This window comes from Pseudoduganella sp. RAF19 (assembly GCF_052114165.1).
Taxonomy (GTDB): Bacteria; Pseudomonadota; Gammaproteobacteria; order Burkholderiales; family Burkholderiaceae_D; genus Rugamonas.
In genome coordinates this window covers 1-113,230 of record NZ_JBFREF010000014.1, presented here as the reverse complement: position 1 = coordinate 113,230, position 113,230 = coordinate 1, and the positions used below count along the sequence as shown (strand labels likewise).

Sequence of the window (113,230 nt, the reverse complement as noted above, 5' to 3'; positions counted from 1 at the left end):
GTTTCGTTAACACGCACCATGACTTCCGGGAACAACTCGGCCGTCAAATGCAAATACTGCTGGGTGCCTTCAACCGACAAGTGGCCCAGGTAGGTCGCCAGTACCGGCAGCTTGGCTTGCAGGTCCGCGCCTTCACGGTACCAGCGCAACAGGGTGTGCACGGCAAACGTGTGCCGCAGGTCATGGATACGCGGTCCTCGTCCACGACCGCCATGCGAGATTGCGCTGCGATACAGCAATTTGCGAAACAGCCCATAGACACCTTGGATACTCCAACTCTCGCCTTGCGCCGACGGGAAGAAGTACGCATCGTCTTGTCGCGGGCCGATCACGGCGGCGTATTGCCCAAGGCGCTGGACGAGCGGCAGCGCCGGGGGAACCAGGCGATCCTTGCCGAACTTGGCTGCGCGTACCGTCAAGACGCCACGAACGAGGTCAACATCCGCGACGCGCAATTGCAGTACCTCGTTGACGCGAAGGCCGCAGCCATAAAGAAGCCGAAAAACCTCGGGCATGACAAGATGGCGCCATGGCGATGCTTTCGCATCCGGCTTGAGCTGATCAACCGTGGCAAGCAACCGCTCGATTTCGGCATGCGAGAAAATGCGCGGCGCAAAGGAGGATGCCTGCCCACTTTTCACACCACACATCCTGTCCGGTACATCGGCGCTGTGTCCATGCCGACACATGTACAAGGCGAACTGGCGAACCATTGAAATTCTCATTTGCTGGTTTGCAGCGCTCTCGTGACGCTGCTTGGCAAACCATTGCTGGTAGTGTGCTCGCGGCAACTCGCATCGATCCAACCCTTGGCTACATAGGAAGGCATCGAACCGGCTGAGGAATATAGCGCCGTGATGATACTTGTAACCGCACGCCCGCTTCTCTTGAATGAATTGTTCCATCAATGGCGCGAGCGGGCTCCTGCCAGCAAACTGGGCAACCTTATTGGACATGATGCACCTCCTCCGTGTTGAGCGCAGCACTACGCAGCAATTCCACATCAGCCTTGGCGTAAATGAACGTCGTCGCCGATGATGCATGGCCCAGGACAGCCGAAATAACGTGCAATGGCGTCTCTTCGTGCAGTAGCCTGGTTGCCAGCGTGTGGCGCAACGAATGCAACCCCTTGCGCTGTTTGCTTCGGAATTGAATGCCGGCCAGTTCCCGCCACCATTTGACAATGTGGTAAAGATGATTCTTCTCGGAGAAGGGGTCGAAAGGCGGCCTTAAGTGAAGAAACACCTCCCGGTGCGAACTGGATGGACGGGCCGACTTTAGATAGTCAATGAGCGCCGAGCCAATTTCTTCGCTCATCGGCAAAACCAGTGGCGCACCGGTCTTGGCTTGTGTGATCTCGATCGTCGCATCCACCCAGTGGAGATCGTCGAGTCGCAGCGTTCGGATGTCGCCCGACCGCATGCCAAGGCGCGCCGCAAGCAAAAGGATCGCATAGTCTCGCTTGCCTTTGGGCAGGCTGCGATCCACAGCATTAAGGAGCCTTGTAACAAGTTCCTGATCCCACACCGATGGAATCGTGTCATGACGTGTTTTCCTGATCGTGGGCACCGCGAAGCTGAAGTCTCGTGGCAGGACGTCGCGCATGAACAGGAATTGTAGAAACAGCTTGAGACTGCACATGACTTGGGAAACAGTCCGGGCCTTCCAGTGCGATCTGGATTTGATGAAGGCACTGATGTCTTCTGCCTGCATCTGATCGAGGGCTGGTACGTCCCGTGACCGTAGGAAGTCGAGGAACACGGCAATCGCATGCATTCGCTCTTGCAGGCTCGACATACGAAGGTGACGTTGCTCCTTCGCGTACTGTTCATAGTCACGCATCGGCTTTCGCATTGCTGGTGGAATGCGCAGGCCGCTCCTCTCGACAACGAAGCGCATGATGCTTCCCGTGTGCGCATAGTCATCGAGGATTCTGAGGCCGAACACGAGGTGCCGGCGCCATCGCTCGTCGGCCTGGAGGCGCTTCACGTCGCAATGACCGTAGACCTCTTCAAAGTGTATCGCCAGGTTACGCGAGTATCGGTTACCCAGGTTTTGCTTGCGCGCGAATTCGGCCAGATGCCGCCACACCAGGGCGTACCGGTTTACCGTTCTTCTGCAATAGCCCCGCATCAGTAATTCGTGCAGCGCCCCTGTGCAAAGCTGCTCCAGCTCCAGCTCCAGCTCCCGCTCCTGGCTAGCTGGCACTTCGACCTCGGAATTGAGCTGATCCATGATCACCTCCTCGAAAATGGCGGCCCCAATGGCCGCCAGGGAAGATAATCATGAAACTTTTATGTTGAGTTCACTACCGCCAATTTCCGTTCTCACGTAGGGACGGAAGTCGTCTTGCTGCGTTTACTGCGCATAATAGTTGGCTGACCTAAATAGGCATTGCTTATCTTGGGGCGGTTGTGCCCAAGCTGCCGGGCGACTTCCTGACAAGCGGCGCGCATGGTGTCGGGGTCGGAGCACGGGGTGCTGCCCCGGACCGGCGGCTGCAAGTTGGTGATATCGATGTATAAGTCTCCTGCGAACTCGTGACGCAGGCCATGCGGCGTCACACCGAGTGTCTTCTTGGTCAGCCCTGTCGCGCGTACCACGTTGGAAAACAGGTCCAGCGACTGCTTCAGTGACAGGCCAGGTCGGGCCCAGTTCGAGTGCGGACATCGTGCGATAGCCCTGGCACTGACAAGGGCTTCGTGCTGCGCGTCGGTGCGGATCGCAGCGAAGCGCAGGCGTCCCCCCTTGGTGCCCCGCATTATGCGCAAGAAGCTTACGTAGCGATCGATCGCCGCACAACTGGCCGGCAGTGCGTAGTCGGGCACTTCGGAAATATGGGGGCGGCTTAGTCGAAGCCTAACTATGCTGGTGGCAACAAATTTACCGATCAGGTCACCATGGCCATGCACAGTTGGGCCGCGACGTGCGGATCAATCTCCGCCACCGCATGGATTGACGCCTCGACATCAATGCCGTTACCGCTCCATCACTTGTCGTACTGCGCCCGTAGCTTCCGCGCACAAGCTCCGGCTGTGTGGTGCAGCGCTCGGCATCGCGAACCAGACCGGGTTTGCCGATCCAGGGAGCGAAGACGCGCAGGAAGCACAACTTCTGCTGGATACAGGCGGCGCTGTACGGATGGGCCCTGGGCTGCAGTAGGTTGGCCGTATCGCCGAGAGACGCGGCAAGTTCGGGGTCTGCAGTCCAATAGCGCAACAGAGCATCCACGTGTGCTCCGCAAAGGTTCTCTGGCCGGTCGTAAAGTAGAGCGTGAGGACGTTGACTTCCGAGGCGCGGCGCTCGCGATCCGTTTTCCTGACGGCGAGCACAGTGGGCGCGGCATCGCCGGCATCGTCAGCGCCGCTTACGGCGGCAGAAGCGATATGCTTTGGTGTCGCCAGCGGGCATACCCATTCGCACAGAGGTCGCTATGCACGATCAATCTCTCGCCCCAGAACTTAGCATCATGCGGCTGCCCGAGGTTACAGCTGTATGCGGCAAGTCTCGCGCCGCGATTTATAAGGCGATACGCAAAGGGAAGTCCCGAAACAGGTAAAACTTTCGGCGCGCGTCGGGATGGGGGCGCGGTGAAATTGAAGCGTGGATCAAAGCCAGGGTGTCCGCTAGATGAGTCGTCGGCCGCTCCCTGGAGCGGTGCTTAATCATCACCGCGCCGATCATCCTCCGCTTTGGGCCCCGACCTGGCGCGCCGCAGCGCTGCACTCGCGCTCACAGTAGCCTGCCCAATTATCCATCAAGTCACGCCGCTTCTCGAACAGGTCGCTGCGAAAGTAGGCCGCCTCGGTGGCGTTCTTGGTCGTATGCGCCAACGCCGCCTCACAGACCTCGGACGGAAAGGCGGTTTGTTCGGCAGCCCAGTCACGGAATGTGGAACGAAACCCGTGCATCGTATACTCCAAGCCAAGCCGGCGCAGTTGCATCGTAAACGTCATGTCGCTATGTGCTTTTCCTGACGGAGTTTGAAAAACCAAACCATGAGGCTTTGTAACGCCTCTGGCCTGAGTTTTGAGGATCGCGAGGGCCTGCGCGGAGAGCGGAACCCTGTGCTCGACGCCAGCCTTCATGCGCTCTGCGGGGATTGTCCAGCGGCGCCTGCTCAGATCAAATTCCTCCCAGACGGCCATGCGTACCATTCCGGTACGCGCAGCGGTCAGAATCGTGAACTCCATGGCCAGCTTGATGCACGAGGAGGCGCCGCATTCGCGGATTGCGACGAAGGCCTTGCCAACCTGTTCGTACGGGCACGCGAGATAATGCACGGGCTTGCGGACGTCCCTCGTTCGCGGTAGCGCGCGCTCCAGCTGGTCCCACAGGTGCGGAAATTGGTTTGTTCGGAAATCGCGCGCAGCGGACCAGTCAAGGATGACCTTGATGCGCTGGCGGATCCGGGAAGCCGTTTCATGATGGGACAGCCAGATCGGTTCCAGAACGGCCAGGATGTCAGGCTTTCCGATGTGGTTCACGTCCTTGTCGCCCAATATAGGGAAGGCGTGGTTGGCCAGCGAACTGAACCATTGTTGCGCATGCTTGGCGTTGCGCCACCCGTTGCTGTGGGTCGAGTGATATTCTGCGGCACACTCCTGAAATGTCCATACTTTGCGCGGTTTTTCGGCCTCCTGTTGGCGAAGTGCTTCCCGCGCGGATCTCGGTGGGTGATAGGATCGATACCGTCCAACAGCAGTTGGCGGCACTTCGCGGCGTCGTCACGCGCTTGTGTAAGCGTCTTATCCCGCACGCTACCGAGCCCCATTTCCCTGGCACGCCCGCGAAGCATGAAGCGGAAGATCCACCCTTTGGTGCCGCCTTGTGAAATGCGCAAGTAGAGGCCCCCGCCATCGGCGTAATAGCCGGGCTCCTTCTTGGAATTGATCCCCATGACCGTCAAGGTCTGCCTGCTTCTTCTGCCCACAATTCTGCCCACAAATCGATGCGAGCTCTTAGTATATTTTGTGATTCGGCTCGAGACGATCGGTGTACAATCAATTCGATTTTTAATAGAGAAGGCCGACGTTCGGAGTGTTTTGGAGCGGAACGGAGACGACAGGAATGGAGACACCGTCTCCGCCAGAACACTGTCCAGTACGATGAATGGACATCAAAGAAACCGCCGTTCTCCCTGGAGCGGCGGTTTTTTGTTTTATTCTCCACTCATCGCGCACGTGAAAATCAGCGTCTGTCACGGAAGATCCTCCGTCGGACGTTTCGCACGCGCCACAGCGAGCCTTAAAGGCTAGTCGTTGCCTTCCGGGCTGTACTTGTCGGCTTGCACCTTGCCGTTCACGCCGTGGGTGCGCACATCGGGCGTGATGGGCAGCATGCCTTCATTCCAGCTTTCCCACTGGCGCTTGAGTTCCGCCAGCTTTTCCGGATGGCGGCGTGCGAGATTGGCACGCTCGCGCTGATCGTCCGCCACATTGAACAGGAACTCCTGGCCGTTCAGTTTCAAGTACTTCCAGTCACCGGCACGCACGGCGCGCTGCGCATTGGCCTTGTAGCGCCAGAACAGCGTGCGCTCAATCTTTTGTCCCGTGCCGGTCAGTATCGGCAGCAGATTTTGTCCATCCGGCGCGTAGGCGGGATCGGGCGCCGTGCCGGCTGCGGACAGAAGGGTCGGCAGCCAGTCCATGCTGATCGCCACCTGCTCGCTGACCTGCCCGGGCTTGATGCGGCGCGGCCAGCGCACGATGCCCGGCACGCGAATGCCGCCTTCCAGCAGTTCCGTTTTCTGACCGCTGAAAGGCCAGGTGCGGGAGAAGCGTTCGCCACCGTTATCGCTGGTGAAGATAACGATGGTGTTCTCCGTCAGGCCCCGCTGCTCCAGCGCCTGCAGCACGCGGCCGATGGAGGCATCGAGGGCTGTGACCATTTTGGCGTAGGTGCGCAGATTGCCGCCGTCGTAGTGGAAGATATTATTGATCTCCTTCGACACTGCTTCGTCCTGCGGGCCTTCCCACGGCCAGTGCGGCGCGGTGTAATGCAGCGACAGGAAGAAAGGCTGCGCCTTGTCCTGCTTGCGCACGAATTCCGCCGCGCGTTCGCCAAGAAGGTCGGTGTAGTAGCCGACCTGGTGCACCGGCACCTCGCCTTCAAACAGGTCTTCCTTCACATCGGGTCCAACGCCCGGCTTGTGCGTGAAGTAGTCGATCGCCCCGCCGTAATTGCCGAAGAAGCTGTCGTAGCCGCTCTTGAGCGGACCGAAGGTGGGCAGATACCCGAGATGCCACTTGCCGATCAGCGCCGTACGATAGCCCACTTTTTTCAGCAGCGATGGCAGGGTGGGGTGGTCCGGCGGCAGGCCGATGGTGTCGGAAGCGCCGGCGATCGGTTCTTCCAGCCCGCCGCGCAGGCGGTACTGATAGCGCCCCGTGATCAGGCCGAAGCGCGTGGCCGAGCAAACCGCCGAATTGGAATACGCCTGCGTCAGCCGCAGGCCCTGCGCCGCAAGCTTGTCCAGGTTGGGGGTGCGGAAATCGGTCTGACCGTACACGCTCAGATCGCCCCAGCCCAGATCGTCCGCCAGGATGAACAGAATATTGGGCCGGGCATCGGCGGCGGACAGTGCCGCACGCGGCGCCAGGGCAAAGGTGGAAAGTGCGCCAAGGACGGCGCGTCGTAATGGATTCATGCTATCCCCGTTCAGAATTCGTAGCGGCCCGTGACGCCCACGGTACGCGGTGTGCCGATGACGGCGTTATATGAGCCAAAATTGGCGTTCCACAGACTGGTGTAGTACTGGCGGTCGAAGGCGTTCTTCACCCACAGCGACACGTCCCACGCTGCGCTGCGCGTGCCGCGCAGGCCGATGGATGCATTGGTCACGCTGTAAGCCGGAATCTTCGAATAGGCCGATGCATCCAGCGTGCCATAAGTCTCGCCGCGGTAGGCATAGTTGGCGTTGTAGTAAGCCTGCAAGCCGTCGGCGACCGCGTGCTGATATTGCGCGCCAAGGTTACCGATCCAGCGCGGCGCGTTGACCAGTGCATGACGGCCGGACAGGTCGCAGAACGTGGCATTGATCTCCGGCGGGCACGGCGCGTTGGTGTACTTCAGATAGCTGACGTCGTTGAACGAGCCATTCGCGCGCAGCGTCAGGCCGCGTACCGGCGTGGCGATCGCCTCCAGCTCCACGCCGCGGGTACGGACATTGCCCGCGTTGGTGAGGTAGGAGGTACGGCTGACGGGATCATAGGCGTTGCTCTGGTAGCCGTGCACGACGGTGGCAAACAGGTTGCCGTTCAATTGCAGACGGTTGTCCAGCACGGTGCTCTTCACGCCCAGTTCAAAGGCATTGGAGCGCTCGGTACCCACCAGCAGCGAGGCAGCGCCGCCGGCCCCTGGCACCGACAGATTGATGCCGCCGGACTTCTCGCCATGCGACAGGCTGGAATACAGCAGCACATCCTGCGCGGCCTTGTAGCCCACGCTGAGCAGGGCAGTGGGGCTGAACTGGTTAAGCTCGAGCGGACCGGAGTCGTAGACCCCGTAACGCCCACTGCGTGAAGCCAGTGCGGCGCCGGTGACGGCAGCGCCGCCCGTCGGCGCATTGCGCGTGACGCGGGCGGCCTTGTCTTCGTAGCTGGCGCGCAGACCGCCGGTGACGTCGAAGCGGCTGTCGGCATGCCAGGTGGACTGCGCAAACAGGGCGTAGCTGTTCACGCGCAGCGTCGACGGTGCTTCGCTCGAGACATTGGCCCAGGCACCAGCCGGCGTACCGTTGTAGATGTCGGCCAGTGGCCCGTTGACGGTAAAGGAATTATTGGACAGGTCCTGGTAGTAGTAATAGGCCCCGAACACCGATTCCACCGCTTTGCCGGATGGCGTGGCCCAGCGCAGCTCCTGCGAGAACTGCTTATGGTTGGCGGAGGCGCCGGCCGTCAGTGTGACCGGCACATTCAGGCCATCGTCGTTGCGCGGGATGAAGTTCCAGCGCCGCCAGGCCGTGACGGAGGTCAGCTTTGCGTCGTTTGCGAACGTCCAGTTTGCCTCGGCCGATACGCCGCCCTGGTGCACATTGACGCGCGAACCGGTGTCCAGATTGACGGCGCGCTCGTTGGGATCCAGTACCGGCGAAGCGCCCACCAGCCTGGCCTGCGTGAGCACCTTGCCGCTCGGCCCCGCGCTGTAGAAGATCAGCGTGCCGTTGTTGGAGTCTTCCTGGTTATAGTCGGCGATCAGGCGCAGGCTGAAATCGCGGCCGGCCTCATACAGGGCCTGCGCACGCACGCCCTGGCGGTCGCCACCCTGCACCTCGCGGCCGTTATAGCGATTAGTGATGTAACCGTCGTCATTGGTTTTGTAGACCGAGAGGCGCGCGGCGACAGTCTCGCTGACGGCGCCATTCAGGATGGCCTTAGCCTGCTTGTAGCCGAACTGGCCGCCCGACAGCTCAATGCTGCGTTCCGGGCTGAACGTCGGCTTGCGGGTCGAGATATTCAACACGCCGGCCGTGGTGTTCTTGCCGAACAGCGTGCCCTGCGGCCCGCGCAGCAGCTCCAGCTGCTGGATGTCCAGGGCGTCGAAAGCGGCCATGCCGGGACGCGCCAGGTAGACGTTGTCGAGATAGACGCCGACGCTGCCCTCCAGGCCATCGCTGGCGGGATTATTCCCCAGCCCTCGCACGGCAAAGCTCATCTGGCGGGCGTGGACGTAGTTGATGGTGGTGCTGGGCAGCAGCTGCTGCAAGTCCTGCACGCGGTAGGTGCGGCTGCCCTCCAGTAAATCGTCGCCGAGGACCGTCATCGGCGTGGGCACGTTCTGCGAGCTTTCCACGCGGCGGCGCGTGGTCACAAGGACGGTCTGTACTGCGCCCGCGAAAGCGGGATCGCCGGCATCGGGCGCTGCGCCCGGGTCGACGGCATCGGTGGCGCCGGCAGTGGCGGCAGGTGCATCGGCGCTGGCTGCTGATGTGTCGTTGGCAGCGCCTGCGGCACGCGCGTCAGCGGCCAGCACCAGCACTGCCAGGGCAATGGCGGTTTGCTTGAACAAAGTTTTCCCCTACTGTTTTTTTGGCGAAGCAGCGCCTGCCCTGTGGCCGGGCGCTGCGAGATATGCATGGATGTGGGTCGTCTCAGGGTCTGGCGACGAGGTGCTCCGTGGCCGCGTTGTGGGCAGCCACGGGTTTTTCCGAGCGAGGTGTTTCAGGTGGCACCCAGTTGTAAGGTACCGGCAGCGCACGATAGACCCAGTTGGTCAGCACCGGGCCGCCTTCCCCGCCAACGGGCGAGGAACCGAAATAAGGACTGACGTATTCCCACACGATGTCGCCTTGCTGCGTCACCTGGAAGAAGCGTCCGTTCATGCCTTCATCGATCAGCGTATTCCCGTTCGGCAGGCGGCGCGCGCTGCTGATGAAGGCACTATAAAAACTCCACAGCGTCTGTGCCGAGTTGGCGGCCGTGTATTGCCACACAATCTGCTTGCGAACAGGATCGATCTCCAACACCCGCGAATGGGGAAAAATGCCGGGCGAGACGCGCGGATAACCCGCTTCGCCCTGGTTATCGAACACCAGCAGGTTGCCTGCGCCGGGCAAGCCTTCGGCAATCAGGTGGGCGTCATGCGGGCCGATGATCTGGTCCACGGCCCGCGGCACGTGGGCGCCCGCGATGGCAGGGAAATCCGGACCCAGCGTCCATGCCACTTTGCCCGTCTTGCGATCGATGATGGCGATGATGTTGGATTCGCGCGAAGAAATGATGATGTTATTCGGGTGGAAGCGCGCATCGCCTTGCGCATGCCATTTGTTCGCCCCCAGCACTGCCATATTATTGATATGCAGGTAGTCCACAGCCTGCGCACCGTTGCGCGGTTTCGCGGCAAGCACCAGCTTCAGCGACTCCGGCGAGAACCCGAGCTCGTTCAAGTGCTCCGAAGCGACCCATTGCCAGGCGATGCTGCCGGAAGGGGTGACCTCGTAAATCACATCGTCCAGCACTTGCGGCGCGGTGAAGCCCGGCACCGGGTGCACCAGGTTCGCCAGCACCAGCGTATTGCCGTTGGCGAGCCGGCGCCAGTCGTGATGCTGTTTCGCTGCGCCGCCTGGCGCGCCGCCGGTCTGCACCGAGTCCGAAGCGTAAGCGTCGCCGGCAGCACCCCATTGCCAGATCACCTTGCCGCTCCAGTCCAGCTCTCCGATGCTCTTGTTACCGAGCCCATTGCCCGCCTGGGCGCCTTTGGCGTTCGATAGTTGCAGCAGGATGTTGCCGCGTGCGCCGCCGGCTAGCGCGGGATCGACCAGCACCGGCGGGAATCCCTCGTGCGGCCACTGGCGCACTTCGTTCCCGTTCATGTCAATCAGGTGGGTCTTCTTATCCTGCCCGCTGAACAGCACATAGCCGTTCCAGGCGCGTTCAGGGTCGTAGCGCGTGACGCCGGTAGGGAAGACACTGGGCGCTGCCATGGCGCTGCAGGCCATCGCCATCATCATGCAGGCCGCAAGGCTACGGTGCAGTGGTGAGGAAAAGGCTGCTGCAGTGGCGGCGATCATGGTGTGCTCCTGTGTGATGGTTGGAGGTTGCATCTTAGGTGCAAGCTTGTCGCGCCGGGAACGAAGCAATTCAGATAACAATATGTGGCGCGGCAGTATTTGCTAATGCGCTCATCCAACTAGAAGAATTTGAGGAAAGCCAAATGAGCGCACTACCGGCACGCCTGGGCCGCACAGCTGAAATCCGTCATGCAGAAATTGGTTATAAGCAATACTGATAACAAGCATTCATAAAAGAAAGTAGACCGGCTGGGTGGGCTGCAGCATACTGAAACCGTCTCCTCTATCTCCTCCAAGGGAAATAGATTTGCCCGCTCCCTGAGCGGGCTTTTTCTTTATTGGGATTGGACGCGGGGCATTGCCACGAACCTTGGTGGCTGCTCCTGGAATCTAAGCCGAAAACCTATGCATCGGTGGACAAATAATCGCGCCAGCTTCGGTCGCGAAGGCAGACCCGGGAAAGACGCCAGCCTGATTCAGGCGGGGAAACGCACCTGATGGACCATGTGGTCAAGGAAGCGTAAGAAGACCATCGCAGGGAAGAGGCGGAAGCCGTACTCCAGGTGCTCAAATCCTATTTGAAGTAAAGCTGCCTACTGCTGGCCATCGTGGAATTGCTGGACCAGGGTCTGCAACGCCGGGCTGACTGCCGCGGGTGCAGTCACGCCCGCCGGGGGCGCGACCCGTACCGGCTTGCTGTTCGCGTTTGCCGAATGCAGGACATTGGCGCCGGCGCCCGGTCCGGCGTTCCATGCGGGAGCGTCCAGATCCTCAAATACCCGTTTCAGCTGCTGGCCCCAGGTGCTGCGGATCATCTGGAAATACTGGTTGCGCTCGTCGATCGTGACGAAACGGGTAACGGCCAGCTTGCCGGCTTCGTACACCAGGAGGTCCAGCGGTAATCCAACCGAGACGTTCGAACGCAGTGTGGAGTCCATGGAAATCAGCGCGCACTTGGCGGCATCATCAAGGGTGGTGGATGGCGTCACTACCCGATCGATGATGGGCTTGCCGTACTTGGCTTCGCCGATCTGGAAATAGGTATTCTCATCGTGCGACTCGATGAAATTGCCTGCCGAGTAAATCTGGAACAGGCGGCAGCGCTCGCCCTTGATCTGACCGCCGAAGATGATGTTGACGTTGAATTCGATGCCGAATTCCGACAGGGCCTTGGCATCGCGGTCATGTACTTGCCGCACTGCCTGGCCGAGTATGCGCGCCGCCTCGTACATCGTAGGCGCATTCCAGATGCTATGTCCTTCCTCCGACTGCAATTCGGTCACCAGTTGGCGGATCGACTGCGAGATCGACAAATTCCCTGCCGTCATCATCACCATCATGCGGTCGCCGGGCAGTTCAAATACGCTCATCTTGCGGAAAGTGCCGACCTGGTCCACGCCGGCGTTGGTTCGCGAATCGGACAGAAAGACCAGTCCGGCATCCAGGCGCATGCCCACACAATATGTCATCGCATCAAATTCTAAAAAGGGGATGGGCCATTCTACACCCGCTCATTGCGGGATAATCTGGACGTTGACGCTCAGCGATTCGGTGCCGCCGCCGCGCCGCACCCCGCGTACGGGCGCGGCGCCGTCGTAGTCGCGGCCAATCGCCAGACGGCAGTAGGCATCGGTCATCAGGCGCGCATGGGTGACATCGATGCTGACCCATCCACTGTAGTCCCGGTCCTCCGCCCAGGCATCGACCCAGGCGTGGCTGGCGGCATGATCGCTGTTTTCCGGGTCGATGTAGCCTGAGACATAGCGCGCCGGGATGCCATGCGCATGGCAGCAGGCCAGGAACAGATGAGCATGGTCCTGGCACACACCCTGGCCGAGGGCCAGGGCATCGCTGGCGGTTGAGTCGACGGCCGTTGCACCGCTTTGGTACGAGACTGCACCAAAGATGTGCTCCGCCAGAGCCATCAAATGGTGCGTACTTGCTTTGCCGTCCGGCAGGCAGGCTGCCGCCAGTTCCAGGATGGCGGGCGTGGCTGCCGTCAGCCGTGTCGGCACCGTGAAGATCAGGGGAGACAGGGTGTCGCCGTTCACTACGCGGCCGCGATCGGGCACCGTGGTTTCGACCGCGCCATAGGCGACAATGGACAGGTCCTTGTGCGCGCTATCCAGCGTCATCATGTGCGACAGGTTGCCGAAGGCGTCGGTGTACGCATGCACGTGGCCGGGCAGGGCAATTTGCCAGGACAGCACGTGCTGCTGCGGCTCGACGCGCGGCGTCAGGTGCAGCTGCTGGATGGTATAGGCCAGCGGCGAGCTGTAGGTGTAGCGGGTTTCGTGGCGTATCGTTAATCGCATGGTAGGGTCTTCCGCTTACGCCGCCAAGGGCACCAGGAAATCACGGCTGACGCGGTTGCCCAGTTCATAGATATCAGCCAGGAAGCGGGTCAAGGTATCGTGCAGGCCAGCAGCCAGGATGTCTTCGATTTTGCCGAACTGCAGCTCCGCGCGCAGCCTGCCTGCGAAGCGTTCGGTATCGGCCGAGACGTCGTTGCGCACTTCGTGCAGGTTTTGCACCACCTCGTCCATACAGGCCAGCAGCGATCGCGGCATGTCTGCTCTCAGCATCAGGAGTTCGGCAATGCGCGCGGGCGTGATGACATCGCGGTAGACCTTACGGTAGATTTCGAAGCCCGAAACGGACCGCAGCAGTGCACCCCAATAGTAGAAATCGCGCTGGCTCATGCCTTCGGCGCCACTGTGTTCGGTCGCGCCGCCATGGTATTTGACGTCCAGGATGCGCGCCGTGTTGTCGGCCCGCTCCAGGAAGGTGCCAAGGCGGATGAATTGCACCGCTTCGTCGCGCAGCATGGTGCCCAGCGTGACGCCCCGCGATAAATGCGAGCGGTACTTCACCCACTCGAAAAACTTGCTGGGATCGCTTTCCAGAAAATCGCTGTCCAGGCGCTTCTGCATATCCAGCCAGGTCTGGTTCTGGATTTCCCAGACTTCGGTGGTCAGCGTGCCGCGCACCGCCCGCGCATTTTCGCGTGCCTGGGTCAGGCAGGCCACGATGGACGAAGGGTTGTCCGGGTCGCGCACCATGAAGTCGATGACCTCGCGCGCTTCCAGCGACTGGTACTTCTGATTGAAGCCGTACTGCAATTCCGAGATGCCCAGCAAGGCCCGCCAGCCCTGGGCGGTTTCTTCGTCGGATTGCGGCAGCATCGAAGTCTGCACGTTCACATCCAGCATGCGTGCGGTATTTTCGGCGCGCTCGGTGTAGCGGGCCATCCAGAACAAATGATCGGCGGTACGGCTCAGCATGATGTCTCCTTATCGCTCCAATACCCAGGTATCCTTGGTGCCCCCGCCTTGCGAGGAGTTGACCACCAGCGACCCTTCCTGCAGCGCTACGCGGGTCAGGCCTCCCGGCACCATGGAGATTGTTTTTCCGGACAAGACGAATGGCCGCAGATCGATATGGCGCGGCGCGATACCGCTTTGCACATAAGTGGGGCAGGCGGAAAGAGCCAGCGTTGGCTGCGCGATATAGCCGTCCGGCCGGGCCAGCAGGCGCCGGCGGAAGTCCTCGATCTGCGCCCTGGTCGAGGCTGGACCGACCAGCATGCCGTAGCCGCCTGCGCCATGGACTTCCTTGACCACCAGTTCCGGCAAGTGCGCCAGCGTGTAGGCCAGGTCTTCCTTGCGTCGGCACTGGTAGGTCGGCACATTGTTCAGAACCGGTTCCTCGGAGAGGTAGAAGCGGATCATGTCCGGCACGAAGGGGTAAATTGACTTGTCATCGGCCACGCCGGTGCCGATGGCATTGGCCAGGGTCACCCTGCCGGCGCGGTACACCGACAGCAGGCCCGGCACGCCCAGCGAGGAATCAGCGCGGAAGGCCAGCGGATCGAGGAAGTCATCATCCAGCCGGCGGTAGATGACATCCACGCGCCGTGGCCCGCGCGTGGTGCGCATGAATACCGTGTTGTCGTTGACGAACAGGTCCTTGCCCTCGACCAGTTCAACGCCCATTTGCTGCGCCAGGAAGGCATGCTCGAAGTAGGCGGAGTTGTACATCCCCGGGGTCATCACCACGACGGTGGGATCATTCACTCCCATGGGAGCGACGGAGCGCAGATTATCCAGCAGCAGGTCAGGGTAGTGATCCACCGGCGCGATCTTGTTGCGGGCAAACAGTTCGGGGAACAGCCGCATCATCATCTTGCGGTCTTCCAGCATGTAGGACACGCCGGAAGGTACGCGCAGATTATCCTCCAGCACGTAGAACTCGCCCTGGCCGGCACGCACGATATCGACACCGGCGATGTGCGCGTAGATATTGGACGCGACATTGATGCCTTGCATTTCCGGCCGATACTGTGCGTTCCGGTAGATCTGCTCGGCCGGAATGACGCCCGCTTTGACAATGTTCTGATCGTGGTAAATGTCGTGGATGAACATGTTCAGCGCCTGCACGCGCTGTGCCAGCCCGGTCTGGAGCTGCCTCCATTCGACAGCCGGGATGATGCGCGGGATAGTATCGAAAGGAATCAGGCGTTCGGTTCCTGCTTCGTCCCCGTAGACTGCGAAGGTGATGCCAACCCGGCGAAAGGTCAGATCGGCTTCCGCCTGCTTGCGTTCGATGATTTCGGCTGACTGGCGCTGCAGCCAGCCGCAAAACTCGCGGTAATGTTCGCGTATTTTTGTGCTGGCAGTGTGCGTCAACCCGTCAGCGGTCATTTCATTGAAGAAGTTCGTCATGTCGGACACTCCCAATTGAGGACACTTAGCTTCCTATCAAGAAGTGTGCCAGCGGAAATGCACTATTTAAGTACACGAGCGTCACTGGCTGGGACGCTGATTAAATGCGCCGCCGAGGTTGGCTTGCTTTGCTGCACGTCATTTCATCAGTAAGGATTTTTGCCGTTAAATCAGTCATTTACGGTTATGACCTGGTCGTTGTTAACAGGCTTGTCCACAAAAGCTGTGCGCAACTCCTTACGTCGCGGGCTGCGCCGGGCCGCTTTCAGCCGCGCTGTTGGTTTTGAAGGGAAAATAACCCATCGATGTAGATGTCCAGATGGCGATGGGCGAGCGTGCGTTCCTCGCTCGCTGCCAGGCCAATTGCGAGTGGTCGCGCAAAGCGGATCATGGCAAAGACAATGTCGTGCTCCGAGAGATCAGCGCGGCTTCGACGCGGCGTTCCAGCGCGTAGCGGGCAGTAGCGTGCAGGAGAGACTACTTATCCGGGAAGTGGCGGTATAAGGTCCCGATACCCACTCCAGCGCGTTCCGCAATGGCATCGCGTGGCGGAGCGCCCAGCACTTCACTGCCTATCGCCAATGGCCTGCCGGTGGAATAGCAGCGCCCGATCCCGCTGGGCGAATTTGGCGAACCTGGCTCGTTAGCGGGGTAGCCATCCTGCCGCGATCGGCCATGCCAGCAGCATGCGGTAGCAACGTTCCGCGAGTTGCGTGCACCGGGATGCCATCCTGTTCCAAGGAGGCGTCAGAACGCCATAGCAGGCGGAGACCACGATGACGGCGCCCACCATATCCAGAGGGAAGTGCACTCCCAGGAACACCCGGGCCCAGGCCACACCAAGACCGCAAAGCAGCACGGCCAGTCCGAGACCAAAGGCGCCGTCCAGAAGCAGGGGAATGCCGACGCTCGCGAAGACCGTCATGTGATCGCTTGGAAAGGACGAATCGGCAATATGGGTGGTCCAGGCGTTCCCGAGGTGAAGCATGAATGGCCTTGGATGCATCCAGAGCAAGCCGATGATTTGGTTGATGGCGAGGCTAACGCAAGCGACCAATAACGCCTTCAATGCCAGCGCGCGATGCCGTTGCTGCCCAGTCATCCACATGCCAATCAGCAGTAGCGGAACGAGATAGATCAGGGCGTCGGCAAGCACGGCTGCGACGTCGATCAGCCACGCAGCGGTGTACGGGCCGCCGTTGATCTTCAGGAAGAGGGCGCGATTTAGGGATTCGAGTTCGTTCATTGCTGGCTTGCCAGGCTGCGGTTGGGGCGGGGCCACGCTAAATCCCGCGTCGATGGAACGAAATTCTAGGGGCGGGGTCGTTAAAGGAACGTTAATTCAAGGCAAGCGTCATCTAGGCAATTCCCGTCACTTTCACCGCAATTCCAAGCATCGCGATGACCAGCGTGATTGTCGTCCCGATTTGCCATCGTACGACCTTCGCGAGCTCCTTGCGCAGCTCATCAAAGCCACGATCGGTATGCTCGCGTAGCTCAGCCAGCCCTTGATCCGTGTGCTCGCGTAGCTCTGCCAGTCCTTGATCGGTGTGCTCGCGTAGTTCGGCCAGTCCTTGATCGGTGTGCTCACGCAGCTCGGCCAGCCCCTGGTCGATGCGTTCGCGCAGCCGGATGATCTCTTGCTTGATGCGATCCAGTTGTTCGTGATGCGATTCCACCTCTGCCTCGACGTTCGCAATGCGTTCCTTCAGGTCCATATGCCCTCCGCACAGATTTCTCAACTGTGAAGCATGAGCGGACGGGACATATTGAGCTTGGACAGAAACCTTGGGGAAAAGTTCCGTCGCATTGCTTTGATAGAAGCGGGCATAATCTGCCCAAGATCACTGCAAGAGCACTTTACGCATCCTTCGACATGGCACCTCTCCCCACCATCATCACTGAACGGACCCTTCTGACGGTTCTGCAGCCGGAGCAAAGTATGCTGCTGCACCGCTATGTTAACGAGAACCGGGATCATCTTGCCGAATGGGAGCCACAGCGAGATGAAGCCTTCTTCGGTGAGGAGGCGGCGCTGGAGCGGGTGAAAGCCTCGCTGACCAGCTTTGAATCAGGCGCCGCGGTGCAGATGGCTGCACTGGATCGTGCAAGCGGAAAAATGGTCGCCGTGTGCAATTTCAACAACATTGTCCGCGGCGCGTTTCAGGCTTGCCACCTCGGCTATTCGGTGGATGCGGCGTGGCAGGGAAAGGGCCTGATGCACGAAGTGGCGACGGCAGGAATTGGCTATATGTTCAACGAGGTCGGTCTTCACCGCGTCATGGCCAATCATCTGCTCAACAATACGCGCAGCGAACGCCTGCTGGCCCGGCTTGGCTTCGAACGCGAAGGCATTGCACGCTCCTACTTGTGCATTGCCGGCAGATGGCAGGATTTTGTGCTGACTTCACTGATCAATTCGCGTGACTGACAGGGCTGGCCTGGCGGCACGTCATTACGGCCGCCAGCCTGATTGAGTCTCAGAAGGCAAACGCTCCATCGTCGGAGACTTGCGCGTGAGTCATGCGGAAAGTATCAAGCTCCGCAAGCACTTCAGCCCGAGTCTTGTTCGTTTGGGTAAGCAGTGGGCCAGGATAGGCTTCGCCCGAATAAATTTCGCCGCGGCGTTGTGCGTCGTGCAGTTCCTGAATCACTTCAGCGCGGGTTTTGGTGGAGACGAAGCCGGTATAGCCCATATATCCTTCGCCGCTGTTCACACCCTGATCTGGCGCGGAGACGACGACTTGCGACATGGTCTTGTCGACGGTTGCGGCCATGCTGGCGAAGGAGGTTGCGGCCAGAACTGCAGCGATAACAAATTTGGAAGCGTTCATGATGTTTCTCCTGTTTGGTTGGATGATGAGTCCAGTGTAGGAGGCAGGCACAAACGGCAGCATGACAGCGGCATTACAAAGTTCTGACAAGCTCCGATTGCGGCCCAGGCATCATGCCGACGACAAAGTCGATGAACGCTCTGACCTTGGCCGGAACGTGATTACGGCTGGGGTAATAGACGTAAAGCGGGAATGTTTCGTCTGGCCAGTCCGTTAAAACCGGCACCAGCGCGCCCGAGCGCAGGTGGGCTTCGACGCCGAGATCGATTAGCTGGGCTATCCCGTAGCCCGCAAGACAGGCGCCGATCTTGGTGCCGGCATCCGTGACTGTCAGGTTGCCGCGAACGGCAACCTTTATCTTCTCATCACCACGCCAGAACTCCCATTCGAAGGGCTTGCCGGTGGCAGGATCGATGGCCAGGATGCATTCATGGCCGTGGTCGATCAGGTCCTGGGGAGACTTCGGTCGGCCACGCTGCTCCAAGTAGGACGGCGCGGCCACAGTCAGGACGCGCGGACTGTATAGCCTGCGGCAGACCAGAGTGGAAATGGATGGCGGTCCAAACCGGATGGCGAGATCGAAACCGTCGCTTACCAGATCAGAGAGATCGTTCCTGGTTTCCAGCTTTACTTGAAGCGCTGGGTGAACCTTCATGAACTGCGCCAGTTCCGGTGCTAACACAATGCGTGAGAACGCGGCATCACACGCCACCCGAAGTGTGCCGCTGACGACCGAGGTTTGGCCCGCCGCGCCGGCAGTCGCCTCTTCAATCCCCTGCAGTAGCGGCAGCACTCGCTGTATCAGCTCGTGTCCGGCATCCGTCACTTCAACGTGGCGGCTGGTTCGATGCACGAGCTTTGAACGCAGGCGATCCTCCAGGCGCTGGATCGCGCGGCTCACCGCAGGCTGGGTCTTGCCCAGCCGCGACGCTGCGCGGCCAAAGCTCCCGGCTTCCGCCACGGCTGCAAGGACAAGCAAACCACCGATAAGTCCTCCATCGAGTTCTTCCATGATCTATGTGTTCCGGTAATGGCAGCGATAAGCGATTCGCAGTATCCGAGGGCGAAAGGGGCGTTCATTATACGAGCCGTTCAACCGCTATTGAGGAGAATTGACAATGACCCAGACCCAAGCCATCGTCGCTTTAGTTGATGACTATTTCAATTTGGCCTATGAGCCTGAGAGCCGTGACTTCGACAAGATCTTCCACCCAAGTTGCCTGGTGCAGTGGCTGCAAGAAGGGAAATTGCAGACCATGTCCGCGCCGGACTATGCGGCGCTTATCAAGGGGCGGCCGAGTCCTCAATCCACCGGCGAACCGAGGGATGAGGCCATTCTCTCCCTGGAAAACGTCTCGGACTGCCTTGCGGCAGCAACCGTGAGAGTCCGCATCGGAAAGAAACTGTTCAACGACCACTTTGTCATGCATAAGGTGGACGGCGCCTGGCTCATTGCCACCAAGGCGTCGTACCTGGTGCAGACCTTCGACCAGATCAGGAGTGCTTCAATTGGCTGACGATGCTCGCTACCTTGGTGGTGATGACATCGACGGCCGGCCCGTTAGCGCCGTGGGGCAGGATGACATCGGCGTAGCGCTTGGTTGGCTCGATAAATTGCTTGTGCATGGGGCGCACCGTTCCCAGATACTGTTCGACGATGCTTTCCAGCGAGCGGCCGCGCTCGGCGATATCCCTTTGCATGCGGCGGATGAAACGAACGTCGGACGCGGTGTCGACAAAGATCTTCAGCGACATCAATTTGCGCAAGTCCTCGTTATACAGCGCAAAGAGTCCTTCAATCACGATGACCGGCGCTGGCTTAACAGGTATGGTTCTGTTGGAGCGATTATCGATGGTGAAATCGTACTCCGGCATCTCGATCGCTTGGCCGCTGCGCAGGGCCTGGACATGCTGCACCAGAAGTGGCCAGTCGAAAGCCTGTGGATGGTCGTAATTCTGCTGGCGGCGAACTTCAGGTGTCAGATCGGATTGATCGCGGTAGTAGTCATCCTGCATCACCACCGAAACCATATCGGCGCCGAACGAAGCCAGCACCTGTTGGGAAACCGTAGACTTGCCGCTGCCGCTTCCGCCGGCGACACCAATAACAAAAGGTTGGAAAGAAATCTCATTCATACCCGAATGATACCGGAGCCAGGTCCGAACCAATAGGGGAGGGGCGCCATGTTGCCGAACTATAAATTTTAGCGTTCGGCCAATGCGAGCTCAGAGCGCGTTCGATTTTGCCGTCTTCACCGAACCACTGAGGGGGCTCAATCCCTGCTGAACCCGTATGATGTTGATCAATTTCCGCAGCGCCGGATGGGTGTGCCTGCGGCCGCTGTAATACATGTGGAAGGGCTCGCCTTTACACGCGTAATCGGCCAGAACGGGCTGCAAACTGCCATCCTCCAGCTCGCGTGCGATCCGCTGTTCCAGCACATAAGCCAGGCCTACGCCGGATTGTGCAGCGCTAATGGTGGTCGCGGTGTCGTTGATCGTTATCGCGCCGGGAACGCGGATGCGGCTTTTCCCCTTGCCGCGCCCCAGTTCCCACCGGTAGCTCGAATTGTCGCCAAGCAGAAGCTGCAGGCAGTTGTGATTGGCGAGATCGTCGGGATGCAGCGGTGCACCGTGGCTCGCCAAATACGAGGGCGCCGCGACCACAATCCAGCGCTGCGGCCCGCTCAGGGGCGCGGCCACCATATCTTCCGGAACATAGTGGCCGTAGCGGATGCCGGCGTCATAGCCTTCCGCGACGATGTCGATGGGACGGTCTTCTACCACGACTGTTAATCTGACCTCCGGACACAACTTCGCGAACTCCGGAATAGCTGGAGCAATCAGCAAGTAAGCGGCATCCGAGAAAACGTTCAGGCGCAACTCACCATAGCGCCCGGCGCCTGGCGCATCCAGCTCGGCGAGTGCCAGTCCGATTTTTTCAAAGCCATCCTCCAGCTTTTGTGCAAGGTCCCGGCCGATATCGGTAGGCGCGATCGCTCTGCTTGAACGATTCAGTAACTTGGTACCCAGCCGTTCCTCCAGCCTGCGCATGGCATGACTCACGGCAGATGGCGTCAGTCCAAGCTGGATTGCCGCTCCCTTGAAACTGCGCGTGCGCATGATGGTGAGGAAGACCCGGAGGTCGGGAAGGTCGATGCGGTCAAAAATAGACATAGTTGATTTTGATTCAGCGTTGCGATGAATGCCTTTCAACTCAAATCTTAGCATCGCGCACGCGAACCCGAATATAACTATTACCTTTGTGTAGAGGACATATGAAACTCGCGGGGATCAAAATAGGGGATTTGGCCGGTAAGCGCGTGCTGGTGACTGGCGGCTCCACCGGCATAGGCGCTGAAGTCGCGCTTGGCCTGGCGCAGCAGGGCGCACGGGTCGTCGTGCACTACAACGCCAGCAAACAGGATGCAGAGCAGCTGCGAGCAATGTCGCCCGACAGGATTCTGCTCGTACAAGGCGACCTGGAATTGCCGGATGCCGCGGCGTTTGTTGTGAACCAGGCAGCCGAGATCCTGGGCGGGCTGGATGGGCTCATCAACAATGCCGGCGCCATGCTTGGGCGCATCCCGACAACCGAGGCATCGATGGATCATTTTGACCGCGTCGTCAGCTTGAATGCCAGATCGGTCTGGCAAGCCTCCATATCGGCACATCGCCATTTGAAGGCCGCGGGTGGCGGTTTCATTATCAACACCACGTCGATTGCGGCCCGCAATGGCGGAGGGAATGGTGCGGCCTTATACGGCGCGTCCAAGAGTTTTGTGAGCAACCTCACCAGGGGCCAGGCCAAGGAATTTGTGGCGGACAAAATCCGCGTCAACGCGGTTTCGCCGGGACTGATTCAAACAGCTTTCCACGACCGCGATACGCCTGATCACCTGTTCGAGGTGCAGTGCGCGGCAATTCCAATGCAGCGGGCGGGTCTTCCGGACGAATGCGTTGGCGCTTTTCTTTTCCTCGCATCAGAGGCTTTATCTGGATACATCACCGGCCAGATAATTGAAATCAATGGTGGACAACTGATGCCATAGGAGCATGCGCAGCAATGAAGCAGAGATTATTGGGACATACCGGAACCAGCGTTTCCGAAATCGGATTTGGCGCCTGGGCCATTGGCGGCGCTTGGGGCGATGTGTCGAAGTCCGACGCCAAGGCCGCGCTGCACGCGGCGCTGGACCAGGGGACGAACTTTATCGACACCGCCGATGTGTACGGGGACGGCCGCTCGGAGCAGCTGATCGCGGAAGTGCTCAGGGAGCGCGGTGGAGATAAACCAATGGTGGCGACCAAACTCGGTCGCCGGCTGTCTCCGCACGTTGCACAGGGCTACAACCGGGAAAACCTCAGGGCTTTCGTTGAGCGCTCGCTCGTCAATCTGAAAACCGACTGCCTGGAGCTGGTGCAGCTCCACTGCCCGCCGACGGAAGTGTATTACCAGGCCGAAGTGTTTGGCTACATGGACGATCTGGCCGCCGCTGGAAAAGTCCGCCACTATGGCGTTTCTGTCGAAAAAGTGGAAGAGGGCCTGAAGGCGATCGAGTATCCCAACGTCCAATCGGTACAAATAATTTATAACATTTTCAGGCAGCGGCCGGCGTCGCTCTTCTTTGCCGAAGCCAAAAAACGTGGCGTCGGAATCATCGCCCGCGTACCGCTCGCCTCCGGGCTGCTGACCGGGAAGATGAGCGCCGGCACCGTGTTCGCCGCCGATGACCATCGTGCATTCAATCGCAACGGCGAGGCCTTTGACGTCGGCGAGACCTTCGCCGGCGTGCCTTATGACGTCGCGCTGTCGGTTGTCGAAGAAGTCCGCGATCTGGTGCCGAATGGCATTCCGATGGCGCAGTTTGCCTTGCGGTGGATTTTGATGAACGATGCCGTCAGCACGGTCATTCCGGGTGCAAGAAATGCCATGCAGGCCCAGTCCAATAGTGGCGCGAGTGAACTACCCGCTTTGAGCGAATCAACGATGGAGGCGCTGCGCAGCATCTACGAAAAGCGCGTCGCTCCGTTCGTGCGCCACCGCTGGTAAATCGACAATTCAGCTAAAGAAAAGACTGTCCCCATATGCTACAGTGCTGCCCCATGTGCTGACATGAGGAATGGCTATGTTTGAAATCTCCCGCGCAATGCTGCGGACCTCGAAACAATGGGCGACGGTCATTTGCTTTGCTGTCCCAATCATGGCCGGCGCAGCACCCGCAGCGCCGGTCGATTGGGTTAACACCTACATCGGCACTGGCGGGCAAGGCGCCGATTACGGCGGCACCATGCCGCTGGTGACGACACCTTTCGGCATGACCAACTGGACCCCGCAAACGCGCCAGAACCGTATCAGCGTCAGCTCCTACGAATACCACGACCAGTTCATTGAAGGCTTTATCGGCACCCATCAACCGGCAATCTGGATGGGGGACTACGGCTACATCACGCTGATGCCGCAAGCGGGCGGTGTCGACTTCGCTCCGGAAAACCGCCGCCTGCCGTTTCGTCATGAAGATGAAACAAGCACGCCTTATTATTACGCGGTGACGATGGGCGCGGATGCCGCGCATCGCATCAAGGCCGAGATGACCGCCAGCGACCACGCTGGCTATCTGCGCTTTACCTATCCTCAGGGACGCAGCGCCAATGTGCTGCTTGAAGTCACGCGCCCCGGCATTACAGGCTATGTGAAGATCGACCCGGAACACCGCGAGATCGTTGGCTACAATCCGGACCGCATGGACGCGCATCTGGGGCCGATGAAACTGCCCAACTTCAAGGGCTACTTCGTGGCGCGCTTCCGCCAGCCGTTCAAAACGCAGAATACCTATTCCCGTACTTTCTCGCGTCCCGGCGAGATGGAACTCACGGCGGACAACGTCGGCGCCTATATCAGCGTTGAAGGCCAGCAGATCGAAGTCCAGGTCGGAAAGTCGTTCATCAGCATTGAGCAGGCGCGCCGCAATCTCGGCGCGGAAATGCCGTCATGGGATTTCGAAGGCGTGCGCGATGCCCTGAACGATACCTGGAACCGCAAGCTTGGCCTGCTCACCGTGCAAGGCGCCAGCGACGATCAGAAGAAGATCTTCTACAGCGCGCTATATCACGCGCTGCTGTATCCAAAGCAGTTCTCCGAACACGGCCACTATTACAGCGCCTTTGACGACAAGGTACACGAGGGCGAGTCTTACACCGCCTTCTCCATCTGGGACACCTACCGCGCCGAAAACAGCCTGCTGACCCTCGTGGCGCCCGAGCGCATCGACGGCATGGTCCGTTCGCTGTTGCAGAACTACCAGGAAGGCGGCTGGATGCCGAAGTGGCCGAATCCGTCCTACACCAACATCATGATCGGCACTCATGCCGATTCGCTGGTGGCCGAGGCAATCAACAAAGGTTTCAAAGGTTTCGATTATCAACTGGCCTATCAGGCGGTCTACAAGGACGCCATGGGCCCACCCGACGGCGACGTCACGCGCCGCTGGCTGGACCGCGAACCGGAAACGCCCTATGAAAGCAGGGCGGGCCTAAGCTACGCCCTCAAGCTGGGATACATCCCTGCGGATAAAGTGTCCGAATCGGCATCCAGCACGCTGGAAGAGTCCTATGACGATTACGCGGTGGCGCAAGTTGCCAAGGCGGTCGGCAAGGAGCAGGATTACCGCTACTTCATGCAGCGCTCGCAGAACTATAAAAAACTATTCAACCCGCAGACGCAATTCCTGCAGGCGCGTAACAGCGACGGCAGCTGGGCACATTTGAACGAGGGATGGACCGAAGGCGACCAATGGGTCTATCTGTTCTCGCCTCTGCATGACGTGCCGGGCGTAGTACAGCTGCTGGGCGGCGCCAAAGCAGCCGGCGCAAAGCTGGACGAGCATTTCAACGGCGGCCACAATCGCCACGACAACGAGCCAAGCCACCATTACGGCTACCTGTACAACTACGTCGGCGAACCATGGAAGACCCAGGCCCGCGTGCGCGCGCTCGCGGCCGAGGCCTACAGCAATACGGTCGAGGGCATTCTCGGCAACGAAGATTGCGGTCAGATGTCGGCCTGGTATCTGTTCACCGCCATGGGCTTCTATCCGCTGAATCCCGCTTCGGCGGAGTATGTGATCGGCAGCCCGCTGTTCGGCAATGTCACCTTGAAACTGCCGAACGGGAATAGCTTTGCGATCAGCGCGGCCAATAACAGCGAAAAGAACGTCTACGTGCAGTCGGTCACCTTGAACGGCAAGCCGCTCAGCGTGCCGGTCATTTCGCACGCGCAGATCGTCGCCGGCGGCAAGCTGGAATTTGTTATGGGGCCGGCGCCGTCGACGTGGGCGGCTGACTGGAAGCCGCGCCCGCTGCAGTAGGCATTGGCACGATGCGATAGCCATTCGCCTGCTGCGACATATAGTTGTAGTAGGCAGAGAGCTGCGTGCGATTGCCCATCTGCTGCGTGAAGGTTTCCTTGTCATCGCCCCAGACCCGGCCAATGAAGTGATTGCGCGCCACCGCGGCCGACGCAGCGCGGAAATCGGACTTCATATTGTGCATCACGATCAGGCCTGCACTGGCGGGATCGAAGCCACGCGGAAGCCCGTCAGCTTCGGCAGCCGATTCAGTCGGCGGCGATACGAAAACGAGTCCGCGCAAGCCCTGATCCTGCAGATAGCGCTGCAGGCCATTCCCGTTCAGGACCAGCAATATGCGCCCGCGCAGGTCTTGCGCCTTCGGCCAGCCGCCGATGCGCACCTTGTCGCGCAGGCTGCCGCTGCGCTGCGCGTGAAACTGATCCAGCTGGGCCGGGCTGTACAGTGAACTGCCCAGGATCTCATGCGCGAGATGGTCGAGGTCCTGCGGCATGCGGCCCGCCGACCAATCCTGCTTCTTATCGAGAATGACGATCAAAGGGAAGTGGTTCGGATTGGCGCGGCTCCAGTCGCGGATATTACCAAGGCAAGCGCGCAAGTCATTGCTTTCGCCGACGCAGCTGTTGTCGTTTCCGCTGGCGTGATCCGGACTGCCGTTATGGCGCACGAACCAGTGCTCAGGCAGCGCGTCACCTGCCGCCGTGTCGCGCTCATCCCAGATATCGATTTCGACGGTTTTGACGTGGACAAGCGCCGCAGTGTACGGCAACCCATGACTGTACTGCGGCTCATAGCAATTGTGGCAGGCCACCTGCGCAAGATTGTCCAGCGGCTGCTGCCACGCGGCCGGCGCCACATCGGCGTTGACGCCGCCGCCGATTCCAGCGGCGGCCACAATTGCGAATAACATGTTCATCTGATGTCCAGTCCTTAAGCTGCAAAACGCTCTGCATATTCTTTGGGCGTTACGCCGAAGCGCCGCGCAAACGCCTTCCTCAATACGTCGACGCTATGGTAGCCGCAACGGCGCGCGATGTCTTCCACTGAGCGCGCTCCCAGCTCAAGAGCGCGGCAAGCAGCTTCGAGCCGCACTTCTTCGACATATTTGGCCGGCGTCATATGCAACTCGCGCTGAAAGGTGCGTATCAGGGTTCTGACGCTGGTGGACAGGCGCTCGGCCAGAATGCCGGATGTGAGTTCGCTGGCAAGATGCTCGCTGATCCAGACCCGCAATTCATCCAGGCTGGGATTACTTGTTTGTTCCGAGCGAAGGGAAGCGCTGAACTGTGCCTGTCCACCAGGACGGCGCAAGAACAGTACAAGGCTTTTGGCAATGTCCAGCGAAGTCGCATCGCCCAGGTCTTCGCGCACCAGTGCAAGGGCCAGATCGATACCGGAAGATATGCCGGCGGAGGTATAGATATTCCCGTCTTTGATCCAGATAGGCGCGGGATCAACCTCAATCGACGGGAAGCGTTCAGCCATGCGCTGCGCCATGCCCCAGTGCGTCGTCGCTCTCCGTCCATTCAGAAGTCCGGCTTCGGCCAATGCGAACGCACCCACGCAGATGGAGCAAATTCGGCGGATTTTTGAGGAGCGGGTGCGAATCCAGTCGATGGCTGGCAGATCCATTCTGTCAATGGCGCTGAAGCCGGTAGCGATGATCAGGGTGTCGATCGGCGTGCGGTCACGGCGCTCCTCGTCCAGCGTTTTGTGCGCCTTGAGTCCGATGCCTGTTTCGCTCTCGAGGTCGAGCGATGGGCCTGCGCAAATCAGTTCCAGTTGATAAGGCTCGCCGCCATGCAGTTTATTTGCGTAGGCGAATACCTCCGCCGGACCGGTTACGTCGAGTGTGTCGACGGGCGGCAAACCAAGAATGACAACGCGTTTTCTGTTCAGGACCCGCTTTTTCATCGGAGCCTCCTGCTGATGTCGATGCCAGTATTTTGGCACAAATCATCTGAAGACAGTCATTTGTGCCGAAGGGTGCTTTCCTAGAATGACGTCAGAGCATTTTCAATTGCGGAGGAAATATGAATACAGTCGTTACGATCGGCGGGATTGCTGCGCCGGATTCGGCGTTGACCCGAAAAGCGGGCGCGCTCATCGAACGGGTGCATAGCAAGCCAATGTTGCACCACTTACACCGGACCTGGTGGTTCTCGGAATTTATCGGCAGGCGCCGGGGAATGAACTATGACCGGGAGCTTTTATACCTGGCGTCGATGCTGCATGACCTGGGCCTGACCGATGAATTCTCCGCCGACCAGCGTTTCGAGGTGGATGGTGCCGATGCCGCCAGCCGCTTCCTGCGGGATAATGCCTATCCGGAATCCAAGGCGGAGCTGGTGTGGGACGCGATCGCGCTTCACTCCAGTGCAGGCCTGGCCGACCGGCGCCAGCCTGAAGTGGCGCTCCTGCATTTTGGTGCGCACGTTGACGTCTTCGGTCTGCGCCTGGATGAAATCACGCCGGCTTTGGTCGACGAGACGCTGGAGCGCTATCCGCGTATCGGGATGAAGGCCGCCTTTACCGAAGCGATTGCCGGCGTGGTCCGAAAGAAGCCGCACACCGCGTTGGGCACGGGCCTGGCCGATATTGGCCATCGCCATGTCCATGGCTTCCAGTGCCCCGATATATGCGATCTGATTAACGATGCGCCATTTGACAGCTAGCATCAGCGCACGGTCAGCAGCAACACGCCGTGTGCCGGTACTTCGGCATCAATCTCGCCGGACGTTTGGGCCAGTGCGCGCTGGCGCCAGGCATCGCGCGCCTGGTAGGACTGGCCTGCCTTGTCCATGGCGTATTGCGCCGGGTCGAGGCGCAGGCGGCGGAAGGTATCGCCCATATTGAAGATGCCGACCGCTTTGCTGCCGTCTTCCAGCGGTTTAACCCAGATCTGCCAATTGTCCTGCTCATGTACGCGCGCGGCGGCTTTGCCCAGCGCGTCCTGATTGATGGCCAGGACTTCGGAGTTGGTCAGCAGGTTGAGGGTAAAGGCATCGAGCTTGCTGAGGTCATTCCCGAGCAGCAGCGGAGCGGCGAGCATGCTCCAGAGGCTGATGTGGCTATATTGCTCGTCCGGCGTCAGGCGCGATGGGCGTGGATCGCCCCAGCCGACGTGGCCGACCACGAGCATATCGGGATCGTTCCAGCGGCCAGGCGCAACATACTGGCTGTAGGGCGCGATGCTGAAGCCGGTTTCGAGCACGCTGTGCCAGCTGTCGACGATGTCGCCGGTCATGCGCCATGCCTGGCCGTTGACCTTTGGCCCCCAGGTCCAGACTTGCTGTTCGCCGTATTGGCAAAGACTGAACACGATGCTGCGCGGCTGGGTGCGCAAGGCGTCGCCCATCAGCTGGAAGGGTTTCATATGCGCTTCCAGCGTTGGCGTCTTGGCGATCAGGTCACCATAGCTGCATAGATCGTATTTGAGGAAGTCCACACCCCAGCGCGCGTAGGTCGCGGCATCCTGCGCTTCGTGCTGGTAAGCGCCCTGGAATTTGCCGCAGGTGGTAGGGCCAGGTGAGGAGTAAATGCCGAAGCGCAGGCCAAGGCCGTGCAGGTAATTGCCCAAGGAAGCCATGTCCGGAAAGCGCTCGTTGCCGGGCAGTTCGCCATCGGCGGCGCGTGCCTCCGCCTGCCAGCCGTCGTCGATGTTCAGGGAGCTCCAGCCTTTGGCGGCCAGGCCGGAATCGACCATGATGCGCGCGCTGGCACGCACTTTCTCATCGCTGACATTGACGCCGAAGGCATTCCAGCTGTTCCAGCCCAGCGGCGGCGTGAGCGCAAGCTGGTCGCCGGCTTGCAGCGTCCAGATTCGGCTCGTCGCGCCGATGGTATTTTTTGCGCGCAGGGTGATGGCATACTCGCCTGCCGCCGGCACGGTGCCGCGGATGATGCCGGTGTCCACATCGAGCGTCAGTCCGGCGGGCAAATCGTCGGCCGCGAAATGCAGTGGGGCCGTGCCGGTTGCCGGGATGCGGAATACCAGCGGTGTGCCAGGCCGGGCGCCCAGCACGCGCGCGCCATGGATCGCCGGCGCAGGTCCGTCGGCAGGCGTCAGCAGGTAGGGCAGCGGCAGGGTGGACGTGACGCTGCGTCCCGATTGCGCATCGACGAAACGCAGCTTTGCCTCAACACCGGGGCCGGTCTGCAACGTCCAGTGCAAGGTTTGCGACTGGCTGGGCGCGACGGCCAGCGCGGTGCTGCGGCGTTGCAGTGCCTTGCCGCTGCGCTGGTCGAATAATTCCAGTTCAAGCTTGCCGCGCTGGCGCGTCGCGAATTCGTTGGCGACGGATAGGGCAAGCGCGACCTTGCCGTCGGGGCGGAAATCGAAATGGGCGCGGTCGGCGCTCAGGCGCAGACCGTCGGCGCGGTTGGGAATGGTGAGAAAGGGCGCGTCCTTATAGAATCCGCCACCGCCAACGCCGTCATACACGCGGATCGCGATGACATTGTCCTGATCCCAGTGCACCGGTACTTTCGCCAGATCGACCTGATAGTTTCGCAGTGCCTGTGCGCGTCCGTCGAAGCCGCCGGCGTCTTCCGGCATGCGGCCCGTTTTTCCGATCAATACGCCGTTCAGGTAGGTTTCGTCGGTATCGTCAATGGCGGCCAGGTACACGTGTAAGCGCTGCGGCCAGTCGCTGCCGGCTTTCAGCGAAGAGGGAATCGTTACGTGAATGCGATACCAGGAATACCCGTCATAGCCATCGAAGCCTTGCTTTTCATAGTTATGGGTGGTGTCGATGTTGGCCCAGCTGCTGTCGTCAAACCCAGGTTGCGCGCGCTGCGGGTCGTCGCCGGTAGCGAAGCGGGCTTGCGGCATATCGATGCGCGCGACCGTTACGGCAGGCGCTGCCTGAGCGCCGTACATCAACAGGATGCTACTTAAGCCCGCGAACAGGCGTCGAACGATACACATGGCGTCTCCCTGGAACATGCTTTGTTTGTTTTATTGCATGTTAAATCCAGTCGGGATACCGGAGCTATGGTAGGTAGCGAGTTAGCTATATGGATTGGGAATAGCGCCCGGGTGTCATGGCGTGATGCTGCTTGAATGAGCGCTGCAAATGAGCCTGGTCGGCGAAGCCCATCGCGAACGCGGCCTCGCTGATGGACATGCCTTTGCCAATCAAGCTGCGCGCTTCGTTCACGCGCTTATCCTGCAGATAGTCGCCTGGCGTCATGCCATAGCGTTTGCTGAACTGGCGGATGAAAGTGGACGGCGTCATGCCGCAAGCCTCGGCCAATGTCGCCACGCTCAGATGCAAGCCGCCTTCCGACCGCATCAGCGCTTCGGCAGGTGCGAGTTGTTTCGCTGTCGCAGCGCCGGCGACCGCCGGCCGCATCCAGCCGGCCAGCACTTTCGGCAGTAGCTCGGAAAGGTGCTGCGGGGAGTTGAGTAAGCCATCAAGCGCTGCCCACAGGGCGGCATCCCTCGCGCAGTGCGTGACGAATTCAGACTGGCTTCCGATGGCATCGTGCAGCCACGCGGCATCGATATACAGCATCCGATAGGACCAGCGCGCAGGCGTCACTGTATTGCAGGCGTGGACGACATGCGGCTCGATCAGCACCACGGTTCCCGCGCCGATATCAGCTGGTCCGGACGGATGCTGAAAAACCGCGCTGCCGGAATCGACAAGGCCGATCGAATACTCGTCGTGCGTATGCGGCCGATAGCAGTCGCTGGAGTCGACGCTGATGCGCAGTTCCCACCAGGGGGAATTAGCGTCGCGCAGGATATTGTGGGCAGAAGGCATGCGAATCAGCTTAGCATAAGCAGCACCGTGAGTCCGAGCACGCCACCCAGCAGGCGATTGCAAAGGCGCTGCCGGTGCGGCGGCGCCAGCCAGGCTTTCAGCAATCGTCCCGCGACCGCCCAGCAGCCGACACCGGCGATGCATGCAATCACCGAGATCGTGCAGAACCGCTCGAGCGAGGAGTGCTCGCTGAACAGCACCACGCCGGACAAGGCGACCAGCCACGCTTTGGGATTCAGACTCTGAACCAGCATGCCATCCACCACAGCGCGCCATGTGCTTGCAGTGTGATGGCGGAGCGCTTCATCAGAAGCCGTCTCTGGCGCGGTTGCAATGCGCCAGGCAAGGTAAGCGAGATATGCGGCGCCGATCCAGCGCACCAGCTGCGTAAGCGCAGGGTAGGCCAGCAGTGGTGCGGCGCCAACGCCTGTCAGCCAGACCAGCGCGCCATAACTGCCGCTGGCACCCAGTACGTAGCCTAGTGGGCGCGCGAAGCCGCCATGCAGTCCATATCGAAGTGCTAATACGTTGACTGGCCCGGGTGTTATCGCACCGACCAGACCGAATATTGCCATGGCGATCACGACGCCGTTCATGTCTGCCTCCTGTCCTGGATTGATAGGAAGGCAGTGTGGAGGAAGCCGTGCTCAAAATATTGAACAAAATTGCAGGAGCCCTTATAAACACTGCATGCCTTTTAACTAACACAAATATTTTGGAGTTATCGCTCCAGTTAAAACGCCTGTCATATTTGGTGGTTAAGATCGCTGAGTCTCTGTAGAAGAGCACCAAACCAGCACCATCAAGGATGCTCTACCGGCGCCGGCGGTCGGGAAATATACCGGCACCAAATTCCTGCTTACTCATACCTCATGACTTCTTTGAAACTTAAGACGGGCCCCAAGGTTCTCTCCTCGTTCGCCCTCGTGCTGTTCGTGCTGGCCTGTATTACCGGCCTCGCGCTGTGGCGCCTGCACTCCGCGCATCTGACGACGGAGTATCTGGTGAATGACAAACTGGCCAAGCAGCAGCTGGCGTCCGACTGGCTGGGCGCTGAAAAACTGAATGGCGTGCGCACGCTGACCATTGCCAAGAGCGACAGCCTGGAAGTGGGCGAATTTTTCCAGGCGCAGCTTGGCGAGGGTGATAAAGTTGCTAACGCCATCGAGCAAAAGCTGACCGCGAAAACGCGCGACACCGACGAACTGGCGCTGCTGAAAGCTGCCGAGGAAAAGAAACAGGCGTACATGGCGGTGCGCAAGCAGGTTTTCAGCTTCAAGGACATGGGCCGTACCCAGGAAGTCGAGCAGCTTGCCGATTCCACGCTGAAGTCCACTTTCGCGCAGTTCACCACGGCGCTGGAGCAGCTGCTGGCGCACCAGACCAAGGAAGCGCAGGCACTGGCCGATGAATCGGCATCGGAATATCAAAGCAGCCGCGCAGTGCTGATCGCATTCGGCTTACTGGCGCTGGGACTTGGCGGCGCCTTCGCCTGGATCATCACCCGCAGCGTGGTGGTGCCCCTGAATCACGCGGTGGATCTGGCAACCCGTGTCGCCGAGGGCGATCTGCGTCCCACCCGCGAGCAGCACCGCTACGATGAATTCGGTCTGCTGTTCGACGCCTTGCACAATATGACGGTGCGTCTGGGCGGCATCGTTGAACAGGTGCGTGATGGCGCTCATACGATTGACGACGCATCCAAGGAACTGGCGTCCGGCAATCTGGATCTGTCGAGCCGCACCGAACACCAGGCCGGCGCACTGCAGGAAACCGCATCGTCGATGGAAGAACTGACTTCCGCCGTGCGCCAGAATACGACCAGCGCCCGCACTGCCAACGAGCTGGCGGTGTCGGCATCGTCGGTGGCGGGCAAGGGCGGCAAGGTGGTGGATGAAGTGGTGCAGACCATGGACGAAATCAGCGAGTCCGCCAAGAAGATCGTGGACATCATCTCGGTCATCGATGGCATCGCCTTCCAGACCAATATTCTGGCGCTGAATGCTGCGGTCGAAGCGGCGCGCGCCGGTGAGCAGGGGCGCGGCTTCGCGGTGGTGGCGACCGAAGTGCGCAATCTGGCGCAGCGCTCCGCCACGGCGGCACGTGAAATCAAGACCCTGATCAACGACTCCGCCGAGCGTATTGAAGTCGGCACCACGCTGGCGCATGCGGCCGGCGACACCATGAGCGAGATCGTGGCCAGCATCGGACGCGTGACCAATATCATGGGCGAAATCAGCTCTGCCAGCTCGGAGCAGGAATCCGGCATCCACGAAATCAATAATGCCATCGGCGACATGGATACCGTCACCCAGCAGAACGCTGCACTGGTGGAAGAAGCGGCTGCCATGGCCGAATCGGTGCACGAAGAAGCGAACAAGCTGACCCAGCTGGTGAGCTATTTCAAGCTCGGCGCCGCCGGCCCGGTTTCGATCGAACCGCGGGCCGAATTGCCTGAGCCTGAGCTGCGCCTGGCGCTGCCGGCGCACTGAGCTATATCAAAAAAGATATCGCTTGCCCTGAATATTGTATTGGTAGTGTGCTGCCGCGCCTCCTAAGCTGTTCTCCAGCAAGGAGGCATCGCAGAGATGAAACAGCAGAACCAGCCGACCAAAGAGCAAGTTCGGCACTATATGGCCACTCGGCAGACCCAACAATGTCCGCCACCATCTATTCCTGAAATCCGTCGCCAGCTGGGCTGGGGCTTGCTGCCGCCGCCCGAAAGTGGCGGCTGGCGCGGGGAGGACAGCCGTTGACCAGCCGTGCCGGGCGGACTCCCGGCAAATGTGAGGCATCGTACCCACGCCGGCCTGGGCTATCCCTATTGTCAGGGCATGGACATGCTCAGTTCCGGTTAATATGGTCGACCTTTCCTTTGCTAACTATACGAATGAAAATCCGGAATTGGGTTTACGGCCTTGCGGCCATGCTGATCGCCGGCCAGGTGCTGGCTGGGGTTGTTGTCAAGCCGGACGACGAGCGCCTTCAATACACTGGCCGCATCGATTTCGCCAATCCGGGCGGTCCCGTGCTGTCCTGGCCGGGCAGCAGCATCGAAGGCAATTTCACCGGCGGCAGCCTGTCGTTGAAGCTGGATGACCAGCAGGGCAAGAATTACTTCAACGTTTTCATTGATGGCGATCTCGCCCATCCTACCGTCGTCCATGCGGCGCAAGGCAGCGGCACTTATGCGGTTGCGGCGGGCCTGACGCCGGGGGCGCATCGCTTCCTGGTGACCAAGCGTACCGAAGGCGAGGAGGGCGCGACCACCTTTCAGGGGCTGGAACTGGCTGACGGCGGCAAACTGCTGCCACCGCCTCCGCGTCATCAGCGCCACATCGAATTCTTCGGCGATTCGATTACGAGTGGCATGGGCAACGAGGCGCCCGACAATGGCCCGGACAATCTGGCGAGCGAGAAGAACAACTTCATGTCCTATGCGTCGATCACGGCGCGCAATCTGGATGCAGAAGTGCACGTGACCTCGCAAAGCGGCATCGGCATCATGATCAGCTGGTTCCCCTTCACGATGCCGGATTTCTACGACCAGCTGAACGCTGTCGGCAACAACGACAGCAAATGGGACTTCAGCAGCTGGACGCCGGACGTGGTAGTGATCAACCTGATGCAGAACGATAAATGGCTGATCGAAAACGAAAAGCGCCTGCAGCCGATGCCGGATGACGCCCAGCGCGTGCAAGCGTACAAGCGCTTTGTACAGCGCATCCGTGCGCTGTACCCGAAGGCGTATATCGTCTGCGCGCTGGGCAGCATGGACGCCACGGCTACGGACTCCAGGTGGCCGGGCTACGTACGCAGCGCGGTGGAGCAGATCCAGCGCGAGCAGAACGATCTTCGCATCGATACCGTGTTCTTTGATTTCACGGGCTTCCGTGGCCACCCGCGCGTCGCCCAGCATCAGGCCAACGCAGCGCGGCTGACAGCATTCATCAAGCAGAAGATGGGTTGGTAATGGCAAGCCAGGCGCGCGCAGCGTGCGACAGGTAGCGCCCATTCCACACATGCGCCACTTCCCACTGCACTTCCGGTTCGACGATGCGCACTGCCTGCAGGCGCTCGTCGGACAGGCGATGCACGAAGGGTTCAGGCAGCAGCGCGACGCCAATCCCCGCTGACGCCATTTCAACCAGCCAGTCCCATTGCGCGCTTTGCGCTGCGATCTGCGGCTGAATGCCTGCCTGTGCAAAGGCTGCCTGCAAAGCACGGGTGAGGGCGAAGTCGTCGTTCAGCATCACCAGAGGCAAATCCTGTAAATGATGCAGGCGTACGGTGCGCGCATTGGCGCGGAACACGCCCTTCACGGCCATCGCCCACACTGGATAGCGCGCGACGGGGACACTCCCCAGGTCCAGTGAAGAATCGGCGGGCAGCACCGTCAGGCCGAGATCGAGCTCATTGGCGGCCACCTGGCGCTCGATGGCCGGGCCGGGGGCTTCGACCAGGCGCACCGTGATATCCGGATGGCGCTCGCGAAATGCCTTCAGCACGGGCGTGAACAGCACATTGATCATGGGGGGCATGCCCAAAGTCAGCGTGCCATGGCGCTGTGACTGCATATCCTTCACTTCCAGCAGCAACTGACGGTGCGACGCCAGCATTTCCTCGCCACGCTCGAACACGACGCGGCCGATGTCGGTCAGCACCAGGTTGCGGCCATCGCGCAGCAGCAGCGGCGCTCCCAGTTCTTCTTCCAGCTGACGCACCATCTTGCTGATGGTGGATTGCGTCACATGCAGGCGTTCGGCCGCCTGGGTGAAGCTGCTCAGGCGCGCGGTTTCAACGAAGTAGCGCAGGGATCTCAGGTCCATGAATTTTTCGACTGATCATGTGGAATATAAGTCATAAATAGAATATATCCGAATTCTATACTGGACTCAGGACATAAAAATGACGAGGCAATACGATGTACGGAGACCGCATCCGCCACAGCGCTCTGATGGCGAAAGTAATGACTGCGCAACAGGCCGCGCTACTGATCAAGAACGGCATGACCGTCGGCATGAGCGGTTTCACCCGTGCCGGCGACGCTAAGGCCCTGCCGCAGGCGCTGGCTGAACGTGCCCGGACCGAGCCCCTGCACCTGACCCTCATCACCGGGGCATCCCTCGGCAACGACAGCGATGCGCTGATGGCCAACGCCGGCCTGCTGGCGCGCCGCATGCCATTCCAGTCGGATGCCGCCCTGCGCCGCAAGATCAACGCCGGCGAGGTAATGTTCATTGACCAGCATCTTTCCGAAACAGCCGAACAGCTGCGCAGCGGCGATCTGCCTCCTGTTGATGTGGCGGTGATCGAAGCCGTTGCCATCACCGAAACCGGGGGCATCGTGCCCACCATGTCGGTCGGGAACAGCGCCAGTTTTGCCAGCCAGGCCAAACAGATCATCATCGAGCTGAATCTGAGCGCGCCACTCGCGCTGGAAGGACTACACGACGTCTACTTGCCGAAGGCACGTCCGCGCCGCGAACCAATCCCCTTGATAAATCCCGGTGACCGCATTGGCAGTGCCGCGATTCAGGTCGATCCGTCGCGCATCGCCGCCATCGTCATTACCGATCACCCGGACAGCCCATCCAACGCGCAGCCAGCCGATGCGGAAACGGACGCCATTGCCAGCCACGTGATCGCCTTCCTGGAAGCGGAGGTGAAAGCGGGCCGCTTGACCGAAGAACTGCTGCCGCTGCAAGCCGGTATCGGCACCGTCGCCAATGCTGTGCTGCACGGCCTGACGAAATCATCCTTCCGCAACCTGACCATGTATTCGGAAGTGCTGCAAGATAGCGCCATCGAGCTGCTCGATTCCGGCCAGCTGGCCCTGGCCTCGGCATCATCGATCACGCTGTCGGCGCAGATGCATGAGCGCTTCCTCAGCAAAATTGCGCAGTACCGCGACAAGATCGTATTGCGTCCGCAGGAAATCAGCAATCATCCTGAAGTCTTACGCCGCCTGGGCATCATTGCGCTGAACACGGCGCTGGAATTCGATTTGTACGGCAACGTGAACTCCACCCACGTCGGCGGCACGCGCATGATGAATGGCATTGGCGGGTCGGGCGACTTCGCCCGCAACGGCGCCTTGTCGATTTTTGTCAGCAAATCGGTGGCCAAGGATGGCGACATCTCCAGCGTGGTGCCCATGGTCGCTCACGTGGACCATACGGAGCACGATGTCGATGTGCTGGTCACCGAATGGGGGCTGGCCGACCTGCGCGGTCTGGCGCCCCGCGAACGCGCACCGCTGGTCATCGAGCGCTGTGCGCATCCGGACTATCGCCCGCAGCTGCGCGCCTACTTTGAAGAAGCCTTGCTGCGCGGCGGACAAACGCCGCACGTGCTGGAGAAGGCGCTGTCCTGGCATGCGCATTATGAGAAACTTCAAACGATGCGCGCCCCAATTGACAATTAAGCCACGGTGATTTACGGTGGGGGCCGCCCAATAACTCATCGTACAACCTCATGAAAACCTTGCTTGCCGCGGTCCTGGCTTTGACCTCCACCTGCATTCAGGCTGCACAGTTCAACGTATTGGTGTTCTCGAAAACCGGTGGTTGGCACCACGATTCTATTCCCGCTGGCGTGGATGCGATCAAGGACTTGGGCAAGCTGCACGATTTCACGGTGTTCTGGACCGAAGATCCGAACCGTGTCTTCAACGACAAAGAGCTGGGCAAATACCAGGCCGTGGTATTCCTGCTGACCACCGGCGATATCTTGAACGTGGACCAGAAGGCGGCGTTCGAGCGTTACATCAAGGCGGGCGGCGGCTACGTTGGCGTGCACAGCGCGTCGGACACGGAATATGGCTGGCCGTGGTACACCAGGCTGGTGGGACATATGTTCTATGTCCATCCCACGATCCAGACCGCGGTGCTGAAAGTCGAAGACCGTCAGTTTCCTGGCATGGAGCGCTGGGCGCCGCGCAATCTGTGGACCGAGGAATGGTATGAGTTCATGCCCGCGGCGTCGAACAAGCTGAAGTATCTGCTGACGGTGGACGAATCGACCTACAAGCCTGAGACGAAGTGGCCGGGCAAGGAAGGGAAGGGCATGGGCAAGTTCCATCCGATCAGCTGGTATCAGAACTACGACGGCGGCCGCTCCTTCTACACCGCTCTGGGACACCTCCCTGCAACCTACAGCGATCCGCTGTTCCGCCACCACCTCTTCGGCGGCATCTACTGGGCCGCCACCGGCCGCGGCCTGGAATAGCCCTGCAACCCTGGCAAAAAATCCGGCCACCAGCGTGGAATTGGCCAGCACAAGGCCGACGACCCAGCGCATTGACGCATGGAGTTCCTTTCGCAATTCCTTCAGCGCGAATTGCTCAACTGTGAGGCAGTTCGGGGCTTGCGGTTTTGAGGTTGGACAGGCTGGTGGAGGAAAAGTTCAGGGTGAGCTGCGCCATGCAGCCGAGGCAGAGCAGGGAGAACAGGGCGGCGCTGGCGATGGTGAGCGCGTAATTGTGGCCGGTGAAATCGAGCATGGGGCCTTGCACCGTGCTGACGAGAATGACCGCGAAGGCCACCATGATGTCCTTGCTCGAATTGAACCGAACGAAGTCGCGGCTGGCGAACAGTTCGATCGGCATCGACGACGCGGCGGTGAAGTAAGCGCCGGACATCAGCACGTGCGCGAGATAAAATCCGCGGAAGCTCGCCGCGTCATGCACCAGCAGATAGCCGCACACCGCGATCGCAAAGTAAGCGGCCATCAGTATCCCCGACACGCGCATGGCGCCGAAGCGGTCCACCAGCCAGCCTACGCCGAATGCCGTAGCGATCGACACGGCATAAGCGCTCGCCGTCATCGATCCCAGATCGGCCAGTGAAATGCCCAGGCTCTGCGCATAGCTCTGCGAGAAAGTGTTGAACGGTCCGAACGTCACGCCGGCGAACATGAACATCGCGCACTTCCACAAATAGCTGCCCTCCAGCCGGGGCCATGAGGCGTTCGGCTTGGGTGAGGGTGCATCGGGCAAAGGCTGCTCGCGCGTCAGTACGCACATGAGCGGAATCGCAGTCCCGAACACCAGTGCAATCGCCAGCAGGATCTCGAACAGATAAGCATCCGTCAGCGCAAACACGGAAGTGTTAAAGCCGATTGCCACACCCAGGCCGACGATGCGGAACACTGCATAGAAGCGGCCCACAAAGCCGCGCGGAATCACGTCGTTCACCAAGCCGCTGTACAGCGCCGTGGTGGTGATGGCCGCGCAATCGAAGACAGTCCAGAACAGGCAGAAGTAAGCGATGCCCAGTACCGGCAATCCCGGCGACCAGGAGCCCAGCACTGCATGCGTGATATGCGCGAAAGCCGGTGCAAAGGCTACGCACACCATGGCCAGCGCGCCGAGCAGGCCGGTGGCCAGCAGAAATGGCCGCCGCCTTCCCCAGCGGCTGCGGAAATGATCCGAGTAATAGCCAATGCGCGGCACGACAAAGACGCTGATTACCGCAGGCAGGGCGGACATCAGCAGTGAGATCGTGGTGTCGGTGGCGCCGTAGCGCCGCAGCACCACGAGGCCGGTCGGAATCGCCCAGCGGTCGCGCATGGCGATGCCCAGTTCGCCAACCAGCAGCCCGCACACGACCGCAGCCAGCCCCCACAGGGTATAGCGCAGAAGGGAGCCGGCGCGCTGCATGGGCCTCAGGCCGGAGCCGGTCCGGTGGAATTGCGGACTACCAGCTCGACCGGGAAGGCGATTCTTGCCGCGGCGGGCTCGCGGCCTTCGATCAACGCAACCACCTCGCTGACTGCGCGCACGGCCATGTCCTTGAACGGCTGGCGCATGGTGGTCAGGGTAGGGAAGACGTAGCTGGAGGTTGGAATGTCGTCGAAGCCGATCACCGAAATATCGGCCGGCACCTTCAGGCCCTTGCTGTTGATGGCGTCCATGGCGCCGAACGCCATTTCATCGTTGGCGGCAAAGATAGCGGTGGGGCGGGGCTCCAGTGCCAGCAATTTTTCCGTTGCGGAGAAGCCGCCCGATTGCGCAAAGGCGCCGTTGACCATCAATGCCGGATCATGCGGCAGACCCGCCTCCTGCAATCCGTCGAGATAACCCCGTTCACGCTCCGCGCTCTGGCCGGTGCCGGGATTGCCGCCGATGAAACCGATGCGGCGGTGGCCCAGCGACACCAGATGCTCCACCGCGATACGCGCACCGATGCGGTTTTCCGGCACCACGGACGGCATCTCGAATTGCCTGGCGTCGAAGCAGACCAGCACGGAGCTGAGCTTCTGTTGTTCCAGCACTTTCAGGAAGGTGTCCTGCGCGGTCGGCATCACCACCACCAGGCCGTCGCACAGCTTGGTAAGCATTTCGCTGGTGGCCATGCGGCCAGGATTGTCGAAGCGTTCGGCATTGAACATCAACATATCATAGCCCTGGCTGCGCGCCTCGTCGCCCACCGCGCGGATGATCTCGTGCAGCACTACCGGACCATAGCTGTTCACGAACACGCCAATCAGCTTGCTCTTATCGCCGCGCATGCGCCGCGCCAGCATATCCGGCGTGTAGTTCAGCTGCGCCGCGGCCGCCATGATGCGGGCGCGCGCTTCTTCGGATACATAGCCAACCCCGCGAATGGCACGCGAAGCGGTGATCGGGGCCACCCCGGCGATCTTTGCCACTTCACTGAGTTTGCTGGTTTTTCGCATAACTGATCATTTTTTCGATTATTTGCAGAAGAGCATGTGGTCACGATACCACATATTTTTCATCAATTCTAATGGATTTGTCAGCAAAATCAGACACTTACTGCCGGTTTCCGCTCATGGTAGTGATCATTTTGTGTGCAAGGCAAGTGTATGGTAACGTGGTCATATGCCTGTTGTCAGACGACTTGGGCATGCTAACAAACACAGAAAAACAGTCACGGAGACCAAATGAGAAAGACGATTCTTGCCACCGTTTTGCCCCTGGCTTTGGCAGCGGCTTACGGTAACAACGCAGCGGCGCAGACGGCCGCTCCTGCCGATGCAGCCGATGCCGCAACGCCGGCCGCTGCGCCGGACGCGCCAACCGCCCCGGTCGAAACCGTGGTGGTGACGGGCTTCCGTTCCAGCCTGCAGAAGGCTCTGAACCTGAAACAGCAGGCCATCGGCGTACGCGACTCGATCGTGGCGGAAGACATCGGCAAATTCCCTGAATCGAACGTGGCCGAATCGCTGCAGCGCGTGCCGGGTGTGATCCTGAACCGCGACGAAAGCTCGGCCGAAGGGCAGCGTATTTCGATCCGCGGTCTGCCGACTGAATATTCGGTCACCACGCTGAACGGCGCGCCGGTCAACACCACGTCCACCGCCACCATCGGCAGTGCGGCGCGCGGCTTCAACTACGACGTGTTCGCGTCCGAACTGTTTGGCCGCGTCGACTTCTACAAATCGCCACTGGCCGAATTGACCGAGGGCGGTCTGGGTGGCGTGGTGGACCTGCAATCGCCGCGTCCATTCGATAATCCGAAGCGCACCGTGCGCTATGCGCTGAACGGTTCCTACAACACCACTTCGGAGAAAACCGATCCTTCCGGCTTCGCGCTGTATTCGAACACCTGGGGCAACTGGGGCTTCCTGATCGGCGGTTCGCATTCGAAGGCCGTGAATAACCGGTCCGGCTTTGAAGCGACCGGCGGCTACAACAGCTCCTTCAATGGCAGCAAGAGCCCGGTGCAGGGTAACTTCGCCGTGGCGCTGGACTACAACGATCCGCGCGCCAATCTGTCCGGCTACACCAAGGACCAGATCGACAATGCCTTCCTGCCGCGTATCTACCGCTTCTACGGTTCGTCCAACGAGCGTACGCGTGATGGCCTGGTGTCCTCGGTGCAGTTCAAGACCGCGGAATTCGACTTCAGCCTGGATGGCATGTATTCGCGCCTGAAGAACAAGCGCGATGAGCTGTACTACGGCATCCTGGTCCGCAACAGCAAGACCACCGATCGCAATGCACCAGCAGGGCAGGCGGGACACAGCGGCTTCGTTCCATTGAACGTGCATATCGATCCGGATTCCAATCTGCTGACCGGCACCTTCGGCAATACCTCTTACAGCAGCGGCGTCACTTACACGGAAGATGAAACCAAGTTCGGCTACATCGCGGCCAACGGCAAGTGGACCCCAAGCAAAGGCTTCGCCGTGACCGGCCAGTTGAGCGCCAATAACAGCGATGCAATCAGCTATCAGGACACCTTGTCCGGCCAGATCTTCGGCGTCGATTCCACCATCGATTACGGTTCGGACCACGTCTATCCTTCGCTGTCTTCGCCGGTCGATTACACCAACCCGGCCAATTTCACGGGCTTCGGCATCGGCACCGGCTGGACCCGCGAGACCGACAAAGGCCGCCAGGGCCGCCTGGTGGCGGACTGGGATTACGGCCTGCCAGGCGACTGGAAGGGTCACCTGAAGGCGGGTCTGGTCTATGTCGACACCAAGAAGGGCGTCGACAAGCGCAACGCCACCACCGACATGACCGCCAAGCTGAATCAGCTGGGCGATGCGAGCCTGCGCAAGGGCATGACTTCCACGCTCCCGATCAGCAATCTGGACATGGGCGCCGGCTGGCCGCACCAATTCGGTACCTTCACGAAGGACTATACCTACGGCACCTTCGACCCGCTGGCCTTCAACACCTCGGCCACCTTCACGCCGGCGCAGAGCTTCACAGCCGACGAAAAGGTCAAGACCGCCTTCATCCAGTCCGACTTCAAAGGTGAGCTGTTTGCGGGCCACGAGCTGCGCGTCAACGCCGGTGTGCGTTACTCGAAGACCGAAACCGACATCGACAACTTCAAGAAGACCGGCAGCAACAACACCTATCAGCCAAACGAAGAACACGGCTCCTACAGCAATGTGCTGCCAGCTGTCAGCGCCGCCTTCGATATCACGGATGATCTGATGTGGCGTGCTTCCTACGGCAAGACCATCAGCCGTGCATCGCTGTCCATCATCGCTGCGCAGACCGTGATTCCCAATCCGTTCGACAACAGCGCTACGGCCGGTAATCCGAACCTGCGTCCGCAACAGTCGAAGAATCTGGATACGAGCCTGGAATGGTACTTCCAGCCGGGCGGCCTGCTGTCCGCCGGTTACTTCAACAAGAAGCTGACCGACGCCACGGTGTCGACCACGACTCAGACCACCTTCGGCGCACTGGGCTTGCCGGATACCGCACTGGGCGCCATCTTCTACACCCAGAACGGCAAGGTCGATCCAAACCTGCCGATGACGCTGCGTACCTACAGCAATGCGGGCGAGCAGACGCTGAAAGGCTATGAGCTGGCTTACCAGCAGTCCTTCACCTTCCTGCCGGAGCCGTTCAAGGGCCTGGGCGGGCTGGCCAGCTATACCCACATCGATCCGTTCAACAGCATGCCGTGGATTACCAATGCCGGTAAGCAGATCGAAGTCAATTCGGTGCCGAAGTTCGCATACAGCCTGACCACCTACTACGAGAACAACAAGATTGCGATGCGTCTCTCGTACAACTACAAGGGCCGTTCGCTGCATCCGGATAATCCGAAGAACAATGGCGATGACCTGATCCGCTGGCGCGCTGCCCGCGGCTACCTGGACGCCAACTTCACCTACAAGATCAACGAGAACCTGGAGTTCCGTGTGGATGCGATGAATCTCTCCAACACGCTGTCCTATGACTACTTCGAAGACGCCACCGGCAAGTACGGCGACGGCAAGAGCACGCGCATGGACTACGCCAAGTACGACGGGCGCACTATCAAGTTCGGCATTCGCGGCAAGCTGTAATGGATCGGCGCATGAAGAGACGACTCTGTCTGAAACTCGCCGTGGCTGGCATCGCAGCGCTGGCCACGGGCTGCGCGACAACGACAGGCGCTCCCGGCGCCGCCTCGCAAGAGGAAGTGCTGGGGGCTCTGAACCGGGCCAATGCCTACTGGCAGCGCAACAACGCTCCCGAGAAGTGGGCCTTCTGGGACGTGGCGGCCTACCATACAGGTAATATGGCGGCGTATGCGCTGACCGGCAACGAGGCCTGGCGCAGCTATTCGACGGCGTGGGCGGAGCATAATCGCTGGTTGGGCGCGAAGTCGGACGTGAAGGCGAACTGGAAGTACCAGTACGGCGAAACGGACGACAATGTGATGTTCGGCGACTGGCAGGTGTGCTTCCAGACCTACATCGACTTGTACAAGCGCGATCCGGCCAAAGATCCGCGCAAGATCGCCCGCGCACTGGAAGTGATGCAGTACGAGATGAGCACTCCCAACAGCGATTACTGGTGGTGGGTCGATGGCCTCTACATGGTGATGCCGGTGATGACGCGCCTGTACACCGTGACCGGCGAACGGCGCTACCTGGACAAGCTGCAGGAGTATTTCACCTACGCCGATAAGCTGATGTACGACGGTGAAGCGGGCATGTACTACCGCGATGCCAAGTACATCTACCCGAAGCATAAGGCGAACAACGGCGGCAAGGACTTCTGGGCGCGCGGCGATGGCTGGGTGTTCGCGGCCTTTGCACGGGTGCTGGCCGATCTGCCAAAGGATCATCCGTCTTATCCGGTCTTCGTGGAGCGCTACAAGCGCATGGCGGCGGTGCTGAAGCCTGTGCAGCATCCGGACGGTTACTGGACCCGCAGCATTCTCGATCCGCAGCAGGCGCCTGGTCCGGAAAGCAGCGGCACCGCGTTCTTCACTTACGGCTATCTGTGGGGCATGAATAACGGCTATCTGGACAAGGCCGAATATGCTCCCGTGGTGGCGCGCAGCTGGCACTTCCTGAGCAAGGTGGCGCTGCAGGCGGACGGCAAGTTCGGCTACGTGCAGCCGATCGGTGAACGCGCGATTCCGGGCCAGATCGTGGACCAGAACTCGACGGCGCCGTTTGGCGTGGGGGCCTTCCTGCTGGCGGCCAGCGAGATGGCGAGGTACGTGAAGTGATGGGTGCGGCGCGCCGCACGCTGGCCCGCGTTGCGTGTGTGGCGTGCGCGGCGTGCAGTCTGTCGCTCGTCGCCGGCACGGGGCAGGCCGCCGCGGCCAGTGCGGGTGCCGGCCATGCCGGTGCGGGTTATACGGGGGCGGGGCACGCGGGTGCTGCGCGCCCCGACGCCGCAGTGGGCGGAATGAGCGCGCCCGCTGCAGGCGCTCCGCCGCGCATTGTGGACATCGCGCCCGCGTGGGCGGCCAACTCCGTCAACGCCGTAGTCTTCCGCAAGAATTCCCTGGCCACTGCGGACGGCTGGCAGTACGCCGCCTTCTACGACCAGGAGCACTTTCTCGTGCTGGCGAGGCGCAAGTCCGGCGCCAGCGAATGGGAAATAAGGCGCACACCTTATCGCGGCAGTTCAAGCGATGCGCACAATGCGATCAGCATCATGGCCGACGCTGAAGGTTTCCTGCACGTCGCCTGGGACCACCACAATTCGCATCTGCGCTACGCACGTGGCGTCGCTCCAGGCTCGCTGGAGCTGGATACGCCGCAGCCAATGACAGGGCAAAACGAAACCCGCGTCACTTACCCCGAATTCCACAGGCTGCCCGATGGCGGCCTGCTGTTCCTGTACCGCGATGGCGGGTCCGGTAACGGCAACCTGGTCGTCAACCGTTATGCAGGCGGCATCTGGCATCGCGTGCATTCCAACCTGATCGACGGCGAGGGCAAGCGCAACGCCTACTGGCAGGCCTTCGTGGACGGGCGCGGCACGATTCACCTGTCCTGGGTCTGGCGCGAATCGCCGGACGTGGCCAGCAACCACGATATCGCCTACGCCCGATCACGCGATGGCGGCAAGACCTGGGAACGCTCGGACGGGAAGCCTTATGTCTTGCCGATTACCGCTGCCAGCGCCGAATACGCGGCGCGCGTGCCGCAGAAGCATGAGCTGATCAACCAGACTTCCATGTCGGCCGACGCACAGGGCCGGCCCTATATTGCAACGTACTGGCGGGAAGAGGGGAGCAAGGTCCCGCAATACCGCATCGTCTATCTGGGCGACAGCGGCTGGGTAAGCGCGCCGGTTGGCGCGCGTACGACGCCCTTCACGCTGGGCGGCGGCGGTACGAAAAAGATCCCGATTGCACGTCCGCAGATCCTGATCGGCAGCGAAGGACAGCAGTTGCTGGTGTTCCGCGACGAGGAGCGCGGCAGCCGGGCCACCGTTGCCGTGCGCTGCAGCGGTGCAGACGCATGGCAGTTGCGCGATCTGACGGCGGCATCGGTCGGCGACTGGGAACCCAGCTACGACACCGAATTGTGGCGCATGGCGGGCGAACTGGATCTGTTCCTGCTGAACGTCACCCAGGGCGACGGCGAGCGGGTAAGCGGCGCGCCGCCGCAGATGGCGCGCGTCCTGGAGTGGCGTGCGGATTGCCCAAATCCGGGTTCTGGGCGATAATCCGCCCACTATGACTGATACGACTACTTCCCCAGCGCTGCCCGACCGCCTGTCGGTCGACCCAAGCAGCAAATACTTTAACGAAGACGTGTTGAAGCGCGACATTGGCATCAAGTTCAATGACAAAGAGCGCGGCGACGTCGAGGAATACTGCATCAGCGAAGGCTGGATCAAGGTTGCCGCCGGCAAGTCGCTGGACCGCAAAGGACGTCCGATGCTGATTCAACTGAAGGGCAAAGTTGAGGCTTTCTACCGCTAATCCGGTCCGCATTGCCTGCCTGCTGGCGGCCCTTGCCGCCACGCCGGCGCAGGCGCTTGAGCCCATGCTCACCCTCACAGCAAAATCTTCCGCAGGCCGGGTGCTGGTGACCGCGCAGTTCGAGAACCGCGGTCCGGCTCCCGTGCAAGTGCCGCGCGCACTGGCCAGCGAGAAGGAACTCACCGGCCGCTTATTCGACATCCGCGATGCGGACAGCGGCGACATCATTGAATATCAGGGCATCATGGTCAAGCGCGGCCCGCTGACGGCTGCCGATTATCTGACCCTGAAACCTGGCGCCAAACGGCGCAACACCATCGATATCACCCCCAGCTACGCCTTCAAGCCGGGCAAGCAACGCTACCTGCTCAGCTATGAAGGCGGCGCCCCCGTGACCTTCAGCCACGAGGGCAAGTAGGCTTACTGCTGCGCCGGGGTGTTCTCGCCGAAATATTCGTGCGAGTCGGCGTTGTCGATCGCCTTGGCCGGATCGCTGATCGCCAGGCTGGCCGCGCCGGACTGTCCATAGACCCAATCGTCCGTGCTGGCTACGACATTGAAGTGGCTCATTTCATGCACCAGCGTGCCGCCTTTGGAGTCCGTGCCGGTCATTGGCGCGCTCCAGAAAGCCTTGCACACGTAGATCTTGTAAGGCTGGGTTGGATAGACGTAGGCGTAATAGGTTTTCTTGCAGCCGCAATCCACCGTCACCGGTTTGGTGGCGAAAGCGTCCTTGATGGCGGCAAAGTGCTGCTTCATGGTGGCATAGCGCCCCGCGTTGTACGTGCCGAACCATTTGGTATAGCGCGGACCGGTCTTGCCTGCCGCGAGATAGGCATCGCCATCGTTCGCCATCGATTGCGCGGCGCTGACCGCCGAGGTGATCGAGGTCTGCTGCGACGTCGTGCACTTGCTGAAGGAGAGGCCCGCTGCGGCCGCCGCCGATTCCTGGCCCAGCTGCATCAGGGGCACGCTGCCGCGCGGCTTGTTCCCGTCCACCCACACGGACAGCGCTTCCGATTGCAGATCGTCGGACTGTTTATCGTCGCCGCGCAGCAACTGCTGCGATTTGCCGTGCGCCTTGCTGTGGAAGCGCACGGAATAGTCGCCCGTTACGCTCATGTTGTACATGGAGGACAGTTCGACTGTCGCGGTATAGGATTTACCTGGCTGCAGCAGGTAATAGTCGTCGGACGTGGGCGCGCCGCGCTTGGCGATCATGCCTTCATACGGCACTTTCACGCCGTCGCGCGTGACGTCGAACAGCTGCTGCTCGATTTCACCGAACGGCGTTTGCCATTTGAGGACGCTGATTGGCGCCGATGTGGTATTGATCATCGTGACGCGCACTACGACATCGTCTTGCGGGCCGAGCGTGCGCTTGTCCATGCTGATGCTGGCCGACAGGCCGCCGGGTGCTGCGCTTGCGGAGAGGGAGAGAGCTGCTGCGAAAATCGCCAAGCCAGTGTTCAGAGTCCAGCGCATTGTCGTCTCCAGAAAATGGGGGATGGAAGTCCATCCTCACACTTTCGGCGGCGGGCGTAAACCGGAATTCGTTTGCCATGCGCGGCGTTCTGCGTGCGCGCAACGGTTCTGTTCAGAACGGGACAAAACCGTCCGGCTTTGTTAAAAATGAGACGTATTAATCGAGTTGCCGGAGCAGGGCGCGCGCATCGTCCGCCTGTGCAAATCGCGTGTCGCCCGCCATCAGCTGTTCCAGTTCCTTGCGTGCGCCGGCCTTGTCGCCGGTCTTATACAGCGCCACTGCCTTGTGATAGCGGATGTCGCGGGCTTTCGGCGCCTGTATGCTGGCTTTCTGCAGGATTTGCAGGCCGCGCGCGATGTCGCCTTGTTCGACCAGAATCCAGCCCAGCGTATCCATCACGTTCGGATGGTCGCCGGCAGCGCGGTAGGCCTCCTCCGCTGCTGACAGGGCGCGTTTATCGCCCGCCTGCTGGTAGGCCCAGGCCAGGTTATTCAGGCCCGCCACGTTTTTCGGATCGCGCTTCAGCACCGTTTCAAGATATTCGGCCGCTTCCTTGTACTGCTTATCCGCCAGCATGGTTTCCGCTTTATAGAGCTGTACGCGCAGATCGTCCGGATGTACGGCGATCCACTGCACCAGACGTTTCGCGCCGTCCTGCGCCTTGCCGTTCGCGCGCAGGGCGTTGACGGATTTGATCATCAGCTCATTCGATTTCGTCAGCGCATAGGCTTTTTCGTAAGCAGCCAGCGCCGGTGCAGGCTTCTTCTGCGCCATCAGAATATCGCCTTCCAGCTGGTAGCCAGCGGATGCTTCCGGATATTTGCGTTGCAGCTGGGACGCCGTCATCAGCGCCAGTTCGTAGGAACCCTTGCGCACAAAGAGTTCCGCCTGCGCCAGCTGAGCGGCCGGGAAATCCGGCTGCATGGCCAGAGCGGTTTTCAGCGAATCCTCCGCTGCGATGTCCTTACCCATCAGGACTTGCAGCGCCGCCACCTGCATTTGCGCCTGCGCGGAACGGGGCAGGGCGAGCGCCAGTTTGCGGTAGGTTTCCAGCGCGCCCGAACGTTCGCCGTTGGCCAACTGGCTCTTGCCGAGCAAGTCCAGCAGATCGGGATTGTCGGGATGCGCCAATTGGATCTTGCGCGCGAGGTTCAGCGCTTTCTGATTGTCGCCTGTCACCAGGTACTGGGTCAGCAAGCGCACCGTAGGGTCCACGCCGTCCGGATTCGCCGCAACGGCTTTTTCCAGCCAGGCAGTGGCGTCGGCAGGCTTGTTCTCGTTGGCCGCCAGCGCCGCCATCATGGTCATGGCGTCGGTGTCGTTCTTGTTCTTTTCAAGGAATGCGTTCAGCCGCACGCGCGCGGCGTTCATCTTCTTCTCTGCCAGATCCATGCGCACCAGGTTCGACGCGGCAGGGAAGTGCGATGGCTGCAGCACCAGCGCCCGTTCGAAATCCTTGCGCGCCTGTGCAGCCTCGTTTTGCGCGAGATGGACCAGGCCTTTCAGTTCCTGCACGGTGGCGTTGTCCGGCTGCGCCTTTTCCATTTCCAGCGCGGCGGCGAGTGCCTTGTCGTAGTGTTTCAGTGCCAGCTCGGTACGCACCAGCGTGATGCCTGCCTGGGACGATTTGGCATCCAGCTTGATCGCCATTTGCAGATCGCTGATGGCCTGTTCCTGTTCACCCTTACCCAGCTTGCTCAAACCCAGCGAAGTGCGCAGACCGGCGGCCTTGGGATCGAGCGTGGCCGCTTGCTGGAAGAACGAGGTGGCGCGGCCGAAGTCCTGCACCTGCATATAGGATTCGCCCGCCAGTGCCAGCAGCTGTACGTCCTGCTGCTCGCTTTTCAGGGCCGGGGACAGGACGTTCAACGCATCCGGCGAATGCCCGCTTTGCAGCAGCGTGGCAGCCAGCATCTTGCGCGCCGCGACATTGTTCGGATTCTTGTCCAGGTATTGGCGCAAATAGTTTTCCGCCTGATGCAGGGAACCGAGGCGCAGGTTGACAGCGCCTGCCAGCAGCAGACTAGGCATATGTTCCGGCGCCACGCTGAGGACCAGGTGCAGCGACTCCAGTGCATCCGCCGGTTTTTGACGCGAGAAGTCCAGCAGGGCTTGCGTGTACACCACCAGCAGGCTGCCCGGCGTGATTTCGCGGCCCGCATCGAGGAACTTCTGGGCTTGCTCGAACTTGCCTTCGCCGAGCGCGACGAAAGCCTTGTCGACATAGGCCATGCGATGGTTCGGATTGACTTGCAGGACCTTGTCGTACAGCGCCATCGCTTGCGCAGCCTTGTTCTCGGCGCGCAGCAGGTCGCCTTTGAAGAGCAGAGCGTCCGTGTTCTGCGGCTCAGCGGCGATGGCCTGGTCGGCGTAGCCATGCGCCGCCGCTTGATCCTGCGTTGCCAGCGCAATGCGGCCCATGCCGATCAGCGCTGCCACGTATTTTGGATTCGATTGCAAAATCGCCTGGTACTGCTGGCGCGCCGCATCGGTCTGCTCCAGGGCCAGCAAGGCATCTCCGCGTACGGAGGCCAGTTCCGGTTCGTTACCTTTGGCGGCTTTCTCGGTTTCGTCCAGCGACTTCTGGAATTGACCCTGAATCAGCAGGGCACGCGCCAAGACCGGCATGGCTTTTACCGGAGGGAGTCCCTGCTCGATGGCCTTGCGGATTTCCTTTTCGGCGGACGGGCCGTCGCCGGCCTCGTTGTAGACGGTTGCCAGCATGTAGCGCACGTCAGCGTCGTTGGGCGCCTTCTCCGCGGCGTTCTTCAGGACGATGGTGGCGGCGTTCAGGTCGTGCTTGGCCTGATACTCCCTGGCTTGCGACAGAAGGGTCGATTGCGAGGTCCACGCATCGCAGCCCGCCAGGGCGAGCAGCAGCGCGCAGGCTGGAAGACTGTTGCGTGAACTAAACATGAGGCACCTATGAATTCTGGAATCCTTTCATGTTGGCACGCAATTCTTTGTAATGCAAACAATTATTGTGTATTATTGGCAACAAGGTTTCGTAGACTGTCGGAAATTATTACAGCTGAGCTACTACCATCTTGGTACTTAATCGCAACTTATTGATTTTATTGGCAAACAAAATTGCAGGCATGGAAAGTGCTTGACCGCTGTCAATAAAAGTTGGGGAGTCATTCAAAATGAATAAGCTAATTGGCGCTGGGTGCCTGCTGGGGACGCTGTTTGCTGCGCAAAGTGCGTACGCCGGCGGTATCAGTGATGTGGGTGTGAACGGCTATTGGGGCGCGGACGACCATGGCAAGGGCGATGTGATCGGCGCCAGCACCTACGACATTCAGGGGGCGAACATCACCCGGGTCGGCAGCATCCTGACCATCACCATCCAGACCAGTTTTGCCGGGCACGCGGGCATGGACACCTGGGCCGCTCCCAAGGGCATCGGCTATGGCGACGTGTTCCTGTCCCAGCTCTGGAATCCGTACGGCACCGATTCGCACCACCTCAGCGACGACTCGACCAACGGCACGACCTGGAAATACGCTTTCAGCCTGGGCGACCGCTGGAGCAACACCGGCGGCAGCTTCGAGCTGTATCAGCTGAAAGGCAACAGCAACGCCAAGGACATCAAGACCTCCGATTCCTACATCACCTGCACCAGCTGCGACTACCGCGATGACCAGGCGGTCGGCGTGAATCTCAGCTCGACGACTGCCAAGGACACTGGCCTGTCGGGCAAATGGACCGTGCTGGCCGATAAGTCCCTGACCTTCACCATCGACATCTCGAAGAACATGGACCTCATGAGCTACACCAGCTTCGCGATGCACTGGGGTGAAACCTGCCAGAACGACGTCATCGAAGGCGTCACTCGCGTTGTGCCGGTTCCTGGCGGCTTGCCGTTGATGGCGATTGGCCTGGGCGCACTGATTACGCTCCGCAAGCGCGAAAAAAAAGCCGCCGCAGCACGGGGCTGAGGCGGCAAAGGAACCATCCGGTTCCTGCGCACATTACTGAGCGGTGAGGCTCACGTCGTCGACGACGAAGGAGGTAGCGACCGTCGAGCCCTCAATGCCTTCAAAGTAAATGCGGATGGTTTGTCCCTTGTAGGCGCTGACGTCGAAGCTGCGCTGCACATAGCTCGTTCCCTTGTTCAGGTTGGAGTAGGTGGCCAGCGTCGACAGCACGGCGCCGCTGCTGCTGCGCACTTGCACTTTCAGCGTGTCATAAGCCTGGGTGGTGGTGGTTTCATCCGACACGATCTTCAGCCAGAAATTCAGTGTGGCCGTGGTGGCGGTCGATGGAATCGTCAGCTGCTGGTAGACCGAATCCGTATGCGCCGAGCCATAGCCGTTCAGCCACGCCTTGTAGCTGCCGCCGTGCGCCGCCATGCCGCTGTCGTTGCTAATGACGCCGCTGGTGGCAGTCCACGAAGCCGAACCTGATTCAAATCCGCCATTCACGATCAACTGCTGCGAGGTGGCGTTGTTGACGCTGAAGTTTACGCCAGCGGAGGTGCTGCTGTTGTTGGCCGCGTCGTAAGCCTTGGCGGTCAGCGTGTGCGAGCCATTGCTCAAGCCAGTGGAGTTGAAGCTCAGGGTCCACGGTGCGGCAGTGGCGCTGCCTTTCAGTGCGCCGTCGACGTAGAACTCGACCTTGCTCACGCCCACATTGTCGCTGGCCGTGGCGTTGAACGTGATGTTGCCGCTGCTGCCGGTTTCGCTGGCGCTGACGGTTGGCGGGGTGGTATCCGAACCGCCGCCCGCCTGCTGGGTCACCCACACCGGCGCCGACCACAGGATGTCGCCATTGTCCTGGGTGATTTTGGCGTAGTAGAAGTGCTCGCCGTTGGCGGGTGTGATGGTGGTGACGGCGGCGGACGACAGCTGCGTCACGGTGCCGTTACGGCCCGGTACACCTTCCCAGATCTGCACGGTCGACGCGGTGCGCCCGCTGCTATTGGCGAAGTTGGCGGTCAGCTGCAGCGAACCGCTGTTGGTGAAGCGCTCGCCCATCAGGTGGCCATTGGCCGTCAGCACCAGCTGCGAAGTCTTGTCCATGGTTGCGAACACACGTCGCGCGCGGATCGCGTCCAGCATCGAAGTCGTGCTGAGCGGCGTGCCATTGGGGATCAGCACTGCCGTACGATTGGTGTAGGAAGCGCCCCAGTTTGCGCAGTGGTTGTCCTGGTCGGTGCTGAAGGCGACGTGGAAACCGGCTTCCAGCGCTTTCTTGCAGGCGCCTTCGTAATTGCTGCGGCTCGTTTCCGTTTCGGTGGTATTGGTGGAGAAGGCCGAGGTGTTCATCACTTCGCACATCGCCATGGCCTGATCGCCGTCGGCCGTGTAACCGAGCGGCACGCCGTTGACCAGGAACTGGCCTGAGGTTTCAGGGTGATTGAACTGGCCGATCCAGCCGCGCTGGCGCATCAGCGTGTACAGGCTGGCGTAATCGCTCTTTGCGGTTTCGGTGTCGGCCAGCAGCTGGCCGCTGGCGTTCTTCTCCCAACCCAGCAACTCGCTGGAGTTGAAGATGTTCATGTGGCCACCGTTGCTGATCACGCCCCATTCCATGCCGTAGATGGCCAGGAAGTTCGGGTTCGCGCTGTTGAAGCTTGCGGCAGCGGACAGGCCGGACTGGTACAGCGCCTTGGCCGTCGCCGGATTCGCCGAAGTATTGGTGGAATCCGAACCGTCGTACATATGATTGTGCTCGGACGCCATCAGGAAATCGAGGCCGCGCGCCTTGGCGTAGTTGAAGGCATCGGTCGGGCTGTAGGCGCCGGACTGCGGATTCTGCGCGCCCACGCAGGACGACAGCTCGCCGCCGCCGTCGCTGTGATTGGTCTGACTGTGCAGATTGCCGTAGTAGACGGTGTAGGGCAGGGATGCGGTGGCCGGTGCGGCCGCCATACGCACGCCCGCTGCCGCTTCGGCCGACGCGGCGCCGACGCTGGCATCGGTGCTTGCCGCGCTTGCCGCTGTAGCGGTGCGGCTGCTGGCGACGACTTCGGCGGCGGCTGCGCCAGCGCTCGCGCCGGCGGCGGTGGTGCGCAGCGCGCGGAACGGCGGCGTGGCGGCGCTTGGCGTGCCGCCTACCGCAATTTCCCATTCCTGATCGAGCACCTCATCAGCCGCGTCGCGCGGGCCGGTTGCATCGATGGTGAGCGCATGCAGGCGCACTGTATAGATACCGTCCGCCAGACCCGCTGCAGGGTCGCGGCCCGCCCAATCCACCTTCACGCTGACCGGCTCGCGGAACAGCGTCTCGGTGCCTTTCCATTGCGCTGCGACTTTACCGCCGGGGGCCACCAGATCCAGCGTCCAACGCACGTTCTGCGCGCGGCGCACGTGCGGATACGAGAACTCCATGGTGAAGCTGCGTGCGTCCGTGCCGGCAACGGCGGCCTGCCACGGTGCGTGCAGGCTTGCTTCAAACTCCATGTGGTCGGCGGGCGATGCGTGGGCTGCGAGCGAAGTGCTCAATGCGGCGAGGACAAGCAGACTGCATGTGCGGCGTCGGATCATTGGATTCCCCCAGTGGCGGTTTAAGGTGGCGCCACTATGCAATAGCTAGTTGAGGGCTACAAATACGCAAATCCTTTTGTATTAAGACGCCAGGCTTATAAACCGGTTGGATTTGTCCAATTTTGAAAATTCAGTGCAGCGTTTGTCTCATTTGAGACAGGGGCGCAGAAAAATGAACACTTGCGTCACGCAGATGTCATACGGCGTTGTGGTGTTTATGCCGCAGGCTTGCCGATGGCTAGTTTATTGTCGACAAGTCGGGAATCCGGGATACTGATGCGGCAACGCAGCAAGCCCTCGTGAGACACTTTCATCATCTTCAGGATTGCCATGAACCGCTTCGAACATATCACCTATTACGGCGAGCTTGCCCAGCAAGGCGCCGTTCCGCGCGGCGAACTGCCTGCGGACTTCACGATGAATTCCCCGGTCGGCATCGCGCGCGACAACTTCGGCCGGGTCTGGGTCTGCGACACGGGCAATAGCCGTGTGCTGGTCTTCACTGCCGATCTCGATTCGCTGCTGCACGAGATTTACGCGACACCCGGCGCCGACACCGACAAGCGCCTGTTGATGCCTTTCCACCTTTGCCCGCATCCGGAAGAAAACCTGATGTACTTCACTGACATGGGCAACGGCCGCGTGGTGGTCTACAGCTACGACGAGAAGCAGGTGGACTTCAGCTTCGCATTCGGTGATGCGGTGGACGGCATCAACGGCGAGCACTTCCTGCCGCTCAGCGATCCGAATGGACTGACCATCGTGCGCGAGAAGGACGGCAAGAATTATCTGTATGTGTGCGATGAGTTCTTCCACACAAAAAACGATGACCGCAGCCGCTGCGTGAAATTTACCCCGGACGGTAAATTCGTCCTGCAATTCCGCACCGTGCAGGACCCCGGCCACAAACACGACCTGCTCTGGCCACAGGGCATCGCCTCCGATGCGCAGGGGCGCCTTTACCTCGCCAACACCGGCGACTACGAAGTGCTGCGCATCGATACCGCCTGGCCGGTGAAGGACGAAGTGGTGCAGGCGCCGGACGAATCGGCGCTGTTGCATAGCTTTGGCAACCCGGCCGGCATCGGCAAGTACAACGTGATGCGTTCCGTGTGCGTCATTGGCGACAAGGTCTTTGTGCCGGGCCAGATGGACAATGCCATCACGGTCTACAGCACCATCAGCGGCAAGCACCTGGCCACCATCGAAGGCATGCTGCCGCTTTGGAACCACAAACCGCAGGCAGCGCATTCGCTGTCCGATTTCGTCTACAACGCGCTGGAGGATGCGGTCTTCGTCGGTCCTTACCAGCTGGCGGGCGCCAGGGAGCCGAATGTCTATTACATTACCGAGCCGTTCGCATCGACCGTGCTGAAGGTGCGCATTCCTGCCGTGCTGGATGGCGGCGACGAGGATGCGATCCTGCTGGATGCCGTCGGCCACCGCCGCGACTCCGCCTCGCGCGAACGCAAGACCTCGCAGTTCAATTGCATGTCCGCCGTGATTGGCGTCGACCCGCACCGCAAAGGCGCCGGCGCCATTCTGCCGATTTCGAACTGGCTGGATGGCTGGGCGTCCGCCGCCGCCAACGTCTATCAATACTGGTACGACCAGGTCAAAACCCACAGTGGCTTCGACCCGCTGGCCAGTGTTGGCAAAACCTCGTACAACCTCGATTCCGGTAACTGGTGCCTGAAGAGTTTCGACACTGCCGTCGACCCCATGACGCAAATGCAGAACATGGTGCGGGGCCTTTTCGCAGCAGGCGATCTGGCGATGGCGGTCTACTATCCATCGCAGCCGCTGCTTGGCCAGGTTTGTCCCGGTACGCCGGTTGTCTTCATCACCAACTTCACCACCTGCACGGTCAGCATGTACCAGTATGGTCCGAACGGTCACTTGCTCAATTACGGCATACCCTTTGGCCGCGAAGGCGACGATGATGGCGCGCTGAGCGCTCCGCAGGGTCTTGAGGTGAATCGCTACGGCGAGATCTTCATTGCGGACTCGCTGAACAACCGCATCTCGAAATGGCAGTTGCAGCCGAGTGGCCTGGTCAGCTTCGTGAAGAATTTCCGCTGGAAGGAGAAGGGCAAGGAGCTCGCTACCTTCGCGCCTTGCGATGTGGCCATCGATAAGCAGGACCGCGTCTTCGTCTGCGACCAGTTCAATAACTGCATCCGCGTGTTCGACCGCGACGGCAACAGCCTGTGGAGCTTCGGTAAATCAGGCTATTGCGACGTGCTGGAACAGGACTACGAAAACTTCTTCTTGCCCGCCAGCCTGTGCGTGGACGAGAACAACCGTCTGATCGTCAACGATCTGGTGAACCGCGCCTTCAAGGTCTTCGACATCAAGGAGAAGACGCTGGAATTCGTCAGCGGCGAGCTGGCGTTCAAGCGCCATCCCGACGTAGGCGGCGTGTGGATGCCGTTCTTCATCTACGCACGCGGCGGCCGGCTGTATGTGCCGGATACCACCTTCAATGTGGTGAACGTCTACTCCTACTGAACCAGCACATAGCTTCCCGGCGCCGGCCCGAGTTGCGGGCCGGGCTGGGGCGGCGGCCCGTACACGCCCGAGTGGCGGGCCAGCCATCCTTCCCAGGCGGGCCACCACGAACCTTCGAAGTGCGGGGCGGAGGCTTGCCACTCATCCGGGGCCATATAGCTGGCACGGGCTGCGCGCCGCGCCAGCTGATAGCTGCGCTGGCCATTTCCGGGTGGCGAAATCACCCCCGCGTTATGGCCGCCCGTCGTCAGCAGAAAGTGCGCCTCGCAGCGCGTCAGCTGTAGCAATTTGTAGACGGAGCGCCACGGCGCCACGTGATCCGACACGGTGCCCACCGCAAACAGCGGCAAGCGCAGATCGCCCAGCGCTACCGGCCGTCCGTCGCAGTGATAGCGGCCGCGCGCCAGTTCGTTGTTGAGGAAAAGCTGGCGCAGATACTGGGAGTGCATGCGGTAGGGCATGCGCGTTGCGTCCGCATTCCAGGACATCAGATCCGTTTCGGTGTCCGGCAAATCGAGCAGATAGTGCTTCAGGCGGCGCGACCAGATCAGGTCATTGGTGCGCAGCAGCTGGAAGGCGCCGGCCATCTGGCTGGTGTCGAGATAGCCGCGCTCCCACATCGCCGCTTCCAGGAAACTGATCTGGCTGTCGTCGATGAACAGCGACAGCTCGCCGGGTTCCGTGAAGTCGGTCTGCGCCGCCAGCAGCGTCATGCTGGCCAGCCGTTTGTCGCCATCTCGCGCCATGGCGGCTGCGGCGATCGACAGCAAAGTGCCGCCAAGGCAGTAGCCGGCCGCATTCACGTCGGCCGCGCCGGTGATGTCGCCCACCGCATCCAGTGCCGCCATGACGCCTTCGCGGCGATAGTCTTCCATTGACAGCTCGCGTTCCGCTTCGCCCGGATTCTTCCAGGAGATCATGAATACGGTGTGACCCTTGTCAACCAGGTAGCGCACCAGCGAATTGTGAGGCGACAGGTCGAGGATGTAATACTTCATGATCCAGGCAGGGACGATCAGCAGCGGGCGCGCGTGCACTTGTGTTGTGGTGGCGTCGTACTGAATCAGCTCGATGAGCCGGTTGCGGAACACCACGCGGCCCGGCGTGACGGCGACATTGCGTCCGGGCTGGAAATGGTGTTCGGCGTAGTCCGGCGTACGCTGCGTGCGCTGCCAGTCGGCGAAGGCGCTGGCCGTGCCGTGCACCAGATTGGCGCCGCCGCGCCGCAGCGTTTCATCCATCACGACCGGATTGGTTGCGATGAAATTGGACGGCGCCAGCATATCCAGCCATTGGCGGACGATGAAGGTCACCACTTCCTCATGGTGCCTGGAGGTGCCGCGCACGCCGGTCGTGGCGCTGTGCCACCACTGCTGCTGCAGGAGGAAGCCCTGCGCCAGAACGTTGTAGGGCCAGTGCTGCCAGGCGGGGTCAGTGAAACGCCGGTCCTGGGGCAGGGGCGCAATACATTCGCGCACCGGCCCTTCCGGACGCAAAACGGCCTGCGCGGCGTAAGTCTGCCAGCGCGCCAGCTTGTGCAGGGCCTTTTGCAGCAGTTCCTCCCGTTTGGAGGGCGAGAAGGTGAGATGCGCCAGCCAGTCGGCGAATGCCAGGCCGACCGCGGCGGGGGAAATGAAACCGGTGGAGCGGCCTAGCCAGGCATTGAGCAGCAAGTCCCAGCGCGCGTTGTCATAAGGCGCGGCCTGGGATTCCATCATTCCTTGCCAGGCGCTGGCAAGGCGCTCGAATGGCGTGGTTGCCCACGGCGGCGAATTGGCGTGATCCATGACGTTTTTCCAATGCTACAATGGTTTGTCCTAAGTACACTGCTGAGCAATGTCCGAATTCGAAACGTCACATTTCCTGCGCCGCCGCCAGATCTTGGGGAGCGCGCTGGCACTGCCCCTGGCGGGATTAAGTACCGCCAGTGCTGCCAGCAAAACCCTGGTCGTCGGTGGACTTCCCGTTACCTGCAATCTGACCTTGCCGATTGCCTGTAGCGCCAAAGGGCCTCAATTCGAGTATAGCAAATACAGTGGCTGGCCGGAGATCAAGGAATCGCTGATGACGGGCCGTATCCAGGCGGCCTACATGCTGGCGCCGCTGGTGATGGATCTGGCGGACAAGCGCATTCCGATGAAGATCGTATCGCTAGGCCATCGTTCGGGCGCTGTGATCATGGTGCGCACCGATTCGCCTTACAAGCGCTTCGCCGATCTGAAAGGCAAGCGCATCGCCATTCCAAGCCGTTTTGCCGTGGACTTCCTCTTCCTGCGCAAGATGCTGGCGCGCGAGAAGATGACGCCAAAAGATATCGAGATCATGGAAATGGCGCCGCCGGACATGCCGGCAGCGTTGTACGCGAAGGCCGTCGACGCTTACTGCACCGGCGAGCCTTTCGGCGCCGCAGCGCAGAAAGCAGGTTATGCCCGTCCGCTGGCCATGACCCGTGACGAATGGCGCAACTACATTTGCTGCGTGCTGACCGTGCGCGAGGAATTGATCAAGGAAGACCGCCCGATTGTGCAGGAGCTGGTCAACTACGTTCAGGCGGCGGGCAACTGGCTGGATGCCAATCCCGTCAACCGCGATAAGGCCGCCAGGATTGCATCCGGCCGCAAATTCTTCAACCAGGACCCGAACATCATCAAGTTTGTGATGGAGAATCCCAGCGACCGCGTGACGTACGGCGACTTGCGCATGATCCGTGCCGAATTCGATGAGCTGATGAAGCTGTCCCTGGAAGCCGGCACGCTGAAACGCCCGGTGGCCTACGAGCAGTACGTGGACGAGAGCTTCGTCAAGGCCATCAAGCCGGCCACGATTGCGCTATGAAGCTCCGCATTGCCATCGCCGCCGCCTTGCTCGCGGCATCCGCCAGTGCTGCCGACAAACTCAAGTCCGGTGTATTCGAGCCGCCGCGCCAGGCGCCTGAGATTATGCAGGCCGCCGCCGACGGCAGCAACTTCAAGCTGTCCGCCTTGCGCGGTAAAGTCGTGGTGCTGGAATTTGGCTATACCAGCTGCCAGGACGTGTGTCCCGTCTCGCTGGCCTTGCTGACCCAGGCCCGCGCCAAACTAGGCGACAAGCTGCAGGTGGTCTTTGTCAGCGTCGATCCTGAGCGCGACACCCCGCAGAAACTGCGGAAATACCTGACGCAGTTCGATAAGAGCTTCATCGGCCTGACCGGCACGCCGCAGCAGATGGCCGCCATCCGCCAGGCCTACGGGATCACGGCTACCAGGAAAATGGTTGAGGGCAGCAAGGCCGATTACACGATGGGCCATTCCTCCTACCTCTATTTTATTGATCCGCAGGGCAGACTGCGCGCGCTGATGCCGTTTGGCCGCCCCGCCGACGATATTGTGCACGACGTGAACCTGCTGGCGAAGGCCGAATGAACGAGGATGGTCGCATCAAGGCCGGCCCCTGTCTGGCGGGACTGGGCATCGCCGCTGCGCTGGCCGTGGCAGGCGTGACGGCATGGGCTGCCTTCGCGCCAGTTCATGTGGCGAGCCGCGACGAATTGTTTGAAATCCCCAAAGGCACCTGGGCACGGCGCATGGCTGGTGAAAAGACCGAGATTCTGCCCGAGCGCATCACGCTCACGCTGGGCGCCAACGATGTGCTCCTGCTGCGCAATAGCGACACGGTGCCGCAAATTTTCGGTCCGGTGCTGATCATGCCCGGCCAGGACTTCCGCTTGCCATTCGAGCAGGCGGCCGATTATCCCTTCGCCTGCACGGCTCACGCCAGCGGCCAGATGACGGTTGTGGTTTTGCCCACGCCGCAAGCTGGCTGGCAGCGGCTGCGCTGGCGCCTGCAAACCCTGACTACCTTTATCCAATGGAGAAACTGAACAAGATCTGGCCGCCGGCGCTGGTGCTGTTGGCCATCGTCGCGGTCTGGTGGATCACCGTGATCGCCACCGACAGCCTGATATTCCCGACACCCGCACAAGTGGTGACAGGCACGATGGAACTGGTGGAAGACGGCACGCTGTGGGAGCATATCGGCGCCTCGCTCGGCCGGGTAGCCAGCGGATTTTTGCTGGCAGTCGCGGTAGCGATACCAATGGGCTTGTGGATGGGCCGTGTAGACGGCGCTTTCCGCACGCTGAATCCCGTATTCCAGATTCTGCGTCCGATTTCGCCGATCGCCTGGATTCCTATCGCGATTCTCTGGTTCGGCGTGGGCAATGCCTCGCCGGTGTTCCTGATCTTTATTGCTGCCTTGTTCCCGATGATTGTGCAGACCGCAGCCGGCGTGCACACCATCGAAAAGCGCTATCTGCGTGCCGCGGAAAACTTCGGCGTCTCACGTGCGAAGCTGTTCCGCCAGGTGATTGTTCCGGCCGTGCTGCCGGAAATTATCGTCGGCATGCGCATCAGCCTTGGCGTGGCGTGGCTGGTGGTGGTGGCGGCGGAAATGATCGCGCTGCGCTCCGGCCTGGGCTATCTGATCATGGATTCGCGTAATGCGGGCAACCGCTACGACCTGGTGGTGGCAGCCATGATCATCATCGGCATGATTGGCCTCGCCCTGGACGGCATCATGCGTCTGCTCGAAAGACTCAAACTGGTAAGGTGGCGTTATGGACGCTAAGGTCGTCGTCAGCAATATCCGCAAGAACTTCAATGCGCTGCCGGTGGTGGATGGGGTGGACATCGCCATCGCCGACGGCGAATTCGTGGCCATCGTCGGTCCATCCGGCTGCGGCAAGTCGACGCTCATGAAAATCATCGCCGGCTTCGAGCAGGCCGACTCCGGCGAGGTGGCCATCGACGGCGAGCGTGTCACGCGGCCTAGTCCGAAAGGCATCGTGATTTCGCAGCATGGTTCCGTTTTTCCCTGGATGACGGTGCAGGAGAATCTGATGTTCGGCCTGAATGGCGACGACCATGGCGACAAGGCGGCGCTGGCCGACCATTACGCGGCGATGGTCGGCTTGAAAGGCTTCGAGAAGTCATATCCGCACGAGCTGTCCGGCGGCATGCTGAAGCGCGCCGAGATTGCACGGGCACTGGTGGTCAAGCCTGAGATTCTCTACATGGACGAGCCATTTTCCGCGCTCGATGCGCTGATGAACCTCAAGATGCGTAATGAGCTGCTGCGCGTTCTGGCTGAGGAACGCCATACCGTGCTGCTGATCACGCACGACGTGGAAGAAGCGCTGTATCTGGCGGACCGCATCATGGTGTTGTCGCCGCGGCCGACGAAAATCCAGGCCAGCTTCCGCGTCGAGCAGCCGCATCCGCGCAAGCTGTCCAGCCCCGAATTGCAGCAACTGAAAGAAGACATACTCACTCAACTGGGACTCTGATCATGCTGAAGATTCTTGGAAAACCTACTTCCATCAATGTCCGCAAGGTTTTGTGGACGCTTTCCGAAATTGGTGTCGCCTACGAGCGCGAAGACTGGGGCGACGGTTTCCGCTCCACCCAGACGCCGGAATTCACGGCGCTGAATCCGAACGCCATGGTGCCGGTGCTGGTCGAAGGCGATTTCGTGCTGTGGGAGTCGAACACGATCTGCCGCTACCTGTGCGGCGTGCATGGCCGCGACGACCTGCTGCCGCGCGATCCGCAAGCGCGTGCCATGGTTGAAAAGTGGATGGACTGGCAGGCCACGGATTTGAACAACGCCTGGCGTTATGCCTTCATGTCGGTGGTGCGCAAGAACCCGGCCTTCCAGGACCCGGCGCAGCTGGCGGCCAGCGTGGCAGCGTGGAACCGCAATATCGGCATTCTCGAAAAACACCTGGAAGGCGGCGACACCTTCGTCACCGGCGAGCAGTTCACGCTGGCGGACATAGTGCTGGGCCTTTCGGCAACGCGCTGGCTGATGGCGCCCATTGAGCGCCAGCCCGCGCCCGCGATTGATGCCTGGCTGGATCGCATGGCCGACCGTCCCGGCTTCCGCGACCACTGCCGCAACGGCATGGTTTAAACCAGCAGCGTAACCCAGGTGGCAGGCACGCCGTGCCTGCCACCAGCTTCTGCCTTGGGTTTCGGTCTAAGCGTCGCGCAGCTCCTGCCGTTGGTTCGGTCTAAGCGTCGCGCAGCACCTGGCGGTACTCGCTGGGCGTGACGCCCGTGGTGGCGCGGAACTGGCGTGTGAAGGCGCTATGGTCCGCGTAGCCGCAGGCGAGGGCGATTTCCGCCACGCTGGCGTCCCCGGCGAGCATGCGCGAAGCGGCATCGATACGCGTCTTGATAATCAGCTGGCGCGGCGTCAGGTGGAAGATGCGCAGGAAGTAGCGTTCGATCTGCGCCACCGACATATTCGCCGTGCGCGCCAATTTGGGAAGGGCGAGCGGCCCGTCGAACTGCTCATGAATGACCCGCACCGCCTCCGCCACCTTATGATAAGCCGGATTCTTGTGGTCGGCCATGGCTAGGTCACGTGAAATCCCGCACAAGCCGACGATGTGGCCCGCCTTATCGCGCAAGAGACGCTTCTGCGTCAGGCACCAGCCGGGCGCACGATTGGGATACAGATGCAGCTCCAGCTGATCTTCAATCTCGGCGCCATCATCCAGCACGGCGCGGTCCTGCGCCAGGAAGCGCGATCCGAACGGTTGTGCAAAAACTTCCACCGCGGTTCGGCCGAGCAGGGCAGCCTTGTCCTTCACGCCGCAGCGCTTGGCCAGTGTCTGGTTCACGACGGCGTAGCGGCCCTCCGTATCCTTGACGAAGAAAACCACGTCCGGCAGGGAGTCGAACAGCGGTTCGGTGAAGAATACGTCGGCGATACTGGCGCCGAGCGCAGTGCGTGCATGCTTGTCCATGGCGGTATTCTGCCACGATTGTGCAGATTTCGTCATCAATGACCCTTCGCTGATGCAAGACGGCGAGCCATCTTGCGCCTATGATGGAGTCTATGAAAACGATCTCCATTATCGATTCCCACACCGGCGGCGAACCTACCCGCCTGGTGATCGACGGCGGCCCGGATCTCGGGGCCGGCCCTCTGAATGAGCGCCTTGAGCGCTTCCGCCGCGAGCATGACGGATTCCGTTCTGCCGTGGTCTGCGAGCCGCGCGGTTCCGATGTGCTGGTCGGTGCGCTGCTGTGCGAGCCCCATGCGCCGGATTGCGCAGCGGGCGTCATCTTTTTCAACAACGTTGGCTATCTCGGCATGTGCGGGCACGGCACCATCGGGCTCGTGACTTCGCTCGCTTTCATGGGGCGCTTGTCGCCGGGACGGCATCGTATCGATACACCAGTCGGAGTGGTGGAAGCTGAGCTGCACGAAGATGGCAGCGTCACGTTGGAAAACGTACCGGCGTATCGATTGGCCACTGGCGTGGCCGTTGACGTGCCAGGCCACGGAACCGTTCACGGGGATGTGGCCTGGGGCGGCAACTGGTTCTTCCTGGTGTCGGATCATGGCCAGGAGCTGACGGTCGCACGGGCTGGCGCACTGACGGCCTACACGACCGCGCTGAAGAATGCCTTGGCTGCGGCGGGCATTACCGGCGTAGGCGACGCGGAGATCGACCATATCGAATTGTTCGCAGCTTCGCGCAGTGGCGCGGACAGCCAGAATTTCGTGCTTTGCCCCGGCAATGCCTACGACCGTTCGCCTTGCGGCACCGGCACCAGCGCCAAGCTGGCCTGCCTGGCTGCGGACGGCAAACTGGCCGAAGGCGCGCAGTGGCGGCAGGAGAGCATTGTCGGCAGCGTGTTCGAAGGTTCCTTCCGCATCGACGGCGAACGCCTGATTCCCATCATTCGCGGCAAGGCGTGGGTCAACGCGACGGCGCAGCTGATCATGGATGCGGACGATCCTTTCGTGTGGGGCATTCGGTGAGCAATAGCGCTGATGTGCTGGTCGTTGGTGCGGGCATCGTGGGTGCGGCGTGTGCCGATGCCTTGTCCGCACGCGGCCTGCAAGTGCTGGTGATCGAGCAGGACACGGTCGGCAGCGGCGCGACCGCGGCGGGCATGGGCCACTTGGTGGTCATGGACGACAATCCGGCCGAGCTGGCGCTGACGGCTTATTCGCTGTCGTTGTGGCGCGATTTTGTGGCCGAGCAGCCAGCCCGGCATGAATACAGCCGCTGCGGCACGATCTGGGTGGCGTCGGACGATGAGGAGCTGGCGGCGGCGCGCGCCAAGGCGGCGACCATGTCGGACTATGGTCTGGCTTGCGCCATGCTCGATTCGTCGCTGCTGTATGAGATGGAACCGCAGCTGCGTCCCGGTTTGGCGGGCGGACTGCTGGTGCATGACGATGGACTGGTGTATCCGCCCAAGAGTGCGCGTATTCTGATGGATCGCGCCCATTCGCGTGGTGCGCGCCTGATCGTCAGCAACGTGCGGCAGATCGGCGATGGCTGCGTGGTGCTGGGCGACGGTACGCGCCTCAGCGCGGATGCCGTGGTGCTGGCTGCGGGCTCGCGCTCCACGGCGCTGGTGCCTGAATTGCCGGTGCAGCCGAAAAAGGGCCATGTGATGATTACCGACCGCTATCCGGGCTTTGTGCGGCATCAGCTGGTGGAGCTGGGCTATATCAAAAGCGCCCATGCGGCCAGCGGCGATTCGGTGGCATTCAATCTGCAGCCGCGTCCAACGGGACAGGTGCTGATTGGATCTTCGCGCCAGTTTGATACGACGGATTTGACGGCGGAACCGCAGATGATGGCGCGCATGCTGAGTCATGCCTGCAGCTTTACGCCTGGCCTGGCGGACTTGAATATCCTGCGCTGCTGGACGGGCTTGCGCGCGGCGACGCCGGACGGCTTGCCTTTGATCGGCCCGCACAGCGCGCGCCGCGGCTTGTGGCTGGCGACGGGGCACGAAGGCCTCGGCATCACGACCTCGCTGGCGACCGCCGAATTGCTGGCCGCGCAGATTGCGGGCGAAGCAGCACCGATCGCGCACGAAGCCTATCTCCCAGGCCGGTTCACGACCAAGGAGCGCGCCCGTGCCTGATACCATCCAGCTCACGATCAACGGCCGCGCCCTCGCCGTCGCCCCTGGCACAACCGTCGCCGCCGCAATTGCCACGGCGTCCGCCGGCGTAACGCGCCGCTCGGTTACCGGCGCGCTGCGGGCGCCGTTGTGCGGAATGGGCGTGTGCCAGGAGTGCCGCGTGACGGTCGACGGCCGTGCGCATGTGCTGTCCTGCCAGACGCTGTGCCGCGACGGCATGCAGGTCGTGACGGCGGAGGCGGTTGCATGAAGACGCTGTACGACATCATCATTGTCGGCGCCGGTCCGGCCGGGCTGGCGGCCGCGCAGGCCGCGGCAGCCAGCGGCGCGAGTATTTGCATCATCGACGACAACCCATTCGCCGGCGGACAAATCTGGCGCGGCGGTCCGCAGCAGCAGAAAGACAGCCGGGCGCGCGAGCTTTGGCAGCAAGTGCAGCAGGCGCCCAATATCAGCGTCCTGCATAGCGCCCGCGTTCTGTACGCACCGGCGCCCGGTGAGCTGCTGGTACAGCTGGAAGAGAGTGTGAGCGTGCTGCGCTACCAGCGCCTGATCCTCGCCACTGGCGCGCGCGAGCTGCTGTTGCCTTTCCCCGGCTGGACGCTGCCTGGCGTGACCGGCGCCGGCGGTCTGCAGGCGTTGAGCAAAGGCGGCTATCCAGTGGACGGCAAACGCATTGTGGTGGCGGGAACGGGACCATTGCTGCTGGCAGTGGCGGATACCTTGCGCTCACGTGGCGCGCAAGTGCAGGCCATCATCGAGCAGGCGCCGCGCGCAGCCCTGGTGCGCTTTGCGCTTGGCTTGCTGGCAACGCCGTCCAAAATTTCACAGGCCCTGCAACTTGGCAGCCGCTTGCGCGGAGTGTCTTATCGCAGCGGACGCTACGTCCGCGCCGCGTTTGGCGAGGGACAGCTACAGCGCGTTGAGCTGGACAACGGCGAGCTGATTGAATGCGATTACCTGGCGGTGGGCTATGGCTTGCTGCCGAATACTGAACTTGCACGCTCGCTGGGTTGCGCGGTCGGGCAGGGCGCAGTGCAGGTGGACGAGTGGCAGCGCACCAGCATGCCCGCGATCTACTGCGCAGGCGAAGGCACCGGCGTCGGTGGCGTTGACCTCGCGCTGGCGGAAGGCCGCATCGCCGGCCTGCACGCAAGCCGGCTAGCGGGCGCGGGTGGCGCGGCGTCCGCGCTGGCGGAGCGTGCGCGCTGGCGGCGGTTCGCGGGCCGCCTGGCGGAGGCTTTCAGGCTGCGCGAGGAAATCTCAAAGCTGGCGGCGCCGGACACCATCGTCTGCCGCTGCGAAGACGTGCCGCACAGCGACTTGGCGGTGCACGCCACCTGGCGTGCCGCCAAGCTGCACACGCGCTGCGGCATGGGGCCTTGCCAGGGACGCATCTGCGGGGCCGCAACTGCGGTGCTGTATGGCTGGCAGCCAGACACCGTAAGAACACCAATTTATCCGGCGCGTGCCGGCAGCATCATCGCAACGACAACTGAAACCTGAGGAGGCATCAAAATGGCAGCAGCAAAATGGGCAGGCGTATTCCCCGCAGTAACCACCAAGTTCACGGCTGACGAGGAACTCGACCACGCCGAAATGGAGAAACACTTCGGCTTCATGATCGACAGCGGTTGCCACGGTCTCGTGACCGGCGGCTCGCTGGGCGAAGCCAGCACGCTGACCGTGGAAGAGCGCCTGGAAGTCGCCAAAACCGCGATCAAGGTATCCAGCGGCCGCGTGCCGGTGCTGGCCAACGTCAGCGACACCCGCACCAGGACCGCCTGCCGCTTCGTGCAGGAAGCGAAAGATGCAGGCGTGGACGGCTTCATGGTCATGCCATCCGTGCTGTACGCCGCCGATGCGCGTGAAGCCAAGGACAATCTGCGTACGATCGCCGCCGCAGCCAAGCTGCCGATCATGGTCTACAACAACCCGGTATCGTACAAAGTCGACCTGACCCCGGCCGACTTCAAGGAACTGTCGGACTGCGAAGAACTGGTGGCGATCAAGGAATCGACCGACAACGTGCGCCGCATCACTGACCTGCGTAACGCCGTCGGCACCCGTTACCAGCTGTTCATGGGCGTGGACGACCTGTCCTTCGAAGGCCTGGCTGTTGGCGCGGACGGCCTGCTGGCCGGCCTGGTGGTCGCCTTCCCGAAAGAGACGGTAGCGCTGTACACCCTGATGAAAGCCAAGCGCTACGACGAAGCGCTGAAGCTGTACCAGTGGTTCATGCCGCTGCTGCACCTCGACGTATCGACCAAGCTGGTGCAAAATCTGAAACTGGTGGAGGCGCTGGCGGGCGTGGGTAACGAGATCGTACGCCGTCCGCGCCAGCCACTGCGCGGCGCCGAGCGTGAGGCCGTGACCACGATCGTCCAGCAAGCACTGGCGACCCGTCCGGACCTGAGCGGCCTGCTGTAAAGGACCCAGCCAAATGAGGAAGCATGCCGATCAACTATGTCCGGCGCCTGACGGGGCGCCAGCGCGCTGCGCAAGCTAACCGCCATCTCGGTTTCGCCCTGGCCTTCGTGGCCGGGGCCGCAAACGCGGGCGGCTTCCTCGCTGTCAAACAATACACGTCGCACATGACGGGCATCGTGTCCGCTGCAGCGGACAATATCGCCCTCGGCGCTTTCGAAGCCGCCGCCAGTTGTGCCGGCGCGCTATTCAGTTTTCTTGCAGGGGCGGCCTGTTGCGCCTTGATGGTCAACTTCGCGCGGCGCCGCCAACTGCACAGTGAGTTCGCTTTGCCGCTGATGCTGGAAGCCTTGCTGCTATTGGCTTTCGGCGTGATGGGAGCGTCCTTCGCACTGGCGGCGACCGTGATGCTGCTGTGCTTCATGATGGGGCTGCAGAACGCCGTCATCACCAAACTCTCGCGCGCCGAAATCCGCACCACCCACGTCACCGGCATTGTGACGGATCTGGGTATCGAGGCGGGGAAGGCGCTTTACTGGAACCGCGACCCGCAAGCAGTGCCGCATGTAGCTGCGGACTGGAAGCGGGTCGCTGTGCTGGCTGGACTGGTTGGCGCTTTCTTTGCCGGCGGTGTCGCCGGAGCGCTGGGATTCAGCAGTGTGGGTTTCGGGGCGACGCTGCCGCTGGCGGCGATTCTCGTCGGGCTGGCCATCGTGCCCATCATCGACGATTTGCGTGCACCCCGGAACTAGGCCGTTCAGGCGGCTGCGATACGGCGGCCTTTATTGCGCAGTGCATCCAGGCTCAGGGTGCCGGCACCGAAGGCAGCCACTTGCAGCAGACCGCCAGCCATGGCGAAGTTCTTCATGAAGTGGATGAACTGGTTCTGATCAGCGATATTGCCATGGAAGATCACCGCAGTCACCACCGAGAAGATGGCCAGGATCGCGGCCACCGCACGGGTGTACAGGCCGGTTGCCAGCATCAGACCGCCCACCACTTCGACGCCGATCGCGATGCCCAGTCCAACGACAGGGAAGGGCAGGCCCATGGCGCTGATGTAGCCGATGGCGCCGGCCGGGGTTGCGATCTTGCCGATACCGCTGACGATGAAGATGGCGGCCAGCAGCAGGCGGGCAACCAGGGGCAGGGCGGTGGTGTTGTTAGTTTGGTTCATGGCAGACTCCTTGTTTTGTGAGATTTGCTTCCGGAGAAGCGATGAGTGAATATTAGTCTGGTCCGAACTATTGTGTAAGCCTATATATTTCGATGTTAAGCATCGTGAAAACAGATGGATTGGAGATTTGATGGGTAAAGTATTGCTCGTGACAGGCGCCGGACGCGGCATCGGCGCCGCCACCGCCCTGCGCGCCGCCCGCGACGGCTGGGCCGTGGCCGTGAACTACCAGCGCGACGAAGGCGCCGCCAATGCGGTCGTGGAGGCCGTCCGCGCACAAGGCGGCCAGGCCTTGCCGGTGCAGGCCGACGTCGCGGCGCCCGACCAGATCGCGCGCCTCTTTGCCGTCGTTGAGCGTGAGCTTGGCCCGCTGGGTGGACTCGTCAATAACGCCGGCATTACGGGCGGCCTGGGCAAATTCATGGACTGCGATCCGGCCGCACTGGCCAGCGTGTTCGACATCAACGTCCTTGGCCTGATGCAGTGCTCGCGCCACGCGGTGGACGCCTTCCGCCGCGCGGGCCAGGGCGGCGTCATCGTCAACGTGTCGTCGACGGCGGCCACGTCGGGCAGCCCGAATGACTATATCGGCTACGCCGCCAGCAAGGCCGCCGTCGATACCTTCACCATGGGTCTGGGCAAGGAACTGGCGCCGGAAGGCATCCGCGTGTGCGGTGTGGCGCCGGGCTTTACCAACACCACTATCCACGCCGCGGGCGGCCAGCCTGACCGCTTGCAGCGCAAATTACCCGGCATGCCGATGGGGCGTCCTGCCGAACCGGAAGAAATAGCCGAGGCGATTGCCTGGCTGCTATCGCCTGCCGCGTCGTATATGACGGGCACCACAATCCGCTGCGCAGGCGGTTCCTGACTCAGCAATGCAGGCGGTCTGCTCCGACCTGACTGCGGCGTGTACTCCTACTCAAGCGATGGCACTACGGTGGGACAATTTTTGCTCGCCCCAGAGGCATTCCTATGGAAGAGAAAGGAGCAATCATGAGGACCAGATACGCACTCGTCGTCGCGGCTTTGCTGGCCAGCAGCACTGCATTCGCCCAATCGAACGCCACGCAGGGCACGGACCAGCAAACCCAGAACGCCAGCCCCACGAAGAAGAAGCAGAAACACCACGCCAAGAAACACCACACCACGTCCGGCAGCAGCAGCGCAGGCACGACGGGCAGCAGCGCCACCTCGCGCGGCGCAGTCGATTGCAACCAGGCGGGCCGCTCCGGCATGCCAGGCTGCCCGAATGACGATATTTCCGGCACCAGCACCTCGGGCATGACCGGCAGCTCGGCCATGGACCAGCAGCAGGGCCGGGTTGGCAGCAGCGCCAATACCACCACGGACAGCAGCACCACCGGCACTTATCCGCCGAACCAGCAATATCAGCAGAACCAGCAGGGTCAGCAAGGTCAGCAGGATCAGCTGTACCAGAATCAGCAGACGCCACCGGCGACTTCCGGCAGCAGCACGACCGGCACTACCGGCAGCTCGACCTACCGCGAGCCTGTGCCAACCGTTGATCCCAACGCTTCGGACGCAGCCCGTAACCGCATGAACCCGGCCGTAGGCGACCGCCCGAATCCGAACGACCGCGTGCATGACGACGGCGCCACCACGCCGCCGCAGCAGCCAAACCGCCAGTATTAATCAGGCGTTACCAGTCCAGCGACATCAGCCGCTGGGCCATACGGGGCCAGCATAGCGTACGCACTTCGTCGCGGCTGGCCCAGCGGAAACCGTCGGCTTCCGGCGTCATTTCTCCCGTCACATGGTGCGGAAAAAAGCTGGTGCATTGGAGATGATCCAGACTGCACAGCTGGTCGCCGACCTCCACCTTGAACAGATGCAGGCGCTTGTCGGGGCGATAATCGAACGCACCGAGATCGTGGAACAGCTCCTCGTCGAAACTCAGTCCCGCCTCCTCGAACAGCTCCCTGCGCGCCGCCTGCAAGGGTTCCTCGCCGGGATCTTGCAAGCCCTTCGGAATGTCCCAATTTGCCGTGCCGGTGACATGGCAGAGCAGCAGTTCCCGCTTCGAATTGAGCACCAGAGTGCCGCAGGAAAGCTGGCGTGCCACCATTGTGCTTTTCATAATGTTGTTTCCATAAAGCTAGTGTCGGTACTCTAGGGAAATTTCTCGACAGTCACAAAAGCCTGTTATAAAGTGTGAGAATTCATCGGCACCCAGAGCCCGTGCCTTAGTCTTTTTGCGGCTCCGATCATCGGAAAACCGCCGCTTACTCTCTGTACAAAGCTAAAAAACGCCACGTGCTTGCACGCGATTGTGCACGCGCGTTCTCTGATATTGCCGATTCCGACATGATGCCAAAGCTGCACCGATCCCTGCCACTCTGTTTGATGCTTGCCACAACCTTTGTTCACGCCGAACAGGGGGATGCCAGCACCTGGACCTTTGGCGGATTCGGTACAGCCAGCATGGTGCGCTCAAGTGAACACAATGCAGACTTCTCGGCCAATCCGCTGACCCCCGGCATGGCAGGCCATAGCCACGACTGGAGCGCCGACGTGGACAGCCGCCTCGGCGCCCAGCTCGGCGTCAATATCGCTCCCCGCTGGTCGGCCGTGCTGCAGGTGGTGGCCGAGCGCAATCTGACCAGATCGTACACGCCTGTGGTCGAATGGGCCAACATCAAATATCAGGCCACGCCGGATCTCAGCGTGCGTGTCGGGCGTATCGCGCTGCCGCTGTTCCTGGTGGCCGATTATCGCAAGGCCGGCTACGCGCTGCCATGGGTCCGCACGCCGATTGAACTGTATTCCTCGCTCCCCATCAGTAATAGCGATGGTGTCGATGCCAGCTATCGCTGGAATGCCTTAGGTGTGCGCAATGAAACGCAGCTGGTGTTCGGCCGCACCTCGATGAATGTCACCGAAAACGAGCGTGCCCACGCACGCGGCTTGGCTGGTATCACCAACACCAGCCGTATTGGCGATCTCAGTGTGCGCGCCTCGGCGATGAAAGGCCAGCTGCATATGCGACTGGCGACCGAGCTGTTCGACGGCCTGCGCCAGTTTGGTCCGCAAGGCGAGGCGCTGGCTGCACGTTACGATACCGATGACAAGCGCGCCACTGTGTTTAGCCTCGGCGCCAATTATGATCCGGGCGCCTGGTTCCTGATGGGCGAAGTGGCCCGCGTGAATGCGCGCTCCTTCCTGGGCGACAAGACGGCCGGCTATGTCAGCGGCGGCTACCGCTTTGGCGCGCTGACGCCCTATGCGACCTTCAGCAAAGTGGTGAGCAACGGAGACACGCATATTGACGGCCTGTCCACCGCAGGCCTGCCGGCGCCGATGGCGGCTGCCGCGATGGCGCTGAACGGCGGCCTGAATGGCCTGCTGAGCCAGATCGCAGTGCAGGAAAGCACCAGCGCCGGCCTGCGCTGGGACTTCGCTTCGTCCGCGGCCTTCAAACTGCAATACGATTCCGTTCGCCCGCATGGCGGCACCAGCGGCACGCTGGACAACGTGCAACCAGGCTTCCGCTCGGGTCATCGCTTCGGCGTGACCAGCGTCGCAGTGGATTTCGTGTTCTGAAGGAGGGCGCGATGATCAAGTCTTTAACTGCCACACTGGTATTAGGCTTAGGCCTGACCATGTCCGCAGGCCTGGCCGCAGCGGCCGAACTGGTCGTGGTCGTTTCCGCAAGGAGCCCGGTCACCACGATGCGCGCCGACCAGGTGGCCGATATCTTCCTGGCCGATTCCCTGCGCTTCCCGGATGGCCGCGAAGCCAGCGCTATCGACTTGAGCGTGGGCTCGCCGCTGCGCGACGAGTTTTACGCCAAGGTGGCCAATCGCAGTCCGGCGCTGATGAAAGCCTATTGGACCAAGATGATTTTCACGGGCCGTGGCCAGCCGCCGCGCGAGCTGCCGAATAGCGCAGCGGTGCGCAAGCTGGTGGCGGACAACCCGGCCATGATCGGCTACATCGAGCGCAGCGCGCTGGATAACAGTGTGCGCGTCGTGCTGGTGGTGCACTGATGGCCCGGCGTAATGTGAAAGCGATGCGTTGGCTGCGCATGGGGCTGGACACCCACGTGTCCTTGCCCCTGTTTGCCATTGTGCTGCTGGCAGCCATCTGGGCAGCGACTTTCCATTTCATCGATGCAGAACAGGCGGCCGCGCAGGCCGCTGCCGCCGAATCCGTGCTGGAGCTGATCGACACCTACGAAGCCCAGGTGGCGCGCAGCATGAATGGCATCGAGCAGACGCTGAAAGTGCTCAAGTACGCGGCCGAGCGCAAAGGCCCGCTGGGCGCCTTGCCGGAACTGAGCTCGCACGGCCTGCTGCCGTCCGGCCTGGTGTTCGTGGTCGGCATCGTGGATGCTCAGGGTAATACAGTGGCCAGCAATCCGCCTGCGTTGCCGATCAATGTGGCGAACGAAAGCTATTTCAAGTTCCATCGCAACGCCAGGACCACCACCACCTTCGTGGCGCAGACCATGCGCGACAAGGCCAATCAGGAATGGCACCTGCATTTCACGCGCCGCTTGGATGATAGCGAAGGCAATTTCGCGGGCATCGTGATTGTGGAGATCGACCCGGCTTACTTCACTAGTGCCTACGAGCGTTCGCGCCAGGGCGATCACGGCATGCTGGGTTTCGCGGGGCCGGACAATGTGGTGCGCAGCATGCGCGTGGGCGACAAGGTGTCGTGGGGGCAGTCCGTCGATTCGAGCTTGATGGCCGCGCGCAAGGTGGCGCTTGCCAGTCCCTGGGATGGTGTGCTGCGCTACACGGCGCTGCGCCCGATGCGCGGCTACAACCTGAGCGTGTTTGCCGGCCTGGCCGAGGACGAACAGATGGCCGGCTTCCGCAAACAGCGGGGCGAACACTTGCGCGAGGCCGGTATGGCCAGCGGCGTGCTGCTGCTGTTGGCGGTGATGGCCTGGATCTGGTCCTGGCAAGGCGCCAAAGCACGCCGCCGTATCCGCCGTGCGCAGGAAACCTATGCGGCAGCGTCGGAAGCGAATATGGACGCCTTCTTCGTGCTGCGTGCCATTCGCAACAAGGCTGGCACCATTGTCGATTTCAAATTCACCGCCGTGAATCCGCGTGCCCAGCAACTGACCGGCCGCAGCAAGCTTGAGCTGATGAGCCAATCCTTCTGCACCTGGCTCCCGGCGTCGCGCCACAACGGCATGTTCGAACGCCTGGTGAAGATCACTACCGAAGGCGGCGTCTTTCATGAGGAAGCGCAGAACGCCATGCCGCAGCTGAATGCGGAATGGTTGGCCTGGCAGGTGGTGGGGGTGGAAGGCGGCGTGGTTGCCATCGTGCGCGACATCAGTGAGCGCATGCGCAATGAAGCGCGTATCGTTCACATGGCGCACCACGACACGCTGACCGGTCTGCCGAACCGTAGCCTGATCGCCGACCGCCTGCAACAGGCGGTGCTGCAGGCCGAACGGGAAGGGCAATCCGTTCTGGTGGCCTTCATCGATCTGGACAGCTTCAAACTGGTGAACGACACGCTCGGCCACAATGCCGGCGACGAGCTGCTGAAAGTGGTGGCGGGCCGCATGGTGGACTGCGTGCGCCGCAACGATACCGTTGGGCGTTTCGGCGGCGACGAATTCGTACTGATCCTGCCGCATGTGGACGAATGCCCTTCGGCGCTGGTGCCGCTGCTGGAAAAGATTCTCACCGCCGTGGTCGAACCCATCGTGCTGGAAGGGCAGAAAATGCAGGTCAGCTGCAGTATCGGCGCTTCCGTCTATCCGCGCGATGGCCGCGATGCCGATACGCTGATGATGCATGCGGACATGGCCATGTACCGCGCCAAGGAGAGCGGCAAGAACAACTGCCAGTTCTATACGCGCGAGATGAACGCCACGCTGGAGGAAAAGCTGCTGCTGATGGACGGCTTGCGCAAGGCGCTGGATGAGCAGCAGCTGCGCCTGGTGTATCAGCCCAAGGTGGACCTGAATGATGGCCACATCTTCGGTGTGGAAGCGCTGCTGCGCTGGCAGCATCCTGAGCGCGGCAATATCAGCCCGGACCAGTTCATACCAATGGCAGAGGAATGCGGCATGATCCTGCCGATCGGCGAGTGGGTGCTGCGCGAAGCGTGCCGCCAGGCGCGCGAATGGCAGGATGAAGGTCTGGAGCCGATCAGCATTTCGGTGAATGTGTCGCCGCGCCAGTTCGAAGACGTGCGTCTGGTTGCGCGCGTGGCGAATGCGCTGAGTGCCAGCGGCCTTGCTGCGCAATGGCTGGAGCTGGAAGTGACGGAAAGCCTGATCATGCGCGACGTGGCGCAATCCGTGGCCAAGATGCGCGAACTGGAAGAGATGGGTGTTTCGTTGTCCATCGACGATTTCGGCACCGGCTATTCCAGCCTGTCGGCGCTGAAGTCCTTTCCTATTGCGCGCCTGAAGATCGACAAGTCTTTCGTGCGCGACCTGGGCACCAGCGAAGACGACCAGGCGATTGCCCGCGCCATCATCTCGCTGTCGCACCAGCTGCATAAGCGGGTGATTGCGGAAGGTGTGGAAACCGAGCAGCAGCGCCGCTTCCTTCAACAGAACGGCTGCGATGAAGCGCAGGGCTATTTGTACGGTAAGCCGGTGGCGCCGCAGGAGATCGCGGCCTTGCTGGCACCGGCTATAATTGCCGGATGAGCGAATATTCCAACGACATCTACACCGAACCGTCCCCACTGGACGCCAACACCCTCGATAATCTCGGTCCCTTGCGCGCCATGGCGGGCATCTGGGAAGGCAAGCGCGGACTGGACATCAAGCCCAAGGCCGATGGTCCGCGCAAACAGGCTTACGTCGAGCGCATCGAGCTGCAGCCTATCGATCCTGTCACCAACGGACCGCAGCTGTTCTACGGTCTGCGCTATGTGCTGATCGTGAACAAGCCGGACAACATCAAGACCTATCACGAACAGGTCGGCTACTGGCTGTGGGAACCCGCGACCAACACCGTAATCCAGACTCTCGCCATTCCGCGTGGCCAGATCGCGATGGCTTCCGGTACTGCGGCGCCGGATGCGAAATCCTTTGAACTGGTGGCTCAGCGCGAAAGCAATACCTACGGCATCTGCTCCAATCCTTTCCTGGAATTCGGCTTCAAGACCACCGAGTACCGCATCAAGGTCACCATCAATGATGACGGTACCTGGGGCTATGAAGAAGACACCGTGATGCTCCTGCGCGGCAAGGAAGACGAGCCGTTCCACCACACCGACCGCAATCTGCTGGTCAAGGTCGCAGAACCGACGCCCAATCCTCTCGCCCGCGGCGCCGCCTGATATCAGCTGCAGTTCTTACGCTGAATGCGGCTGCCAACTGAAGGTGCATCGTCATCGACGGTGCACGTGACTTTGGCTTGCTGGCCGCTTCCTACCRCTACTTTTTCGCTTGCCTGTTCGGCGGCGCATCCTGCAACGGCGAAGGCCACCAGGACTGTCATAACTACTCGCTGAAACATCTTTGTTTTTCCTTTCGTGGTTGGATTTAAGGGTTCTACAGTTTAGTGATATCTCTCGGCGCGGAGTCYTAATAAGATGTCAGGTGATACGACAAACCGGTCAACTTATAAACGTGCCTCACCATCCTCACACCTTTGTTGATGCTGACCAGTTCAGCAGCCTGACGTATGCCATTGAGGTAACGATCTCCGCGCCGACCGAAGCGCTGCCTGCGCATGCCCACCGCTGCGGGCAGCTGGTCATGGTGCTGAGTGGCGGTGTGACCTGCGACGTCGAAGGGCATTTGCTGCTGGCGGCTCCCGGCGCAGCCATCTGGATACCGCCGGGCCATCTGCACAGTGCGCGTTTTGAGACCGCCAGCAGCGTCTGTGTCCTGTTCGTGAAGGACGGCATGGCGGGCCTGCCAACCGAAGCCTGCCTGCTGGTGCCGGGCCAGCTGCTCGGCGAGATGATCAAGGAGCTGGCAAAACGGCCCGCCGAGTATCCGCCTAACGGCGCGCAGTCACGCCTGGTTGGCGTGGCACTGGACCTCCTGCGCGCGGCGCCGACCGAACAATGGACGGTGCCGGTGCCGCAAGACAGACCGCTGCGTGTTCTGCTGGACGCCATGCTGGCCAGTCCACGCGAGCGTGGCACGGCCGCGGAATGGGCAGAGCGTCTGGCAATGAGCGAGCGCACCTTCACGCGCCGCGTCATGAAGGAAACCGGTATGCCTTTTGGCCGATGGCGCCAGCAACTGCACCTGATGCTGGCGATGCAGTGGCTGCGCCAGGGCGCGTCCGTGCAGCGTGTGGCGGACGATCTTGGATATGAATCGGTCACAGGTTTTATCCTCATGTTCCGCAAGGCGCTGGGGAAGCCGCCGGCGCAATATGTCGCTTACAGCCGGGCGTAGGCGGGATACAGTTCGCTTTCTTCGCGCTTGGTGCGCAGGAACAGGGCCTTGAAAATCGCATTCGCCTCGTCGCGGAAGCCGGCCGGATTGTTTGCCACCCGGTTCGCCAGGTTCCAGCGCGTGGCGAATTCGGTGTACTTGCGCGACAGGTCGCCCATTTCCTCCTGATAGAAGCGGCCCATTGCCGCCAGTTCCGGCCGGCCGGAACTGGCGAAGGCAGGATAGACCACGCGGTCCTCGACTGCGAGATGCAGCTTGATGGAAGCACTCATCGTCATCAGCAACTGCGTGATGGCCGCCGCGTTGTATTCGATGCCGGTGGCGATCAGCTTGCGCAGCTGGTGGATGCCGTCGAGGATTTCGTGATGGTCGTGTTCAAAACGCTGCAGTTTCATGGTCTTTTTCCTTAAAGATGTATTTCATATGTTTCATTATGGCACAAAAATTCTATAACGTGTATATTGAATGCATCTTTATGTCGGGAGCGGATAAATGGAACAATTGCCTTTTGTGGCCGCCATGAGCCACGAGATCCGAACGCCCATGAATGGCGTGCTGGGCTTGCTGGAGCTGCTGGGCATGAGCCGCCTGGATGCGGAACAGCGGGCCACGGTGGAACTGGCCGAACGCTCGGCGCGCGAACTGCTGCGCATCCTGGACGAGATCCTCGACTACGCGCGCATCGGTTCCGGCAAGCTGGAAATCCGCAAGGAGCCGGTGGCGCTGGCGGAGGAGGTGATCGACGTGGTCTGGCGTACCCATCTCGGCAACGCGCTGGGCAAGGACCTGAAGTTCACGCGCTTTGTCGATCCGCGTATTCGTTCCGCGTTGATGGCCGATCCGCTGCGGCTTGGGCAGATCCTGCACAACTTCACCAGCAATGCCGTCAAGTTCACGGCACGCGGCAGCGTTAGCCTGCGCGCCGAGCTGGTGGAAGAAGATGCCGCCAGCCAGACAGTGAAGTTCTCGGTGTGCGACACCGGCATCGGCATCGCGCCGGACGCGCAGGCGCGCCTGTTCCAGCCCTTCACCCAGGCCGAGGACAGCACGGAGCGCCGCTTCGGCGGCAGCGGCCTTGGCCTCGCCATCTGCCAGGGACTGGCGCAAGCCATGGGCGGGGACATTGCCTTGCGCAGCGAAGCGGGGCAGGGCACGACGCTGTCCTTTACGCTGGCAATGCCGATGGCGGACCCGCTGCGCCGGCTGCCGCGGCCACCGCTTGGCACCATGCTGGACACCGTCGTGCACACGGCCGGCCCAGCGGCCTGCCACAACGGCATGGTGATGGTAGTCGACGATCACACCACCAACCGCCAGGTCATGCTGCGCCAGTTGCGTGCCCTTGGCTATCAGGCGGAAACTGCCGCCAATGGCATCGAGGCTTTGCACAAATGGCGCAGCGGCAGGTTTGCCTTCGTGATTACCGATTGCCAGATGCCGGAGATGGACGGTTTCGCGCTGGCGCGCCGCATCCGCGACGAGGAACAGGCCTTGGGCAAGGGCCGCACGCCGCTGGTGGCCTGCACCGCCAGCGCTTTGGCGGCCGACATCGAAATCGCCTTCGAGGCGGGTATGGATGATTTCATCGCCAAGCCCGCGTCCATGTCCACGCTGGCCAAGCTGCTGGGAAAATGGGTGCCCTTGCCCGCGCAGGGCGAACCGGTGCTCGACGATGCCAGCCTGTTCGAACTGGCGGGCGGACACCCGGCGCTGACCGCGGAAATCCTGTCCGAATTCGAAGTCGCCAACGCGGCCGATCACGCGGCGCTCGATGCCGCCTTTGCGCGCGGCGACCTGGCAGCGGTGGGCCGCATCGCCCATGCCATCAAGGGCGCGGCGCGCACCTTGGGCGCGATGCGCTACGCGGCGGCCGCCGCAGCGCTGGAATGCGCCTGGCGCGCGGACGATGCCGATGCCGCGCGCAGCGCACGCGGCCCTTTTGAAGCGGCATACGCGGAGCTGCGCACCCACCTGCATTCACTGGAGCTTGGCCATGCACTTTGAACAATTGCACATTCTGGTCGCGGAAGACCACGGTTTTCAACGCAAAGCGCTGGTGCGCATGCTGCGCGGCCTTGGCGCGGGGCAGGTAACGGAAGCGGAGGACGGCATCGCCGCCTTGTCCGCCTGCCGCGCGCCGGAGCGGCCTGTCGATATTGTCATCATGGACCTCGACATGCCGGGCATGGATGGCATGGAGCTGATTCGCCATCTGGCCGAGGCGCGCAGCACGGCGCGCGTGATCGTGTCCAGCGCACTGGATAAGGCGCTGCTGGCCTCAGTGGAAACCATGGCGCGGGCTTATGGCGTGCCTTTGCTTGGGCGCGTCGACAAGCCGGTCACACCGTCCAAGCTGAGCGCCTTGCTGGGCGTGGAAGTCTCGCGTGGCGTATCGCGCGCGACGCCGGCCTTCACAGCCGATGACGTCCGCGCCGGCCTGGACCGCCGTGAGTTCGTCGCTTTCTATCAGCCCAAGGCGTCGCTGCGCGATGGCGTGGTGGTGGGTGTGGAGGCTCTCGCGCGCTGGCAGCATCCGCAATACGGCACGCTGGCGCCGGCGTCGTTCATCGGGTTGATCGAGCAGCACGGCATGGTGGAGGAGCTGACCTGGCAGGTGCTGGAACATGCGGCACAGGCCTGGCGGCAGTGGGCGCTGCAGGGGCATATTTTGAAGGTGTCCATCAACCTGTCGCTGCTGGCCTTGCAGCAGCCGGGCTACGCGGCGCGCATCATCGAAGCAGTTGCGGCGCATGGCGTGGATAGCCGCTACATCGTGTTCGAAATTACGGAATCGTCGGAAATGGCGGATGTGCCGCACTGCCTGGAGAATTTGACGCGCTTGCGCATGCACGGCTTCAGCTTGTCGATCGACGATTACGGCACGGGCTATGCAAGCATTCAGCAGTTGCTGCGGGTGCCGTTCAGCGAGTTGAAAATTGACCGCTCTTTTGTCAGCGCGGCGTCTTCCGATGAAACGCGCCTGACCGTGCTGGCCAGCAGTCTGCAATTGGCGCAGCGACTTGGCTTGGAAGCGGTGGCCGAAGGTGTTGAGACAATGCAGGATTGGGATTTGCTGGCATCGCTGGGATGCAGTCTGGCGCAGGGTTACCTGATTTCGCGTCCCCAGCCGGTTGCGGATTTGCCGGCGGCCGTCGTGCGCTGGGAAGAGTCTTACGCGCGCTTGCCTTCCGCTGCGGCATAAGCGGGCAGGCGCCAGGCGCACCAGACGACGGCCAGCAGAATGGAGGCGATGACCAGGCCTACGCCGGCCGTCACCTGTTCATCCAGCGCGTAGGCGTTGCACAGGCGCTGTGGCATGTCCTGATACTGGATGCCGGCAATCGCCATCATCCAGCACAGGTTCCCCAGGAAGAAGAGCTGGATCACCGCATTGGCGCGTTTCAGTGCGCCTGGCAGCAGCGCACCCATGATGGCCAGCGACGCGAACTTCGCGGCTTCGGCCAGCGGCAAGGTCAGGCTTTCTTCCAGCGCGCGCGGGATCATCCAGTAGGCGCTGGCCATGAGCAGCCAGCTCATGCCGGTCAGCCCATATGCATCGACGCGCGCGATGAGCGCCGCCACTCGCGTGTTCTGCAGCGCCTGCCCAATCAGCGCGCCGCCGATCGCGATCAACGGCAGCTGCACCAGCATATGCAGCCCCATCGACGCCTCCAGCGGACCGTGCCACACCAGTGCGGCGGCCAGCAGCGCAATCCCCGCTGCACCGCTGCGTGCCGCCGGACGTGTCGCCATGTGCATCATGGCGCCGCTCCAGCGCGGGCGATGCGGACGGGGACCGGGCTGGCGAGAGCTTGTGCGGCATCGATGGCTTCGGCGGGCTGTTCGTAGTCGATGATGCGCACCAGCCGGCCGTTGCGGTCGATCAGGTGGAAGGCCGCGTTATGCTGGAACTCTCCCAGCGGCGCGGGCAGGATCACGACGCCTGCGGTCTTCAGCAGCCGTCGGCGCTGGACCGCATCCGGCAGCGCGACCATGCGCCACAGTGCAGGCTCCGCGCGCATGCGCTGCGCATAGTGTGCCAGATCGGACGACGTATCGCGCGGATCGAAGCTGATGCTCAGCAAGCGCACGCGATCCTGCAAGCCGCGCGCCGCAATCTCCCGCTGCATTTGCTGAAACTCGCTGCCTACTGCCGAACAGACCGCATTGCAGCGCGCATAAAAGAAGGTGGCGATGGTCACGCGGCCGTCAAAGCCCGCCGCAGCAGGCAAGGGCAGGGCTATCGGCTGGCGTTCCACGGCAAGACGGCGGCCGTCTTCCGTGGAGACGACATTGAAGCCCATCGTTCCATGCCACACCGCCGCTACGCCAGCCGCCGCGATGAATGCAAGGGCGGCCAGGGTAGCGGGCAAGCTGCTATTTGAGCTTGTTGAGGTCATCATCTCCACCCCAAGGGTCCTTGCGGTCCTTGGTCGCCTCGCGCTGTGCCTTCACCACATCGGCCGCAACCTTGGGTGCGGCGTTGCCGAAGTTGGAGCGGATGTGAGAGAGCACCGCGGCAATCTCCGCGTCGCTCAGCTTGTCCTTAAACGCCGGCATCTGGCCGTTGTAGGACGCACCCTTGACCGTCAGCTTGCCCGTAATCCCGTGCAGCAGAATCGCTGCCGTCACCTTGTCGGCGCCGTTGACCCACTCCGACCCGGCCAGCGGCGGGAACACGCCCGGCAGGCCGCCACCGGACGCCTGGTGGCAAGCCACGCACTGTGCGGAATAGATCTGGCCGCCGTCGACCGCGGCGCCGGCAGGCTTGCCCTGCAAGGTCGCCATGGTGCGCGAGTCGCCCAGCGCAGGACTGTCATCGCGCTGCTGCATCAGGATATAGATGATGGCCCAGCCAAACAGCAGCCCCACCACGGTCAGCACGAACCAGGGGACCGGGCGATCGCCCTCGGTCGGGTCCTCGTTCTCGCGCTGCTGCGCCTGGAAATTTTCCTGTTCCATATGGCCTCCTTACTTCTTTGCCAGCGGCGCTGCCAGCACCGGATAGGTATGGTCAAGACCCTGCAGATAAGCCACCAGGTCCATCACTTCCTGCTTCGCCACGACGACCTTGCCTGCCGGGTTGTAGCCCTCCGGCAGATTGACCACGCGGTCGCCCGCTTCCTCCTTGTCCTTGATATCGAACAGGAAGGGGTAGGACGGCATGATGGAGCCTTTGACGTAGGCGCGCGGCTGATACAGGTGACCCAGATGCCAGTCCGCACTTGGCTGGCGGGCGCCGATATTGAACAGATCCGGCCCGGTGCGCATGGTGCCCAGCAGGTGCGGCTTGTCGTAGTAATAGTCGGCCGCCACGGACGCGCGGCCCCAGCCACGCTTATCGTCCGGCGCCTGCGCCTTGTCGCGCGGCTGCTGCGAGTGGCAGTAAATACAGCCATTCTTGATGTAGACATCGCGGCCGCGCAACTGCTGCGCCGTATAGGGCTTCAGGCTTTCCGGCGGCTTTACGTCGCTGAGCTGGATGTGCGGCACCACCACCAGGGCGGACGTGGCAAGCGCCAGAGTCACCATGGCGCCGCCGAGGAGTTTGAGTTCGTCTTGCATGTTCAGGCTCCTGCCAGGTTGCCAGCGGGCGCGGTGGCCGGCTTACGCACGTGCAGCAGCGCTGCGCCGATGCGGCGAGGACCATAGCGCAAGGCCATGGCAGCGAAGTGGCCGGCGAAGACCAGGTGACCCAGCGTCATGATGGCGCCGCCGACGGAACGCGACTGCAGATAAGGGATGGTCACCTTGACCGATTCCATGAAGGGCTTCGAAGCGTCCAGCATGGCCATGCCTTGCAGCCAGCCGCCGATGGTCAGACCCACGAAGTACACCGCGAAGCCCAGCACCACCAGCCAGAAGTGGGCGGCGATCAGCTTCGGATATGGCCATTCCCACGCCATCACGCGCGGCATCACGAAGTAGACGGCGCCGAACATCACCATGGTGAAGAAACCATACAGGCCAAGGTGTGCGTGCGCCACGGTGAAGTGGGTGAAGTGGGTCACCGTGTTCACGCTGCGCAGTGCTTCCACCGAGCCCTGGATCGAGCTGAGGGTGTACATCATCCCGCCCAGCACGATGAAACGCAGGGTTGGCGAGTAAATCAGCTTGTCGAAGTAGCCGCGCATCGTCAGGTGCTGGTTGATCGAGAAGGAAATCACCGGCACGATCATCATCACGCTCTGCACGATGGACAGCGTCACCAGCCAGCCTGGAATCGGACCGCCCACCAGGTGGTGGCCGCCAACCTGGCCGTAGAAGAAGGCCAGCGTCCAGAAGCCCAGCAGCGACAGGTTGTACGACTGCACCGGGCGGCCGATGATCTTCGGCAGGAAGTAGTAGACCGAGGCCAGCGCCATCGGCGTGTAGAACAGGCCCAGTACATTGTGGCCGAACCACCAGTTCATTGCCGCCTGCTGCACGCCGAAGTGCACGGCGGGCAGATTACCGATCAGGAACAGGATGGGGAACCAGAACAGGCCCGCGCCCATATACCAGATCGACACATACAGATGATGCACCTTGCGGTTCTGCAGCGTGTACACCAGCGGCAGGCCGACCAGCGCGCCGCCCACGACCAGCAGAATATCCACCTGCCAGGGGATTTCCAGCCACTCCATGCCGTCCGACAGGCCAACGGCGATACAGCCCAGGCCCGCAATCAGACCTGCATTCCAGATCATGGCGCCGAGGATGGCGAAGCGGCCGCCGACCAGCGGCGTTTTCAGCAGGCGTGGCAGCAGCCAGTTGGCCACCCCCAGCGCCGCCATGGGCGCCCAGCCATACGCCACGGCGTTCAGGTGGATGGTGCGGATACGGCCAAAGGTCAGCCAGGCGTATTGCGCCAGCCAGTCCGGCTCGTGCAGCTTGATGGAGCTGGTCAGGCCCGCCAGCGAAGCAACGATCAGCCACACCACGGCGCAGGACAGGAACACGAACGTAACGAAGGCGCTGGAGCGGTCGGCTTCCACGCGCTCGGCCAGCTCTTGCTGGTGGGCCGCCTCGGTGGCGGCGTCCAGCACGGGCTTGACCTCATCGCGCGTCATGCCGGCGCGCTGCTGGGCGCTGAGGGAAGGTTCTTCGCCTTGCCCGATTTCGCCGGGCGAGAAAATCACGTTGGCGGCGACCGAAGTGGTGTCGAACAGCCGCTTGCGCAGCGACCAGATGAAGATCAGCAGGCCTGTCACCGACAGGACGAATGAAGACAGAAGCAGGGTGACGGTATCCACGGTTTATCCTTCCCGCCCGTCGAGACGGGCATGGCTTAAATACGGCGTGTACACGATGAGATAGAGCAGGAAGGCGGTTGACCAGCAAGCGGCAGAGCTGAACAACATCAAGTCGCGATTTCCGGCGGGAATAATATTGGCACACAAACGTAGCACTGCGCCAGCCTCTAAAAGGGCATACATGAAACTTTCTGCGCGTCCCGCCTTGAGCGGCCGTCCGGTATGGCCGAGTGCAGTACGGGTAATCATCCCGATGATCAATCCGGACATGGCGCCCACCGCCAGGGCATGAAATGCCGAGCTGGCGCTGCCGATACCCAGTGCCGCAAAACCCAGCAGCAGCAAGCCGCCGGCGATCCAGGCATAGGCCAGGTGCAGCACCCACAGCAGAGGTACGCGCACGGTGCTCAGCGGCGCCCAGCCGGTCAGGCGCAGGGCGTTGACGGCTGCCGCGACAAAGGCGAGCGCCGCGACGAGGGGCGCCGGCACCGGCAGCAGCCAGGCCAGGGCGGTTGCGGCGATCAGGGCCGGCGCCGCCTTGTCGCGCCAGGCCACGCTGCGCGGCTTGCTGCCGGGCGCGCCGTTGGCGGTGAACATGGGAATTACCCGGCCGCCCATCACCGCTTCCAGCAGCGTAATGAGGAGGATGGCGCCATGCACCGGCAGCAGCGGGGAGATGGCGTGCCAGCCCAGGGCCGCGGCATGGAAGCAGATGTTCGCCACGGCCAGCAGCGCAAGGATGCCTCCGATCGGATAATTGCGGCGGCTGTTGCCGCGCTTCAGCACGCGCAGCAAGGCCCAGGCGGCAACCGGCAGGAAGGCCGCGTCGACGGCGCGCGCAGCCAGCGCGACGGCGGGCGACGCAGCGGGTGCGGCGAGCATGGCGGCGCGTCCCGCTATCCACAGCAGCGCCAGCGCGGCCAATGGCGCGCCGCGCGGCGTCTGCACATTGGTCCAGTTCCTGGAAGCGGTCAGCAGGAAGCCGACGATGACGGCGCCGGCAAAGCCGAACACCATTTCATGCGCATGCCACAAAAGATCCAGCGGCAGCAGGCCTTTATAGCCCGCCAGCCAGGCTGGTACGGCGACGACGGCCAATGCCGCCGCAAGCAGATAGAAGGGACGGAAACCCAGCCGTAGCAAGGGCGGGGACTCGTCCTTGCGATGCCGGTCCTCGATTTGCAGAAGCTGACTGCTGCTCATGATGGCCTCGTGTTTTTAAGATGTATAATGGATGCTACATTAGAGCTTAGCTTAAAGCAATATTTGAAATGAATCTTTTTATGGATTTGCCATGAGACTGACCTCGTTTACCGACTACACCCTGCGTTCGCTGATGGTGCTCGGCATGAACCGCGACAAGCTGGTGACCATCCAGGACATCGCGGATTTGCACGGTATCTCGAAGAACCACCTGACCAAAGTGATCCACCAGCTGGGCGCCAGCGGCCTGGTGGAAACCGTGCGAGGCCGTAACGGTGGCCTGCGTTTGAACCGAGAGCCGGATGAAATCAATATCGGCGACGTGGTGCGCGACAGCGAGTCCGACTTCTTTATCGCCGAATGTTTTGGCGAAGAAGAGGGCAGCTGCGCCTATCTGCGTAACTGCGCGCTGAAGAAAAAACTGGGCGCGGCCACTGAAGCTTTCCTCGACGTCCTCGATGGCGTGACGCTGGCCGACATCCTGCCGCAGCCGCAACAAGCCGAAAAACCAATCCAGCTGCACCTGAAAAAGCCGCGCTGATTGTAAAGATGCAAATTCAACGCATGTTTATTGACAGCGTTGCGGATAAATATGTATTATGGATGCATATTTACACGCAAAGGAGTACCAAACATGCTGTCCACCGAACACCGCGCCATCGTTACTGCCACCGTCCCCATTCTTGAGCAGGGCGGCGAAGCGCTGACCCGCCACTTCTACCAGAACCTGTTCCGCGACTACCCGGAAGTCCGTCCCTATTTCAACCAGGCGCACCAGCACAGCGGCGACCAGCAGCGCGCCCTGGCAAACGGCATCCTGATGTACGCGAAAAACATCGAGCGCCTGGAGGCACTGGGTCCGCTGGTCAACACCATCGTTGCCAAACACGTAGCATTGCAAATCCAGCCGGGGGACTACGACAAGGTCGGCGCCGCCTTGCTGCAGGCGATCCGCGAAGTGCTGGGCGCGGAGATTGCAACCGACGCGGTGATTGAAGCCTGGGGCGCAGCTTACGGCCAGCTGGCCAAGATCCTGATCGGCATCGAAGGCAAGGCTTATGACGACAAGGCCGCCGCACCGGGCGGCTGGAGAGGCGCACGCCAGTTCATCATCGCCGAGCGCCGCCAGGAAAGCGCGGAAATCACCAGCTTCGTGTTCCGTCCTGCGGACGGCGGGCAGGTATTGGACTTTGAACCGGGCCAGTACATCGGCATCCGTTTCGTGATCGATGGCGTGGAGCAGCGCCGCAATTATTCGCTGTCCGCAGCACCGAACGGCAAGACCTACCGCATCAGCGTGAAGCGGGAAGAGGGTGGCCTGGTGTCCAACCACCTGCACGGCAGCGTGAAAGAAGGCGACACGGTAGACCTGTTCCCGCCGTCGGGCGCCTTTACCCTGGCCGACAGCAGCAAACCTGTCGTGCTGATCTCCGGCGGCGTCGGCATCACGCCGACCCTGGCCATGCTGGACAGCGCCCTGAAGACTGGCCGCGAAATCCGCTTTATCCACGCAGCCCGCAACGGCGGTGTGCACGCCTTCCGCGACCACATCGACCAGCTGGCCGCCGCCAACCCGCAGCTGACCCGCCACTACATCTACGCGGAAGCCAGCGATGCACATCCAACGCCGGATGCGGTGGGCTTCCTGGACACCAGGCAGCTGGGCGCATGGCTGCCTGAATCGCGCGACGTGGACGCTTATTTCCTGGGACCAGTGCCATTCATGAAGGTAGTTAAGAATTCGCTGCGCGAGCTTGGCGTTCCTGAAGCACAGACGTATTATGAGTTCTTCGGCCCAGCCAAAGCCTTGAGCTAACCCCAAGGCCGCGCGGGCCCTCAACAGGAGGGAGCATGCACGCGCGGCTGAGACAATTTGTCAACGCAATGACCGCCCTGGTCGACACCGGGGCGGACGAAGCACGCATCATCCGCGAGGGCGGTGCGCTGCTGCGTGCACTGGTTGAGCAGGACAGCTGGCTGTCCGCCGACTGCGCCCAGCCCGATCCCCAGTATTACCGCCAATACCTTCTCTATCTCGATCCCGCCAAACGTTTTTCGGTGCTTAGCTTCGTCTGGGGGCCGGGCCAGAGCACGCCCGTGCACAACCACACGGTATGGGGCCTGATCGGCATGCTGCGCGGGGCGGAACTGGCGCAATCGTGGCGCCAGGGTGCGGAAGGGCGGCTGGAGCGCGTCGGTCCGCCGCAGCGCCTTGATGCAGGCATGATCACGGCGGTGTCGCCCACGCTGGGCGATATTCATCAAGTGGAAAATGCCTATGACGACCGGGTATCGATCGGCATCCACGTGTATGGCGCGGACATCGGCATGGTGGACCGCGAAGTATTTACGCCGGACGGCGAAGCCAGGCCATTCCGTTCCGGCTATGCGAACGCCTAGGGCGGATCATCGATCCGCCGTCAGACCAGCAGCGCGGCGCTCATCGACACCGCATCATCGGCCGCTTCGGCCAGCATCTGCTTCAGCTTATCCTGATCGATAAACAGATCGAGCACCGACTCTTCGTGCGGCGCCGTATCGCGCTCAGGATTGGCCAGCGGCGAAGCGACCGGCGCGAAATGATTCGCCAGCAGCAGGGTATCCAGCAGGGTTTCCGGCGGAATCTGGATGAAACCGCCGCGCAGGCCTTCAATGGCGGTGGCCACCGGCTCCGGGATGCCCAGCTTGTGCATTACCTCGCGGGTGATGATTTCCTCGCTGGCAGGCTGCCAGTTTTCCGGATCGGGTTCCAGCAGGCCCGGGAATTCATCGGCCCGCGACAGCAGATAGAAGCCGCCCACCTCGTGCACGATGGCCGCAAACAGGGCGGTATCCACGTTCACGCCCGTCACGTCGCGCGCAATGAGGCGCGACAGGCAGGCCACGTGGATGGTGTGCTCCCACAGCTGCTCCGCCTTGGCGCGCAGTTCAGGATCGACAATCTTGGAGCCGAAAGCACGCACCACCATGGCTGCCGCCAGCGCGAACAGATTGTGGTAGCCCACGCGCATGATCGCGGAGCGCACATTGGTCACGGTAGGGCCATCGGTGCGGTTGAACATGGCGGAATTGGACAGCGCCACGGTGCGCGCAGCCAGCTGAGGCTCGGCCAGCACCAGCTTGATCGCATCCTCCATTGGGCATTCCGGGTCGTCCAGCGCAAGCTGAACCCGCAGGGCGGCATTGACACTGGTAGGGAATACGAGGTCTCCCCGGATCGCCAGCGCGGCGATGTGGCCGAAGGCTTCAAGTTTGTTCATAGGGGAAAATTATACGGTCTGGCAGCGGGGATGCCAAATGGAGCGCGGCCGCGCCCCGGGCAGGGGTGCGGCCGCGTTGGAAAACTGTAGCGATTAAGCGCCGGCCAGTTGCGGCTGGCGTACACCGCGCATTTCGCCGGTGTAACGTGCAACGGACAAGTCGTCCACGCGGATGGCGGGGCGCTTGGCGGACATGATATCGGCCAGCATTTGCGCGGAACCGCAGCTCATGGTCCAGCCCAGGGTGCCGTGGCCGGTGTTCAGGAACAAGTTGCGCACGGCGGTGCGGCCCACGACCGGGGTGCTGTCCGGCGTCTTGGCGCGCAGGCCGGTCCAGAAAGTTGCCTTTGCGGTATCACCGGCGCCAGGGAACAGGTCGTTCACCACCAGCTCCAGGGTTTCGCGGCGGCGCGGATTCAGGTCATGGTTGTAGCCCGCCAGCTCAGCCATACCGCCGACGCGGATACGGTCGTCAAAGCGGGTCACGGCGATTTTGTAGGTTTCATCCAGGATGGTCGATTCCGGCGCACGCTGCTTGTCGGTGATCGGCACGGTGATCGAATAGCCCTTCATCGGGTACACCGGGATGTCCACGATGCCTTTCAGGAAAGGCGTGGAGTAGGAGCCCAGGGCAACCACGAAGGAGTCGCCTTCCACCAGCTCGGAACCGCACATCACGCCGCGCACTTCGCCGCCGGCCATGGCCAGGCTGCTGATGTTCACGTTGTAGCGGAATTTCACGCCCAGCGCTTCAGCCATGGCGTGCAGGCGGGTGGTGAACAGCTGGCAATCGCCGGTTTCATCGTTCGGCAGGCGCAGGCCGCCGGCCAGCTTGTGCTGGGACGCAGCCAGGCCCGGTTCCGCTTCCAGCAGCTCGCCGCCGGTCAGCAGTTCGTAAGGAACGCCGGTTTCCTTCAGCACTTCGATGTCCGCGGCCGCGTGGTCCAGCTGCTGCTGGGTGCGGAACAGCTGGATGGTGCCTTGCTGGCGGCCTTCGTATTCGATGCCGGTCGAGGCGCGCAGGGCCTTGAAGCAGTCGCGCGAGTATTCGGCCAGGCGCACCATGCGCTCTTTGTTGACCGCGTAGGATTCGGCATTGCAGTTGCGCAGCATGGCCCACATCCACTTCAGCTGGAACATGGTGCCGTCCGGCTTGATCGACAGGGGAGCGTGGCGCTGCAGCATCCACTTCATGGCCTTCAGCGGGATGCCTGGAGCCGCCCATGGGGTGGCGTAGCCTGGGGAAATTTGGCCGGCGTTGGCGAAGGAGGTTTCCTGGGCAGGTGCGGACTGGCGGTCCAGTACGGTCACATCGTGGCCAGCCTGGGCCAGATAATAGGCGGTGGTAACACCGATAACGCCACTACCGAGAACGACTACGCGCATGGACTTGCCTCCAGATTATTTGCTGCGGATTATTTTGCTATGATACGGACGTTATGCCAGTGTTTGTTACTGTATATTTCGTGGAATTCAGTAAAAAATCATGAGAACGCAAAAAGAATCGGTCCGGGGGCTGGACAAGATTGACAGGAAAATACTGCGCATCCTGCAGGATGATGGGCGCATCTCGATGAAGGATCTGAGCGAGCAGGTGGGCTTGTCGATCACCCCGGCCATCGAGCGGGTCAAGCGCATGGAGCGGGATGGGGTAATCACGGGCTACCACGCCCGGCTGAATCCCTCGGCGCTGGGGGCCTCGCTGCTGGTGTTCGTGGAGATCACGCTGAACCAGAAATCCGCCAGCCACTTCGAACAATTCCGCCGTGAAGTCCTGCGCATTCCCGAGGTGCAGGAGTGCCACTTGGTGTCCGGCGACTTCGACTACCTGATCAAAGCCCGCATCCACGAAATGGCCGAATACCGTAAACTCCTCGGCGACATGCTATTGAACCTGCCCGGCGCGGCGCAGTCCAAGAGCTATGTCGTGATGGAGGAGATCAAGGAAACCCTGATCCTCTCGACCGAAGCCGCGCAATAGTGCGTGCGCCCTGATCGCCGGCTTCGCAAAATAACGTTCCGTGCGCGCTGCGTGCTGCTGGGTTGGATTAGAATAATGACAGCATCGGCATCGCGAACGGGGGTATTGTGCAAAGCAATTACGGAACCGCCAGCTTTACGCCATCGGCTGCCCGGGCGGGCGTGCCGGAATTAGCCATTTCCATCCGCTCACTCGACGAGCACCTTTCCTCCGATCAAAGCTTCACTTCTGCGCTGGCCCGCGCGGTGGGCGCGATTGCCGCCGCGGACGGCAATATGACCCTGGCGCAGTTCGCGGCGGTGACCGATATCGCCGGCGAGGGTAAGGCGTCCGCCGTGTTCACTGCGGTGCTGCTGAACGCCATCGAATCCGGCGTCACGCTGGACTGGGCGTTGAACGCGCTGTCGCGTGCCAGCGAGAGCACCGAGCTGGCCGTGCGCAGGTCCGCCTTCGTGCTGATGAAACCTTTGCTGGCGCTGCAAGGCACGAAGTCCTGTCCAATGGCGCAGCGCGTGGCAAAGGCCCTCGACGTCAAGCTCAGTCCCGAACTGTTGTACGGCCTGCCGCCCGAACAGGAACGCCGTCTGCTGCGTGCCATTGGCTCTCAGGCGCGCGCCCTGGTCAAAGGCCGCGGCCTGGTGGACGCCGTGGCCGACTTCGGCCGCAACACCGGCCAGACGGAGCTGCTTGACCACGCCCGCGGCTACAACGGCGGCCTGATGGGCGAGGACGAGCTGGTCGCCGCCGTGCAGCGCGCCGTGGCCGCCATCAGCCAGGGCATTACCACCTATGAAGAACACGCCGGCGCCATGCTCAGTTGCGCCGCCTCCGCGGACAGCCTGCAAGCCACGGCCGAACAGCTGCGTCAGCAAGTGCAGCAGCGCCTGGCCCTGGTCGATGCGCGCATCGCCTACGAGCGCCGCACCCTCACGCAAGACATCGAGGACGCCGTCCACGATGCCGGCGACACCATCGAACTGGCGATCTCCGAGCGGCTCGATACCGACAAATGGAAAGATGAGGAAGTCTGGAACAGCATCAGCCGCGAGCAATTCGGCACAGTGATGGAGAAGCGCCTGGACCGCGTGGTGCGCCGCAAGGAGGAAGCGCTGGACCTGCTGAATCACGACCTCGCGCTATTCCAGTCCGACATCCGCATGACCCCATCCAGCGCCTTTGTGCGCCAGCACCATGTCGCGCTGGCGCGCCTGATGCCGCGCATGCGCATCGGCACGCGCGTCGCCAACACGGTCGATTCGGCGGCCAACATCACCCTGATGAGCAGCGCCGTGGCTGCTGCGGGCACCGGCACCATGGCCTATCTGTTCGGCGTGGCGGTCGTGGTGCCTGCCGTGGCGCCGGCTGCGCCCTTTGTCGGCGGCGCCGTGCTGCTGGCCGGGGCAGTGAAATGGTTCTCGGACGTGGGCAAGCGCAAGCGCTCGGAAATCCGAGACAAGCGCCGCGCTTTTGAAGAAGAACTGGGCAAGCGCCTGAAGGAAGCGGAACTGACCATCGGCCGCCAGCTGGACCGCATTTCCTCCAGCTTCCACGAATCGGCGCGCCAGCTGCTGACGCCTCTGCTGCTGGAAGCCGAAGCCGCCGGCCGCGTGCAGAATATGCGCAAGCGCATCGCCGACAAAGTCATCAGCCAGGCCCGTGGCCACATCGCGCAACTGCAGGCGGCGCTGGGCGCCGCCATCTGAATCAAGGACGTAGGGCGGATCATCGATCCGCCGTGACTAGCGCACCAGATTGTGCTTGATAATACCGTCCGCCGCGACGGCCGCCTGATCCAGCGGCTGGTTCAGCGTTTTGGTGGAATACACCGGCGCAGCAGGCGAGGGCGCACCCAGCACCGGGCCGCTGGTATCGCGGATATCCACTTTCACGGTGGTCGACAAGCCGATACGCAGCGGATGCGCCGCCAGCTCCTTCGGATCGAGCGCAATCCGCACCGGCACGCGCTGCACCACCTTGATCCAGTTGCCGGTCGCGTTCTGCGCCGGCAGCAGCGAGAAGGCGCTGCCCGTGCCGGCCGACAAGCCCAGCACCTTGCCGTGGTATTCCACCTTGCTGCCATACATATCGGCTTCGATCAGCGCAGACTGGCCGACGCGGATGTCGCGCAGTTCGGACTCCTTGAAGTTCGCGTCCACCCACAGCTGGTCCAGCGGCACAATGGAGAGCAGGGCATTGCCCGGCGCCACGCGCGCGCCGACCTGCACGCTGCGCTTGGCCACGTAGCCCGTCACCGGCGCCAGGATGGTATTGCGGCGCGCTGCCAGCCAGGCCGCCATGTAATCGGCGCGGGCTTGCTGCACCGCGGGGTGGCCGGATACATCCACACCCGCCACGCCGGCATGCGCGGCGTCGGCCTGCTTCTGCGCCACGAGAATCGCTGCCTGCGCATTGTCCACCGCCTGCCTGGCGTGCGCTACGTCTTCACCGGACACCGTGTGATCGGCCGCCAGCGGTGCACGGCGTGCCAGGTCGTCCTGGGCGATCTTCAGTTGCAGCTTGCGCTGGGCGACAGCGGCATCGTACTGCGCCGCATCGGCGTAGCGCTGGCGCTCCTGGCGCACCACGGCGCCCAGTTTCGCTTCCGCCTGGCGCAGCGCGACGTCGGCGTCGGCTGCATCCAGCTTCACGATCGGTGCGCCGGCTTGCACCAGCTGCGTTTCATCTGCGCGGATTTCTTCCACATTGCCCGCTACCTGCGAGGACAGCGTCACCAGATTGCCGCCCACGTAGGCGTTATCGGTTTCCTGCTCCTTGGACAGCACCGTCGCGTAATAGATCGCGTAAGCCGCGCCTGCGACGAGGAAGGCTACCGTGATCGCAGCCATGACGGTTTTGCGTTTGCCGTTGCTGGTATTGCTCGTGTTGGTCGTCGTGTTCATGAGTCTTATTTCGTAATCATAGGAGGGGCATCGCCGCGATAGCCGCCACCGAGGGAATGGATCAGGGATACTTCCGCCAGCAACTGAGCGTGCTGCAGGCGCAACTCGGTTTCCTGCTGGCGCAGCACGGACTGGCGCGCGGCCAGCACGGTGCTGTTGTCCGCCAGGCCGTGCGCAACGCGCGTTTCGGCGCTTTGCAGCAGGGCTTGGGCGTCGGCGCTGGCTTTCCGCTGCTGCGCGAGCTGGGCTTCCACGCCTTGCAGATTGAGGGTGTCCTGGGCCACTTCCTGCACCGCTTTCACCACCGCCTCGTTGTACTGCGCCACCAGGATATTGCGCTCGCTGCGCGCGCCGGCCAGCTGGGCGGACAGTCGCTTGCTGTCGAACAGCGGCAGCGACAGCGTCGGGCCGAGGAAGAAGGTGCGGCTCGGCGCCTGCAACAGATGCGACAGCGATACCGAATTCAGGCCGACGGCCCCGGTCAGGTTAATGTCCGGATAGAAGGCTGCCTGCGCCGCATCGACGCGGCCCAGCGATGCTTCCACCAGCCAGCGCTGCGCCTGCAGGTCCGGTCGGCGCGCCAGCAGTTCCATGCCGAGGCGGGCCGGTAGTGCCGCTGGTGCCGGCTGCACCGGCACGGGCTTGATGTCCGCCACCAGCGCGTCGGTGCCACCGGCCTCGCCGCCACCCGCGCCCAGCAGGGCTCGTAATACTTCGCGCTCGACGGCGTTATCGGCATCGAGCTGCGCAAGTTCTTTTTCGAGCAGGCTGGTTTGCAGCGAGGCGCTGCGCTGCTCATCGGCCGTGGCCAGGCCGCGTGCGACCCGCTTGGCCTTGTCCTGCAGCATGGCCTGCTGTTCCGCCAGCTGCGCAAGCAAATTGGCGCGGCGTGCGAAGCCGGACTGCAAGGTAAAGTAATGCTCGGCGATGGCAGCCGCCAGTGCCTGTTCCGCGCCCGCGTAGGACGCGTGGCGCGCATTCAGTTCGCCTGCAGCGGCGGCGATTTCCGCCTTGTCTCGGCCCCACCAGTCGAAGTGGTAGCGCGCTTCCATGCGCAGCGTCTCTTCGGTGAACCAGGCGCCGCCGATGGGCGCCGGAAACAGGCCGGTGGCCGAATAGCGCTGGCGGTTGGCGCTCGCGTTCAGCGAAGTGTCGAAGCCCAGCTCCGCGCTGCTGCGCGCAAAGGCGGCCTGCGCGGCGCCGATATGCGCGGCGGCCGTATCGAGCGTCGGCGAGGACGCGAGCGCGCTGTCGATCAGGCGTTCGAGCTGCGCATCATGGTAGGCCTTCCACCATTGGGCTTCCGGCCATCCTTCGCGGGCCAGATGGATGGAGGAGGGCAGTTCGGCTTTGGCGACATCGCGCTGCGGCAGGCGGTCGCGCTCGGCGGGGATGCTCGCGCAGCCCGCCAGTGCAAGGCCCAGCGCCAAGGCCAGCGTGGTTAGTTTCAACATCATCTTCCTTTCTTAATCCATGGCCGCATGGGCCGCGTCCGCCGGTGCCTGCTTGGCTGCGGGGCGCATCAGTATCAGCAGCGGAATGACGGCCAGCGTCAGCAACGTCATGAGCCAGAAGTCGTTCACGTAGGCGACCATCGAAGCCTGCCGCGTGAGTTCGTTGTTCAGCAGATTGGCTGCGTCGGTAGTGGCCACGTTATCCAGCAGCGCCGGGTTGGCGATATTGATTTTCTCGGCCAGCGAAGCGTGCATGGTTTGCGTATTTCGCACCAGCAGGGTCTGCACCAGCGCGATGCCGATACTGGAGCCGATATTGCGAATCAGGCTATAGATCGCCGTGCCTTCGGCGCGCATCTCCGGCGCCAGCGTCGCGAAGGTCGCGGCGCTCAGTGGCACGAACACCAGGCCAAGGCCGAGGCCCTGGATCACGCCCGGCCACACGATGTCGGAGCGCGACAGCACCAGCGTGTAATGGCTCATCTGCCACAGCGAGAAGGCCGTGATGGCAAAGCCGGTGCCCAGCAGCAGGCGCACGTCGAATTTGCCGACCAGGCGGCCCACCACCAGCATCGCGATCATGGTGCCCAGTCCACTCGGCGCGGTCACCAGGCCCGCCACCGCAGCCGGATAACCCATCAGGCCCTGCAGCATGGTCGGCGTCAGCGCACGAGTGGCGAACAGCACCAGGCCCACGATGAAGATGAACATCAGGCCACTTACGTAGTTCGCATTCTTCAGCAGGCGGTAATCCAGGAAGGACTTGCCGGGCGCCGTGGTCAGTGTGTGGCCGACGAAGTAGGCGAAGCTCAGTGCCAGCAGGATCGCTTCCACCCAGGTTTCGGTGGAGCCGAACCAGTCGTTCTGTTCACCGCGGTCCAGCAGCATCTGCAGCGCGCCGATGGCGAGACTGAGCGTGATGAAGCCGAAGGCGTCGAAGCGCATTTTGCGCGGCGCCGGAGTGGCCTTGATGTAGCGCCAGATGCCGTAGAAGGCCAGCGCGCCGACCGGCACGTTGATGAAGAACACCCAGCGCCAGTTATAGCTATCTGTCAGCCAGCCGCCCAGGGTAGGTCCGAGAATCGGCCCGATCATCACGCCCATGCCCCATACCGCCATGGCGGAGCCGTGCTTCTCGCGAGGGTTAATGTCGAGCAGAGTCGCTTGCGACAGCGGCACCAGGGCTGCCCCGAAGACACCTTGCAGCAGGCGGGCCACCACGATCTGGCCCAGCGACATCGACAGCCCGCACAGCACCGACGCAATCGTGAAGCCCGCCACCGACATCAGGAAGATGCGCTTCTGTCCGAAGCGGTCGCACAGCCAGCCGGTCAGCGGCGTGGCAATGACCGCGGCCACGATGAAGGACGTCAGCACCCAGGTGATCTGGTCCTGCGAGGCCGACAGGCTGCCCTGCATATGCGGCAGCGCCACGTTGGCGATAGTGCCATCCAGCGCCTGAATAATCGTCGCCAGCATGATCGACACCGTGATCATGCCCTTGTGTTGTACTTCGCTCATGCGCAGCCGTCCGTCTGGTTCAGGCGTGCATTCAGCGATTCCAGCAGCACGGTCACGCGTTCCAGTTCGGCGCGGTCCACATCGCACAGCAGCTCACGGCGGACGGGATCGGCCGCAGCTTTCACGCGCTGGTAGATGGCGCGGCCTTCATCGGTCAGGTGCACCAGCTTGACGCGGCGGTCCTTTTCGGACGGCTGGCGCGCCATATAGCCGGCTTTCACCATGCGGTCGATCATGGAAACCATGGTCGGGTCTTCCACGCCGAGGCGGGAGGCCAGTTCGGTCTGGGACAGGGGCTCGGCCTTGGCCAGGGTGGCAATGGCCATCCAGCTGGCCTGGCTCAGGCCCAGGTCTTTCAGGCGGCGGTCGATTTCCTGCCGCCAGGCGCGTGCCGTGTTGTGCAGGGCGTACGAGAAGCGTTCTTCGAGATCCATGAGATAGCAAATGGTTAGATGTCTAACCATTAGTATAGCAATGTTTTAGGAATCGTGTTGCCAGCTACCAACTCTGTGCGTTGGCGCACATACCATTTGCCTGTTGCCTAGTTACAATGTAATCGGTTCATCCACCTGCAACTCTTATAATGACGCTATGAAAACGAAGATCCTCGCCGCCGCCGCTTTGCTGGCACTCTCCACCTCCGCCTTCGCCACTGACGTGGGTGTTTCCGTCACCGTCGGCCAGCCGGGTTTCTACGGCCGGATCGACTTGGGCAATATGGCCCCGCCACCGGTGGTGTACACCCAGCCGGTCATCGTGCAGCGTCCGGTGCGCTATATCGCTGAACCGATTTACCTGCGTGTGCCGCCTGGCCACCAGAAGCACTGGTCCAAGCACTGCGCCGCTTATAACGCCTGCGGCCGTAATGTGTATTTCGTGCGTGAAGACTGGTACGTGAACGACTACTCGCCGCGCTACCGCCATGAGCATGAGCGCGAGTACGAGCGCCGCGAATACCGCGACCATGACCGCGATGACCACGACCACGATCGCGATCATGACCGCGGTCACGGCAAAGGCCACGGCAAGGGCCACGGCAAGCACGACGACTAAACTGCGGCGCAGGCCGCCGCCAACCATCCGGGAGAACCGTTTGCAAAGCAAATTCGTGATCGTAGGAGGAGGGGCGGGCGGCCTGGAGCTGGCCTGCAAACTGGGACGCAAGCTGGGTCCCGATCAGGTGATGCTGGTCGACAGCCGCCTGTACCACATCTGGAAGCCCTCGCTGCATGAAGTGGCGGCGGGCACCCTGGACATCCACCAGGAAGGCTTGTCCTACCAGATGCTGGCCCACGACAATGGCTTCACCTATGTCTACGGCGGCCTGACCTCGCTGGACAAGGCGGCCAACACCATTCACGTCGGCGCCATCACCACCCAGGCCGGCGAAACCGTGCTGCCTGAGCGCAGCATCCAGTTTGAATCGCTGGTGCTGGCCATTGGCAGTACCTCCAATTACTTCGGCGTGCCGGGCGCGCAGGAGTACACCATTTCCCTTAACGGCACCGAAGACGCCGAACGCTTCCGCCTGACGCTTTTGAAGCTGCTGACCAAGGCTGCGCTGGAGAAGGGCGGTCAAGGTACGCAAGGCGTGGACGTGGTCATCATCGGCGGGGGCGCCACCGGCGTGGAGCTGGCGGCCGAGCTGCGCGAAGCGAGCGGCGTGTATGCCGCTTATGGCTTCGGCCACCTGGAACCGATGAAGGATGTCCGCATCACCCTGCTGGAAGGCGCGCCGCGCATCCTGGCGCCGCTGCCCGAGCGCGTTTCCTCGGCGGCGCTCAAGCTGCTGGATGAACGCGGTATCAAGGTCGTAACGGATTGCCGCGTGACGGCGATTGCGCCGGATAAGGTCAGCGTGGGTGAGCAAAGCTATCCCGCCGATATCACGGTGTGGGCCGCCGGCATCAAGGCGCCTGACTTGCTGAAATCACTCGGCCTGCCGACCGCCAAGAGCGGCGCGCTTGAAGTGACGGGCGAATTGCAGGTCAGGGAACACCCGAACATTTACGCACTGGGCGATTGCGCCTATTGCATCGGCGCCGACGGCAAGCCGGTGCCGCCCCGTGCACAGGCCGCGCACCAGCAGGCCGATTATCTGCTGGATGCTTTCCTGCGCCAGGCGAAAGGCCGGGCGCCAAGCGGCAAGCCTTATGAATACAGGGACTATGGCTCGCTGGTGTCCTTCGGCCAGTCCACCTCAGTGGGCAGCTTGATGGGCTCTCTGCGCGGCTTTAACTGGTTCGTGGAAGGCTTTTTTGCGCGGCTGATGTATGTCAGCCTGCACCTGATGCATCACAAGGCCGTGCTGGGCACGATACGCACCGGCGTGCTGGCATTGGCGCGTTTCCTCATCAAGCGCACCACGCCGCTGGTCAAACTGCATTAGCGGCGCATGCATGGCGGATCGATGATCCGCCCTACGCCGCATCGTGCGGCCGCACCACGTTACGTCGGGCGGGACATTGAGCCGCCGTTACGGCTTTGGCAGCACCAGGGTCATGACGGTGCCGTGCGGTGCGTTGGCCGACATGGCCAGGGTACCGCCCAGCCAGGCGGCGCGTTCGCGCACATTGCGCAGGCCGTGTCTGGCGTAGCAGTCGTAGCCGCCTTCCGGCAGGCCGGCGCCATCGTCTTTCACGGTCAGCATGATGGATTCGTCGTTGTCGTCCACCACCACCTCCACCTGGCTCGCCTTGGCGTGGCGCGCTACATTGCGCAAGGCTTCTTCCAGCGCCGCCAGCACCACCATGGCGTGGCCGCGCGGGCAGACCGGTTCCTCGTCCGGCAGGCTGCACTGCGCGGCCAGCTGCTCTGCCTCGCCGAATTCCTTGACCACTTCGCTGAGGGCCGCACGGATGCCGAGGAATTCCAGCTTGTCGTTCCACAGCTTGTGCTGCATGGCGCGGTTGGTTTCGATGATGGTGTGCAGCAGCTTCTTCATCTGCGCGGCGCGGTCCTGCAGGGCAGGGTCGGGCGGCAGTTTGGAGGTGAGCAGGCCGAGATGCATGGTCAGCGCCGTCAGCGAAGAGCCAAGGCTATCGTGCATCTGGCGCGACAGGGTGCGCCGTTGTTCGTCCCAGTTGGCCTGCACGTAGGCCAGCAGCTCTTCCAGTTCAGCGGCGCGTAGCATTGGAGATTGTGGATCGGTTCCCGAAACAGACATAGTTTTGGAGCGTGTTTTTTATTGCTCCGATCATACATGAGGTTCGGGTGAAATGCCGCACATACATGCAAGCGGACGCAGGGCAAGCTGAAGCTTTATCACCCTGACAATGAGGAGTAAAGCCATGGACGCCATCGCACTGCTGAAGCAGGATCACGCCAATGTGAAAGCCATGTTCAAGGAATATGAGGGATTGGGCGACCGCGCCTTTGCCAGCAAGAAGAAGCTGGCCGACAAGATCTGCCTGGAGCTGACCAAGCATGCGACTGCCGAGGAGGAGATCCTTTATCCCGCCGTGCGTGAAGCCTCCAAGGAAGCGGAAGACCAGGTGGATGAAGCCACCGTGGAGCATGCTTCCGCCAAGGCCCTGATCTCCCAGCTAAGCCAGATGGACCCGCACGATGAACTGTACGACGCCAAGGTCAAGGTGCTGGGCGAGTACATCAACCACCACGTGAAGGAAGAAGAGGGCGAGATGTTCCCGATGGCGAAGAAAGCGGGCCTCGATTTACAGGCGATGGGTGAGCAGATCGCTGCGCGCAAGGATGAAATCGACTACGTGATGCCGGAGCCGGCCGCCATGCAGCGCGGCGGCGCCGGCCGCCGTCCTACTGCTTGACGCAGGCGGGCGCGCTGGCCGTGCAGTCGCCGATGGCCTGCAGCAGATGCTCGACGTCCACCGGCTTCACCAGATGCAGGTCGAAGCCGGCATCCATCACGCGGCGCTGGTCTTCGGCCAGACCGTAGCCTGTCAGGGCGATCAGTTTGATGTGGTGGGTGTCCGGGTTGGCCCGCATGCGGCGCGCCACTTCGTAGCCGTCGATGCCGGGCAGGCCGATATCGACCAGGGCGATATCGGGATGCTCATTGCTGGCGGTCTGCAAGCCCTGCAAGCCGTCGGCCGCATGATGCACCTCGTAGCCATAGCAGTTGAGCATCATGGCCATCATTTCGCGGCCATCGTCGTTATCTTCGATCAGCAGCACGCTGGGCTTGGCTTGTTCGCTGTGTTCCATTTTCGGTACCTTGGGTTCGGTCCTGTGTTCCGTTCGCGGCAGGCGCAGCGTGAAGGTACTGCCTTCGCCGGGGCCTGCGCTTTCAGCATAGACGCTTCCGCCATGCAGTTCCACCAGGCGGCGCACCAGTGCGAGGCCTATCCCCAAGCCTCCCTGCGCGCGGTCCAGCGTGCTGGTGCCCTGTACGAACACATCGAATACATGGGGCAGCAGTTCGGGCGCGATACCCACGCCGTTGTCGTGCACCGCGATCACAACGTCATCCTCGTCCACCTCGGTTTCGACGGTGATGCGGCCACCGGGCGGCGTGTATTTCAATGCGTTGTCGAGCACATTATTGAAGATCTGTTCCAGCCGCGTGGTATCGCCGTTGACCCAGCCGCCAGGCTCGGCGTGCAGGGCGACCTGGTATTCCGCCGTGCGTCCCGTGGTGCGGTAAGTCTCCAGGCAAGTGGAGAGCAGGGTCGCGGTATCCAGCGGCACACGGTTCAGCAGGATCTTGCCGGACATGGCGCGGCTCAGATCGAGCAGGTCGTCCACGATGCGGCCCAGGTGATGGCTCTGGCGCTGAATGATCTGCTTGGCGCGCGCCACTGCTTCGGTCGATGCACCGGCCAGTCCGATCAACGAGGCGGCGCTACTGATAGCGCTAAGCGGATTGCGCAATTCATGGCCCAGCATGGCGAGAAACTCATCCTTCGCATGGCTCTGGCGCTCGGCCAATTTGCGTTCTTCAATCTCGCGCATCAGGCGCTGGTTGCTGGCGATCAGGTCGGTGGTGCGCTGGCTGAGCTGGCGGGTTTGCTTGCGCAGCTCTTCGCTCTTGTTGGCCAGTGCGACAAAGACCGAGATCTTTGCGTACAATACTTGCGGTATCACAGGCGTGAACAAAAAGTCGACGGCGCCTTTCTGGTAAGCCTTCAGGCGATCCAGTTCATCGGCCACGAATGCCGTGATGAAGATGATGGGGATGTCGGCCGAGCGCGGACGCTGGTGAATCGCTTCCGCCGTCTCAAAGCCGTCCATGCCCGGCATATTCACGTCGAGCAGGATGACCGCGAAATCGTGCGTGAGCACTTCGCGCAGGGCTTCCTCGCCGGAGCGCGCAGAGATGACTTCGTAACGGTCCTGCGCCGCCCACTGCGTCAGCAGGCTGGTCAGCGCAAACAGGCTGTTGGCATCGTCGTTGACGACAAGTATCTTAGGCTTGTCCACTTTCAGTTTGTTCCGCTGGTTATTGTTCTATCGCGCAAGAAGTTCTTCAGGACAAAGGCCCAATCGATCATAGCGCCGCCCCCGGACGCTGTCAAAAAGGCCGCGCGCAACCGTACGCGGCCTAGTGTTCGCCAACGAACAGTCAGCGCCGGACTCCGCATGCCATAGTGAAATCCTGTTCATTGGGAGCCGATCATGAATATCGATACCGTCGTAGATAAATCATATGTGGGCAAATGCTTCAAACACCTGGCCGATGCGCCCGTCAGCGCCCTGCGCGGCGTGAGCGAGAAAGACGCCGCGGCATTGCAGAAGGCCTTCGGTGTGTCGACCATCCGCGACCTGGCCAACCTGAACTTCGTGCGCTGGGCGCAGGCCATCTGCACTCTGGCAGACGAAGAGCAAATGGCGCCGGAAGAGCAGGCCAAGGAAACCTTGCTGGACGAAGCGGTCGAAATGACCTTCCCGGCCAGCGATCCGATCTCGGTCGATGCGGGCGTCACGCGCATTGAAGTGGCGCCGGAAAAAGTGGACGCGCAAGCCGACCACCAGCACGCCGGCAAGGTCGAGGAATCGACCGAGGCAGGCAAGGAGGCCGAAGCCGCCGCGCACTGACGCCGCATCAGGCAGCTGTCGCCTGCACGGCGGGCGATGGCGAAGGCGCAGGGGCCGCCGCGGCGGCTTTTTCCGCCAGCGTGCGCGCGGCACAGAAGCGGTTCTTGCCGGCGCGCTTGGCTTCGTACAAGGCGTTGTCGGCCACGTGCATCAGATTGTCCACGGTGTCTGCATCATCCGGGTACAGACCGATGCCGATCGAAGTCGACAGCTGCAAAGTCAGGCCGTTGATGCGGTAAGGCTCCGCCACCACTTCGATCAGTTTGGACGCCGGCTCCTGCGCGTCCGCCAGTTCTCCCACATCACCCAGCACGATCACGAATTCATCGCCGCCCACGCGGGCGACGGTGTCGTCCTTGCGCGAAGAGCCGACCAGGCGCTGCGCCACCTGCTTCAGAATCTCGTCGCCGTACGCATGGCCGTGGGTATCGTTGATGGCCTTGAAGCCGTCCAGGTCGAGGTACATCACGGCCGCCTTGCGCTGGTGGCGCGCGGCGTGCTGCAAGGTGGTGGCGATGCGGTCTTCCAGCAGACGGCGGTTGGGCAGGCCGGTGAGCGGATCGTGCAGGGCCAGCTCCTGCTGCTTTTTGCTGTACTGGGCGAGTTCCTTGTACAGCAGGCGCACCTCCAGCATATTGTGGATGCGCTTGTGTACTTCCAGCAGGTCGAAAGGCTTGCTGATGAAATCGCGCGCGCCCGCTTCCAGGGCGGCGATCTTGAAGCTGGGCTGGGCCGTCAGGGCCAGCACGGGGAGGTAGCCGTCCTGTTCGATTTCCTTCAGGCCCTTCATGACCTGGAAACCGTTCAGCTCAGGCATCTGCAAGTCCAGCAAGATCAGGTCATAGGTATGCTGGCGGTGCAGGGGACATACCTGCTCCGGCAGCATGGTGGCCGTGACATTGGTGTAACCGGCATCGCGCAGAATTTCCAGCATCAAATCGATGTTGTCCGCGCAATCGTCCACGACCAGGATCTTGGCGTTCAGGATCTCGTCTGGGCTTGGCATATTGTTTCTCGTAAGGCGAATTCTCAGTGTAACGTGGCCAGGTTTGCCATGGCGCACGTGTCACAAACCAGTGTAGCAAAGCCACGCCAAGTTTCTTGTAGGACATTGCCTTGTGTTGCGGTAGGAGCGGCCAGGAAATTATATCCAAGGCAATATTCCGTTGCTTTTTCATGACTGACCGACACTTGCTACGCGCGCCACAGTGGCTATCAGTTCAGAAGGTTCGACCGGTTTAGGGACATGATCGAGGAAGCCCGCCTCCAGCGCGCGCAGGCGGTCTTCCGAGCGGGCAAAGGCGGTGAGGGCAATGGCGGGGACCGTGCCGCCGCGCCTGGCGCCCAGTGCACGCACCCTGGATAGCAGCTGGAAACCATCCGTCACTGGCATGCCGATATCGCTGACCAGCAGATCGATCTGGCCCTGGCGCGCAATGTCGACCGCTTCTTCGGCCGTGGCGGCGGTCAGCACGTGCGCATTGCAATCGGTGAGGATGCGCTGCACCAGCTCGCGGGCATCGGCTTCATCGTCCACCACCAGCACACGCAAGCCTTTCAGATCGCGCAGCCCCAATTCCGGTAGCGATCCGGAGTTGCTGCGCAGGGGCGCATTGGGCGGACGGCTGCGCACCATGCCGGTCGCCAGGGGCAGGCGCACGGTAAAGCTGGAACCCAGGGCTTCACCTTCGCTATGGGCGTACACCGTGCCGCCATGCTGTTCGACCAGGTGTTTGACGATGGACAGGCCCAGCCCCAGCCCGCCATGGCGGCGCGTGGTGGAGGCATCGGCCTGGCGGAAGCGCTCGAACACGTGGGCCAGGAATTCGGGGCGGATACCGATGCCGGTGTCGGCGATCGTGATGCCGACATGGCCGTCCTCTTCGCGGATCTGGACCTGCACCGTGCCACCCTTGGGCGTGAATTTCAGCGCATTCGACAGCAGATTCCACACCACTTGCTGCAGGCGGCTGGCATCGCCCGCGACGTGGCCAGCAGGCTGGTAGTCGCGCTCGATGCGTATGCCTTTCGCATCGGCCGCCGGACGCACCGTCTCGATGGCCGCGTCGACCACCGTGGACGGCGCCAGCTGCTTCATGTCCAGCAGCACCTTGCCGGAAGTGATGCGGCTCATGTCCAGCAAGTCCTCGATGAGCTGGGCCTGCGAGCGCGCATTGCGTTCGATGGTTTCCAGCCCGCGGTTCATATCGTCGCCACCGCGGCTGCCGCGCCGCAGGACCTGTGCCCAGCCGAGGATGGCCGTCAGCGGGGTGCGCAGTTCGTGCGACAGGGTCGACAGGAATTCATCCTTCATCTGGCTGGTGCGCTCGGCTTCGGCGCGTGCGCGGCGTTCGCTGTCCAGCAGTACCTTGCGTTCTTCGGCAGCCTGCTGCGCCGCTTCGTACATCAGGGCATTGTCGATCGCAACCGCCGCTTGCGCCGCAATGCCGGCCACGATGCGTTCCGTGCGTTCGCTGAACATGCCCGCTTCGGGATGGCCGAAGAACAGTGTGCCGATCACTTCGCCGGCGCGCGACAGCACCGGCACCGCGAGATAGCTGCGCACCGGCGGATGGCCTTGCAGGTCGTCGCTGCGCACGATGTCGGTGCCGCGCAGCGAAGGCATGTCGGCGAAATGTTCCGGCGGCGTGCCGGACAGGGTGTACAGCGACTGGCCGCCGCCCTTGTACTGGAATGTGCCGAAGCGTGCGCCGCTAATACGGGTGGCGGCATCTGTCACTTCCTGCAGCAGCGGCTTGAGGTCGCGCTGGCGGGCGATGGCGTTACCGGTATTGTTGAGCAATTCCAGAATATTGGATTCATCGCGCAGCGCTTCCTGCACCCGCTTGACCTGGTCCACGTCGGTGCTGGTGCCGAACCAGCGCACCAGATGGCCGCTGGCATCGCGCACGGGATTGGCGCGTGTCAGGAACCAGCGGAACTGGCCATCCGCGCCGCGAATCGGGAATTCCATTTCGAAGGGCAGGCCGCTGCGCACCGAGGTCGCCCAGTGCGCCATCATGGCGGGCAGGCAGTCCGGATCGTACACATGCTGCCAGCCGTCGCCCAGCACCTGATAGGGACTGGTGCCGGTGTAGTCATACCAGCGCTCGTTGTACCACACCATGGCGCCGTCGAAATTGGCGATCCAGGCCAGCTGGGGAATGGTATTGGCCAGCGCGCGCAATTCCTCTTCGCTATTGCGCAGGGTGTCTTCGGCGGCCTTGCGCGTGCTAATGTCCTGCACCATGCCCGTCATGCCTTGCAGTTCGCGCTCGTCGTTGTAATTACCGTGACCGACCACCGACACCCAATATCGCTCGCCATTGCGGCGCACCACGCGGCATTCGATATTGAAATCGCTGCGCTGGACATAGGCGTCGAGGAAGGCGCGCCGCACCGGCTCGAAATCTTCCGCCAGGATGCGTTCACGCAGCACCGGCCAGGTGATGGGGATTTCGGCCGGCAGCTCGAAGATCTCCGCCGCGCGGCGCCCCAGTTTGACGCGGTCGGTGCCCGCATCCCATTCCCAGTCACCCAGCTTGCCCGCAGCGAGCGCCACCTGCAGGCGGTTGGCGCTTTCGCGCAGGCTGCGCTCTTCGACCTTGCGCTGCTGGATATCCTGCAGATACACGGCCAGTCCCTCTGCGGACGGATAGGCGCGCACTTCCAGCCAGCGCTGGCGCGGCAGGTAGTACAGCTCGAAGGAGGCGGTTTGCTGCTCTTCCATGGCACGGCGGAATTGCACCTCCAGCACGGTGCCGCGCAATTCGGGGAAGGCTTGCCATAGATTGGTGCCGGTCGGGTCTTCCAGCGAGCGGTTCAGCGGACGCAGGATTTCGTTGGCACGCGTATTCAGCCAGGTGACGTTCCATTCGCGACCGATGACGGCAAAGCCGTCGGTAATGCTTTCCAGCACGGTGCGCATGAGCTCATTGGAATGGCGTAAATCGTCCTGCGCTCCCAAAACGGAGCGCATCAAGTCATTCGGCGGAAGGGGGCCGGAACCGGGCATGGCAGCAGAACTCATGACTTCTCAGCGATCGTTGATACGGCCGGCACAGCCACGCCGCATCTTCATTGTAGCGCCCCGGCCGTTCCCGCCGATGCACGGTTGGTGGACGGCTCAGCCAGCCACGCCAGCCAGCGCCTGCTGCAGCTGTTCGATATCGTAGGGCTTCTGAATGGAAATAGCCGGGAAATCGAGCTGGCTGGTCAGGTTCTGGCTGTAGCCGGAGGCGAACACAATGCGCAAGCCGGGCTGCTCTTTCAGGGCCTGGCGCGCCAGATCGACGCCGGACATGCCGGGCAGGCTGACGTCCGAGAACAGCACATCGAAGCGATCCTGGCGCAGGGCGGTGAGGGCGTCCTCGCCGCGGGCCACGGCCTGCACCGTGTGGCCAAAAGTGCGCAGCATTTCACAGACCAGGTATTGGGCGTCCACATTGTCCTCGACCACCAGGATGTTCAGCGGCTCGATTTCCTGCGCGGCAGCCGGCGCGCTTGGCGGCGCCATCGTGCACAGGATGCCGCTGACGGCGCCGTGCTCGTCCCGCAGCGGCGTGTAAGCCAGATCGAAGCTGCGCTCGACCGGCGTGCCGTCGTGCCATAGCTTCAGTAGTTGCGCTGGAAAGTGCATGGCCTGGCCAGCCCAGGCGCGGGCGATCACGGACGGATTCCAGCTCCATGCGGCGGGCGGCATGGGCGGCACGCTGCCGCCAGGAACGCGGCTGGGGTCGATGCCCATCATGGTGGCGTACGCGGAATTGATGAATAACGCCTGGGCGGGACCCCACATGATGAGGGCGGGCAGGGGGAGGTCAAGCAGGATATCGACCGACAGGCGCAGGGCAGGCGGCCAGCGCTCCGGCGGCCCGGGCTCGCAGCGGGACCAGTCCCGCTTCACGGACGCTTGCTCGCTGCCATTGGCGATTCGCTCCATGCCTGTTATCCCACCCATCAAGATCAACGATGAGCAATCCTACACTATTGCCGGCTGTGGCAAACTCGGCGGCAAAAAAAAAGCCCGCTAAGCTAGCGGGCCGAGTTCTATTTTCTTGGAGGAGAATAGAGGAGACAGGTGTAATGATGCTGCGGCGCGGCAATTAAATCCAATTTTCATTCATGATGAGGGTCATTAGTTTCATGAATGAAGAAAACATGTCTTTACTATAAGAAATTTTCTTAAAAATTGCTCTGGACAAGCGCCGGAGTTCTACCTATAATTCTGCCTCCTTTGACAGCTCAGGCTGAGAAGGAAAGCAGGGCAAGGTTCTGTTTGGTAGGAAAAGCAAGTTTGCTGTTGAAAAAAACAAGCTTTCCAATGCGAAATGAACCCTGTATAATACTGCTTCTTAAGCGGCTGTAGCTCAGCTGGATAGAGTACTTGGCTACGAACCAAGGGGTCGTGGGTTCGATTCCTGCCAGCCGCACCAGAATTTAGTAGTATGCAGTAAATAACGGGGTCGCCCGTTATACAATGAAGTTTTTAGCGGCTGTAGCTCAGCTGGATAGAGTACTTGGCTACGAACCAAGGGGTCGTGGGTTCGATTCCTGCCAGCCGCACCAGAATTTGTAGTGTGTAGTAATAACGGGGTCGCCCGTTATACAAAGAAGTTTTGCGGCTGTAGCTCAGCTGGATAGAGTACTTGGCTACGAACCAAGGGGTCGTGGGTTCGATTCCTGCCAGCCGCACCAAATAAGAAGGGTTCAGATCGGAAGATCTGAACCCTTTTTTCTTTCCGCGTCCACAAATCAGCTCTGTGAGTTTTTCGCCGCCTGGCGGCCAGCGGTGGGCTGTCATTGCGTTATCTCAGGTAATATTGATGTATGACTATCATTACCTGCATAGAAGACCTGCGCGTGCTGGCCAAGAAGCGTGTGCCGCGCATGTTTTACGATTACGCCGATTCTGGTTCCTGGACTGAGTCCACTTACCGTGCCAACCAGACCGATTTCCAGAAAATCAAATTCCGCCAGCGTGTGGCGGTGGATCTGAATGACCGCCAGCTGCAGTCGAGTATGGCCGGACAGCAGGTGTCGATGCCGGTGGCAATCGCACCGACCGGCTTGACCGGCATGCAGCATGCCGACGGCGAGATCCTGGCAGCCAAGGCAGCCGAAAAATTCGGCATACCGTTTACGCTTTCTACGATGAGCATCTGCTCGATCGAAGATGTGGCGGCGAATACGAGCAAGCCTTTCTGGTTCCAGCTGTATGTGATGAAGGACCGCGAGTTCATCAATCGCCTGATCGACCGCGCCAAAGCCGCCAAGTGCTCGGCGCTGGTGCTGACGCTGGATTTGCAGGTGCTGGGCCAGCGCCACAAGGATTTGCGCAACGGCTTGTCGGCGCCGCCGAAGCTGACCATCCCGAATATGCTGAACATGGCGACCAAGCCACGCTGGTGCCTGGGCATGCTGGGCACCAGGCGCCGCCAGTTCGGCAATATCGTGGGGCACGCGACGTCGGTGTCGGACATGTCGTCCCTGTCGGCGTGGACCAGCCAGCAGTTCGATCTGAGCCTGTCGTGGAAAGATGTGGAGTGGATCAAGCAGCGCTGGGGCGGCAAGCTGATCATCAAGGGCATCATGGATGCGGAAGATGCGCGGCTGGCGGTCGACAGTGGCGCTGATGCGCTGATCGTCTCCAACCACGGCGGCCGCCAGCTCGATGGCGCGCAGTCCTCGATTGAAGCGCTGCCTGCCATTGCTGATGTCGTGGGCAAGCAGATCGAAGTGCATCTCGACGGCGGCATCCGCAGCGGCCAGGACGTGATCCGCGCGATTGCGCTCGGCGCACGCGGCGTGTATATCGGACGGCCTTTCCTCTACGGGCTCGGCGCCATGGGCGAGCAGGGCGTGACGCGCTGCCTCGAAATCATCCGCAACGAACTTGATTTGACCATGGCTTTTTGCGGCTTGCGCGATATCCAGAACGTCGACAAGTCGATTCTGCTCCCCGGCACTTATTGATCCGCCTCAAAAGGCATGCTCCCGCTGCGCGCGCAATCGCAGCTGGGCTTGCTTGACGGGGAGGGGATCATGGCGAATGATGGCGTGAATGAATACAGGATCGCTATGCTTGAGCAGCAAATGGCTGAAGTCCTCGTCAAATTGGACGAGATGCGCACCGAGTACGCTACCAAAGCAGAACTTGCAGCGCTGACCGTGCGCGTCGAAAGGCTGGAGCAGGAAGTCAAGGAAATGCGCATCGAGTACGCCGCTCGCTTCGCCGCAATCGAAAAACGGCTGGATACGATCGAAGCGACTTTGGCGACACTGGCGACGAAGGACGAGCTCAAGGCCGCAATCAGCCAGGCGCTCAACCGCGGCATGGCGGTAATGATCACCACACAGCTCGCGCTGAACAGCGGGCTGTATCTCCTGCTGCGGCACGCGAATTAGCCGCCGCCGATGCCTTCGATGATGCGGCCAGTGCCGCCGCAGTTAGGGCATTCTTTCCCATCGGGTGTTTTGCCGCTGCCGCTGCAGACGGGGCAGATGCCTTCGCCGCTGCCTGGTGTGCCGGGCGTCGCTTCATCGCCGGGGTTCAGTTCTGGGTCCATGCGCCATCCTCCCTAAAGGCCCAATGTAGCGCAGCACAAAAAAAGACGGCGTCCCGCAGGACGCCGTTGAGGGGCAAGCTACTTACCGGTAAACCGTTGCTTGTCGCAGCCGCGTAAGCGGCGGATCAATGATCCGCCCTACGTCAGTTGCGGGCCTGGGCGTCGCTGGCCGGGGCATCCCAGCCGCCGCCCAGGGAGCGGATCAGCGCGACCGTGGTTACCGCGCGATTGCCGCGCAGCTGCACTGCCGTGCGCTCAACCGCTGCCAGGTTGCGCTGCGCGTCGAGCAGGTCGAGATAGCTCGAACGGCCCGCTTCGTACAATTTCTTCGCCAGGTCAGCCGAACGGCGCGCCGACACCAGCGCGTCGTCGATCTGCGCGGTCTGGCCGCTCAGGATGCGCAGGCCGGCCAGGTTGTCTTCCACTTCCGAGAAGGCCACCAGCACCGACTGGCGATACGACGCGACCGACTCTTCCAGCGCGGCTTCGCTGCGGCGGATGTTGGCGCTGTTGCGGCCACCGTCGATGATCGGCGCGGAGAGCAGGGCGCCCAGCATCCACGAACGGCTGGTCAGCTTGAACACATCGCCGAAGGTGCCGGCCACGCCGCCACCGTTGCCGCTGATGGTCAGCGCCGGGAACATGGCGGCGCGGGCCACGCCGATACGGGCGTTGGACGCTTCCATGGTCTTTTGCGCAGCCGCGATATCGGGACGGCGCTCCAGCAGCGAAGAAGGCATGCCGGCCGGGATCGAAGGCAGCAGGGTCGAGTCCAGCAGCGGGCTCGGACCAGCCGAATACGCCGCGGCCGGCTTGCCCAGCAGGACCGCCAGTGCATGCTCGGTCGTCACACGCTGGCGCTGCAGGCCAATGGCATCAGCGCGCGTGGTGGACAGCTCGGTCTTGGCGCGGGTCAGATCGAACTCGCCGATATCGCCCAGGTCGAAGCGGCGCTGGTTGACCTTCACATTTTCTTCGCGCAGACGCACAGTCTCCTGCACCGTTTCCAGCTCGGCATCGGTTTCGCGCAGCTTGAAGTAAGTCTGCGCCACGTCAGCCTGCAGGGCCAGCAGCACGGAGCGGTAGCTCGCTTCCACGGTCGCCGCATCGTTGCGGGCTGCCGCAACGTTGGACGACACGCGGCCGAACAGGTCCACTTCATAGCTGGCGGTCAGGCGTGCCGAGTAGGCGGTCGACGGCGACACATTGGTGCCGGCCGGCAGACCCAGTTCGGTTGGCGATTGCTGGCCGCGCTGGGCGCCGACGCCGACGCCGATCTGCGGAATGCGGTCCGCTTCAGCGATGCCCGCGATGGCGCGGGCCTGCTTGACGCGGGCCGCAGCCACGGCCAGGTTGGCGTTGGCCTTGGTGGCTTCAGCGATCAGCTCATTCAGGGCCGGATCGTTGAATGCCAGCCACCACTCGCCGCGCGGCTGCTGCTCGGCAGGCTGCGCCTGCTTCCAGCGGCTTCCGTCCGCAGCCGTCACCACGCCCACAGGTGCGGTGGCCGACTGCGATTCCTTGAACGCAGCCGGGGTCTCAATCGCCGGCTGCTTGAAGGCTGGGGCGCCGCAGGCCGTCAGCAGCAATGCTGCCAGCAGCGGGGCCACGCCTTTTGCAATCATGTTTTTCATTAGTGGGTCCCTTCCAGTTGGGCGGTCGAATCGGCCGCCGGGGATTTCTTCTCAAGACGCACAGCCAGGGTACGCAGCAGCACGTAGAACACCGGGGTCAGGAACAGACCGAAGAAGGTCACGCCCAACATACCTGCGAACACGGCCACACCCATCGCATGACGCATTTCCGAACCTGCACTGACGCATTTCCGAACCTGCACC

The 113,230-nt window shown here is 61.8% G+C and carries 103 protein-coding genes, 3 tRNA genes and 1 pseudogene (1 of these 107 cut by a window edge); 52 read left to right on the top strand and 55 right to left on the bottom strand.

Annotated elements, in window-relative coordinates; genetic code table 11:
* From AB4Z19_RS29010 to AB4Z19_RS28940, 15 genes and pseudogenes are all read right to left on the bottom strand, one after another.
* Positions 1-956, bottom strand: the 5' portion of a protein-coding gene (locus AB4Z19_RS29010) for a tyrosine-type recombinase/integrase (protein WP_442023441.1). It extends 37 nt beyond the left edge of the window; the window shows 956 of its 993 coding nt (coding positions 1-956); it begins with the start codon at positions 954-956; its stop codon lies off the left edge, out of view.
* A complete protein-coding gene (locus AB4Z19_RS29005) occupies positions 946-2,235 on the bottom strand; it encodes a tyrosine-type recombinase/integrase (protein WP_442023439.1) in 1,290 nt (429 codons plus the stop codon). The genes AB4Z19_RS29010 and AB4Z19_RS29005 overlap by 11 nt, the downstream gene beginning before the upstream one ends.
* A 92-nt stretch (positions 2,236-2,327) precedes the next feature.
* Entirely contained in the window at positions 2,328-2,828 is a 501-nt protein-coding gene (locus tag AB4Z19_RS29000) for an integrase domain-containing protein (protein WP_442036955.1), read from the bottom strand.
* Between the two features lie 852 nt (positions 2,829-3,680).
* Positions 3,681-4,715, bottom strand: a complete 1,035-nt coding sequence (locus tag AB4Z19_RS28995; RefSeq protein WP_442036949.1) for a tyrosine-type recombinase/integrase — start codon at positions 4,713-4,715, stop codon at positions 3,681-3,683.
* A 14-nt stretch (positions 4,716-4,729) separates the two neighbouring features.
* Positions 4,730-4,900, bottom strand: a pseudogene (locus AB4Z19_RS28990) (Arm DNA-binding domain-containing protein); the annotation flags it as partial.
* 354 nt (positions 4,901-5,254) lie between these two features.
* The gene (locus tag AB4Z19_RS28985) at positions 5,255-6,649 is read right to left on the bottom strand and encodes a sulfatase family protein (RefSeq protein ID WP_442023435.1); all 1,395 of its coding nucleotides are present in this window, start codon (positions 6,647-6,649) and stop codon (positions 5,255-5,257) included.
* Positions 6,650-6,660: 11 nt separating this feature from the next.
* A complete protein-coding gene (locus AB4Z19_RS28980) occupies positions 6,661-9,009 on the bottom strand; it encodes a TonB-dependent receptor (protein WP_442036947.1) in 2,349 nt (782 codons plus the stop codon).
* Between the two features lie 82 nt (positions 9,010-9,091).
* Positions 9,092-10,510 (bottom strand): arylsulfotransferase family protein, encoded by a 1,419-nt coding sequence (locus AB4Z19_RS28975; protein WP_442036945.1) that lies wholly within the window; start codon positions 10,508-10,510, stop codon positions 9,092-9,094.
* Between the two features lie 593 nt (positions 10,511-11,103).
* Positions 11,104-11,979 (bottom strand): peptidase, encoded by an 876-nt coding sequence (locus AB4Z19_RS28970; RefSeq protein WP_442036943.1) that lies wholly within the window; start codon positions 11,977-11,979, stop codon positions 11,104-11,106.
* Between the two features lie 42 nt (positions 11,980-12,021).
* Positions 12,022-12,825: a transglutaminase family protein gene (locus tag AB4Z19_RS28965; RefSeq protein ID WP_442026002.1), complete on the bottom strand. Its 804-nt coding sequence runs from the start codon at positions 12,823-12,825 to the stop codon at positions 12,022-12,024.
* A 15-nt stretch (positions 12,826-12,840) separates the two neighbouring features.
* Positions 12,841-13,794, bottom strand: a complete 954-nt coding sequence (locus AB4Z19_RS28960) for an alpha-E domain-containing protein (protein WP_442026003.1) — start codon at positions 13,792-13,794, stop codon at positions 12,841-12,843.
* 9 nt (positions 13,795-13,803) lie between these two features.
* Positions 13,804-15,234, bottom strand: coding sequence for a circularly permuted type 2 ATP-grasp protein (locus tag AB4Z19_RS28955; protein ID WP_442026004.1), 1,431 nt, complete (start codon positions 15,232-15,234; stop codon positions 13,804-13,806).
* A gap of 477 nt (positions 15,235-15,711) precedes the next feature.
* Entirely contained in the window at positions 15,712-15,798 is an 87-nt protein-coding gene (locus AB4Z19_RS28950; protein ID WP_442026012.1) for a helix-turn-helix domain-containing protein, read from the bottom strand.
* A 79-nt stretch (positions 15,799-15,877) separates the two neighbouring features.
* On the bottom strand, positions 15,878-16,480 hold the full coding sequence (locus AB4Z19_RS28945) for a phosphatase PAP2 family protein (RefSeq protein WP_442026005.1): 603 nt from the start codon (positions 16,478-16,480) through the stop codon (positions 15,878-15,880).
* A gap of 112 nt (positions 16,481-16,592) precedes the next feature.
* On the bottom strand, positions 16,593-16,952 hold the full coding sequence (locus tag AB4Z19_RS28940; protein WP_442026006.1) for a hypothetical protein: 360 nt from the start codon (positions 16,950-16,952) through the stop codon (positions 16,593-16,595).
* Between the two features lie 224 nt (positions 16,953-17,176).
* On the opposite strand from AB4Z19_RS28940, the gene AB4Z19_RS28935 reads away from it, so the two are divergent.
* Complete coding sequence (locus tag AB4Z19_RS28935; RefSeq protein WP_442036941.1) at positions 17,177-17,665, top strand: GNAT family N-acetyltransferase; 489 nt, start codon at positions 17,177-17,179, stop codon at positions 17,663-17,665.
* 49 nt (positions 17,666-17,714) lie between these two features.
* Here the strand turns inward: AB4Z19_RS28935 and AB4Z19_RS28930 are convergent, their stop codons facing one another.
* Together AB4Z19_RS28930 and AB4Z19_RS28925 are read right to left on the bottom strand one after the other, a co-directional pair.
* The gene (locus AB4Z19_RS28930; protein ID WP_442026008.1) at positions 17,715-18,068 is read right to left on the bottom strand and encodes a DUF4148 domain-containing protein; all 354 of its coding nucleotides are present in this window, start codon (positions 18,066-18,068) and stop codon (positions 17,715-17,717) included.
* Positions 18,069-18,141: 73 nt separating this feature from the next.
* Positions 18,142-19,080, bottom strand: coding sequence for a LysR family transcriptional regulator (locus AB4Z19_RS28925; protein WP_442026009.1), 939 nt, complete (start codon positions 19,078-19,080; stop codon positions 18,142-18,144).
* A gap of 106 nt (positions 19,081-19,186) precedes the next feature.
* Between AB4Z19_RS28925 and AB4Z19_RS28920 the strand changes: the two genes are divergently transcribed.
* Positions 19,187-19,585, top strand: coding sequence for a nuclear transport factor 2 family protein (locus AB4Z19_RS28920; RefSeq protein ID WP_442026010.1), 399 nt, complete (start codon positions 19,187-19,189; stop codon positions 19,583-19,585).
* On the opposite strand, the gene udk is transcribed toward AB4Z19_RS28920, so the two are convergent.
* Together udk and AB4Z19_RS28910 are read right to left on the bottom strand one after the other, a co-directional pair.
* Positions 19,563-20,204: a uridine kinase gene (udk, locus tag AB4Z19_RS28915; RefSeq protein WP_442036939.1), complete on the bottom strand. Its 642-nt coding sequence runs from the start codon at positions 20,202-20,204 to the stop codon at positions 19,563-19,565. The two genes, AB4Z19_RS28920 and udk, sit on opposite strands and share 23 nt — an antisense overlap.
* A gap of 90 nt (positions 20,205-20,294) precedes the next feature.
* Complete coding sequence (locus AB4Z19_RS28910) at positions 20,295-21,245, bottom strand: LysR family transcriptional regulator (protein WP_442036953.1); 951 nt, start codon at positions 21,243-21,245, stop codon at positions 20,295-20,297.
* A gap of 101 nt (positions 21,246-21,346) precedes the next feature.
* On the opposite strand from AB4Z19_RS28910, the gene AB4Z19_RS28905 reads away from it, so the two are divergent.
* From AB4Z19_RS28905 to AB4Z19_RS28895, 3 genes are all read left to right on the top strand, one after another.
* Entirely contained in the window at positions 21,347-22,120 is a 774-nt protein-coding gene (locus AB4Z19_RS28905) for an SDR family NAD(P)-dependent oxidoreductase (protein ID WP_442029737.1), read from the top strand.
* Positions 22,121-22,134: 14 nt separating this feature from the next.
* On the top strand, positions 22,135-23,121 hold the full coding sequence (locus AB4Z19_RS28900; protein ID WP_442036937.1) for an aldo/keto reductase: 987 nt from the start codon (positions 22,135-22,137) through the stop codon (positions 23,119-23,121).
* A gap of 76 nt (positions 23,122-23,197) precedes the next feature.
* On the top strand, positions 23,198-25,435 hold the full coding sequence (locus tag AB4Z19_RS28895; protein ID WP_442027449.1) for a GH92 family glycosyl hydrolase: 2,238 nt from the start codon (positions 23,198-23,200) through the stop codon (positions 25,433-25,435).
* On the opposite strand, the gene AB4Z19_RS28890 is transcribed toward AB4Z19_RS28895, so the two are convergent.
* Both AB4Z19_RS28890 and AB4Z19_RS28885 read right to left on the bottom strand, forming a co-directional pair.
* Positions 25,377-26,345, bottom strand: a complete 969-nt coding sequence (locus AB4Z19_RS28890; protein WP_442036935.1) for a Ca2+-dependent phosphoinositide-specific phospholipase C — start codon at positions 26,343-26,345, stop codon at positions 25,377-25,379. The genes AB4Z19_RS28895 and AB4Z19_RS28890 overlap by 59 nt on opposite strands.
* 20 nt (positions 26,346-26,365) lie before the next feature.
* A complete protein-coding gene (locus AB4Z19_RS28885; protein WP_442036933.1) occupies positions 26,366-27,349 on the bottom strand; it encodes a GlxA family transcriptional regulator in 984 nt (327 codons plus the stop codon).
* Positions 27,350-27,468: 119 nt separating this feature from the next.
* Between AB4Z19_RS28885 and AB4Z19_RS28880 the strand changes: the two genes are divergently transcribed.
* On the top strand, positions 27,469-28,110 hold the full coding sequence (locus AB4Z19_RS28880) for an HD domain-containing protein (protein ID WP_442027446.1): 642 nt from the start codon (positions 27,469-27,471) through the stop codon (positions 28,108-28,110).
* Between the two features lie 2 nt (positions 28,111-28,112).
* Here AB4Z19_RS28880 and AB4Z19_RS28875 read toward each other — a convergent pair whose 3' ends face one another.
* The 3 genes from AB4Z19_RS28875 to AB4Z19_RS28865 form a co-directional block, all read right to left on the bottom strand.
* Positions 28,113-30,365, bottom strand: a complete 2,253-nt coding sequence (locus AB4Z19_RS28875; protein WP_442036931.1) for a putative Ig domain-containing protein — start codon at positions 30,363-30,365, stop codon at positions 28,113-28,115.
* An 85-nt stretch (positions 30,366-30,450) separates the two neighbouring features.
* Positions 30,451-31,206, bottom strand: a complete 756-nt coding sequence (locus tag AB4Z19_RS28870) for a helix-turn-helix domain-containing protein (RefSeq protein WP_442036930.1) — start codon at positions 31,204-31,206, stop codon at positions 30,451-30,453.
* 5 nt (positions 31,207-31,211) lie between these two features.
* Positions 31,212-31,802 (bottom strand): LysE family translocator, encoded by a 591-nt coding sequence (locus AB4Z19_RS28865; RefSeq protein ID WP_442036928.1) that lies wholly within the window; start codon positions 31,800-31,802, stop codon positions 31,212-31,214.
* 276 nt (positions 31,803-32,078) lie between these two features.
* On the opposite strand from AB4Z19_RS28865, the gene AB4Z19_RS28860 reads away from it, so the two are divergent.
* Both AB4Z19_RS28860 and AB4Z19_RS28855 read left to right on the top strand, forming a co-directional pair.
* On the top strand, positions 32,079-33,698 hold the full coding sequence (locus AB4Z19_RS28860) for a methyl-accepting chemotaxis protein (protein ID WP_442026575.1): 1,620 nt from the start codon (positions 32,079-32,081) through the stop codon (positions 33,696-33,698).
* Positions 33,699-34,096: 398 nt separating this feature from the next.
* Positions 34,097-35,179 (top strand): SGNH/GDSL hydrolase family protein, encoded by a 1,083-nt coding sequence (locus AB4Z19_RS28855; RefSeq protein WP_442026574.1) that lies wholly within the window; start codon positions 34,097-34,099, stop codon positions 35,177-35,179.
* Here the strand turns inward: AB4Z19_RS28855 and AB4Z19_RS28850 are convergent.
* A complete protein-coding gene (locus AB4Z19_RS28850; protein WP_442026573.1) occupies positions 35,157-36,035 on the bottom strand; it encodes a LysR family transcriptional regulator in 879 nt (292 codons plus the stop codon). The genes AB4Z19_RS28855 and AB4Z19_RS28850 overlap by 23 nt on opposite strands.
* A 95-nt stretch (positions 36,036-36,130) precedes the next feature.
* Here AB4Z19_RS28850 and AB4Z19_RS28845 point away from each other — a divergent pair, with 95 nt between their 5' ends.
* The gene (locus AB4Z19_RS28845) at positions 36,131-37,633 is read left to right on the top strand and encodes an acetyl-CoA hydrolase/transferase family protein (protein WP_442026572.1); all 1,503 of its coding nucleotides are present in this window, start codon (positions 36,131-36,133) and stop codon (positions 37,631-37,633) included.
* Between the two features lie 50 nt (positions 37,634-37,683).
* Positions 37,684-38,436, top strand: a complete 753-nt coding sequence (locus AB4Z19_RS28840) for a ThuA domain-containing protein (protein ID WP_442036926.1) — start codon at positions 37,684-37,686, stop codon at positions 38,434-38,436.
* Positions 38,437-38,551: 115 nt separating this feature from the next.
* On the opposite strand, the gene AB4Z19_RS28835 is transcribed toward AB4Z19_RS28840, so the two are convergent.
* Positions 38,552-39,868 (bottom strand): MFS transporter, encoded by a 1,317-nt coding sequence (locus AB4Z19_RS28835; RefSeq protein ID WP_442026496.1) that lies wholly within the window; start codon positions 39,866-39,868, stop codon positions 38,552-38,554.
* A gap of 5 nt (positions 39,869-39,873) precedes the next feature.
* A complete protein-coding gene (locus tag AB4Z19_RS28830; RefSeq protein ID WP_442026497.1) occupies positions 39,874-40,887 on the bottom strand; it encodes a LacI family DNA-binding transcriptional regulator in 1,014 nt (337 codons plus the stop codon).
* 228 nt (positions 40,888-41,115) lie between these two features.
* Between AB4Z19_RS28830 and AB4Z19_RS28825 the strand changes: the two genes are divergently transcribed.
* Genes AB4Z19_RS28825 through AB4Z19_RS28805 form a run of 5 tightly spaced genes read left to right on the top strand, consistent with a single transcriptional unit; the run spans position 41,116 to position 47,280 of the window.
* Positions 41,116-43,992, top strand: a complete 2,877-nt coding sequence (locus AB4Z19_RS28825; RefSeq protein WP_442026498.1) for a TonB-dependent receptor — start codon at positions 41,116-41,118, stop codon at positions 43,990-43,992.
* A gap of 11 nt (positions 43,993-44,003) precedes the next feature.
* Positions 44,004-45,149 carry a glycoside hydrolase family 88/105 protein gene (locus tag AB4Z19_RS28820; protein ID WP_442026499.1) on the top strand — a complete coding sequence of 382 codons (1,146 nt, stop codon included), beginning with the start codon at positions 44,004-44,006 and terminating at the stop codon, positions 45,147-45,149.
* On the top strand, positions 45,149-46,603 hold the full coding sequence (locus AB4Z19_RS28815; protein ID WP_442036924.1) for a BNR repeat-containing protein: 1,455 nt from the start codon (positions 45,149-45,151) through the stop codon (positions 46,601-46,603). The genes AB4Z19_RS28820 and AB4Z19_RS28815 overlap by 1 nt, the downstream gene beginning before the upstream one ends.
* A 10-nt stretch (positions 46,604-46,613) precedes the next feature.
* Positions 46,614-46,862 (top strand): DUF3297 family protein, encoded by a 249-nt coding sequence (locus AB4Z19_RS28810; RefSeq protein WP_442036922.1) that lies wholly within the window; start codon positions 46,614-46,616, stop codon positions 46,860-46,862.
* On the top strand, positions 46,843-47,280 hold the full coding sequence (locus AB4Z19_RS28805; protein ID WP_442036920.1) for a hypothetical protein: 438 nt from the start codon (positions 46,843-46,845) through the stop codon (positions 47,278-47,280). Before AB4Z19_RS28810 ends, AB4Z19_RS28805 begins: the two co-directional genes overlap by 20 nt.
* Positions 47,281-47,282: 2 nt before the next feature.
* On the opposite strand, the gene AB4Z19_RS28800 is transcribed toward AB4Z19_RS28805, so the two are convergent.
* Positions 47,283-48,347 (bottom strand): M35 family metallo-endopeptidase, encoded by a 1,065-nt coding sequence (locus AB4Z19_RS28800; RefSeq protein ID WP_442028131.1) that lies wholly within the window; start codon positions 48,345-48,347, stop codon positions 47,283-47,285.
* 157 nt (positions 48,348-48,504) lie between these two features.
* The gene (gene prsT, locus AB4Z19_RS28795) at positions 48,505-51,264 is read right to left on the bottom strand and encodes an XrtA/PEP-CTERM system TPR-repeat protein PrsT (RefSeq protein WP_442028132.1); all 2,760 of its coding nucleotides are present in this window, start codon (positions 51,262-51,264) and stop codon (positions 48,505-48,507) included.
* A gap of 230 nt (positions 51,265-51,494) precedes the next feature.
* Here prsT and AB4Z19_RS28790 point away from each other — a divergent pair, with 230 nt between their 5' ends.
* Positions 51,495-52,289, top strand: coding sequence for a VPLPA-CTERM sorting domain-containing protein (locus AB4Z19_RS28790; protein ID WP_442028712.1), 795 nt, complete (start codon positions 51,495-51,497; stop codon positions 52,287-52,289).
* A gap of 33 nt (positions 52,290-52,322) precedes the next feature.
* Here the strand turns inward: AB4Z19_RS28790 and AB4Z19_RS28785 are convergent, their stop codons facing one another.
* Complete coding sequence (locus AB4Z19_RS28785) at positions 52,323-54,839, bottom strand: CehA/McbA family metallohydrolase (RefSeq protein WP_442028713.1); 2,517 nt, start codon at positions 54,837-54,839, stop codon at positions 52,323-52,325.
* Between the two features lie 330 nt (positions 54,840-55,169).
* Here AB4Z19_RS28785 and AB4Z19_RS28780 point away from each other — a divergent pair, with 330 nt between their 5' ends.
* The gene (locus AB4Z19_RS28780; protein WP_442036918.1) at positions 55,170-57,350 is read left to right on the top strand and encodes an NHL repeat-containing protein; all 2,181 of its coding nucleotides are present in this window, start codon (positions 55,170-55,172) and stop codon (positions 57,348-57,350) included.
* Here AB4Z19_RS28780 and AB4Z19_RS28775 read toward each other — a convergent pair.
* Entirely contained in the window at positions 57,344-59,137 is a 1,794-nt protein-coding gene (locus tag AB4Z19_RS28775) for a PHA/PHB synthase family protein (RefSeq protein ID WP_442026782.1), read from the bottom strand. The genes AB4Z19_RS28780 and AB4Z19_RS28775 overlap by 7 nt on opposite strands.
* Positions 59,138-59,186: 49 nt before the next feature.
* On the opposite strand from AB4Z19_RS28775, the gene AB4Z19_RS28770 reads away from it, so the two are divergent.
* The 6 genes from AB4Z19_RS28770 to AB4Z19_RS28745 are packed head-to-tail and all read left to right on the top strand — an operon-like array spanning position 59,187 to position 63,299.
* The gene (locus AB4Z19_RS28770) at positions 59,187-60,185 is read left to right on the top strand and encodes an ABC transporter substrate-binding protein (RefSeq protein WP_442036916.1); all 999 of its coding nucleotides are present in this window, start codon (positions 59,187-59,189) and stop codon (positions 60,183-60,185) included.
* Positions 60,182-60,751, top strand: coding sequence for an SCO family protein (locus AB4Z19_RS28765; RefSeq protein WP_442026784.1), 570 nt, complete (start codon positions 60,182-60,184; stop codon positions 60,749-60,751). The genes AB4Z19_RS28770 and AB4Z19_RS28765 overlap by 4 nt, the downstream gene beginning before the upstream one ends.
* Positions 60,748-61,209 carry a cupredoxin domain-containing protein gene (locus AB4Z19_RS28760; protein WP_442026785.1) on the top strand — a complete coding sequence of 154 codons (462 nt, stop codon included), beginning with the start codon at positions 60,748-60,750 and terminating at the stop codon, positions 61,207-61,209. The genes AB4Z19_RS28765 and AB4Z19_RS28760 overlap by 4 nt, the downstream gene beginning before the upstream one ends.
* Positions 61,197-61,955, top strand: a complete 759-nt coding sequence (locus AB4Z19_RS28755; RefSeq protein WP_442026786.1) for an ABC transporter permease — start codon at positions 61,197-61,199, stop codon at positions 61,953-61,955. Before AB4Z19_RS28760 ends, AB4Z19_RS28755 begins: the two co-directional genes overlap by 13 nt.
* Positions 61,945-62,673: an ABC transporter ATP-binding protein gene (locus tag AB4Z19_RS28750; RefSeq protein WP_442036913.1), complete on the top strand. Its 729-nt coding sequence runs from the start codon at positions 61,945-61,947 to the stop codon at positions 62,671-62,673. The genes AB4Z19_RS28755 and AB4Z19_RS28750 overlap by 11 nt, the downstream gene beginning before the upstream one ends.
* Positions 62,674-62,675: 2 nt before the next feature.
* Positions 62,676-63,299, top strand: a complete 624-nt coding sequence (locus tag AB4Z19_RS28745; protein ID WP_442036911.1) for a glutathione S-transferase family protein — start codon at positions 62,676-62,678, stop codon at positions 63,297-63,299.
* Between the two features lie 100 nt (positions 63,300-63,399).
* On the opposite strand, the gene AB4Z19_RS28740 is transcribed toward AB4Z19_RS28745, so the two are convergent.
* Positions 63,400-64,176: a helix-turn-helix domain-containing protein gene (locus AB4Z19_RS28740; protein WP_442028803.1), complete on the bottom strand. Its 777-nt coding sequence runs from the start codon at positions 64,174-64,176 to the stop codon at positions 63,400-63,402.
* 56 nt (positions 64,177-64,232) lie between these two features.
* On the opposite strand from AB4Z19_RS28740, the gene AB4Z19_RS28735 reads away from it, so the two are divergent.
* From AB4Z19_RS28735 to AB4Z19_RS28710, 6 genes are read left to right on the top strand one after another with little or no spacing between them, the layout of a single operon-like run.
* Positions 64,233-65,165: a 4-hydroxyproline epimerase gene (locus AB4Z19_RS28735; RefSeq protein WP_442036909.1), complete on the top strand. Its 933-nt coding sequence runs from the start codon at positions 64,233-64,235 to the stop codon at positions 65,163-65,165.
* A complete protein-coding gene (locus AB4Z19_RS28730; RefSeq protein WP_442036907.1) occupies positions 65,162-66,289 on the top strand; it encodes an NAD(P)/FAD-dependent oxidoreductase in 1,128 nt (375 codons plus the stop codon). The genes AB4Z19_RS28735 and AB4Z19_RS28730 overlap by 4 nt, the downstream gene beginning before the upstream one ends.
* The gene (locus AB4Z19_RS28725; RefSeq protein ID WP_442036905.1) at positions 66,282-66,539 is read left to right on the top strand and encodes a 2Fe-2S iron-sulfur cluster-binding protein; all 258 of its coding nucleotides are present in this window, start codon (positions 66,282-66,284) and stop codon (positions 66,537-66,539) included. Before AB4Z19_RS28730 ends, AB4Z19_RS28725 begins: the two co-directional genes overlap by 8 nt.
* Positions 66,536-67,795, top strand: coding sequence for an FAD-dependent oxidoreductase (locus AB4Z19_RS28720; RefSeq protein ID WP_442028850.1), 1,260 nt, complete (start codon positions 66,536-66,538; stop codon positions 67,793-67,795). The genes AB4Z19_RS28725 and AB4Z19_RS28720 overlap by 4 nt, the downstream gene beginning before the upstream one ends.
* Positions 67,796-67,807: 12 nt before the next feature.
* A complete protein-coding gene (locus AB4Z19_RS28715; RefSeq protein ID WP_442028851.1) occupies positions 67,808-68,719 on the top strand; it encodes a dihydrodipicolinate synthase family protein in 912 nt (303 codons plus the stop codon).
* A 23-nt stretch (positions 68,720-68,742) separates the two neighbouring features.
* A complete protein-coding gene (locus AB4Z19_RS28710) occupies positions 68,743-69,468 on the top strand; it encodes a YoaK family protein (RefSeq protein WP_442028852.1) in 726 nt (241 codons plus the stop codon).
* Positions 69,469-69,473: 5 nt separating this feature from the next.
* Here AB4Z19_RS28710 and AB4Z19_RS28705 read toward each other — a convergent pair whose 3' ends face one another.
* Positions 69,474-69,893, bottom strand: a complete 420-nt coding sequence (locus tag AB4Z19_RS28705) for a DoxX family protein (RefSeq protein WP_442028853.1) — start codon at positions 69,891-69,893, stop codon at positions 69,474-69,476.
* Between the two features lie 130 nt (positions 69,894-70,023).
* Between AB4Z19_RS28705 and AB4Z19_RS28700 the strand changes: the two genes are divergently transcribed.
* Together AB4Z19_RS28700 and AB4Z19_RS28695 are read left to right on the top strand one after the other, a co-directional pair.
* Positions 70,024-70,764 (top strand): SDR family oxidoreductase, encoded by a 741-nt coding sequence (locus tag AB4Z19_RS28700; protein WP_442025993.1) that lies wholly within the window; start codon positions 70,024-70,026, stop codon positions 70,762-70,764.
* Positions 70,765-70,889: 125 nt separating this feature from the next.
* Positions 70,890-71,549: a hypothetical protein gene (locus AB4Z19_RS28695; RefSeq protein ID WP_442025994.1), complete on the top strand. Its 660-nt coding sequence runs from the start codon at positions 70,890-70,892 to the stop codon at positions 71,547-71,549.
* A gap of 7 nt (positions 71,550-71,556) precedes the next feature.
* Here AB4Z19_RS28695 and AB4Z19_RS28690 read toward each other — a convergent pair whose 3' ends face one another.
* Positions 71,557-71,994 (bottom strand): NUDIX hydrolase, encoded by a 438-nt coding sequence (locus tag AB4Z19_RS28690; protein ID WP_442025995.1) that lies wholly within the window; start codon positions 71,992-71,994, stop codon positions 71,557-71,559.
* 266 nt (positions 71,995-72,260) lie between these two features.
* On the opposite strand from AB4Z19_RS28690, the gene AB4Z19_RS28685 reads away from it, so the two are divergent.
* The 5 genes from AB4Z19_RS28685 to AB4Z19_RS28665 all read left to right on the top strand — a co-directional run bounded on the left by AB4Z19_RS28685 (position 72,261) and on the right by AB4Z19_RS28665 (position 78,258).
* Positions 72,261-73,457, top strand: coding sequence for a hypothetical protein (locus tag AB4Z19_RS28685; RefSeq protein ID WP_442025996.1), 1,197 nt, complete (start codon positions 72,261-72,263; stop codon positions 73,455-73,457).
* An 11-nt stretch (positions 73,458-73,468) separates the two neighbouring features.
* A complete protein-coding gene (locus AB4Z19_RS28680; protein WP_442025997.1) occupies positions 73,469-73,903 on the top strand; it encodes a phosphate ABC transporter substrate-binding protein in 435 nt (144 codons plus the stop codon).
* A complete protein-coding gene (locus tag AB4Z19_RS28675; protein WP_442025998.1) occupies positions 73,903-76,545 on the top strand; it encodes a bifunctional diguanylate cyclase/phosphodiesterase in 2,643 nt (880 codons plus the stop codon). Before AB4Z19_RS28680 ends, AB4Z19_RS28675 begins: the two co-directional genes overlap by 1 nt.
* Complete coding sequence (locus AB4Z19_RS28670; RefSeq protein WP_442025999.1) at positions 76,542-77,183, top strand: FABP family protein; 642 nt, start codon at positions 76,542-76,544, stop codon at positions 77,181-77,183. Before AB4Z19_RS28675 ends, AB4Z19_RS28670 begins: the two co-directional genes overlap by 4 nt.
* 292 nt (positions 77,184-77,475) lie before the next feature.
* Positions 77,476-78,258 carry an AraC family transcriptional regulator gene (locus tag AB4Z19_RS28665; RefSeq protein WP_442026000.1) on the top strand — a complete coding sequence of 261 codons (783 nt, stop codon included), beginning with the start codon at positions 77,476-77,478 and terminating at the stop codon, positions 78,256-78,258.
* On the opposite strand, the gene AB4Z19_RS28660 is transcribed toward AB4Z19_RS28665, so the two are convergent.
* Positions 78,243-78,653 carry a hemerythrin domain-containing protein gene (locus AB4Z19_RS28660; protein WP_442036903.1) on the bottom strand — a complete coding sequence of 137 codons (411 nt, stop codon included), beginning with the start codon at positions 78,651-78,653 and terminating at the stop codon, positions 78,243-78,245. The two genes, AB4Z19_RS28665 and AB4Z19_RS28660, sit on opposite strands and share 16 nt — an antisense overlap.
* Before the next feature lie 97 nt (positions 78,654-78,750).
* Between AB4Z19_RS28660 and AB4Z19_RS28655 the strand changes: the two genes are divergently transcribed.
* Both AB4Z19_RS28655 and AB4Z19_RS28650 read left to right on the top strand, forming a co-directional pair.
* Positions 78,751-80,262: an ATP-binding protein gene (locus AB4Z19_RS28655; RefSeq protein WP_442036901.1), complete on the top strand. Its 1,512-nt coding sequence runs from the start codon at positions 78,751-78,753 to the stop codon at positions 80,260-80,262.
* Positions 80,252-81,460 (top strand): EAL domain-containing response regulator, encoded by a 1,209-nt coding sequence (locus AB4Z19_RS28650; RefSeq protein WP_442029152.1) that lies wholly within the window; start codon positions 80,252-80,254, stop codon positions 81,458-81,460. Before AB4Z19_RS28655 ends, AB4Z19_RS28650 begins: the two co-directional genes overlap by 11 nt.
* Here the strand turns inward: AB4Z19_RS28650 and AB4Z19_RS28645 are convergent.
* The 6 genes from AB4Z19_RS28645 to AB4Z19_RS28620 are packed head-to-tail and all read right to left on the bottom strand — an operon-like array spanning position 81,430 to position 86,696.
* Positions 81,430-82,020 (bottom strand): hypothetical protein, encoded by a 591-nt coding sequence (locus AB4Z19_RS28645; protein WP_442029153.1) that lies wholly within the window; start codon positions 82,018-82,020, stop codon positions 81,430-81,432. The two genes, AB4Z19_RS28650 and AB4Z19_RS28645, sit on opposite strands and share 31 nt — an antisense overlap.
* A complete protein-coding gene (locus tag AB4Z19_RS28640; RefSeq protein ID WP_442029154.1) occupies positions 82,017-82,661 on the bottom strand; it encodes an SCO family protein in 645 nt (214 codons plus the stop codon). The genes AB4Z19_RS28645 and AB4Z19_RS28640 overlap by 4 nt, the downstream gene beginning before the upstream one ends.
* Positions 82,636-83,220 carry a c-type cytochrome gene (locus tag AB4Z19_RS28635; RefSeq protein ID WP_442036899.1) on the bottom strand — a complete coding sequence of 195 codons (585 nt, stop codon included), beginning with the start codon at positions 83,218-83,220 and terminating at the stop codon, positions 82,636-82,638. Before AB4Z19_RS28635 ends, AB4Z19_RS28640 begins: the two co-directional genes overlap by 26 nt.
* Positions 83,221-83,229: 9 nt before the next feature.
* Positions 83,230-83,823: a cbb3-type cytochrome c oxidase subunit II gene (locus AB4Z19_RS28630; RefSeq protein WP_442029169.1), complete on the bottom strand. Its 594-nt coding sequence runs from the start codon at positions 83,821-83,823 to the stop codon at positions 83,230-83,232.
* Positions 83,824-83,825: 2 nt separating this feature from the next.
* Positions 83,826-85,493: a cbb3-type cytochrome c oxidase subunit I gene (locus AB4Z19_RS28625; protein WP_442029170.1), complete on the bottom strand. Its 1,668-nt coding sequence runs from the start codon at positions 85,491-85,493 to the stop codon at positions 83,826-83,828.
* A gap of 3 nt (positions 85,494-85,496) precedes the next feature.
* On the bottom strand, positions 85,497-86,696 hold the full coding sequence (locus AB4Z19_RS28620; RefSeq protein ID WP_442036897.1) for an NnrS family protein: 1,200 nt from the start codon (positions 86,694-86,696) through the stop codon (positions 85,497-85,499).
* Positions 86,697-86,787: 91 nt separating this feature from the next.
* Here AB4Z19_RS28620 and AB4Z19_RS28615 point away from each other — a divergent pair, with 91 nt between their 5' ends.
* From AB4Z19_RS28615 to AB4Z19_RS28605, 3 genes are all read left to right on the top strand, one after another.
* Complete coding sequence (locus AB4Z19_RS28615; protein ID WP_442027878.1) at positions 86,788-87,237, top strand: RrF2 family transcriptional regulator; 450 nt, start codon at positions 86,788-86,790, stop codon at positions 87,235-87,237.
* 93 nt (positions 87,238-87,330) lie between these two features.
* On the top strand, positions 87,331-88,512 hold the full coding sequence (gene hmpA / locus AB4Z19_RS28610) for an NO-inducible flavohemoprotein (protein ID WP_442036895.1): 1,182 nt from the start codon (positions 87,331-87,333) through the stop codon (positions 88,510-88,512).
* Positions 88,513-88,547: 35 nt separating this feature from the next.
* A complete protein-coding gene (locus tag AB4Z19_RS28605) occupies positions 88,548-89,096 on the top strand; it encodes a cysteine dioxygenase (RefSeq protein ID WP_442027876.1) in 549 nt (182 codons plus the stop codon).
* Positions 89,097-89,116: 20 nt separating this feature from the next.
* Here AB4Z19_RS28605 and AB4Z19_RS28600 read toward each other — a convergent pair whose 3' ends face one another.
* Together AB4Z19_RS28600 and AB4Z19_RS28595 are read right to left on the bottom strand one after the other, a co-directional pair.
* On the bottom strand, positions 89,117-89,956 hold the full coding sequence (locus AB4Z19_RS28600; protein ID WP_442027875.1) for an HDOD domain-containing protein: 840 nt from the start codon (positions 89,954-89,956) through the stop codon (positions 89,117-89,119).
* 93 nt (positions 89,957-90,049) lie between these two features.
* Positions 90,050-91,342 (bottom strand): D-amino acid dehydrogenase, encoded by a 1,293-nt coding sequence (locus tag AB4Z19_RS28595; RefSeq protein WP_442027874.1) that lies wholly within the window; start codon positions 91,340-91,342, stop codon positions 90,050-90,052.
* Positions 91,343-91,442: 100 nt separating this feature from the next.
* On the opposite strand from AB4Z19_RS28595, the gene AB4Z19_RS28590 reads away from it, so the two are divergent.
* Together AB4Z19_RS28590 and AB4Z19_RS28585 are read left to right on the top strand one after the other, a co-directional pair.
* Entirely contained in the window at positions 91,443-91,937 is a 495-nt protein-coding gene (locus AB4Z19_RS28590; RefSeq protein WP_442036893.1) for an Lrp/AsnC ligand binding domain-containing protein, read from the top strand.
* 107 nt (positions 91,938-92,044) lie between these two features.
* Positions 92,045-93,640, top strand: a complete 1,596-nt coding sequence (locus AB4Z19_RS28585; RefSeq protein WP_442025401.1) for a hypothetical protein — start codon at positions 92,045-92,047, stop codon at positions 93,638-93,640.
* 36 nt (positions 93,641-93,676) lie between these two features.
* Here the strand turns inward: AB4Z19_RS28585 and AB4Z19_RS28580 are convergent, their stop codons facing one another.
* The 4 genes from AB4Z19_RS28580 to AB4Z19_RS28565 are packed head-to-tail and all read right to left on the bottom strand — an operon-like array spanning position 93,677 to position 98,246.
* Entirely contained in the window at positions 93,677-94,837 is a 1,161-nt protein-coding gene (locus AB4Z19_RS28580; protein WP_442036891.1) for an HlyD family secretion protein, read from the bottom strand.
* Between the two features lie 5 nt (positions 94,838-94,842).
* The gene (locus tag AB4Z19_RS28575; RefSeq protein ID WP_442025399.1) at positions 94,843-96,294 is read right to left on the bottom strand and encodes an efflux transporter outer membrane subunit; all 1,452 of its coding nucleotides are present in this window, start codon (positions 96,292-96,294) and stop codon (positions 94,843-94,845) included.
* Positions 96,295-96,303: 9 nt separating this feature from the next.
* Positions 96,304-97,812: a DHA2 family efflux MFS transporter permease subunit gene (locus tag AB4Z19_RS28570; protein ID WP_442036889.1), complete on the bottom strand. Its 1,509-nt coding sequence runs from the start codon at positions 97,810-97,812 to the stop codon at positions 96,304-96,306.
* The gene (locus tag AB4Z19_RS28565; RefSeq protein WP_442025397.1) at positions 97,809-98,246 is read right to left on the bottom strand and encodes a MarR family winged helix-turn-helix transcriptional regulator; all 438 of its coding nucleotides are present in this window, start codon (positions 98,244-98,246) and stop codon (positions 97,809-97,811) included. The genes AB4Z19_RS28570 and AB4Z19_RS28565 overlap by 4 nt, the downstream gene beginning before the upstream one ends.
* Before the next feature lie 157 nt (positions 98,247-98,403).
* Here AB4Z19_RS28565 and AB4Z19_RS28560 point away from each other — a divergent pair, with 157 nt between their 5' ends.
* A complete protein-coding gene (locus AB4Z19_RS28560; RefSeq protein WP_442036887.1) occupies positions 98,404-98,865 on the top strand; it encodes a hypothetical protein in 462 nt (153 codons plus the stop codon).
* Between the two features lie 40 nt (positions 98,866-98,905).
* Positions 98,906-100,201, top strand: coding sequence for an NAD(P)/FAD-dependent oxidoreductase (locus AB4Z19_RS28555; RefSeq protein ID WP_442036885.1), 1,296 nt, complete (start codon positions 98,906-98,908; stop codon positions 100,199-100,201).
* 87 nt (positions 100,202-100,288) lie between these two features.
* Here AB4Z19_RS28555 and AB4Z19_RS28550 read toward each other — a convergent pair whose 3' ends face one another.
* Complete coding sequence (locus tag AB4Z19_RS28550) at positions 100,289-100,945, bottom strand: sensor histidine kinase (RefSeq protein ID WP_442025394.1); 657 nt, start codon at positions 100,943-100,945, stop codon at positions 100,289-100,291.
* Positions 100,946-101,102: 157 nt separating this feature from the next.
* On the opposite strand from AB4Z19_RS28550, the gene AB4Z19_RS28545 reads away from it, so the two are divergent.
* Complete coding sequence (locus AB4Z19_RS28545; protein WP_442025393.1) at positions 101,103-101,597, top strand: hemerythrin domain-containing protein; 495 nt, start codon at positions 101,103-101,105, stop codon at positions 101,595-101,597.
* Here AB4Z19_RS28545 and AB4Z19_RS28540 read toward each other — a convergent pair.
* Positions 101,587-103,209, bottom strand: a complete 1,623-nt coding sequence (locus AB4Z19_RS28540; protein ID WP_442036883.1) for a response regulator — start codon at positions 103,207-103,209, stop codon at positions 101,587-101,589. The genes AB4Z19_RS28545 and AB4Z19_RS28540 overlap by 11 nt on opposite strands.
* A gap of 195 nt (positions 103,210-103,404) precedes the next feature.
* On the opposite strand from AB4Z19_RS28540, the gene AB4Z19_RS28535 reads away from it, so the two are divergent.
* The gene (locus AB4Z19_RS28535; protein WP_442028179.1) at positions 103,405-103,824 is read left to right on the top strand and encodes a hypothetical protein; all 420 of its coding nucleotides are present in this window, start codon (positions 103,405-103,407) and stop codon (positions 103,822-103,824) included.
* A gap of 7 nt (positions 103,825-103,831) precedes the next feature.
* Here the strand turns inward: AB4Z19_RS28535 and AB4Z19_RS28530 are convergent, their stop codons facing one another.
* From AB4Z19_RS28530 to AB4Z19_RS28520, 3 genes are all read right to left on the bottom strand, one after another.
* Positions 103,832-104,830: a diguanylate cyclase domain-containing protein gene (locus AB4Z19_RS28530; RefSeq protein WP_442028178.1), complete on the bottom strand. Its 999-nt coding sequence runs from the start codon at positions 104,828-104,830 to the stop codon at positions 103,832-103,834.
* Positions 104,831-104,998: 168 nt separating this feature from the next.
* Entirely contained in the window at positions 104,999-107,854 is a 2,856-nt protein-coding gene (locus tag AB4Z19_RS28525) for an ATP-binding protein (protein WP_442036881.1), read from the bottom strand.
* 96 nt (positions 107,855-107,950) lie between these two features.
* Entirely contained in the window at positions 107,951-108,766 is an 816-nt protein-coding gene (locus tag AB4Z19_RS28520; protein ID WP_442036879.1) for a response regulator, read from the bottom strand.
* A 416-nt stretch (positions 108,767-109,182) separates the two neighbouring features.
* Here AB4Z19_RS28520 and AB4Z19_RS28515 point away from each other — a divergent pair.
* From AB4Z19_RS28515 to AB4Z19_RS28495, 5 genes are all read left to right on the top strand, one after another.
* Positions 109,183-109,259 (top strand) — tRNA-Arg (locus AB4Z19_RS28515).
* A gap of 56 nt (positions 109,260-109,315) precedes the next feature.
* A tRNA-Arg gene (locus tag AB4Z19_RS28510) sits at positions 109,316-109,392 on the top strand.
* A 52-nt stretch (positions 109,393-109,444) separates the two neighbouring features.
* Positions 109,445-109,521: transfer RNA gene (locus AB4Z19_RS28505), tRNA-Arg, on the top strand.
* A gap of 132 nt (positions 109,522-109,653) precedes the next feature.
* Positions 109,654-110,799, top strand: coding sequence for an alpha-hydroxy acid oxidase (locus AB4Z19_RS28500; protein ID WP_442028383.1), 1,146 nt, complete (start codon positions 109,654-109,656; stop codon positions 110,797-110,799).
* 15 nt (positions 110,800-110,814) lie between these two features.
* Positions 110,815-111,231, top strand: coding sequence for a hypothetical protein (locus AB4Z19_RS28495; protein ID WP_442028381.1), 417 nt, complete (start codon positions 110,815-110,817; stop codon positions 111,229-111,231).
* Here AB4Z19_RS28495 and AB4Z19_RS28490 read toward each other — a convergent pair.
* The 3 genes from AB4Z19_RS28490 to AB4Z19_RS28480 form a co-directional block, all read right to left on the bottom strand.
* Positions 111,228-111,392, bottom strand: a complete 165-nt coding sequence (locus AB4Z19_RS28490; RefSeq protein ID WP_442028379.1) for a hypothetical protein — start codon at positions 111,390-111,392, stop codon at positions 111,228-111,230. The genes AB4Z19_RS28495 and AB4Z19_RS28490 overlap by 4 nt on opposite strands.
* 143 nt (positions 111,393-111,535) lie before the next feature.
* Complete coding sequence (locus AB4Z19_RS28485) at positions 111,536-113,026, bottom strand: efflux transporter outer membrane subunit (RefSeq protein WP_442028377.1); 1,491 nt, start codon at positions 113,024-113,026, stop codon at positions 111,536-111,538.
* On the bottom strand, positions 113,026-113,230 hold a 205-nt coding region (locus tag AB4Z19_RS28480), incomplete at its 5' end, for an efflux RND transporter permease subunit (protein ID WP_442036877.1). The genes AB4Z19_RS28480 and AB4Z19_RS28485, both read right to left, overlap by 1 nt.

Coding starts and splice junctions, on each gene's coding strand:
- AB4Z19_RS29005 (WP_442023439.1), bottom strand. CDS start 2,235: ATGGATCAGCTCAATTCCGAGGTCGAAGTGCCAGCTAGCCAGGAGCGG.
- AB4Z19_RS28985 (WP_442023435.1), bottom strand. CDS start 6,649: ATGAATCCATTACGACGCGCCGTCCTTGGCGCACTTTCCACCTTTGCC.
- AB4Z19_RS28975 (WP_442036945.1), bottom strand. CDS start 10,510: ATGATCGCCGCCACTGCAGCAGCCTTTTCCTCACCACTGCACCGTAGC.
- AB4Z19_RS28970 (WP_442036943.1), bottom strand. CDS start 11,979: ATGACATATTGTGTGGGCATGCGCCTGGATGCCGGACTGGTCTTTCTG.
- AB4Z19_RS28965 (WP_442026002.1), bottom strand. CDS start 12,825: ATGCGATTAACGATACGCCACGAAACCCGCTACACCTACAGCTCGCCG.
- AB4Z19_RS28960 (WP_442026003.1), bottom strand. CDS start 13,794: ATGCTGAGCCGTACCGCCGATCATTTGTTCTGGATGGCCCGCTACACC.
- AB4Z19_RS28955 (WP_442026004.1), bottom strand. CDS start 15,234: ATGACGAACTTCTTCAATGAAATGACCGCTGACGGGTTGACGCACACT.
- AB4Z19_RS28945 (WP_442026005.1), bottom strand. CDS start 16,480: ATGAACGAACTCGAATCCCTAAATCGCGCCCTCTTCCTGAAGATCAAC.
- AB4Z19_RS28940 (WP_442026006.1), bottom strand. CDS start 16,952: ATGGACCTGAAGGAACGCATTGCGAACGTCGAGGCAGAGGTGGAATCG.
- AB4Z19_RS28935 (WP_442036941.1), top strand. CDS start 17,177: ATGCTGCTGCACCGCTATGTTAACGAGAACCGGGATCATCTTGCCGAA.
- AB4Z19_RS28930 (WP_442026008.1), bottom strand. CDS start 18,068: ATGAACGCTTCCAAATTTGTTATCGCTGCAGTTCTGGCCGCAACCTCC.
- AB4Z19_RS28925 (WP_442026009.1), bottom strand. CDS start 19,080: ATGGAAGAACTCGATGGAGGACTTATCGGTGGTTTGCTTGTCCTTGCA.
- AB4Z19_RS28920 (WP_442026010.1), top strand. CDS start 19,187: ATGACCCAGACCCAAGCCATCGTCGCTTTAGTTGATGACTATTTCAAT.
- udk (WP_442036939.1), bottom strand. CDS start 20,204: ATGAATGAGATTTCTTTCCAACCTTTTGTTATTGGTGTCGCCGGCGGA.
- AB4Z19_RS28910 (WP_442036953.1), bottom strand. CDS start 21,245: ATGTCTATTTTTGACCGCATCGACCTTCCCGACCTCCGGGTCTTCCTC.
- AB4Z19_RS28905 (WP_442029737.1), top strand. CDS start 21,347: ATGAAACTCGCGGGGATCAAAATAGGGGATTTGGCCGGTAAGCGCGTG.
- AB4Z19_RS28900 (WP_442036937.1), top strand. CDS start 22,135: ATGAAGCAGAGATTATTGGGACATACCGGAACCAGCGTTTCCGAAATC.
- AB4Z19_RS28895 (WP_442027449.1), top strand. CDS start 23,198: ATGTTTGAAATCTCCCGCGCAATGCTGCGGACCTCGAAACAATGGGCG.
- AB4Z19_RS28890 (WP_442036935.1), bottom strand. CDS start 26,345: ATGTTATTCGCAATTGTGGCCGCCGCTGGAATCGGCGGCGGCGTCAAC.
- AB4Z19_RS28885 (WP_442036933.1), bottom strand. CDS start 27,349: ATGAAAAAGCGGGTCCTGAACAGAAAACGCGTTGTCATTCTTGGTTTG.
- AB4Z19_RS28880 (WP_442027446.1), top strand. CDS start 27,469: ATGAATACAGTCGTTACGATCGGCGGGATTGCTGCGCCGGATTCGGCG.
- AB4Z19_RS28875 (WP_442036931.1), bottom strand. CDS start 30,365: ATGTGTATCGTTCGACGCCTGTTCGCGGGCTTAAGTAGCATCCTGTTG.
- AB4Z19_RS28870 (WP_442036930.1), bottom strand. CDS start 31,206: ATGCCTTCTGCCCACAATATCCTGCGCGACGCTAATTCCCCCTGGTGG.
- AB4Z19_RS28865 (WP_442036928.1), bottom strand. CDS start 31,802: ATGAACGGCGTCGTGATCGCCATGGCAATATTCGGTCTGGTCGGTGCG.
- AB4Z19_RS28860 (WP_442026575.1), top strand. CDS start 32,079: ATGACTTCTTTGAAACTTAAGACGGGCCCCAAGGTTCTCTCCTCGTTC.
- AB4Z19_RS28855 (WP_442026574.1), top strand. CDS start 34,097: ATGAAAATCCGGAATTGGGTTTACGGCCTTGCGGCCATGCTGATCGCC.
- AB4Z19_RS28850 (WP_442026573.1), bottom strand. CDS start 36,035: ATGGACCTGAGATCCCTGCGCTACTTCGTTGAAACCGCGCGCCTGAGC.
- AB4Z19_RS28845 (WP_442026572.1), top strand. CDS start 36,131: ATGTACGGAGACCGCATCCGCCACAGCGCTCTGATGGCGAAAGTAATG.
- AB4Z19_RS28840 (WP_442036926.1), top strand. CDS start 37,684: ATGAAAACCTTGCTTGCCGCGGTCCTGGCTTTGACCTCCACCTGCATT.
- AB4Z19_RS28835 (WP_442026496.1), bottom strand. CDS start 39,868: ATGCAGCGCGCCGGCTCCCTTCTGCGCTATACCCTGTGGGGGCTGGCT.
- AB4Z19_RS28830 (WP_442026497.1), bottom strand. CDS start 40,887: ATGCGAAAAACCAGCAAACTCAGTGAAGTGGCAAAGATCGCCGGGGTG.
- AB4Z19_RS28825 (WP_442026498.1), top strand. CDS start 41,116: ATGAGAAAGACGATTCTTGCCACCGTTTTGCCCCTGGCTTTGGCAGCG.
- AB4Z19_RS28820 (WP_442026499.1), top strand. CDS start 44,004: ATGAAGAGACGACTCTGTCTGAAACTCGCCGTGGCTGGCATCGCAGCG.
- AB4Z19_RS28815 (WP_442036924.1), top strand. CDS start 45,149: ATGGGTGCGGCGCGCCGCACGCTGGCCCGCGTTGCGTGTGTGGCGTGC.
- AB4Z19_RS28810 (WP_442036922.1), top strand. CDS start 46,614: ATGACTGATACGACTACTTCCCCAGCGCTGCCCGACCGCCTGTCGGTC.
- AB4Z19_RS28800 (WP_442028131.1), bottom strand. CDS start 48,347: ATGCGCTGGACTCTGAACACTGGCTTGGCGATTTTCGCAGCAGCTCTC.
- prsT (WP_442028132.1), bottom strand. CDS start 51,264: ATGTTTAGTTCACGCAACAGTCTTCCAGCCTGCGCGCTGCTGCTCGCC.
- AB4Z19_RS28790 (WP_442028712.1), top strand. CDS start 51,495: ATGAATAAGCTAATTGGCGCTGGGTGCCTGCTGGGGACGCTGTTTGCT.
- AB4Z19_RS28785 (WP_442028713.1), bottom strand. CDS start 54,839: ATGATCCGACGCCGCACATGCAGTCTGCTTGTCCTCGCCGCATTGAGC.
- AB4Z19_RS28780 (WP_442036918.1), top strand. CDS start 55,170: ATGAACCGCTTCGAACATATCACCTATTACGGCGAGCTTGCCCAGCAA.
- AB4Z19_RS28775 (WP_442026782.1), bottom strand. CDS start 59,137: ATGGATCACGCCAATTCGCCGCCGTGGGCAACCACGCCATTCGAGCGC.
- AB4Z19_RS28770 (WP_442036916.1), top strand. CDS start 59,187: ATGTCCGAATTCGAAACGTCACATTTCCTGCGCCGCCGCCAGATCTTG.
- AB4Z19_RS28765 (WP_442026784.1), top strand. CDS start 60,182: ATGAAGCTCCGCATTGCCATCGCCGCCGCCTTGCTCGCGGCATCCGCC.
- AB4Z19_RS28760 (WP_442026785.1), top strand. CDS start 60,748: ATGAACGAGGATGGTCGCATCAAGGCCGGCCCCTGTCTGGCGGGACTG.
- AB4Z19_RS28755 (WP_442026786.1), top strand. CDS start 61,197: ATGGAGAAACTGAACAAGATCTGGCCGCCGGCGCTGGTGCTGTTGGCC.
- AB4Z19_RS28750 (WP_442036913.1), top strand. CDS start 61,945: ATGGACGCTAAGGTCGTCGTCAGCAATATCCGCAAGAACTTCAATGCG.
- AB4Z19_RS28745 (WP_442036911.1), top strand. CDS start 62,676: ATGCTGAAGATTCTTGGAAAACCTACTTCCATCAATGTCCGCAAGGTT.
- AB4Z19_RS28740 (WP_442028803.1), bottom strand. CDS start 64,176: ATGACGAAATCTGCACAATCGTGGCAGAATACCGCCATGGACAAGCAT.
- AB4Z19_RS28735 (WP_442036909.1), top strand. CDS start 64,233: ATGAAAACGATCTCCATTATCGATTCCCACACCGGCGGCGAACCTACC.
- AB4Z19_RS28720 (WP_442028850.1), top strand. CDS start 66,536: ATGAAGACGCTGTACGACATCATCATTGTCGGCGCCGGTCCGGCCGGG.
- AB4Z19_RS28715 (WP_442028851.1), top strand. CDS start 67,808: ATGGCAGCAGCAAAATGGGCAGGCGTATTCCCCGCAGTAACCACCAAG.
- AB4Z19_RS28710 (WP_442028852.1), top strand. CDS start 68,743: ATGCCGATCAACTATGTCCGGCGCCTGACGGGGCGCCAGCGCGCTGCG.
- AB4Z19_RS28705 (WP_442028853.1), bottom strand. CDS start 69,893: ATGAACCAAACTAACAACACCACCGCCCTGCCCCTGGTTGCCCGCCTG.
- AB4Z19_RS28700 (WP_442025993.1), top strand. CDS start 70,024: ATGGGTAAAGTATTGCTCGTGACAGGCGCCGGACGCGGCATCGGCGCC.
- AB4Z19_RS28695 (WP_442025994.1), top strand. CDS start 70,890: ATGAGGACCAGATACGCACTCGTCGTCGCGGCTTTGCTGGCCAGCAGC.
- AB4Z19_RS28690 (WP_442025995.1), bottom strand. CDS start 71,994: ATGAAAAGCACAATGGTGGCACGCCAGCTTTCCTGCGGCACTCTGGTG.
- AB4Z19_RS28685 (WP_442025996.1), top strand. CDS start 72,261: ATGCTTGCCACAACCTTTGTTCACGCCGAACAGGGGGATGCCAGCACC.
- AB4Z19_RS28680 (WP_442025997.1), top strand. CDS start 73,469: ATGATCAAGTCTTTAACTGCCACACTGGTATTAGGCTTAGGCCTGACC.
- AB4Z19_RS28675 (WP_442025998.1), top strand. CDS start 73,903: ATGGCCCGGCGTAATGTGAAAGCGATGCGTTGGCTGCGCATGGGGCTG.
- AB4Z19_RS28670 (WP_442025999.1), top strand. CDS start 76,542: ATGAGCGAATATTCCAACGACATCTACACCGAACCGTCCCCACTGGAC.
- AB4Z19_RS28660 (WP_442036903.1), bottom strand. CDS start 78,653: ATGAAACTGCAGCGTTTTGAACACGACCATCACGAAATCCTCGACGGC.
- AB4Z19_RS28655 (WP_442036901.1), top strand. CDS start 78,751: ATGGAACAATTGCCTTTTGTGGCCGCCATGAGCCACGAGATCCGAACG.
- AB4Z19_RS28650 (WP_442029152.1), top strand. CDS start 80,252: ATGCACTTTGAACAATTGCACATTCTGGTCGCGGAAGACCACGGTTTT.
- AB4Z19_RS28645 (WP_442029153.1), bottom strand. CDS start 82,020: ATGATGCACATGGCGACACGTCCGGCGGCACGCAGCGGTGCAGCGGGG.
- AB4Z19_RS28640 (WP_442029154.1), bottom strand. CDS start 82,661: ATGATGACCTCAACAAGCTCAAATAGCAGCTTGCCCGCTACCCTGGCC.
- AB4Z19_RS28635 (WP_442036899.1), bottom strand. CDS start 83,220: ATGGAACAGGAAAATTTCCAGGCGCAGCAGCGCGAGAACGAGGACCCG.
- AB4Z19_RS28630 (WP_442029169.1), bottom strand. CDS start 83,823: ATGCAAGACGAACTCAAACTCCTCGGCGGCGCCATGGTGACTCTGGCG.
- AB4Z19_RS28620 (WP_442036897.1), bottom strand. CDS start 86,696: ATGAGCAGCAGTCAGCTTCTGCAAATCGAGGACCGGCATCGCAAGGAC.
- AB4Z19_RS28615 (WP_442027878.1), top strand. CDS start 86,788: ATGAGACTGACCTCGTTTACCGACTACACCCTGCGTTCGCTGATGGTG.
- hmpA (WP_442036895.1), top strand. CDS start 87,331: ATGCTGTCCACCGAACACCGCGCCATCGTTACTGCCACCGTCCCCATT.
- AB4Z19_RS28605 (WP_442027876.1), top strand. CDS start 88,548: ATGCACGCGCGGCTGAGACAATTTGTCAACGCAATGACCGCCCTGGTC.
- AB4Z19_RS28600 (WP_442027875.1), bottom strand. CDS start 89,956: ATGAACAAACTTGAAGCCTTCGGCCACATCGCCGCGCTGGCGATCCGG.
- AB4Z19_RS28595 (WP_442027874.1), bottom strand. CDS start 91,342: ATGCGCGTAGTCGTTCTCGGTAGTGGCGTTATCGGTGTTACCACCGCC.
- AB4Z19_RS28590 (WP_442036893.1), top strand. CDS start 91,443: ATGAGAACGCAAAAAGAATCGGTCCGGGGGCTGGACAAGATTGACAGG.
- AB4Z19_RS28580 (WP_442036891.1), bottom strand. CDS start 94,837: ATGAACACGACGACCAACACGAGCAATACCAGCAACGGCAAACGCAAA.
- AB4Z19_RS28575 (WP_442025399.1), bottom strand. CDS start 96,294: ATGATGTTGAAACTAACCACGCTGGCCTTGGCGCTGGGCCTTGCACTG.
- AB4Z19_RS28570 (WP_442036889.1), bottom strand. CDS start 97,812: ATGAGCGAAGTACAACACAAGGGCATGATCACGGTGTCGATCATGCTG.
- AB4Z19_RS28565 (WP_442025397.1), bottom strand. CDS start 98,246: ATGGATCTCGAAGAACGCTTCTCGTACGCCCTGCACAACACGGCACGC.
- AB4Z19_RS28560 (WP_442036887.1), top strand. CDS start 98,404: ATGAAAACGAAGATCCTCGCCGCCGCCGCTTTGCTGGCACTCTCCACC.
- AB4Z19_RS28550 (WP_442025394.1), bottom strand. CDS start 100,945: ATGCTACGCGCCGCTGAACTGGAAGAGCTGCTGGCCTACGTGCAGGCC.
- AB4Z19_RS28545 (WP_442025393.1), top strand. CDS start 101,103: ATGGACGCCATCGCACTGCTGAAGCAGGATCACGCCAATGTGAAAGCC.
- AB4Z19_RS28535 (WP_442028179.1), top strand. CDS start 103,405: ATGAATATCGATACCGTCGTAGATAAATCATATGTGGGCAAATGCTTC.
- AB4Z19_RS28530 (WP_442028178.1), bottom strand. CDS start 104,830: ATGCCAAGCCCAGACGAGATCCTGAACGCCAAGATCCTGGTCGTGGAC.
- AB4Z19_RS28525 (WP_442036881.1), bottom strand. CDS start 107,854: ATGAGTTCTGCTGCCATGCCCGGTTCCGGCCCCCTTCCGCCGAATGAC.
- AB4Z19_RS28520 (WP_442036879.1), bottom strand. CDS start 108,766: ATGGAGCGAATCGCCAATGGCAGCGAGCAAGCGTCCGTGAAGCGGGAC.
- AB4Z19_RS28500 (WP_442028383.1), top strand. CDS start 109,654: ATGACTATCATTACCTGCATAGAAGACCTGCGCGTGCTGGCCAAGAAG.
- AB4Z19_RS28495 (WP_442028381.1), top strand. CDS start 110,815: ATGCTCCCGCTGCGCGCGCAATCGCAGCTGGGCTTGCTTGACGGGGAG.
- AB4Z19_RS28490 (WP_442028379.1), bottom strand. CDS start 111,392: ATGGACCCAGAACTGAACCCCGGCGATGAAGCGACGCCCGGCACACCA.
- AB4Z19_RS28485 (WP_442028377.1), bottom strand. CDS start 113,026: ATGAAAAACATGATTGCAAAAGGCGTGGCCCCGCTGCTGGCAGCATTG.